The 115,343-nt window shown below is 42.9% G+C and carries 113 protein-coding genes, 2 tRNA genes, 1 pseudogene, 2 riboswitches and 1 other annotated feature (2 of these 119 only partly in view); of the genes and pseudogenes, 102 read left to right on the forward strand and 14 right to left on the reverse strand.

Features of this window, described 5'->3' with window-relative positions; translation table 11 throughout:
- The 5 genes from BK582_RS11190 to BK582_RS11215 form a co-directional block, all read left to right on the forward strand.
- Positions 1–743, forward strand: the 3' portion of a protein-coding gene (locus BK582_RS11190) for an electron transfer flavoprotein subunit beta/FixA family protein (RefSeq protein WP_078595114.1). Its footprint begins 28 nt before the window's first position; 743 of the gene's 771 nt are visible here — the last part of the coding sequence; its start codon lies beyond the left edge, outside the window; the stop codon is at positions 741–743.
- Between the two features lie 19 nt (positions 744–762).
- The gene (locus tag BK582_RS11195) at positions 763–1,734 is read left to right on the forward strand and encodes an electron transfer flavoprotein subunit alpha/FixB family protein (RefSeq protein ID WP_078595115.1); all 972 of its coding nucleotides are present in this window, start codon (positions 763–765) and stop codon (positions 1,732–1,734) included.
- A 277-nt stretch (positions 1,735–2,011) separates the two neighbouring features.
- Positions 2,012–2,326 (forward strand): thioredoxin, encoded by a 315-nt coding sequence (gene trxA / locus BK582_RS11200; protein WP_078595116.1) that lies wholly within the window; start codon positions 2,012–2,014, stop codon positions 2,324–2,326.
- Positions 2,327–2,743: 417 nt separating this feature from the next.
- On the forward strand, positions 2,744–4,528 hold the full coding sequence (gene uvrC, locus BK582_RS11205; protein WP_078595117.1) for an excinuclease ABC subunit UvrC: 1,785 nt from the start codon (positions 2,744–2,746) through the stop codon (positions 4,526–4,528).
- Positions 4,529–4,606: 78 nt separating this feature from the next.
- Positions 4,607–4,786, forward strand: a riboswitch (Lysine riboswitch).
- A 244-nt stretch (positions 4,787–5,030) separates the two neighbouring features.
- Complete coding sequence (locus BK582_RS11215) at positions 5,031–6,263, forward strand: aspartate kinase (RefSeq protein WP_088033094.1); 1,233 nt, start codon at positions 5,031–5,033, stop codon at positions 6,261–6,263.
- A 202-nt stretch (positions 6,264–6,465) separates the two neighbouring features.
- Here BK582_RS11215 and BK582_RS11220 read toward each other — a convergent pair whose 3' ends face one another.
- Positions 6,466–6,915 (reverse strand): DUF2507 domain-containing protein, encoded by a 450-nt coding sequence (locus BK582_RS11220; RefSeq protein ID WP_078595120.1) that lies wholly within the window; start codon positions 6,913–6,915, stop codon positions 6,466–6,468.
- Between the two features lie 166 nt (positions 6,916–7,081).
- Here BK582_RS11220 and BK582_RS11225 point away from each other — a divergent pair, with 166 nt between their 5' ends.
- From BK582_RS11225 to clpX, 21 genes are all read left to right on the forward strand, one after another.
- Complete coding sequence (locus tag BK582_RS11225; protein WP_078595121.1) at positions 7,082–8,431, forward strand: TrkH family potassium uptake protein; 1,350 nt, start codon at positions 7,082–7,084, stop codon at positions 8,429–8,431.
- A gap of 389 nt (positions 8,432–8,820) precedes the next feature.
- Positions 8,821–9,429 carry a succinate dehydrogenase cytochrome b558 subunit gene (locus BK582_RS11230; RefSeq protein WP_078595122.1) on the forward strand — a complete coding sequence of 203 codons (609 nt, stop codon included), beginning with the start codon at positions 8,821–8,823 and terminating at the stop codon, positions 9,427–9,429.
- Between the two features lie 28 nt (positions 9,430–9,457).
- On the forward strand, positions 9,458–11,227 hold the full coding sequence (gene sdhA / locus BK582_RS11235; RefSeq protein ID WP_078595123.1) for a succinate dehydrogenase flavoprotein subunit: 1,770 nt from the start codon (positions 9,458–9,460) through the stop codon (positions 11,225–11,227).
- On the forward strand, positions 11,224–11,985 hold the full coding sequence (sdhB, locus tag BK582_RS11240; protein ID WP_078595124.1) for a succinate dehydrogenase iron-sulfur subunit: 762 nt from the start codon (positions 11,224–11,226) through the stop codon (positions 11,983–11,985). Before sdhA ends, sdhB begins: the two co-directional genes overlap by 4 nt.
- 99 nt (positions 11,986–12,084) lie before the next feature.
- Positions 12,085–12,537 (forward strand): acyl-CoA thioesterase, encoded by a 453-nt coding sequence (locus tag BK582_RS11245; RefSeq protein ID WP_078595125.1) that lies wholly within the window; start codon positions 12,085–12,087, stop codon positions 12,535–12,537.
- 169 nt (positions 12,538–12,706) lie between these two features.
- On the forward strand, positions 12,707–12,931 hold the full coding sequence (locus tag BK582_RS11250; RefSeq protein WP_013489726.1) for a helix-turn-helix domain-containing protein: 225 nt from the start codon (positions 12,707–12,709) through the stop codon (positions 12,929–12,931).
- A 275-nt stretch (positions 12,932–13,206) separates the two neighbouring features.
- Entirely contained in the window at positions 13,207–14,073 is an 867-nt protein-coding gene (locus tag BK582_RS11255; RefSeq protein WP_169910963.1) for a PRD domain-containing protein, read from the forward strand.
- 295 nt (positions 14,074–14,368) lie between these two features.
- Positions 14,369–14,632 carry a phosphocarrier protein HPr gene (locus BK582_RS11260; RefSeq protein WP_078595127.1) on the forward strand — a complete coding sequence of 88 codons (264 nt, stop codon included), beginning with the start codon at positions 14,369–14,371 and terminating at the stop codon, positions 14,630–14,632.
- Positions 14,632–16,347: a phosphoenolpyruvate--protein phosphotransferase gene (gene ptsP, locus BK582_RS11265; RefSeq protein ID WP_078595128.1), complete on the forward strand. Its 1,716-nt coding sequence runs from the start codon at positions 14,632–14,634 to the stop codon at positions 16,345–16,347. Before BK582_RS11260 ends, ptsP begins: the two co-directional genes overlap by 1 nt.
- A 293-nt stretch (positions 16,348–16,640) precedes the next feature.
- On the forward strand, positions 16,641–17,114 hold the full coding sequence (locus BK582_RS11270) for a MarR family winged helix-turn-helix transcriptional regulator (protein WP_078595129.1): 474 nt from the start codon (positions 16,641–16,643) through the stop codon (positions 17,112–17,114).
- Between the two features lie 70 nt (positions 17,115–17,184).
- Positions 17,185–18,012: a glutamate racemase gene (gene racE / locus BK582_RS11275; protein ID WP_078595130.1), complete on the forward strand. Its 828-nt coding sequence runs from the start codon at positions 17,185–17,187 to the stop codon at positions 18,010–18,012.
- A gap of 134 nt (positions 18,013–18,146) precedes the next feature.
- Positions 18,147–19,337, forward strand: coding sequence for a GerMN domain-containing protein (locus tag BK582_RS11280; protein WP_078595131.1), 1,191 nt, complete (start codon positions 18,147–18,149; stop codon positions 19,335–19,337).
- A 210-nt stretch (positions 19,338–19,547) separates the two neighbouring features.
- A complete protein-coding gene (gene rph / locus BK582_RS11285) occupies positions 19,548–20,351 on the forward strand; it encodes a ribonuclease PH (RefSeq protein ID WP_078595132.1) in 804 nt (267 codons plus the stop codon).
- Complete coding sequence (locus BK582_RS11290) at positions 20,348–20,941, forward strand: XTP/dITP diphosphatase (RefSeq protein ID WP_078595133.1); 594 nt, start codon at positions 20,348–20,350, stop codon at positions 20,939–20,941. Before rph ends, BK582_RS11290 begins: the two co-directional genes overlap by 4 nt.
- A 58-nt stretch (positions 20,942–20,999) precedes the next feature.
- The gene (locus tag BK582_RS11295) at positions 21,000–21,506 is read left to right on the forward strand and encodes a metallophosphoesterase family protein (protein ID WP_078595134.1); all 507 of its coding nucleotides are present in this window, start codon (positions 21,000–21,002) and stop codon (positions 21,504–21,506) included.
- Between the two features lie 333 nt (positions 21,507–21,839).
- Positions 21,840–21,913: transfer RNA gene (locus tag BK582_RS11300), tRNA-Gly, on the forward strand.
- A 155-nt stretch (positions 21,914–22,068) separates the two neighbouring features.
- Positions 22,069–22,145 (forward strand) — tRNA-Arg (locus tag BK582_RS11305).
- A gap of 131 nt (positions 22,146–22,276) precedes the next feature.
- Complete coding sequence (locus BK582_RS26960) at positions 22,277–22,414, forward strand: hypothetical protein (RefSeq protein WP_167553080.1); 138 nt, start codon at positions 22,277–22,279, stop codon at positions 22,412–22,414.
- A gap of 287 nt (positions 22,415–22,701) precedes the next feature.
- Positions 22,702–23,748, forward strand: a complete 1,047-nt coding sequence (locus tag BK582_RS11310) for a tetratricopeptide repeat protein (RefSeq protein ID WP_078595135.1) — start codon at positions 22,702–22,704, stop codon at positions 23,746–23,748.
- Positions 23,749–23,874: 126 nt separating this feature from the next.
- The gene (gene tig, locus BK582_RS11315; RefSeq protein WP_078595136.1) at positions 23,875–25,170 is read left to right on the forward strand and encodes a trigger factor; all 1,296 of its coding nucleotides are present in this window, start codon (positions 23,875–23,877) and stop codon (positions 25,168–25,170) included.
- A 968-nt stretch (positions 25,171–26,138) separates the two neighbouring features.
- Positions 26,139–27,398: an ATP-dependent protease ATP-binding subunit ClpX gene (clpX, locus tag BK582_RS11320; RefSeq protein ID WP_078595137.1), complete on the forward strand. Its 1,260-nt coding sequence runs from the start codon at positions 26,139–26,141 to the stop codon at positions 27,396–27,398.
- Between the two features lie 236 nt (positions 27,399–27,634).
- Here the strand turns inward: clpX and BK582_RS11325 are convergent, their stop codons facing one another.
- From BK582_RS11325 to BK582_RS11340, 4 genes are all read right to left on the reverse strand, one after another.
- Complete coding sequence (locus tag BK582_RS11325; RefSeq protein WP_078595138.1) at positions 27,635–29,407, reverse strand: SLC13 family permease; 1,773 nt, start codon at positions 29,405–29,407, stop codon at positions 27,635–27,637.
- A 104-nt stretch (positions 29,408–29,511) separates the two neighbouring features.
- Positions 29,512–30,105, reverse strand: a complete 594-nt coding sequence (cysC, locus tag BK582_RS11330) for an adenylyl-sulfate kinase (RefSeq protein ID WP_078595139.1) — start codon at positions 30,103–30,105, stop codon at positions 29,512–29,514.
- Positions 30,098–31,264 (reverse strand): sulfate adenylyltransferase, encoded by a 1,167-nt coding sequence (gene sat, locus BK582_RS11335; RefSeq protein ID WP_078595140.1) that lies wholly within the window; start codon positions 31,262–31,264, stop codon positions 30,098–30,100. The genes cysC and sat overlap by 8 nt, the downstream gene beginning before the upstream one ends.
- Positions 31,264–31,986 carry a phosphoadenylyl-sulfate reductase gene (locus BK582_RS11340; RefSeq protein WP_078595141.1) on the reverse strand — a complete coding sequence of 241 codons (723 nt, stop codon included), beginning with the start codon at positions 31,984–31,986 and terminating at the stop codon, positions 31,264–31,266. The genes sat and BK582_RS11340 overlap by 1 nt, the downstream gene beginning before the upstream one ends.
- Before the next feature lie 194 nt (positions 31,987–32,180).
- Between BK582_RS11340 and BK582_RS11345 the strand changes: the two genes are divergently transcribed.
- The 9 genes from BK582_RS11345 (at position 32,181) to BK582_RS11385 (ending at position 42,893) form a co-directional block, all read left to right on the forward strand.
- Positions 32,181–32,867, forward strand: a complete 687-nt coding sequence (locus BK582_RS11345; RefSeq protein ID WP_078595142.1) for a 2-phosphosulfolactate phosphatase — start codon at positions 32,181–32,183, stop codon at positions 32,865–32,867.
- The gene (locus BK582_RS11350; protein ID WP_078595143.1) at positions 32,864–33,625 is read left to right on the forward strand and encodes a phosphosulfolactate synthase; all 762 of its coding nucleotides are present in this window, start codon (positions 32,864–32,866) and stop codon (positions 33,623–33,625) included. Before BK582_RS11345 ends, BK582_RS11350 begins: the two co-directional genes overlap by 4 nt.
- A 21-nt stretch (positions 33,626–33,646) precedes the next feature.
- Complete coding sequence (locus tag BK582_RS11355) at positions 33,647–34,045, forward strand: VOC family protein (protein ID WP_078595144.1); 399 nt, start codon at positions 33,647–33,649, stop codon at positions 34,043–34,045.
- A 536-nt stretch (positions 34,046–34,581) separates the two neighbouring features.
- The gene (gene lonB / locus BK582_RS11360; protein WP_078595145.1) at positions 34,582–36,270 is read left to right on the forward strand and encodes an ATP-dependent protease LonB; all 1,689 of its coding nucleotides are present in this window, start codon (positions 34,582–34,584) and stop codon (positions 36,268–36,270) included.
- A 419-nt stretch (positions 36,271–36,689) separates the two neighbouring features.
- Complete coding sequence (gene lon, locus BK582_RS11365) at positions 36,690–39,020, forward strand: endopeptidase La (RefSeq protein WP_078595146.1); 2,331 nt, start codon at positions 36,690–36,692, stop codon at positions 39,018–39,020.
- Positions 39,010–39,600 (forward strand): ribosome biogenesis GTP-binding protein YihA/YsxC, encoded by a 591-nt coding sequence (gene yihA, locus BK582_RS11370; RefSeq protein WP_078595147.1) that lies wholly within the window; start codon positions 39,010–39,012, stop codon positions 39,598–39,600. Before lon ends, yihA begins: the two co-directional genes overlap by 11 nt.
- A gap of 684 nt (positions 39,601–40,284) precedes the next feature.
- Positions 40,285–41,097 carry a transporter substrate-binding domain-containing protein gene (locus tag BK582_RS11375; RefSeq protein ID WP_078595148.1) on the forward strand — a complete coding sequence of 271 codons (813 nt, stop codon included), beginning with the start codon at positions 40,285–40,287 and terminating at the stop codon, positions 41,095–41,097.
- A gap of 374 nt (positions 41,098–41,471) precedes the next feature.
- Positions 41,472–42,149, forward strand: a complete 678-nt coding sequence (locus BK582_RS11380; RefSeq protein ID WP_078595149.1) for an amino acid ABC transporter permease — start codon at positions 41,472–41,474, stop codon at positions 42,147–42,149.
- A 12-nt stretch (positions 42,150–42,161) separates the two neighbouring features.
- Entirely contained in the window at positions 42,162–42,893 is a 732-nt protein-coding gene (locus BK582_RS11385; RefSeq protein WP_276328208.1) for an amino acid ABC transporter ATP-binding protein, read from the forward strand.
- Between the two features lie 158 nt (positions 42,894–43,051).
- Here the strand turns inward: BK582_RS11385 and BK582_RS11390 are convergent, their stop codons facing one another.
- Positions 43,052–43,537 (reverse strand): LiaI-LiaF-like domain-containing protein, encoded by a 486-nt coding sequence (locus BK582_RS11390; RefSeq protein WP_078595150.1) that lies wholly within the window; start codon positions 43,535–43,537, stop codon positions 43,052–43,054.
- Positions 43,538–43,791: 254 nt separating this feature from the next.
- Here BK582_RS11390 and hemA point away from each other — a divergent pair, with 254 nt between their 5' ends.
- The 9 genes from hemA (at position 43,792) to ysxE (ending at position 53,964) form a co-directional block, all read left to right on the forward strand.
- A complete protein-coding gene (gene hemA / locus BK582_RS11395; RefSeq protein ID WP_078595151.1) occupies positions 43,792–45,180 on the forward strand; it encodes a glutamyl-tRNA reductase in 1,389 nt (462 codons plus the stop codon).
- A 19-nt stretch (positions 45,181–45,199) separates the two neighbouring features.
- On the forward strand, positions 45,200–46,021 hold the full coding sequence (locus tag BK582_RS11400) for a cytochrome C assembly family protein (protein ID WP_078595152.1): 822 nt from the start codon (positions 45,200–45,202) through the stop codon (positions 46,019–46,021).
- Between the two features lie 128 nt (positions 46,022–46,149).
- Entirely contained in the window at positions 46,150–47,079 is a 930-nt protein-coding gene (gene hemC, locus BK582_RS11405) for a hydroxymethylbilane synthase (RefSeq protein ID WP_078595153.1), read from the forward strand.
- 12 nt (positions 47,080–47,091) lie between these two features.
- Positions 47,092–47,874: a uroporphyrinogen-III synthase gene (locus BK582_RS11410; RefSeq protein WP_078595154.1), complete on the forward strand. Its 783-nt coding sequence runs from the start codon at positions 47,092–47,094 to the stop codon at positions 47,872–47,874.
- Positions 47,875–47,968: 94 nt separating this feature from the next.
- Positions 47,969–48,949, forward strand: coding sequence for a porphobilinogen synthase (gene hemB, locus BK582_RS11415; protein WP_078595155.1), 981 nt, complete (start codon positions 47,969–47,971; stop codon positions 48,947–48,949).
- Between the two features lie 108 nt (positions 48,950–49,057).
- Positions 49,058–50,356 (forward strand): glutamate-1-semialdehyde 2,1-aminomutase, encoded by a 1,299-nt coding sequence (hemL, locus tag BK582_RS11420; RefSeq protein WP_078595156.1) that lies wholly within the window; start codon positions 49,058–49,060, stop codon positions 50,354–50,356.
- Between the two features lie 514 nt (positions 50,357–50,870).
- Entirely contained in the window at positions 50,871–52,025 is a 1,155-nt protein-coding gene (spoVID, locus tag BK582_RS11425; RefSeq protein ID WP_169910966.1) for a stage VI sporulation protein D, read from the forward strand.
- A 14-nt stretch (positions 52,026–52,039) separates the two neighbouring features.
- Positions 52,040–52,948: a hypothetical protein gene (locus tag BK582_RS11430; protein ID WP_078595158.1), complete on the forward strand. Its 909-nt coding sequence runs from the start codon at positions 52,040–52,042 to the stop codon at positions 52,946–52,948.
- Positions 52,945–53,964, forward strand: coding sequence for a spore coat protein YsxE (gene ysxE / locus BK582_RS11435; RefSeq protein WP_078595159.1), 1,020 nt, complete (start codon positions 52,945–52,947; stop codon positions 53,962–53,964). Before BK582_RS11430 ends, ysxE begins: the two co-directional genes overlap by 4 nt.
- Positions 53,965–54,090: 126 nt before the next feature.
- Here ysxE and BK582_RS26965 read toward each other — a convergent pair whose 3' ends face one another.
- Positions 54,091–54,249: a hypothetical protein gene (locus tag BK582_RS26965; protein WP_167553082.1), complete on the reverse strand. Its 159-nt coding sequence runs from the start codon at positions 54,247–54,249 to the stop codon at positions 54,091–54,093.
- A 433-nt stretch (positions 54,250–54,682) separates the two neighbouring features.
- Here BK582_RS26965 and BK582_RS28385 point away from each other — a divergent pair, with 433 nt between their 5' ends.
- The 10 genes from BK582_RS28385 (at position 54,683) to BK582_RS11480 (ending at position 65,670) form a co-directional block, all read left to right on the forward strand.
- The gene (locus BK582_RS28385) at positions 54,683–54,841 is read left to right on the forward strand and encodes a hypothetical protein (protein ID WP_476729631.1); all 159 of its coding nucleotides are present in this window, start codon (positions 54,683–54,685) and stop codon (positions 54,839–54,841) included.
- A gap of 314 nt (positions 54,842–55,155) precedes the next feature.
- Positions 55,156–57,798, forward strand: coding sequence for a valine--tRNA ligase (locus BK582_RS11440; protein ID WP_078595160.1), 2,643 nt, complete (start codon positions 55,156–55,158; stop codon positions 57,796–57,798).
- A gap of 75 nt (positions 57,799–57,873) precedes the next feature.
- Complete coding sequence (locus BK582_RS11445) at positions 57,874–58,935, forward strand: DmpA family aminopeptidase (RefSeq protein ID WP_078595161.1); 1,062 nt, start codon at positions 57,874–57,876, stop codon at positions 58,933–58,935.
- Positions 58,936–58,952: 17 nt separating this feature from the next.
- Positions 58,953–59,792 (forward strand): D-amino-acid transaminase, encoded by an 840-nt coding sequence (dat, locus tag BK582_RS11450; RefSeq protein WP_078595162.1) that lies wholly within the window; start codon positions 58,953–58,955, stop codon positions 59,790–59,792.
- A gap of 251 nt (positions 59,793–60,043) precedes the next feature.
- Positions 60,044–60,721, forward strand: a complete 678-nt coding sequence (locus BK582_RS11455) for a PspA/IM30 family protein (RefSeq protein WP_078595163.1) — start codon at positions 60,044–60,046, stop codon at positions 60,719–60,721.
- A gap of 1,317 nt (positions 60,722–62,038) precedes the next feature.
- Complete coding sequence (locus BK582_RS11460; RefSeq protein ID WP_078595164.1) at positions 62,039–62,389, forward strand: lmo0954 family membrane protein; 351 nt, start codon at positions 62,039–62,041, stop codon at positions 62,387–62,389.
- A gap of 83 nt (positions 62,390–62,472) precedes the next feature.
- Complete coding sequence (locus tag BK582_RS11465; protein ID WP_078595165.1) at positions 62,473–63,102, forward strand: PspA/IM30 family protein; 630 nt, start codon at positions 62,473–62,475, stop codon at positions 63,100–63,102.
- A 141-nt stretch (positions 63,103–63,243) separates the two neighbouring features.
- Entirely contained in the window at positions 63,244–63,993 is a 750-nt protein-coding gene (liaF, locus tag BK582_RS11470; protein ID WP_078595166.1) for a cell wall-active antibiotics response protein LiaF, read from the forward strand.
- Positions 63,990–65,045 (forward strand): sensor histidine kinase, encoded by a 1,056-nt coding sequence (locus tag BK582_RS11475; RefSeq protein ID WP_078595167.1) that lies wholly within the window; start codon positions 63,990–63,992, stop codon positions 65,043–65,045. The genes liaF and BK582_RS11475 overlap by 4 nt, the downstream gene beginning before the upstream one ends.
- Entirely contained in the window at positions 65,038–65,670 is a 633-nt protein-coding gene (locus BK582_RS11480) for a response regulator (protein WP_078595168.1), read from the forward strand. The genes BK582_RS11475 and BK582_RS11480 overlap by 8 nt, the downstream gene beginning before the upstream one ends.
- A gap of 130 nt (positions 65,671–65,800) precedes the next feature.
- Here BK582_RS11480 and BK582_RS11485 read toward each other — a convergent pair whose 3' ends face one another.
- Positions 65,801–66,667 (reverse strand): ATP-grasp domain-containing protein, encoded by an 867-nt coding sequence (locus BK582_RS11485; RefSeq protein ID WP_078595169.1) that lies wholly within the window; start codon positions 66,665–66,667, stop codon positions 65,801–65,803.
- Positions 66,664–67,581, reverse strand: coding sequence for an ATP-grasp domain-containing protein (locus BK582_RS11490; RefSeq protein ID WP_078595170.1), 918 nt, complete (start codon positions 67,579–67,581; stop codon positions 66,664–66,666). The genes BK582_RS11485 and BK582_RS11490 overlap by 4 nt, the downstream gene beginning before the upstream one ends.
- 163 nt (positions 67,582–67,744) lie before the next feature.
- Here BK582_RS11490 and BK582_RS11495 point away from each other — a divergent pair, with 163 nt between their 5' ends.
- The 4 genes from BK582_RS11495 to BK582_RS11510 all read left to right on the forward strand — a co-directional run bounded on the left by BK582_RS11495 (position 67,745) and on the right by BK582_RS11510 (position 73,086).
- Positions 67,745–69,025, forward strand: a complete 1,281-nt coding sequence (locus BK582_RS11495; RefSeq protein WP_078595171.1) for a bifunctional folylpolyglutamate synthase/dihydrofolate synthase — start codon at positions 67,745–67,747, stop codon at positions 69,023–69,025.
- A 345-nt stretch (positions 69,026–69,370) separates the two neighbouring features.
- Positions 69,371–71,062, forward strand: a complete 1,692-nt coding sequence (locus tag BK582_RS11500) for a sensor domain-containing diguanylate cyclase (RefSeq protein ID WP_169910968.1) — start codon at positions 69,371–69,373, stop codon at positions 71,060–71,062.
- A gap of 123 nt (positions 71,063–71,185) precedes the next feature.
- Positions 71,186–71,437, forward strand: a complete 252-nt coding sequence (locus tag BK582_RS11505; RefSeq protein ID WP_078595173.1) for a hypothetical protein — start codon at positions 71,186–71,188, stop codon at positions 71,435–71,437.
- A 26-nt stretch (positions 71,438–71,463) separates the two neighbouring features.
- Positions 71,464–73,086 carry a VanW family protein gene (locus BK582_RS11510; RefSeq protein ID WP_078595174.1) on the forward strand — a complete coding sequence of 541 codons (1,623 nt, stop codon included), beginning with the start codon at positions 71,464–71,466 and terminating at the stop codon, positions 73,084–73,086.
- A 45-nt stretch (positions 73,087–73,131) separates the two neighbouring features.
- Here the strand turns inward: BK582_RS11510 and BK582_RS11515 are convergent, their stop codons facing one another.
- From BK582_RS11515 to BK582_RS11525, 3 genes are read right to left on the reverse strand one after another with little or no spacing between them, the layout of a single operon-like run.
- The gene (locus BK582_RS11515) at positions 73,132–74,493 is read right to left on the reverse strand and encodes a pilus assembly PilX N-terminal domain-containing protein (protein ID WP_078595175.1); all 1,362 of its coding nucleotides are present in this window, start codon (positions 74,491–74,493) and stop codon (positions 73,132–73,134) included.
- Positions 74,494–74,504: 11 nt separating this feature from the next.
- Positions 74,505–74,945, reverse strand: coding sequence for a PilW family protein (locus tag BK582_RS11520; RefSeq protein ID WP_078595176.1), 441 nt, complete (start codon positions 74,943–74,945; stop codon positions 74,505–74,507).
- A gap of 3 nt (positions 74,946–74,948) precedes the next feature.
- Positions 74,949–75,344 carry a type IV pilus modification PilV family protein gene (locus BK582_RS11525; protein ID WP_078595177.1) on the reverse strand — a complete coding sequence of 132 codons (396 nt, stop codon included), beginning with the start codon at positions 75,342–75,344 and terminating at the stop codon, positions 74,949–74,951.
- A 278-nt stretch (positions 75,345–75,622) separates the two neighbouring features.
- On the opposite strand from BK582_RS11525, the gene BK582_RS11530 reads away from it, so the two are divergent.
- The 27 genes and pseudogenes from BK582_RS11530 to BK582_RS11655 all read left to right on the forward strand — a co-directional run bounded on the left by BK582_RS11530 (position 75,623) and on the right by BK582_RS11655 (position 102,012).
- A complete protein-coding gene (locus BK582_RS11530; RefSeq protein ID WP_078595178.1) occupies positions 75,623–77,284 on the forward strand; it encodes a GspE/PulE family protein in 1,662 nt (553 codons plus the stop codon).
- Positions 77,285–77,293: 9 nt separating this feature from the next.
- Positions 77,294–78,334: a type IV pilus twitching motility protein PilT gene (locus BK582_RS11535; protein ID WP_078595179.1), complete on the forward strand. Its 1,041-nt coding sequence runs from the start codon at positions 77,294–77,296 to the stop codon at positions 78,332–78,334.
- A complete protein-coding gene (locus BK582_RS11540; protein ID WP_078595180.1) occupies positions 78,334–79,539 on the forward strand; it encodes a type II secretion system F family protein in 1,206 nt (401 codons plus the stop codon). Before BK582_RS11535 ends, BK582_RS11540 begins: the two co-directional genes overlap by 1 nt.
- Before the next feature lie 97 nt (positions 79,540–79,636).
- Positions 79,637–79,720, forward strand: a riboswitch (cyclic di-GMP riboswitch).
- Between the two features lie 27 nt (positions 79,721–79,747).
- Positions 79,748–80,173, forward strand: coding sequence for a type II secretion system protein (locus BK582_RS11545; RefSeq protein WP_078595181.1), 426 nt, complete (start codon positions 79,748–79,750; stop codon positions 80,171–80,173).
- 40 nt (positions 80,174–80,213) lie between these two features.
- A pseudogene (locus BK582_RS28215) lies at positions 80,214–80,468 on the forward strand (prepilin peptidase); the annotation flags it as partial.
- Between the two features lie 24 nt (positions 80,469–80,492).
- A complete protein-coding gene (locus BK582_RS28220; protein WP_338066847.1) occupies positions 80,493–80,966 on the forward strand; it encodes a prepilin peptidase in 474 nt (157 codons plus the stop codon).
- Between the two features lie 23 nt (positions 80,967–80,989).
- Positions 80,990–81,982, forward strand: a complete 993-nt coding sequence (gene pilM / locus BK582_RS11555) for a type IV pilus biogenesis protein PilM (protein WP_078595183.1) — start codon at positions 80,990–80,992, stop codon at positions 81,980–81,982.
- Positions 81,982–82,887 (forward strand): PilN domain-containing protein, encoded by a 906-nt coding sequence (locus BK582_RS11560; protein ID WP_078595184.1) that lies wholly within the window; start codon positions 81,982–81,984, stop codon positions 82,885–82,887. The genes pilM and BK582_RS11560 overlap by 1 nt, the downstream gene beginning before the upstream one ends.
- Entirely contained in the window at positions 82,871–83,683 is an 813-nt protein-coding gene (locus BK582_RS11565) for a hypothetical protein (RefSeq protein WP_078595185.1), read from the forward strand. The genes BK582_RS11560 and BK582_RS11565 overlap by 17 nt, the downstream gene beginning before the upstream one ends.
- A 189-nt stretch (positions 83,684–83,872) precedes the next feature.
- Positions 83,873–85,006, forward strand: coding sequence for an SPOR domain-containing protein (locus BK582_RS11570; protein ID WP_078595186.1), 1,134 nt, complete (start codon positions 83,873–83,875; stop codon positions 85,004–85,006).
- Between the two features lie 129 nt (positions 85,007–85,135).
- A complete protein-coding gene (gene aspA / locus BK582_RS11575; RefSeq protein WP_244895379.1) occupies positions 85,136–86,578 on the forward strand; it encodes an aspartate ammonia-lyase in 1,443 nt (480 codons plus the stop codon).
- Positions 86,579–86,726: 148 nt separating this feature from the next.
- Positions 86,727–87,302, forward strand: coding sequence for a Maf family protein (locus BK582_RS11580; protein WP_078595187.1), 576 nt, complete (start codon positions 86,727–86,729; stop codon positions 87,300–87,302).
- Between the two features lie 49 nt (positions 87,303–87,351).
- The gene (gene radC / locus BK582_RS11585) at positions 87,352–88,065 is read left to right on the forward strand and encodes a RadC family protein (protein ID WP_276328209.1); all 714 of its coding nucleotides are present in this window, start codon (positions 87,352–87,354) and stop codon (positions 88,063–88,065) included.
- Positions 88,066–88,463: 398 nt separating this feature from the next.
- A complete protein-coding gene (gene katG, locus BK582_RS11590; RefSeq protein ID WP_078595189.1) occupies positions 88,464–90,683 on the forward strand; it encodes a catalase/peroxidase HPI in 2,220 nt (739 codons plus the stop codon).
- Between the two features lie 592 nt (positions 90,684–91,275).
- Positions 91,276–92,316 carry a rod shape-determining protein gene (locus BK582_RS11595; RefSeq protein WP_078595190.1) on the forward strand — a complete coding sequence of 347 codons (1,041 nt, stop codon included), beginning with the start codon at positions 91,276–91,278 and terminating at the stop codon, positions 92,314–92,316.
- 12 nt (positions 92,317–92,328) lie between these two features.
- The gene (mreC, locus tag BK582_RS11600; RefSeq protein ID WP_078595191.1) at positions 92,329–93,207 is read left to right on the forward strand and encodes a rod shape-determining protein MreC; all 879 of its coding nucleotides are present in this window, start codon (positions 92,329–92,331) and stop codon (positions 93,205–93,207) included.
- Positions 93,204–93,731: a rod shape-determining protein MreD gene (mreD, locus tag BK582_RS11605; RefSeq protein WP_236939147.1), complete on the forward strand. Its 528-nt coding sequence runs from the start codon at positions 93,204–93,206 to the stop codon at positions 93,729–93,731. The genes mreC and mreD overlap by 4 nt, the downstream gene beginning before the upstream one ends.
- Positions 93,732–93,831: 100 nt before the next feature.
- Positions 93,832–94,515, forward strand: a complete 684-nt coding sequence (gene minC, locus BK582_RS11610) for a septum site-determining protein MinC (RefSeq protein WP_078597969.1) — start codon at positions 93,832–93,834, stop codon at positions 94,513–94,515.
- 183 nt (positions 94,516–94,698) lie between these two features.
- Positions 94,699–95,499 carry a septum site-determining protein MinD gene (gene minD / locus BK582_RS11615; RefSeq protein ID WP_078595193.1) on the forward strand — a complete coding sequence of 267 codons (801 nt, stop codon included), beginning with the start codon at positions 94,699–94,701 and terminating at the stop codon, positions 95,497–95,499.
- A 442-nt stretch (positions 95,500–95,941) separates the two neighbouring features.
- A complete protein-coding gene (locus BK582_RS11620) occupies positions 95,942–96,454 on the forward strand; it encodes a DoxX family protein (RefSeq protein ID WP_078595194.1) in 513 nt (170 codons plus the stop codon).
- Positions 96,455–96,623: 169 nt separating this feature from the next.
- Positions 96,624–97,460 (forward strand): M23 family metallopeptidase, encoded by an 837-nt coding sequence (locus BK582_RS11625; RefSeq protein WP_078595195.1) that lies wholly within the window; start codon positions 96,624–96,626, stop codon positions 97,458–97,460.
- Complete coding sequence (locus BK582_RS11630) at positions 97,453–98,286, forward strand: M50 family metallopeptidase (RefSeq protein ID WP_078595196.1); 834 nt, start codon at positions 97,453–97,455, stop codon at positions 98,284–98,286. The genes BK582_RS11625 and BK582_RS11630 overlap by 8 nt, the downstream gene beginning before the upstream one ends.
- A gap of 217 nt (positions 98,287–98,503) precedes the next feature.
- Positions 98,504–99,994 carry an Rne/Rng family ribonuclease gene (locus BK582_RS11635; protein ID WP_244895493.1) on the forward strand — a complete coding sequence of 497 codons (1,491 nt, stop codon included), beginning with the start codon at positions 98,504–98,506 and terminating at the stop codon, positions 99,992–99,994.
- A 92-nt stretch (positions 99,995–100,086) separates the two neighbouring features.
- Positions 100,087–100,168: a sequence feature (ribosomal protein L21 leader region), on the forward strand.
- Positions 100,169–100,181: 13 nt separating this feature from the next.
- Positions 100,182–100,490 (forward strand): 50S ribosomal protein L21, encoded by a 309-nt coding sequence (gene rplU / locus BK582_RS11640; protein WP_078595198.1) that lies wholly within the window; start codon positions 100,182–100,184, stop codon positions 100,488–100,490.
- Between the two features lie 8 nt (positions 100,491–100,498).
- Positions 100,499–100,828: a ribosomal-processing cysteine protease Prp gene (locus tag BK582_RS11645; RefSeq protein WP_078595199.1), complete on the forward strand. Its 330-nt coding sequence runs from the start codon at positions 100,499–100,501 to the stop codon at positions 100,826–100,828.
- A gap of 17 nt (positions 100,829–100,845) precedes the next feature.
- A complete protein-coding gene (gene rpmA / locus BK582_RS11650) occupies positions 100,846–101,139 on the forward strand; it encodes a 50S ribosomal protein L27 (RefSeq protein WP_078595200.1) in 294 nt (97 codons plus the stop codon).
- Between the two features lie 129 nt (positions 101,140–101,268).
- Positions 101,269–102,012 carry an MBL fold metallo-hydrolase gene (locus tag BK582_RS11655; RefSeq protein ID WP_078595201.1) on the forward strand — a complete coding sequence of 248 codons (744 nt, stop codon included), beginning with the start codon at positions 101,269–101,271 and terminating at the stop codon, positions 102,010–102,012.
- A gap of 218 nt (positions 102,013–102,230) precedes the next feature.
- Here BK582_RS11655 and BK582_RS11660 read toward each other — a convergent pair whose 3' ends face one another.
- A complete protein-coding gene (locus BK582_RS11660; protein WP_169910972.1) occupies positions 102,231–103,109 on the reverse strand; it encodes a nuclease-related domain-containing protein in 879 nt (292 codons plus the stop codon).
- 578 nt (positions 103,110–103,687) lie between these two features.
- Between BK582_RS11660 and BK582_RS11665 the strand changes: the two genes are divergently transcribed.
- The 12 genes from BK582_RS11665 (at position 103,688) to BK582_RS11720 (ending at position 111,661) form a co-directional block, all read left to right on the forward strand.
- Entirely contained in the window at positions 103,688–104,707 is a 1,020-nt protein-coding gene (locus tag BK582_RS11665; RefSeq protein WP_078595203.1) for a PstS family phosphate ABC transporter substrate-binding protein, read from the forward strand.
- 70 nt (positions 104,708–104,777) lie between these two features.
- Positions 104,778–105,713 carry a phosphate ABC transporter permease subunit PstC gene (pstC, locus tag BK582_RS11670; RefSeq protein WP_078595204.1) on the forward strand — a complete coding sequence of 312 codons (936 nt, stop codon included), beginning with the start codon at positions 104,778–104,780 and terminating at the stop codon, positions 105,711–105,713.
- Between the two features lie 3 nt (positions 105,714–105,716).
- Positions 105,717–106,601: a phosphate ABC transporter permease PstA gene (pstA, locus tag BK582_RS11675; protein ID WP_078595205.1), complete on the forward strand. Its 885-nt coding sequence runs from the start codon at positions 105,717–105,719 to the stop codon at positions 106,599–106,601.
- Positions 106,602–106,619: 18 nt separating this feature from the next.
- On the forward strand, positions 106,620–107,459 hold the full coding sequence (gene pstB, locus BK582_RS11680) for a phosphate ABC transporter ATP-binding protein PstB (RefSeq protein WP_078595206.1): 840 nt from the start codon (positions 106,620–106,622) through the stop codon (positions 107,457–107,459).
- 12 nt (positions 107,460–107,471) lie between these two features.
- Positions 107,472–108,131, forward strand: coding sequence for a phosphate signaling complex protein PhoU (gene phoU, locus BK582_RS11685; RefSeq protein WP_078595207.1), 660 nt, complete (start codon positions 107,472–107,474; stop codon positions 108,129–108,131).
- A gap of 345 nt (positions 108,132–108,476) precedes the next feature.
- On the forward strand, positions 108,477–108,824 hold the full coding sequence (locus BK582_RS11690) for a DUF1516 family protein (protein WP_236939148.1): 348 nt from the start codon (positions 108,477–108,479) through the stop codon (positions 108,822–108,824).
- Positions 108,825–109,770: 946 nt separating this feature from the next.
- On the forward strand, positions 109,771–109,926 hold the full coding sequence (locus tag BK582_RS11695) for a YrzI family small protein (RefSeq protein WP_078595208.1): 156 nt from the start codon (positions 109,771–109,773) through the stop codon (positions 109,924–109,926).
- Positions 109,927–109,949: 23 nt separating this feature from the next.
- The gene (locus BK582_RS11700; RefSeq protein WP_167553087.1) at positions 109,950–110,105 is read left to right on the forward strand and encodes a YrzI family small protein; all 156 of its coding nucleotides are present in this window, start codon (positions 109,950–109,952) and stop codon (positions 110,103–110,105) included.
- Between the two features lie 22 nt (positions 110,106–110,127).
- Positions 110,128–110,280 (forward strand): YrzI family small protein, encoded by a 153-nt coding sequence (locus tag BK582_RS11705; RefSeq protein WP_078595210.1) that lies wholly within the window; start codon positions 110,128–110,130, stop codon positions 110,278–110,280.
- A 23-nt stretch (positions 110,281–110,303) separates the two neighbouring features.
- Positions 110,304–110,456 (forward strand): YrzI family small protein, encoded by a 153-nt coding sequence (locus BK582_RS11710; RefSeq protein ID WP_078595211.1) that lies wholly within the window; start codon positions 110,304–110,306, stop codon positions 110,454–110,456.
- 273 nt (positions 110,457–110,729) lie between these two features.
- A complete protein-coding gene (locus BK582_RS11715) occupies positions 110,730–111,122 on the forward strand; it encodes an Hsp20/alpha crystallin family protein (protein WP_078595212.1) in 393 nt (130 codons plus the stop codon).
- A 176-nt stretch (positions 111,123–111,298) separates the two neighbouring features.
- Positions 111,299–111,661: a YppG family protein gene (locus BK582_RS11720; RefSeq protein WP_078595213.1), complete on the forward strand. Its 363-nt coding sequence runs from the start codon at positions 111,299–111,301 to the stop codon at positions 111,659–111,661.
- A gap of 500 nt (positions 111,662–112,161) precedes the next feature.
- On the opposite strand, the gene BK582_RS11725 is transcribed toward BK582_RS11720, so the two are convergent.
- Positions 112,162–112,524: a hypothetical protein gene (locus tag BK582_RS11725; protein ID WP_236939149.1), complete on the reverse strand. Its 363-nt coding sequence runs from the start codon at positions 112,522–112,524 to the stop codon at positions 112,162–112,164.
- 209 nt (positions 112,525–112,733) lie between these two features.
- Here BK582_RS11725 and BK582_RS11730 point away from each other — a divergent pair, with 209 nt between their 5' ends.
- From BK582_RS11730 to BK582_RS11750, 5 genes are all read left to right on the forward strand, one after another.
- Positions 112,734–112,847 carry a YjcZ family sporulation protein gene (locus tag BK582_RS11730; RefSeq protein WP_078595215.1) on the forward strand — a complete coding sequence of 38 codons (114 nt, stop codon included), beginning with the start codon at positions 112,734–112,736 and terminating at the stop codon, positions 112,845–112,847.
- 82 nt (positions 112,848–112,929) lie between these two features.
- The gene (locus BK582_RS11735) at positions 112,930–113,094 is read left to right on the forward strand and encodes a YjcZ family sporulation protein (RefSeq protein WP_414457983.1); all 165 of its coding nucleotides are present in this window, start codon (positions 112,930–112,932) and stop codon (positions 113,092–113,094) included.
- 241 nt (positions 113,095–113,335) lie between these two features.
- Complete coding sequence (locus BK582_RS11740) at positions 113,336–113,449, forward strand: YjcZ family sporulation protein (RefSeq protein ID WP_078595217.1); 114 nt, start codon at positions 113,336–113,338, stop codon at positions 113,447–113,449.
- 74 nt (positions 113,450–113,523) lie between these two features.
- Positions 113,524–113,679, forward strand: a complete 156-nt coding sequence (locus BK582_RS11745; protein WP_078595218.1) for a YjcZ family sporulation protein — start codon at positions 113,524–113,526, stop codon at positions 113,677–113,679.
- A gap of 179 nt (positions 113,680–113,858) precedes the next feature.
- Positions 113,859–115,343: the 5' portion of a methyl-accepting chemotaxis protein gene (locus tag BK582_RS11750; protein ID WP_078595219.1), read on the forward strand. The gene runs 6 nt beyond the window's last position; the window shows 1,485 of its 1,491 coding nt (coding positions 1–1,485); its start codon is at positions 113,859–113,861; its stop codon lies off the right edge, out of view.

A 115,343-nucleotide genomic window follows, 5' to 3' on the forward strand; every position in this document is an offset into this window, starting at 1 on the left:
CCTTTGATACAGAGGAAAAGATTCAAATCGAAAATGGTGAGATCGTTGAAGATGGAGCAGAATTCATCATCAACCCTTACGACGAGTACGCAATTGAAGAGGCAATCCAGATCAGAGATGAGCATGGCGGAGAGGTTACTCTTGTAACTGTTGGTGACGAAGAAGCAGAAAAGCAGCTCCGTACAGGTCTTGCAATGGGGGCCGATAAAGCGGTACTTATTGAAGACGAAGATGTAGAAGACGGAGATCAATTCTCTACTCAGGCTATCCTTGCTGCTTACCTGCAGGATAAAGATGCTGATATTATCCTCGGAGGAAATGTAGCTGTTGATGGAGGATCCGGGCAGGTTGGTCCAAGGCTGGCAGAACAACTTGGATTCAACCATGTAACTTCTGTAGTGAAAATAGATATCGCTGACGGAAAAGCTACGATCGAAAAAGATGTGGAAGGTGACCAGCAAATCGTGGAAGTAAGTCTGCCAGTTGTGGTAACAGCTCAGCAGGGGCTTAACGAGCCACGCTACCCTTCACTTCCGGGAATTATGAAAGCAAAGAAAAAGCCACTTGAAACACTTGATCTTGATGACCTTGATCTGGATGAAGATGATGTGGAAGGTAAAACAAAAACAGTCGACCGTTATCTCCCGCCGGAAAAAGAGGCTGGTAAGATTCTTGAAGGCGAACTGGATGATCAGGTGAAAGAACTTGTTTCTTTATTGAAAAACGAAGCGAAAGTGATATAAACAGGAGGGAATGGTCAATATGTCTAAAAAAGTACTAGTCATCGGTGAAGTTCGTGACGGAGCATTCCGTAACGTATCGTTTGAAGCAATTGCAGCTGCAAAAGAAATCTCTGCAGACGGAGAAATTGTCGGTGTTGTTCTTGGCGATAATGTAAGCGGTTTAGCGAATGAAATGATCCACTATGGTGCCGACAAGGTACTTACTGTTGAAAGTGACAAGCTTGCTGATTATACACCTGAAGGATACAGCCAGGCTCTGCAGGCTGTAATTGATCAGGAGGATCCAGAAGGAATCGTACTCGGCCATACGGCAATCGGTAAAGATGTTTCTCCGAAAATCGCTGCCCGTATTGGATCCGGCCTCGTTTCTGATGCTGTAGGAATCGAAGCGGCTGGTGAAGAAGTTATTTTTACAAGACCAATTTATTCCGGTAAAGCATTCGAAAAAGTGGTTGTTAAAGACGGTATTGTTTTTGCAACTATCCGTCCAAACAATATCCCGGCGCTTGAGAAGGACGATTCAAGAAGCGGCGATGTGCAAAGTGTGGACGTAGATATTAAAGATCTTAATACTATAATTAAGGATGTTGTAAGAAATACAACGTCAGGAGTTGATCTTTCAGAGGCTTCTGTCATCGTTGCGGGCGGCCGCGGTATGAAGAGCGAAGAAAATTTCGACATTCTTCAGGAGCTGGCTGACGTTCTCGGTGCTGCAGTTGGTGCATCCCGTGGAGCTTGTGACGCAGAATACTGTGACTATGCGCTGCAGATCGGGCAGACTGGTAAAGTGGTTACGCCTGACCTTTACATCGCTGTTGGTATCAGTGGTGCTATCCAGCACGTGGCAGGTATGTCTAACTCGAAAATCATTGTTGCAATCAACAAAGACCCTGAAGCGGAGATCTTCCAGATTGCTGACTACGGCATTGTAGGAGACCTGTTTGATATAGTGCCTAAATTGACAGAAGAGTTCAAGAAGGTACTCGTGTAATACTAAACGTTCAGAGTAAAAGAGAGCCGGCTTCCGGCTCTCTTTTACTCATTACATAACACCCATGTATTTCATAAGGGAACACCTGTAGCTGAAATCAATGACAATGCATTCAGAGACTTCAGAAACACTTTGAGCAATATTTTTGCTATGAAAGGGTATGTTAGTTAATATAGGAATTGTAATGAAACTAAAGAATACCTGTCGGTGTTTTGCATAGGCAGGCCTGTCTTTGCACGGGGATAAAAATGGCATGTAATATGAGGGAGGATTTTAAATGGCTATCGTAAATGCAACTGATCAAAACTTTTCAACTGAAACTTCTGAAGGTGTAGTCCTTGCTGACTTTTGGGCACCATGGTGCGGACCTTGTAAAATGATTGCTCCAGTACTGGAAGAACTTGACGGTGAAATGGGAGACAAAGTAAAAATCGTTAAGCTTGATGTGGATGAAAACCAGGAAACAGCAAGCAAATACGGTGTGATGAGCATCCCGACACTTCTTGTTTTTAAAGATGGAGAAGTTGTAGACCAGGTTGTAGGCTTCCAGCCAAAAGAACAATTAGCAAGCTTACTAAACAAACACGTATAATAGTAATAATTAAAACTGAACGGCTGCCGTTCAGTTTTTTCTTTTGCAGGACAAATTCCGTTTTTTTTCATATACCTGTCCAGTTTTCTGACTGTCCGATTCCCCAGACTAGATTCCTTCCACCGCTGCTCAGCCTTCCACGCCTTAATTGCTAATACACCTGGGGGATGAACAGAGGACGATCTGGTGATATACTAAACATCAGAGAAGATTTCAATCAATAATAAATTTAAGAAGCTTCAGCTGTTATAATGTGAACCTTCCATCAGTGGGGGGGATTCATCCACCACTGATTGTTAGTTGAACCAATCGGGATGTTAGCGTCCGTTATCTCCCGCCTAAACATCTTCGCTTCCACTTATGTTTAGAGACGGGAGTTTACGGACGGTTACATCGGGATAAAGGAGCGACAAATAAATGTCACTTTTAAAAGAAAAAGTAGCAATTGTCCCTGATCAGCCGGGCTGTTACCTGATGAAGAATAAACATGGAACAGTTATATATGTAGGGAAAGCGAAAGTGTTGAGAAACAGGGTAAGGTCCTACTTTCGGGCGGCGCATGATATTAAAACGCAGCGCTTAGTCAGTGAGATTGAGGATTTTGAATGGATCGTTACATCCTCTGATATGGAGGCCCTGATCCTTGAAAGAACTTTAATCAGAAAATACAAACCACGCTACAATATCCTTCTGAAGGATGATAAGAGTTATCCTTATTTAAAGATAACTAATGAAAGGCATCCTCGGCTGATCACTACGCGAAAGATTAAGAAGGATGGGGCAAAGTACTTTGGCCCGTATCCTAACGCTTATGCTGCAAATGAAACGAAAAAACTGCTCGACAGGCTCTATCCCCTGAGAAAGTGCGAGACAATGCCAAACCGGGTTTGCTTGTATTATCATATCGGCCAGTGTCTTGCTCCCTGTGAGTTTGAGGTAAGTAAAAATGAAAATCAGAAGATTGCAAGTGAAATTTCAAGATTCTTAAATGGCGAGCAAAAAGATATAAAACAGGAAATTACGGAAAAGATGCACCAGGCTTCTGAAAACCTTGAGTTTGAAAGGGCCAAAGAACTGAGGGATCAGGTGCAGCATATTGAAACGGTGATGGAAAAACAGAAGATGGCTCTCTCAGATTTAACGGACAAGGATATATTCGGTTGTGCCTACGATAAAGGCTGGATGTGCGTCCAGGTGTTCTTTATCAGGCAGGGGAATCTGATAGAAAGAGACGTTTCGCTCTTTCCGATGTATCAGGATGCCGAAGATGACTTCTACACTTTTATCGGACAGTTTTATCTCAATGATCAGCACAAGAAGCCAAAAGAGATTTTAGTTCCTTCCTCGGTAGATGAAAATATAGTATCTGAGTTTTTAGGTGCAAAAGCACTTCAGCCTAAAAGAGGACAGAAAAAGTCCCTGGTAGATCTTGCCTGCAAAAATGCTAAACTTGCTCTGAAAGAAAAATTTGCGCTGATCGAGAGAGATGAACAGAAAACCGTTATCGCAGTAGAAAGGCTTGGAGAAGCGCTGCAAATTGACACTCCCCACCGTATAGAAGCCTTTGATAATTCCAATATTCAAGGTGTCGACCCAGTATCGGCTATGGTTTCTTTCCTTGATGGGAAACCAGATAAAAATAATTACAGGAAATATAAAATTAAAACGGTTAAAGGTCCTGATGATTACGAATCCATGCGGGAAGTGGTCAGAAGACGATACACAAGGCTTTTGAGAGAAGAACAGCCTCTTCCGGACCTTATCGTGATTGATGGCGGTAAAGGGCAGATATCGGCGGCCCAAAGTGTTATTGAAGACGAACTGGGTCTTTTGATTCCTGTCTGTGGTCTGGTAAAGGATGACAAACACCGTACTTCCCAGCTGATGAAAGGGGACCCACCTGAAGTTGTCAATCTTTCAAAAACAAGCCAGGAGTTTTACCTTCTGCAAAGGATTCAGGACGAGGTTCACCGTTTCGCTATCTCCTTTCACAGAAATACAAGGAAAAAGACGATGTTCTCTTCTATACTTGATGAAGTAAGCGGGATTGGAGAAAAGCGGAAGCGGGCTTTGTTAAAGCATTTTGGGTCTTTAAAACGTCTTAAGGAAGCCAGTGTTGAAGAAATCCAAAACGCGGGAATACCAGAGCCGGCTGCCTTAGCTTTATATGAAAGAATTCAACAGGAGAAAGAAACCTCCTAAATTGTTTGCAAATTAAAGAATACTTTGATACACTTCTATACAGGTTGAATATTGATTCGATTCCATAATTAAGCTCTATGGATTGATAGAGGTGCGGAGATCATCAGTAAACTGCATGAGAAGTTTGAGCTTCAGTGACTGCAGCCGAAAGGGAAATCCGCCGAAGAAAATTAAGCCTCAAATCTTAATTTTTTGGAACTGTGTTGAACAAATGCAGTGCTGTCATACAGGAAAACTGTATGGAGGACTATCTCACGGAGCGGCTTTTAAGTTGTTAACTATGTTGAAAGTCGTATCGGCAGTGGGTCCTTACCCGCTGCCTTTTTCTGTTGAAGAAGAATAATATGAGCTTTTTATTTTAACAGTGCTCGTTTTGCCATCGTTTTGGAATGCTAAAAAAAGGTATCTCCGTGAGTTAAGTCTTCATTAAAGAGCTTAAGCCTTATGGAAGCACACATCATGAGAATTTTTAATAATGGGAAAAATTGAGGAGGCGTTCATGTTGTCAACTGTTGTTCAGAAGTTTGGAGGAACTTCTGTAGGAGATGTAGAGAAAATTAAAAAGGCCGCTGCTAAAATTAAGCGTGCCAAAGAATCCGGTTCCCGCGTTGTCACTGTTGTGTCCGCAATGGGAAAGTCCACAGACGCCCTGGTGCAGCTTGCACAGGATATAACTGACTCCCCAAATAAACGGGAAATGGATATGCTTCTCAGTACAGGGGAACAGGTAACCAGTTCACTGATGGTAATGGCTTTGAAAGAAATGGGTATTGAAGCTATTTCCTTTACAGGCTGGCAGGCAGGTATCAGAACAGAAGCTGTGCACCAGAATGCAAGAATTACCCATATTGATTCGGAAAGAATTGAGGAGCAGCTCAACTCAGGTAAGGTGGTTATTGTAGCCGGCTTCCAGGGAATGTCTGAAGATGGTGAAATTACTACGCTTGGCCGCGGAGGATCAGATACAACTGCTGTAGCTCTTGCGGCAGCATTAAAAGCAGATTCATGCTCCATATATACAGACGTAGACGGCGTTTATACTTGTGATCCACGAGTGGCGAAAAGAGCCCGGAAACTGCAAAGTATCTCCTATGATGAGATGCTGGAATTAGCTAACCTTGGAGCGGGCGTGCTTCACCCCCGGGCCGTGGAATTTGCAAAAAATTATGATGTGCCGCTTATTGTACGATCAAGTATTACTGACGAGGAAGGAACTATTGTAGAGGAGGAAGCATCAGTGGAACAAAACTTAGTGGTAAGAGGACTTGCTTTTGAAGGAGCCGTTACAAAAATAACAGTAGAACGTCTGCCAAACAGATATGATACTATGTCTAATGTATTTGCTTCTCTGGCAGAAGCCGGAATTAACGTTGATATTATTATCCAGCAGATGACAGGGGAAAATGAAATGAATGTTTCATTCTCCATTCATACACAGGCTTTAACAGAAGCACTTCAGGTTTTAGAAAATAAAAAAGAAGTGCTTGGTTATGCAAATATAAGGCATGAAGACCGTCTTGCCAAGGTTTCCATTGTGGGCTCCGGCATGATTTCCAATCCAGGTGTAGCAGCCGAGATGTTTACTGTACTGTCAGATCAGGAGATTGCTGTGAAAATGGTAAGTACATCAGAAATTAAAGTATCAGCAGTTGTACCTGAAGAAGATATGGTAAAAGGGGTAGAAGCACTCCATACAGCATTTAAGCTGGATAGCCGTCAGGCGGCAAAAGTTTAATTATTGTGGAGTAATCAGAAGGGGAGAAGGAGCATCCAGCGGCGGATGTTCCTTTTTCTATTTTCAAAAACCAACATTACTTTTAACGGAGCCTTAAAAAAACATGGCCGCATCTTCATGCGGCCTACTCACTTATATTCCAGAACGGACAGTATGCTAAATTCATCAGAAAAGCTCATTGAGGAAGAAGTTCAGGCTTTATTTAGTCTAAATTAACTTGATCTTTCGGATCCCATTTTACTGTAATTCTGCAGGTGCAAGGGTCCTTTTTAACTACTTCATACGTTGCTTCTGTAATACAGCCCGTTTCATTTTCATTCCATTCAGAGAGAAATCCTGTTTCGAGAGTGAATGGGCGTCCTTTTTCCATTCGGGGGGCTACAAGCTCGTAGTGAAGCTCTGTGCGTTTCTCTTTAATAAGTTCAAGGTCTCCCCACCCTGCAGCTGAAAAGAAGCTTGCTTTATCTTCCAGAACTGCCTGTGCAGAAGCGAGTTTTCTGTACAAAGCTTTTCCTGCCCAGTACAGTATCATTTCTTCTTCCTTCCCAAGAAGTTCAGGAAGAAGGACGTGCCTTAAAATGTGATTGCTAAAAGCTGGGACAGTTTCATTTACATCCTCTATTTCACGAATCATCTGTGATTTCTTTTTCATCTAAATCATTCCTTTATAAGACTGATAATCAAGTATAATTCTGTTACAATCTTACCACAGCAGCTGCTCAGCCGGATAAATAATCTAAAAAAAAACAACAGCTTATGGTAAGGACATTGAGTAAGTGGTATACTTAAGCCCGTATTATATGCGGAGGTATTTTACCATGAAGTTAGGGTTAAGCAAGTTTCTCAGTCCATTCAGGATAGTATTAATTTCATACATAGTAGCCATGTTCGTATTCAGCGTGCTTCTTTTCCTGCCATTTTCCACCCAGGAGGGTGTCAGCCTCAGTTATTCTGAAGCACTGTTCACAGCTGTGAGTGCTGTCAGTGTTACAGGTTTAACCGTTGTGAACGTTTCTGAAACATACAGTGCAATAGGTGTATTTTTTCTTGCACTCGCCATACAGCTTGGTGGTATTGGAGTGATGACGATTGGTACGTTCGTCTGGATGGTCTTTGGGAGAAAAATTGTCCTGTCCCAGCGGATGCTGATCATGGTCGACCATAATCAGGTGTCTTATGCAGGGATTGTTAATTTGATGAGGGGAATCCTGATCGTTGCCCTTGGAATCGAGCTTGCAGGCGCACTGGTTCTCGGTACTTATTATCTTAATTATTTCGATACCCCCCTCGAGGCATATTACCAGGGTGCTTTCGGAGCACTATCAGCCTTTACCAATGCAGGTTTTGATATAACAGGGGAGTCTCTCATTCCCTTTGCCGACGATTATTTTGTTCAGCTGGTGACGATTCTGCTTATTTTTGCAGGAGCAATCGGTTTTCCAGTCTTAATTGAACTGAAAGAATATTTTTCAGGAAAGAATCCTAATTTCCGGTTCAGCCTGTTTACAAAAATAGCAGCGTCCACTTACTTTATCGTCTTTGCTATCGGTGTTGCCGGCTTGTGGATCTTTGAAAAGAATGCCTTTTATGAAGGACTTGCCTGGCATCAGCAATTGTTTTACTCATTATTTAATTCTGCAACAGCCCGAAGTGGTGGATTGTCCACTATGGATGTTTCAGAACTGACGCTCGCCAGCCTGCTCTTTCTGTCCGGACTGATGATTATTGGCGCCAGTCCTTCCAGTGTAGGAGGAGGTATCCGGACCACTACTCTCGCGGTCATGTTTCTGACAATACGAAGTTTTACGATGGGGCGGACAGATGTAAAAGCTTTTGGAAGAGAAATTCATGTGGAAGACAGACAGAAAGCATTTATTGTCCTCTCTGTTTTTGTAGTTGGCCTGTTTATGGCGATTCTCATGGTGAGCGCTTTTGAGCATGGTAATGAAATAGCACTAATGGCAATAATATTTGAGGTTAGCTCAGCTTTCGGAACTTGCGGCCTTTCTATGGGTATTACTTCCGATCTGTCCCTTCCAAGCCAGTTAACCCTCATGCTGTTAATGCTCGTCGGGAGGGTAGGTTTAGTTGCTTTCCTTTTCTCCATCAGGGGAGAAGAAAAGAAAACGAAGTACAAATATCCTACAGAGCGAATCATTATTGGCTAAAACTAAAACAGTATTGTAATAAAATACCTTTATATGCTCCTCTCTTTAAAATGAAAAATAATGGTATTTTCTATTTAGTCCTCTTTGTTAAGCAAAGAGGACTTTTCCTTTTATTTTCTATGATATAATTCGTTTTTGAAGGGTGTAAAAGCAGAGATTGTGCTGAAGTAAACGCTTTTGTGTAAAAATATAAACCTGTATCCGCTTTCTTGACGAGGGCCGGCGAGAGGGGTAAAATGGTATTGTCACAATTTATACAAACTTGTGTAAAATTTATACAAGCAATAGTAGAATAATGAAATGAGAGTTTAATAGTAAAAGGAGGGTAACTTTTTTCTGTTTTCTTTACCATGTTAATACGCAAAATTTGATTACAGGGGGAAAGTTTGATGTCCACGAATCGTGAGTTTTTCTACCGCAGGCTGCATTCTTTATTAGGAGTTGTTCCTTTAGGAGCCTATTTAATTGTTCATTTTATGATAAACTATACAGCCACGCGGGGGCCGGAAGCTTATAATCAGGCTGCTGGTTTTATGGGCAATATGCCGTTTCTGTTATTAATGGAGTTTGTTTTAATTTATATTCCGATCTTATTTCATGGAATTTACGGGTTATATATCGCATTTCAGGCGAGGCATAACACATCTACATACAGTTATTTCAGGAACTGGATGTTCCGTCTGCAAAGAATTACCGGTGTCATTACGATAATTTTCATTGCATGGCATGTGTGGGATACTCGTATTCAAAAAGCGTTTGGCGCTGAAGTTAATTTTGATATGATGGCTGATATAGTCGCAAATCCTATCGCTTTAACTTTGTATATCATTTCGATCATCGCCGCTACATTCCACTTTGCGAATGGTTTATGGTCATTTGCTGTGACATGGGGAATAACTGTCTCCCATCGTTCTCAGCGTATCGCTACTTATGTAACATTAGCAGTATTCTTAGGAATGTCTTATGTCGGCGTAGCCGCAATATTAGCATTCGTGTAGTCGTAGTATAAATGAAGGAGTGTTTCTGATGAGCAAAGGGAAAATTATCGTTGTCGGAGGCGGCTTAGCCGGGTTAATGGCAACGATTAAAGCAGCGGAAGCGGGAGTTTCTGTAGATTTATTTTCAGTCGTACCGGTAAAACGTTCACACTCTGTATGTGCGCAGGGAGGAATAAACGGTGCGTTAAATACAATGGGGGAAGGAGACTCCACGTGGGAGCATTTCGATGATTCTGTATACGGTGGAGACTTCCTGGCTAACCAGCCTCCTGTAAAAGCAATGTGTGATGCGGCACCTGGGATCATCCATTTAATGGACCGTATGGGAGTTATGTTTAACCGTACGGGAGAAGGTCTTCTTGCATTGCGCCGATTCGGTGGAACACAGCATCACCGTACAGCTTTCGCAGGTGCAACGACAGGGCAGCAGTTATTATACGCTTTAGACGAGCAGGTTCGCCGCCACGAGGTTGCGGGGCTTGTAAATAAATATGAATCATGGGAGTTCCTTCATGCAGTGCTTGATGATGATGGTGTCTGCCGTGGAATCACTGCCCAGGATCTTGCAACTTCTGAGATGAAATCCTTCCGTGCAGACGCAGTAATCCTTGCGACAGGCGGACCAGGAATTATCTTCGGTAAGTCAACAAACTCCATGATAAATACTGGTTATGCAGCTGCTGCTGTTTATGAGCAGGGTGCTTATTATGCCAACGGTGAATTCATTCAGATCCACCCGACAGCGATTCCTGGAGACGATAAGCTTCGTCTCATGAGTGAATCTGCCCGTGGAGAAGGTGGACGTGTCTGGACTTATAAAGACGGAAAGCCTTGGTATTTCCTTGAAGAGAAATATCCAGCGTACGGGAACCTCGTGCCAAGGGATATCGCAACACGCGAGATCTTCCACGTCTGTGTTGACCTGAAACTAGGTATTAACGGGGAAAACATGGTTTACCTTGACCTCTCACATAAAGATCCGAAAGAGCTTGATATTAAGCTTGGAGGAATCATGGAAATCTATGAGAAATTCATGGGTGACGATCCTCGTAAAGTGCCTATGAAAATCTTCCCTGCCGTTCACTATTCAATGGGTGGTCTCTGGGTAGATTATGATCAGATGACTAATATACCTGGTTTATTTGCAGCAGGGGAATGTGATTATTCACAGCACGGCGCAAACAGGCTTGGAGCTAACTCCCTTCTGTCTGCGATTTACGGCGGAATGGTAGCAGGGCCGAAAGCAATCGAGTATATTGAAGGCCTCGAAAAGTCCTCAGAAGACATGTCTTCTGATATTTATGACAGACAACTGAAAGAAGACCAGGACCAGTATGAGGAAATCCTGAATATGCAAGGTGAGGAAAACGCATTTAAACTCCACCAGGAGCTTGGCCAGTGGATGACTGATAACGTAACAGTAGTCCGTGAGAATAAGAGACTGCTTGAGACGGATGAGAAACTCCAGGAACTAATGGAGAGATATAAGAAAATTAATATTGATGACACTTCAAGATGGAGCAACCAGAGTGCAGCGTTTGTCCGCCAGCTTGGAGGAATGCTTAATCTGGCGAGAGTTATCACTTTAGGTGCATATAACAGAAACGAAAGCCGGGGCGCTCATTTCAAGCCGGAATTCCCGGACCGAAACGACGATGAATGGCTGAAAACAACAAAGGCCAAATTTAACCCTGCCAGCCAGGGACCTGATTTTGAATACGAGGAAGTAGACGTATCGCTTATCCCACCTCGTAAACGTGACTATACATCCAAGAAGAAAGCGGGTGAAAAAGCATGAGCGAAAAAACAATAGTTCTTGAAATAACCCGAAAGAAAGACTCAGAAGGCGATTCTTATGTAGAAAAATTTGAAATCCCTTATCGGGAAAACATGAACGTGATTTCCGCATTAATGGAAATCCGCAGAAACCCAGTAAATGCCGATGGGCAGGATACTACTGCTGTTGCATGGGAAGCAAGCTGTCTTGAGGAAGTTTGCGGAGCATGTTCCATGGTAATTAACGGAAGGCCGCGCCAGTCATGTACAGCTCTTATTGACCAGCTGGAACAGCCAATCCGTCTGGAACCAATGGCTACTTTCCCTGTCGTAAGAGACCTTGTAGTAGACAGAAGCCGCATGTTTGATTCCCTGAAGCGCGTGAAGGCATGGGTGCCAATCGACGGAACATACGATCTTGGGCCTGGGCCGCGTATGCCTGAAGTTAAAAGACAGTGGGCGTATGAACTATCAAAATGTATGACTTGTGGTGTGTGCCTGCAGGCCTGCCCGAATGTTAATGATAAATCAGATTTCATCGGACCGGCTGCATTATCCCAGGTACGACTGCATAATGCTCACCCAACAGGTGAATATCATCGCGCAGAACGTCTGGATGCATTAATGGAAGGATCAGGCGGCCTGTCTAACTGTGGTAACTCACAAAACTGTGTGGAAGCTTGTCCTAAAGGAATTCCATTAACAACTTCCATCGCTGCATTAAACCGTGAGACTTCTGTCCAGTCATTCAGGAACTTCTTCGGAAGTGACCGAGTATAATTAAATGAGAAGGGGGCTTTAAACAGCCCCTTTTCTTTTTACCGTATTAATGAATGAATATTCATTCGTTTCATAAAAAATAATACCGGGGTGATGAAAATGGCAAAACCGTATTACATAGAAGACTTAAACGAATGGAAAGAAAGCTTTAAATACCGCTACCCAGTAAGAGTGAGGTTTTCAGAAACGGATGCCTTCGGACATTTAAATAACACAGTCTCTTTCGTGTATTTTGAACTTGGAAGGATTAACTTTTTTAAGGATTCAGGAATGACTGGCGAGTGGTTTTCTTCAGATGGAAAAACAATACCGGTAACAGGTGACCTGCATTGCGATTATTTTAAGCAAGTTTTCTTTGACGAAGATCTGGATGTTTGTGTAAAAGTCGCTGAAATAGGCACTACTTCAGTAGATCTGCATTATATGATTGTGAACAAAAACGATGATATTTGTATGACTGGCAGAGGTAAGATTGTACAAGTATCCCGTGATTCAGGTAAACCTCAGCCGTGGAGTGAAAATGGCAGAAATTTTCTTGAAAAAGGAATGTAATTACCAGAGGGCTTTTGTGCAGAAGATACAATTCTGAAAATAATTCCTTGCCACAAATCCCTTTTCAAGTCACGGGCTTTACCTCATCTACATACTATAATGATGACTAAATGCTAGCTTAATATCTCATTGATGAGGAGGCAGCCCAGGCAGGAAAGGGTGAAAATATTTGAAAGAACATGAGTTCCGACCTAAGCCGCTATTAACCAAACGGGAACGTGAAGTTTTTGAACTGCTTGTGCAGGACAAAACCACGAAGGAAATAGCTGCAGAACTTTTTATCAGCGAAAAAACTGTACGAAATCATATTTCCAATACGATGCAGAAGCTGGGGGTAAAGGGGCGCTCCCAGGCAGTCATCGAACTGGTCCGGTTAGGGGAACTGAAAATTTAACGTAGGCCGGCTTCATGTCAGTGGAGCCGGTTTTACTTTTTGTTTAGGAAATTATAAAAGTTTAATTCTGTGGATAAGTCGTCCAGCTCCAGCGCTTACGAGCTCGAGGTCACTTCAGGCCTTTTCAGAAGCCAAAGAGCGGCTTCTGTCAAAGTCCTTCCAGTGCTTGTCGCTCGTGACCAAAGCGCTTGCGCTTTTGTTCTCCCTGAAACTTACAAAAACTGCTTATCCTGAATGATTGACTTAATTATTCTTTTCTATTTAAGATGGTAATAATGACAAGCAGAGAGGACACAAGAACCATGCAAGGGATGTTTACTGTAGAAAAAATTCTTAATAATAATGTACTTATAGCTAAATCGAACAAGGATGAAGAAGTGGTTTTTATAGGTAAAGGGATTGCCTTTGGCAAAAAAACAGGGGATCAGCTGGAAGAGCAGCCATACGAAAAAGTTTTTAAACTTGCTGATGCCGAAGAACAGGAAAAATATAAGAAACTTGTGTCTAAAGAAGAAGAGAAGATAATTCTAATTATTCACGAAGCAATCTCGAAAATAAGAGACTTGCTTGGCATCGAACTCCATGAACGTATCCATTACGCTCTGACTCAGCATCTTGTGCTGGCTATTGAACGAACAAAAGCTCATACGGATATTAAGAACCCTTTTCTGACTGAAACAAAATGGATGTATTACGATACATTCAAAATTTCAGAAATTGTTATCGATTATATATATGAAAAATCGGGGGTCAGGCTGCCCGAAGCAGAGGCTGGTTTTATAACTCTCCACATACAGAGCGCCCTGACGGATGAACGGCCGTTATTAATGGATCAGACAGAAGAGTTCATCTCCCGCTGTGTTTCATACATTGAAGAGAAAACAAAACGCCAACTGGATAAAGAGAGTACTTCCTTTCACAGGTTTGTCCAGCATTTGAAACAAATGTTTGAAAGGAGTATGACAAATAATTTTCCAGTGGAAAAAAAAGTTCTACAAATGTTGAAGAAAGAAAGTCCAGTATGTTATAATCTTTCTCGAAACATCGTGCGAATGGTGGAGAAAGTCGTTGGCCACACTTTAGCTGACGCCGAAACGATTTATCTCATAATCCACCTTCAGCGGCTCACAGAAAATAAATAATTATCTTTTACGTGTAACTGATACGATCAGGCATGAGTGAAAATTAGTGCTCTTCCGAAAGGGACCCCTTTCCGGGATGCAGGTTTTTCCTGCTGCACTTTTTTTGCTCATGCTTTTTTGTTGTTTACAGTCACTGTTCAGCATTATTGCTGTCATAATAAAAGATTTTTCAGCGTGAAGCCCTGGAAAATTGGGTAATAATATAAATGGAACAGGGCCAGATTGAAGACGATACCATGAGGGCTGGATTAATTGCATTCGCAGCTTACTAATTATTATTAAGGAGTGTTTTAACATGGCAGAAAGAAACTTTACTATTACAGCAGAAACAGGAATTCACGCGAGGCCGGCTACACAGCTTGTGAACAAAGCATCTCAGTTTGAATCAGAAATCACACTGGAACACAAAGGCAAAGCAGTCAATCTTAAGTCGATTATGGGTGTAATGTCTCTTGGTGTTGGCCAGGGTGCTGAAGTTACAATAAAAGCAGAAGGTTCAGATGAAGAAGAAGCTATCAAAGGAATTGAAGAAGTGATTAAGGAAGGTCTTGGTGAGTAATGTCTAATTTGCTTACAGGGATTGGAGCGTCAGCAGGTATTGCGATTGCTAAAGCATTCCGTCTGGAAAATCCTGATCTGACAGTTGAGAAAAAACAAGCAGAAGATATAAAAGCAGAACTGGAAAACTTCAATCAGGCACTGAAAACATCCAAACAGGAGCTTGAGGTTATTAAAGAAAAAACAAGGGAACAGATGGGGGATGAACATGCAGAAATCTTTTCTGCTCATCTCCTTGTCCTGAGTGATCCTGAACTGGTAGACACTATTCGCAACAAAGTGAGAGAAGAAAATGTCACCGCCTCGTTTGCACTTAAGGAAGTGTCTGACCAGTTTATCGCAATGTTTGAAGCGATGGATAATGAATACATGAAAGAAAGAGCAGCTGATATACGGGATGTCTCCAAAAGAGTGTTAGCACATATCCTTGGTACTCCGATCGTGTCTCTAGCTGAAATTGACGAAGAAGTAGTTATCGTCGCTGAGGATCTTACACCGTCTGACACAGCTCAGTTGAACAAACAGTTTGTAAAAGGTTTTGTTACAGATATCGGAGGAAGAACCTCTCATTCGGCGATTATGGCACGTTCCCTGGAGATCCCATCAGTAGTTGGGACGAAAACAATTACAGATGAAGGAAAAAACGGGATTACTGTCATTGTAGACGGCCTTGAAGGTAAGGTAATTCTGAATCCTTCAGAGGAAGAAATTCAGGAATATAAACAGAAACAGGCAGATTATGAAGAGCAAAAACGTGAATGGGCTAAACTTGTTAACGAGAAGACCCTCACAAAGGATGGCCAGCATGTGGAGCTCGCTGCAAATATCGGAACTCCGGACGATCTTGAAGGAGTTAAAAACAACGGTGCTGAAGGAATCGGTCTGTACAGAACTGAATTTCTTTATATGGGCCGTAATGAATTACCAACAGAAGATGAACAATATGATGCTTACAAGAAAGTACTTGAGCAAATGGATGGCAAGCCGGTAGTAATCCGTACGTTAGATATAGGCGGTGATAAAGAACTGCCATATCTGGATCTTCCGAAAGAACTCAATCCTTTCCTGGGATTCCGTGCTATCCGCCTTTGCCTTGAGCGGGACGATATTTTCCGTACACAGCTAAGAGCATTATTGCGCGCAAGCTCTTACGGGAATCTGAAAATCATGTTTCCAATGATCGCTACACTGGATGAATTCCGACAGGCGAAACAAATGCTTGAGGAAGAGAAGCAAGTATTAATTGATAAAGGCATCACTGTAAGTGATAGTATAGAGATTGGCATTATGGTGGAGATTCCGTCTACTGCTGTAATGGCAGCGCAGTTTGCGAAAGAAGTAGACTTTTTCAGTATCGGAACGAATGACCTTATTCAGTACACAATGGCTGCGGACCGTATGAATGAACAGGTTTCTTATTTGTATCAGCCTTATAACCCGGCGATACTCCGCCTTGTGAAGATGGTTATTGAAGCTTCCCACAAGGAAGGAAAATGGACTGGCATGTGCGGTGAAATGGCGGGGGATTCTGTTGCGATTCCGTTACTATTAGGGCTTGGTCTTGATGAATTCAGCATGAGCGCGACCTCTGTATTGCCTGCAAGAAGCCAGCTGGCTGCAATCACAAAAGAGGACGCGGAAGCTGCCGCCCTTGAAGCTATTGAAATGAATACTGCTGAAGAAGTAAAGAATTTTGTCGAAAAGAAATTTTTATAATAATGCTGTTGCAGGGGGGTCTGACATTCAGTCGCCCCTGCTTTTTTTTGGACATTTTTTGCTGTTCGGCACTGCCATTGCCAGGGGAGTTTTTCCCTGAAGGACCATTCACAGATAAGTGCTTCTGGGTATTATTGTTTAGTAAAGCTGTTATCAGGATAATGAATTGTATGCTGCAAATGTTAAATATTTTTGAACAAAGAGAAGAATATTGGAGTAATACTTGAATTTCTATCAAAAAACTAGGAAAATAAAAGTATTGGTATTTCGCTTATCGAAAGGGGGGACTCAACATGTCCGATCAAAAACAAACAGTTAAGATGGACCAAGTAGCAAAGATAGAAAAGTCTTTACGAATGATCTCTGATATTGTAAAACAAAAAGGAAGAGAAATTTTAAATGAATTCCCGATTACCCCTCCTCAATTTGTGGCACTGCAGTGGCTCCATGAATATGGTGATATGACGATTGGTGAATTATCATCAAAAATGTACCTTGCCTGCAGTACGACAACGGATTTAATTGACCGGATGGAAAAGAATGATTTAGTTGAAAGAGTAAAGGATACTAATGACCGCCGGGTAGTAAGGATTCACTTACTCGATAAAGGGGCTGTAATTATCAGAGAAGTAATTCATCAGCGCCAGGCGTATTTACAGGGAGTTCTGGAAAATTTCTCTCAGGAGGATGTAGATTTTATGGAAAAGAACTTGCGTTTCCTGAACGAGGAAATGAAACGGGATGCGAAAACATGGAAATCTTTTTAAATCCTGAATTACCTTGTGAAATCTCTCCTTTTTGATAAAACTGTATATTCAGAGAGAGGAAAGTAAATCAGTGGATAAACCAATAGGAGTTATTGATTCAGGGGTCGGGGGACTGACCGTAGTTTCTGAATTGATTCGACAGCTGCCAAAAGAAGAAATCATCTATATTGGTGATACCGCCAGATGTCCATATGGACCGAGGCCGGTTGAAGAGGTGAGAGAATATACGTGGGAAATGATTGAGTGCCTTCTTTTCCACAAAATTAAAATGCTTGTAATTGCCTGTAATACAGCGACTGCTGTAGTACTGGACGAGGCTAGAAAAAGGCTTTCCATTCCTGTAGTAGGAGTAATTCACCCAGGAGCTGTAGCTGCATTAAAGGCTACTAAAAACGACCATGTCGGTGTCATAGGGACGGAAGGAACGATAAACAGTTCTGCCTACCCAACGGAAATTGCTAAGATAAACTCGGAAATTAAAGTCGAGAGCCTTGCCTGCCCTGCATTCGTGCCTATGGTTGAGCAGGGAATACTTGAAGGGCCGATTGCTGTTGAAACTGTCAGGGAAACGTTAAAACCGATACTGGCTACGGATATCGACAGTTTAATACTTGGATGCACTCATTATCCGCTGCTGGCGCCTGTGATTGAGGAAGTGGCAGGGGAGAAAATTGAAGTGATCAGTTCCGGAGATGAAACAGCAAGAGAAGTGAGCTCACGGCTGTATTACCGCAATACGTTAAACAGCGGGAAACGCCCTCCTTCTTACTTGTTTTATTCCACCGGGCCAAGTGACAGGTTCAAAAAGGTGGCATCGAAATGGCTGTCTATGCCTGATATGAAAGTAAAGGAACTTAATTTGTCAGGTTACCATAGTAATTTAAGAAATTACAGGTAATGTAAGAGGACCTCTCCAAAAGGGGCTGATTCTTTTGGAGAGGCCTTCTTTTTTATTCAAAAAAATAATCAGCTGGTCTAAAACTGATGACGGCTCGTATATATGGTAGTACAAACTGCCAAGGAGGGAATACGATGCGTCGCTTTAAGCTGAAATCTGTGTGGTGGCTCGTCTTTGTTGCGGCCTTTACACTAAGCGCCTGTGGATCCGACCCAGTTGAGGAAGTCCTCGATGAAGTTGATCCGCCGCAAATAAACTATATTGATAATGATGAAGAACTGGAACTGGAGCTGGAAATGGAAGCAGCAGGTGAAGAAAATGATGTGACAGGTGAAGCTGAAAATGATGAAGGGATGATCGGAGACAGTGTGACGGATCTTGATGGAGACGGTGAGGGAGATGGAGAGACAGAAGCAGGAGAAGCGGAAGAAAAAGGCGGCCCTGTGATGGAAACTGCGATGCTTGAACTGTATCTCGTAGATAAAAATGGGCTGGTAGCACCGCAAAGCCTTAATGTTCCTAAGGAAGATAATGAGCTTCAGCAGGCGGTGAGCCATCTCGTTCAGGAAGGTCCTGTGACGGAAAAGCTTCCAAATGGATTTAAAGCAGTCCTGCCGCCAGGAACGGAAATACTCGATACGGAAGTATCTGCCGATGGAACAGCGACCATTGATTTTTCCAGGCAGTTTAACGACTACCATCCGGACAGCGAACTTCAGATTCTTCAGTCCCTGACCTGGACTGTGACTCAGCTGGAGGATGTAAACAGGCTTAAGCTGAAAGTGGATGGAGAAGACCTTGATGTAATGCCGCAAAATGGTACTCCGGTAGGAAATGGCTATACCCGGGGACATGGGATTAACCTGGAAATCAGCGGCCAGGCTGATATATCTGCGACCAAACCTGTTGTACTTTATTTCCTTTCCCAGACAGAAGGCCAGGATACTTATTATGTGCCTGTAACACGGCGTGTACCTGAAAGTATGAATGAATATGAAGCAGTCGTTGACGAACTTTTAAAAGGCCCGGATATGATGACTCAGTTACTTACGGATATAAGGAAAGAGGCGGCGTTAGTCGAAGAGCCTGAGCTGAAGAATGGGACATTAACTGTGAATTTCAATGAAGCCCTGTTAGGCCAGCTTGACGGGAGTGCTATGTCGCCGGATGTCCTGAATATGCTTGTTCTGACACTGACTGAGCAGGAAGGTGTGGAAAAAGTATCTGTACTTGTAAACGATGAGAGCGATCTGCTCGTCAGCAGCGGGGAAATGCTTACAGAACCTGTTTCCCGGCCTGAAGCAGTTAACGCTGGAGAGTATTAACTAAAAATCATTAACAACAATTTGAAATTACCTATTTAAAGTACTATTATTAGGGAGGTAGCTTATAGAGCTGCCTCTTTTTGCCTTCAGAGGGACATTTTTTTCTGAAATAGGGAAATACATATTACTGCTTGAAAAATAACAGTAACACCTTTTTCCATAAAGGCGGAATTACACATCACATAATGAAAAATCATAGGGAGTGGTATTATGCGCAATGATGGCAGGGCTGCAAATGAAATGAGAAAAGTCGAGTTTATTCCTGACTATATAAAACATCCTGAAGGCTCGGTTCTTGTATCCTTCGGAGACACTAAAGTGATTTGTTCCGCAAGTATTGAAGACCGGGTTCCCCCGTTTATGAGAGGTCAGGGAAAAGGCTGGGTAACGGCGGAATATTCTATGCTGCCCAGGGCAACAGAGCAGAGAAATATTCGTGAATCATCAAAAGGAAAACTTACCGGGAGAACAATGGAAATTCAGCGGTTAATTGGACGGGCGTTACGTTCAGTTGTTGATCTTGAATCGATTGGCGAGCGTACAGTCTGGATCGACTGTGACGTTATTCAGGCTGACGGTGGAACAAGAACAGCTTCCGTCACAGGTGCATTCGTAGCTATGGTGTTGGCTTTTAATAAACTTATTAAAGGGGAAACGCTGGCGAAAATGCCGGTAAAAAGCTATCTTGCGGCTATTTCTGTGGGAATTGATGAAAAAGAGGGCGCTGTTCTCGATCTGAACTATATAGAAGATTCAAGTGCTAATGTGGATATGAATATTATTATGACAGGTGAAGGAGAATTTGTTGAAGTTCAGGGTACAGGGGAAGAAGCTACTTTCTCACGATCTCAGCTGAATGAAATGATGGAACTTGCTGAAAAAGGGATCAATGAATTATTTGCCATGCAGAAGGAAGCTATCGGGTCTGCTGCAGTGTATTTTGAACAGAAGTCCGGCGACGGGACTACGAATTCTTTAAAGGATGCTGGAAACAGGGAGGGAGGCTCTGAATGAAGGTAGACCATATTTTTATCGCAACGAAAAATAAAGGAAAAGTAAGGGAATTTGAACTGTTTTTTCAAAACAAAGGGATAGAAGTGAAATCCCTTCTGGATTTAGAAGAAGATATTGACGTCGTTGAAGATGGCCAGACTTTTGAAGAAAATGCGGTAAAAAAAGCAGAAGAGATTGGCAAGTGGATAGGATCTCCGGTGCTTGCTGATGATTCAGGTCTTGAAGTAGACGCTCTGGAAGGAAAACCAGGAATTTATTCTGCCAGGTTTGCAGGACCGGAAAAAAGCGATAAGAAAAATAATGAAAAGCTTTTACAGGAGCTTCAGGGCCTGCCAGCTGAAAAGCGTACAGCTCGGTTTGTCTGTGTACTCGCAGTTTATGTGCCTGGGGGAAATACTGCAACTTACCGCGGGACGTGTGAAGGCATAATTGCTGAAGAACCTCGTGGCTCAAATGGATTTGGCTATGATCCCCTTTTCTATTTGCCATCTTTAGATAAAACAATGGCCGAGCTTGATAAGTCAGAGAAGAATAAGCTGAGCCACAGGGCAAATGCATTAAAGGTATTAGAAGAAAACGGGGATTTTTAATCAGGAAAGGCTTAGGATAACCGGGGCAGCAGGCTAAATATTCTGGGGAGGGATCAGGATGAAAGCCCTTATTATGAGTGATACACACGGCTGGACAAGCCAGGTGAAAGAAATAGTGGAACGTCATCAGGATGAGGTAGATGTAATTCTGCACTGTGGAGATTCTGAACTAAGAGCAGACGACGAAAATCTTGCTGGTCTCTACACTGTCAGAGGTAACTGTGACTTTGGGAATGATTTTCCTGAAGAGATGGTAAAAGAAGCGAAGGGATATCGCTTCTATGTATCACATGGACACCTTTTAAATGTGAAAATGTCAGAAATGAACCTGGTATATAAAGGCGAGGAAAACGAAGCACATTTCGTTTGTTTCGGCCATACACATGTGCCGGTTGCTGTTGAAAGAGAAGGCAGGATATTAATCAATCCAGGAAGCGTACGTCTGCCGAGACAGGTAAGTGTTGGCACTTATGTGATTCTGGAAGCTGAAGAGAATAGGAAGCAGGTAACTTTTTATTCTCTTGATGGGGAAAAACAGGAAAACCTATCAAAAACTTTTTCCTGAAAGTGTTGACTTTTGAGCGGGGATTGTTTATATTAATAAATGTCGCTGTTGAGAAACAGTCCCCCGCTTCTTTCAAAAAAATGTTGCGGTGCTAAAACAATTGTGATATAATAAAAACCTGTTCGCTCGGTTGGTTGGTTACTCGAGAGAAACAGTAGAAGTCTTAAATTAATACACATGCGGGTGTAGTTTAGTGGTAAAACCTCAGCCACGAGCAAAGCATCCATGAAACAGCAGCGAGTTGTCTCGACGTATCGACTCCAAAGCAATACTAGCAGAGGAAGAGACATGTCCGGTCGGGAGAAGCAGTTGAAGTCTAAACATAATAAACATGCGGGTGTAGTTTAGTGGTAAAACCTCAGCCTTCCAAGCTGATGTCGTGAGTTCGATTCTCATCACCCGCTCCATTATAATGTCCCAGTAGCTCAGCTACGAGCCTTCGCTTCTTCGAAACCCATCGAGTTGTCTCGACGGATAGACTTCGAAGCGACTCGAGCAGAGGAAGAGACAGGATAGGATCTGGCTTCAGATCAAAAAAAACTAAATATTATTATTATACATTGTCCCAGTAGCTCAGCTGGATAGAGCAACGGCCTTCTAAGCCGTCGGTCGGGAGTTCGAATCTCTCCTGGGACGCCATACATAAAAGCAACCTATTACAAAATATTGTAATAGGTTTTTTATTTCCTTTTTTCATTCTTACACATAAAATGCCCTTTTTAAATAAATATTAAGGACAGAAAGGGTTAACGAAATAAGGAGGCTTAATAATGAGCGATATGCATAACAAAAACACACAAAATAAAGCTATACAGCGGGGCGGCAGTCAGAAAAAAAGGCACGAAGAGGAACGGGCTCCGGGATACGGCGATAAGAAACTGGAAGGACCTAACAGGCCGTCAGAATAAAATGATCATCGGAGGCAAAAAGGAAGGTTCCTTTTTGCCTTCTATAAAGTTTTTTACAGGCAGCAGCAAATCTCAGCATCTTAAGTACCCTCCAGCCTTCACTATACATCCACTTAACATTCCGTAATTTACAAAATTCCATAAAATACATTTAATAAATTTATTAATAGGGTATATAGTAACTTATAAAAAATAATTTAACGTGAGTTTTATACTATTTGTTTTTCAAAGATGGTATTGGTACACTGAAAGGAAGAGTATATTGTTTAGTAAAGGTGGTCGCTCAAATGGGGAAGCAAGGAGATGGACAAGAGGATAATGTCATACTCTTTCCCGGGCTTGTAGCAAAGCTGGTGGAAAAGGGCATGTCTTCTTTAAAAGAGAAAAAGTATTATGACGCCTTGCGGTACTTTCAGCAATCTGCGGAACTTGAGCCGTCTCACCCTCAGGCACGCTATGGCCTTGTGATTACTAACATAGAGCTGAACAGACTGAATGAAGCGAAGAGTCATTGCGAATCAATGCTGCGGGAAGGCATTGGGAACTACTACGAGGTTCTTCAAGTGTACGTTTCCCTGCTCGTACAGCTTGGAGACTATCAGGAAGTTGAAACAATCCTGGAATCTGTTATGTCAGAGGAAAGGCTTCCGGCGGACATGGCGGAATCGTTTTATCAGCTGCTGGAATTTGCCCGGCAGATGACTTCCCCGGAAATTGCCGACTTTGAGGATGAGATTGATGAAGAAAGTATTGAAGGACTGAGTACGACAAAGGAATGGATCGACCTTCTTGAAAAAGGAGAAACAGATCAGCAGTGGGGAGCTATACAAAAGCTCAGTCAGCTTAACACAAAAGAGGTTCAGAATGCTTATCGGACTTTCCTGAAAGAAAAAGATAAAAATCCTGTTATTAAGAGTTATCTGCTGCAGACGTTAAAGGAACTGGACGTAAAGGGAACCTTTGAAGTACATAAGTTTGGCAATACATATGAAGTTAAAATTGAAGACCTGGAAGATGTATTCCATGAAAAGTTCGGTACGCAAGTAATAAACGAACTGGAAAAGGAACTTGGCCAGGAAAGTCCATCTCTCTTTGAAATGGTACAGCAGGTGTGGTGGCATTTTTTATTTGCTTTGTATCCCAAGTCTCCGGCACCTCTGGATGCCCGTGTCTGGGCAGCGGCGCTTCATGTGCTGGGCCTGTCGCTGATGGATAACGAAAAAAACAGAGTGAAACAAATCTCCCAGAGGTACAGGACGCAAGCAGAGGAAGTTAATAAAGCGGTAATACATATGAGAACAATCGAAGCGCACCTTTTCAAAACAATGCAGTAAACTACATATCTTTCAAACATTCGATACTTTGTACATTGAAATGAAAGTATCGTGTGTTATAATGGAAGGGCTGTAAAAAACAGAAGCGAAAAAGAATTATTTTTTTGATGTTGGAGGGAAAGATACATGACAGCTAAATGGGAAAAATTAGAAGGTAATTCCGGTGTACTTACTGTCGAAGTAGACAGTGCACGAGTGGATACAGCATTAGATGAAGCTTTCAAAAAGGTAGTTAAAAAGGTAAATGTACCTGGTTTCCGTAAAGGGAAAGTACCTCGTAAAATGTTCGAACAGCGTTTTGGAGTAGAATCTCTTTACCAGGATGCACTTGATATCATCCTGCCTGAAGCATATGCAGAAGCTATCGACGAAGCTGGAATTGAGCCTGTTGATCGTCCGGATATTGACATTGAGCAAATGGAAAAAGGCGAAAACCTTATTTTCAAAGCTACTGTAACAGTGAAGCCTGAAGTTGAGCTAGGCGATTATAAGGGCCTTGAAGTAGAAGCGCAGGACGTATCTGTTTCAGATGAAGACGTAGAAGAAGAACTTAAGCAGCTTCAGGAGCGCCATGCAGAACTCGTTGCTGTAGAAGAAGGCGAAGTTCAAAACGGCGACACAGTAGTTATGGATTTCGAAGGTTTCGTTGACGGTGAAGCTTTTGAAGGCGGCCAGGCAGAGAATTATTCTCTTGAAATCGGATCAGGCCAGTTCATTCCAGGTTTTGAAGAGCAGCTTGTAGGAGCAAAAACAGGAGAAGAAACAGAAGTTAATGTTGAATTCCCTGAAGAGTACCATTCCGAAGAGCTTGCAGGAAAGCCTGCAACGTTTAAAGTAAAAGTTCACGACATTAAGCGCAAAGAGCTTCCTGAACTGGATGACGAATTCGCAAAAGATGTTAACGAAGAGGTAGAGACTCTTGACGAGCTTAAGAAAGATCTCCGTGAAAAACTTCAAACATCTAAAGAGCAGCAGGCTGATGCTGAGAAGCGCGATGCATTAGTGGAAAAAGCATCTGAAAATGCTTCTGTAGACATCCCTGAAGCAATGGTAAACACAGAAGCTGACCGCATGCTTCAGGAGTTTGAACAGCGCCTTCAGGCACAGGGGATGACTCTTGATATGTATTACCAGTTTGCTCAGACAGATGCAGAAGGTATGAAAGCTCAGTTCCATGATGATGCAGAAAAGCGTGTTCGCATGAACCTGACTCTGGAAGCTATCTCTGAAGCTGAGAACCTTGAAGTATCTGATGAAGAAGTTGATCAGGAAATTGAAAAAATGGCAGAAATGTATCAGCGTTCTGCTGATGAAATCAAGCAAATCCTTGCTATGCAGGGCGGAGCAGACACACTTAAAGGTGATCTGAAAGTCCGTAAAGCTATCGATTTCCTTGTAGAAAACAGTAAAACTGCTGAATAATACAGAGTAATATGAGCAAGGCATGAATATTCATGCCTTGCTTTTATATATTTGAATGAATTTCATATATAGACTTTGTATAAAAAAGATGAATGTTTCTTTTTCATTGCAGTGTAAGACGGCGACTGTCTCTTCCTCTGCTCCTGCGGTTACTCGTCGCAAAAGAGACCTGCTCCTGCGGTTACTCGTCGCAAAAAGAGTTTTGCAAGCTTAGCTCCGTAGAATATCCTTCGAGACAACTCGATGCATTTGCGGTGAAGAAGATGCTCGTTCCTGCGGGAAAAGCATGAAAAGCTGAAAATCCATTTTTGACGGCGTTCAGCCGTCAAAAATTAGTTGAAGCCGGTCCCGCAGAACGCGTCCGTCGGAAGCGCAAATCGAACAACAAAGTAACCTATTAAGATAATGTTCGTATTAAAGTTGGAAATCTTGAATTATGAAATTGATTCATTTAGAAAAGAATAACGAATTTTGAAGAAATTTCTTTATTAATAAAAAAGGTATTTCCTAACTCAATGTGGTAAAGTTAGTAAATAAGAAACTTGTCCATTAAGCTGAGCGAATCTGTAAGTAAATACATAAAAAGTCTTGTACTGTTTGACATGTCTCCTTTTGTGGTATACTCTGATGAAACCATTTTAACGGGACGTGTTTGAGTGTTAACTTATCATAAGTGTTTCTGTTATAGAATAAAGAACAAATATGATACAATTTTTATAAGCAGGTAAAGGAGGTCCTTCCAGGTTTTATTTCAGTAAAAATAACGAGGGTTTAATTATAAAACTGATTTTGCCAGCCGGACTTTTTTCAAAAATAATTATCAGCTCCCTGAAAAACATGGTATACAGCTGATTAAAAAACAGGACAGCAACGTACAATGTAAACATATAACATTACCGATATAATCAGGAGTATTTAATAAATATATTTGATGTTGCGTTCTCAATTTCGTATAAGGGGTGAACAGAATGTTTAAATTCAACGAGGAAAAAGGACAGCTTAAATGTTCTTTTTGCGGTAAAACACAAGATCAGGTCAGGAAACTAGTTGCCGGACCAGGCGTATATATATGTGACGAATGTATCGAGCTATGCACTGAGATTGTGGAAGAAGAGCTGGGTACTGAAGAAGAAGTAGAAATGGAAGATATTCCAAAACCACAGGAAATCCGCGAGATTCTGAACGATTATGTTATCGGCCAGGACCAGGCGAAGAAAACGTTATCTGTGGCCGTTTATAACCATTATAAACGTGTAAATTCCACACAGAAAAATGATGAGGTTGAACTTGCGAAAAGTAATATCTGCCTTATCGGGCCGACAGGAAGCGGTAAAACACTACTCGCACAGACGCTTGCCCGCATTCTGAATGTACCGTTTGCAATTGCTGACGCAACTTCACTGACTGAAGCGGGATACGTAGGGGAAGATGTGGAGAATATTCTTCTCAAGCTTATCCAGGCAGCTGACTATGATGTAGAAAAAGCAGAACGGGGAATCATTTATATTGATGAAATCGATAAAGTAGCCCGTAAATCAGAAAACCCGTCTATTACCCGTGACGTTTCCGGGGAAGGTGTACAGCAGGCCCTTCTGAAAATTCTTGAAGGAACTACCGCAAGTGTGCCACCACAGGGCGGACGAAAGCATCCGCACCAGGAATTTATCCAGATCGACACTACTAATGTTCTGTTTATCGTTGGCGGAGCTTTTGACGGAATCGAGCAGATCATTAAACGCCGTCTTGGTAAAAAAGTTATTGGTTTTGGATCAGAAACAACACAGGAAGATCTGAAAGAAGGCCAGTACCTTGCAAAAATTCTGCCGGAAGACCTGCTCCGTTACGGACTAATTCCGGAATTTATCGGCCGTCTGCCAGTGATTTCAAGTCTGCAGCCACTTGATGAAGAGGCTCTTATTGAAATCCTTACAAAGCCAAAAAATGCGCTTGTTAAACAATATCAGAAGCTTCTTGAACTTGATGACGTTGAACTTGAATTCACCGACGAAGCGCTCCGTGAAGTAGCAAAACAGGCAATTGAGCGAAAAACTGGTGCCCGTGGACTGCGTTCCATCATTGAATCCATTATGCTGGACGTTATGTATGACCTCCCATCCAGAGAAGACATTGCAAAATGTATTATAACTGATGAAGCTGTCAGCAAAGGCAAGAAGCCAATTCTTGAGTCAAAAGATGGAGAAGTTATTACAGACAGAGAAAGTGCATAAACAAGCAAGAGAAACCTCCGGCGGCTGCCGGAGGTTTTTTCTCTTTGGTGAGTGCGATTCATCCCTTGAGCGAATCGAAGGCATAGAGTGAGTTCCAGAAAGGGTTCGATTCATACATTGAGATCGGTAACTGTCCTCTCTGAGTTCCGGAAAGTGCCCGATTCCTACGTTGAATGGAGACTGTCCCCTCTGGATTCATACAGGATACCTTGTATCTTTTAGTTGTAAACAAACACTTACAACCATAAAAAATAACACACAGAAATTGTTACAAGGAGATAGATAATATTCAGAGCGATCCCGGTTTTCAGATAATCGGTAAACCTGTAGCCTCCAGGGCCATAGACGATAAGGTTAGTCTGGTACCCGATCGGCGTGGAAAAGCTGGCGGAAGCTGCAATTGTAATAGTTACAAGAAAGGGAAGAGGATCTGCCCCTGTTAATGATGCAGAGGCAAGGGCTATTGGAAACATAATAACTACAGCAGCGTTGTTTGTAATTACTTCAGTAAAGAGATTGGTTACTAAATACAGAAGAATTAAAATACCAACTGCACCGAATATTTCTGTGGCAGATACAATATAACCAGCTATAAAAGATGCTGTTCCGGAGGATTCTATGGCAGCCCCTATTCCGATAGAGCTGGCAATGAGCAGAAGCACATTAAACTGCATATACTTCCCTGCGGAATCCAGGCCAATTGTCCTTGTAAGAAACAAAATAAGAACTGCGAGTGTTGCGGCCTTTAACATAGACATTACTTCCAGTGCGGCCAGCAATACCATTCCGGCAAGGACAATTACTGCAATGGACGTTCTGAATGAATCCGTTACTTCAGGGCCGTCCACAGGATTAATAATGTAAAAATCCTTTGAGCTGGACCAGCGCTTTATAAAATCCCTACCTGCAAGGACGAGGAGAGTATCTCCAGGTTCAAGAATAATATCGCCAACTTTATTGTTAATTCGCTTTTCGTTTCTGTGCACAGCGATGACTCCGCCTCCGTAGCGGGAGCGAAATCTGTTTTGCCTGATTGTTTTGTTTATTAATCCTGACTGGTGTGACACAACTGCTTCAAGAAGAACCTGGTTTCCGTTTTTCAGGTCCTCGAGCTGAATAGTAGAACCAGGATCCACCCTGACGCCCCGCATATTCTGAAGCTCCACAATAGTTGAGATCAGTCCTGTAAATATAAGCCTGTCGCCATCTTTAATCTTATGATGGGAAGTAACAGGGGCTATTCGTTCTCCATCATTCCGGATAATTTCAATGAGATATAGGCCGTTCAAATGCCGCAGTCCTGCTTTTTCAATCGTTTTGCCGGAAATAGATGAATTTTTTTCCACAATTAATTCCGATAAATATTCTTTTGTATTTTCAAATAATACGTCTGAAGAAGTTCTAACCGGGAGTAGTTTATAGCCTATCGTACACATATAAAGGACACCTATCAGAGCTGCTGGAACGCCGATTACCGCCAGCTGGAACATAGAGTATCCTTTAAGACCGTTGTCAAGCATAAGCCCGTGGACGATCAGATTTGTTGAGGTACCGATCAGTGTAATCGTGCCTCCGAAGATGGTTGCGTAAGAGAGGGGAATTAAAAACTTTGAAGGGGAAATATTCCTCTCTTTACACCAGTTTCGAATAACCGGAGTGAACATAACTACGATTGGTGTATTATTTAAAAATGCCGACATGCCAGAGACAGGAACCATCATCTTCAATATTGAAAATCTGGGGGACTTTCCTGTTCCAATTACTTTCGTTATCATTTTAGTCAGTATTCCGCTTTGCTGAACTGCACCTGCAACAATAAACAGAATAGCAACTGTAAGCATTCCTTCATTTGAAAATCCTCTGACGGCTTCTGCGGGAGACAATATACCCGAGACGAACAGGACGGCCAAAGCACAGAACACGATGAGGTCAGGTCTGGCTAGTTCTTTGATTAAACATATAAGCATAGTGCCTGTTACTAGCAGGACCAGTAAAATCTCTACAGTCATTTAATTTTTTCCGCTCCTCTGCCGGACGTGGACTTACAGATGGAAGCTATACACCTCCTGAAAAAAGCCTGTGAAAAAAACAAAGCTGCCATCTAAGATAGGGTCTATATCAATTCTCTCTTTTTTAAATAATTGATGATGGTGACGGCAGCCTTTTCGGGACTTATATGTGCAGAATTAATTTCTAGTTCAGGGTGTTCGGGCCGTTCATACGGGGAGTCAATTCCGGTAAAATTTTTAATATCTCCGTTTCTGGCTTTCTTATATAACCCCTTAGGATCTCTTTTTTCGCATACTTCCAATGGGCAGTCCAGGTAAATTTCATAAAACTCTCCTGCAGGAAACAGGCTTCTAATATGATTCCTGTCTTCAGCAAAAGGTGAAATAAATGAAGTGAGGACAATCTGGCCGCTGTCCGTGAAAAGTTTCGCAACTTCTCCTATTCTCCGGATGTTTTCTCTCCGGTCCTTATCCCCGAAGCCCAGGTCTTTATTCAGTCCGTGGCGTATATTATCACCATCCAGCAAGTAGCTTCTTTTCCCCAATTCGAAAAGTTTTCTGTCCACGGCATTGGCTATCGTGGATTTACCTGATCCGGACAGCCCGGTAAACCAAAGCACGAAACTTTTGTGTTTGTTCAATTGCTCCCGTTCTTCTTTGGAGACTGCCGAAGGATGCCAGACTATATTTTTACCCATTTCTTTTTCCTCCGCTGTGCTCCAGAACATGTTCAGCCATGCCTTCAATTAAGACGGATGCAACTTCAGACCGGGTGAATTCTTTCGGTGGCATCTCGCCACGTCCTAGCATTTGCCGTACTTTTGTTCCTGATAATACTATATGCTCAGAGGAACTGTGAGGGCATGTTTTCAGGGAAGCCATAGATCCGCACTTCCTGCAAAAGAAACTATGCTCAAAAAATAACGGAGTAATTCCAATTTCATCACTGGAAAAATTACTGAATATTTTCTGGGCATCATAAGTGCCATAATAATCGCCTACACCTGCATGGTCTCTGCCAACGATAAAATGAGTACAACCGTAATTCTTCCGGACAATTGCATGAAAGATTGCTTCTCTTGGCCCGGCATAACGCATGGCGGCAGGGAAAACGGAAAGGTGAACACGGTCTTCAGGATAATAATTCTCCAGAAGGACGGCATAGCTTTTCATCCTTACATCACTTGGAATGTCGTCTGCTTTTGTTTCCCCGGTAAGGGGGTGAAGGAGCAGACCGTCTATCGTTTCGAGAGCCGTTTTTTGAATATATTCATGGGCCCGGTGTACGGGGTTTCTTGTCTGAAAGCCGACAACTGACTTCCAGCGGGATCTTTCGATTTTTTCCCGCGTTTCAGCAGGATCCAGGTGATATTCATTCAGGTGCTCTCTTTCAGGTCTTTTACACATAGTGACAGGGCCTCCGATGTATACTTCCGGACGGCTGAACAGCTTGTTGACCCCTGGGTGTGAATCATCAGTTGTGCAGTAAACTTTTAATGCTTCTTTATTTTTGTCAGGAGTAAAGATACTTTTCACGGTGATATATCCGTAAATCTCCCCTTGGTACTCCAGGGCTGCCACCGTTCCTTTAGCGAGTCTGGCCGCTGATTTCCTATGCGTTGTCAGAGTAATTGGGATGCTCCAGGGAAGATTGTTATTCAGGCGCATTTTTTCCACAACTGTATAATAATCCTTTTCTTCCATGAAGCCTTCAAGTGGGCTGTAGGCTCCAGTTGCTATGAGCTCCAGATCGGTTAACTCTGTTTTATTCATCTCGATCACATAATCAAAGTTGTAATTTGCTTCTTCGTTCAGCCGGTTAATTAATGCACCGCCATGGGGCTGTATTAAACTCATTACTTTCCCTCCATGTTTACATGTAGTCCACATTCTGTTTTGCCGGTTTGGACCCAGCGGCCGCTGCGTGTATCTGTCTGATTTTCTGCAGGGGCAGTGCATTTTTCACAGCCGATGCTGGGATAGTTTTTATCGTGGAGAAGATTGTAAGGCAAATTAAATAACGTGATATATGTCCAGATATCATCCCATGTCCAGTCAATAATCGGGCAGATTTTTATCCGTTTAAATTTGTCGTCTCTATTTACTTTTTCAAGCTTGCTCCTTGCAGGGGACTGATCTCTCCTCAGCCCGGATATCCAAGCTTTAACTTGCTGTAGTTCCCTCTCAAGAGGCTGAATTTTTCGCAGGCTGCAGCAGAGATTCGGATTTCCTTTCCAGAGCTCCTCCCCAAATCTTGCTGCCTGTTCTTCCAGAGTGAGGACAGGCTTCACCATTTTTATGTTCATAAGAGGATATCTCTCTTTCATTTTGTTAATAAGCTCGTAAGTTTCTTTAAAGTGCAGCTCCGTATCAAGGAAAATAATCTCTGCCCTTTCATTTACTCTGCTAATGAGATCACATAATACTACACCCTCTGCTCCGAAACTGCAGGCGTATACGATGTCGTTTTCGTAATTACCGTAAGCCCATTTGAGAACTTCCCCCGGGGTGTTGAGCGATTTGTTTATTTTTTCAGCCAATTCCCTCTCCCACGTCTCAAATGTCAGCTGGTTTGCCATTCACTCGTTCCTCCTTTACTTCCCTGCACAAAAATATATAGGCAGATTATTCAAAGAAAGAAAAAATGTGAAGTCTGACAGGAGATTTAGAGCATTTGGGCTTAACAGGCGATTTATCCGCACACTCCTCAATAGAGGAGAATATGGATAATTGACTGATTTTTACTTGCAATACGATTACAGGGGAGTGAAAAATGCAGGTATCAATTGTGCGGGGATTTGATAAAAAATTAAATAAAGCTGAAACAAACATAGTTATAGATGTCATCAGGGCTTTTACTGTTGCTCATTATGCTCTTTCAGGGGGAGCGGAAAAAATTATTCTTGTGAAAACAGTCCAGGATGCGCTGGACCTGAAGAAAGCTAATCCTCGTTATATAGCCGCAGGGGAAGTGAAGGGTCTTCCAGTTGAAGGGTTTGATATAGGTAATTCTCCTGCTGAGGCAGCTGAAAAAAACCTGGAAGGGGAAACGCTCATCCTGAAGACAACAAACGGTGTTACTGCTGCATTAAATTATATGAACGCTGATTCTGTCTATGTAACAGGCTATTCAAATGCAGGGAAAACTGCGGCTCATGTGAAAAAAAGTTCAGGGAAGGAGGACAGGATTAATATAATAGCCTCCCATCCGGAGGGCGATGATGATTTTGCGTGCGCCCAATATATGCATGGGATTATTACAGGAGCCGAGGAGTTTAGGCCGCAGGAAATTGAGCGGAGGATTATGGAATCTGAAGCAGCAATGAAATTTTATGATAAAAGCAAGCCGGAATTTAATGAGGATGATATTTCATACTGCTCCCAGGTGAACGAGACAAATTTTATAATGGAAGTCAAAGAAGTAAACGGATTACCTACGATCGTGAGGTTAAGTATATGAATTATTCTAAACTTGTCATGCCTGACAGAGAAAACAAGCCGAGAAGCAAGGGATTAACTATCCTTATTGATAACGGTTTGCCGCTTCAGTCATTTAAAGACAGTGTAAGCAGCTGCGGGGAGTTTATCGACTTCGTCAAATTTGGCTGGGGAACTTCCATTGTTACGAAAACACTGGGGGAAAAGATAAGCTGCTTAAAGGAACATAATATTGATTATTTTTTTGGAGGAACTTTATTTGAAAAGTTTCTGAGCCAGGGGCGGCTGGATGATTACCACCAGTATTGCAGGGAGTTTGGCTGCAGATATGTGGAAATATCAAACGGGACGATAAAACTGAGCAATAAGGACAAAGGGAAATATATCGGTGAATTTTCAAAAGACTTCATTGTGTTCAGTGAAGTCGGCAGTAAAGACAGTACACATTCACAAACGGAAAAGCCGGAAGTGTGGCTGGAGTATATAAAAGAGGACTTCGAGGCAGGGGCTGAAATGGTGATTACAGAAGCAAGGGAATCAGGAACAAGCGGCCTGTGCAGTGGAGACGGGGAAATAAGAATGGATCTGATAGACGAAATTTTAGCAGCAGAGGTCGATGCTGCTAAGATAATTTTCGAAGCGCCCTCGAAGAAATTACAAACTTTGTTCATCAAAAAAATAGGCACTGACGCCAACCTTGCCAATATTCCCTTTTCCGATGTTATAGCCTTGGAAACTTTAAGGCTTGGTCTTCGTTCTGACACGTTCTATAGCGTTTAAAAGAGAGAGGGGAGAGTTTTTGTGAGAGACGTTAATAAAATTTTTCATTTAGCTGTACCTTGCGCTGACTTGGACGCAACTGCGGATTTTTATGAAAAGCTGGGGTGCAGGATTGCAAGAAGATATGAAGACCGGGTTACCCTGGACTTCTTTGGCGACCAGGTCGTATGTCATCTGAGCCCGGATGAAATTGATGAAAAGCCGAAAATGTACCCCCGGCATTATGGGATTACCTTCTTAAATAAAGAAGAATTCGATCGCTGTCTGGAAGCTGCACAAGAACAGGAACTGCCGTTTTTCCAGACTCCTATGGTCCGCTTTAAGGGGAAACAGGAAGAACATATAACATTTTTCCTGATCGATCCGTCCAACAATCTCCTCGAATTTAAATATTACCATGATGCTGAAATGGCGTATTGATAAAGGTGAAGGTGAAAAACCAGGCGGCAGCCTGGTTTTTTAGGTGCTTTGTATAAGGGTGGGGGGTTAGCGTGGAGACCGGGGAGGTTTGGTGTTTTGGACAGGGCTTGCCGTTGGTGGAGTTAACTGCAACTGAAAACTCGCATATATTCGTGAATGCTCGCTTGTTCAACCTGGCACCGATGTACCGGGTACGCTGGGACCGGGTTCCGAAGTGCCAGGTTGAATTGCTGCTGAAACCTCGCATATCCTCCCGAAAGCTCCCTCGCTCAAGGTGGCACCGATGTACCGGGTACGCCGGGACCGGGTTCCGAAGTGCCAGGTTGACCACCTGCTGTTCCTCCCCTCGTCCCCCTCGAACCCCATGAGCCCGCCTCTCGCATTCCCCATGAACCATTAAACGTATGCTGCCGCCTCCCTCTCCCAACACCATGCCTTCTTATGTAAATTATTCCCTCATTCGGATTTAAAGATTATCCATGGCTCTTAAGGAGATAATAAACAGCACACCAAACTTTAGTCAGGAGGGTTTTACCATGAATCTGACAGGCTTTGCCTTCTTTATTCAACTCTTCTTTGGGGTAGTGATAGGCCTGTATTTCTGGAATTTATTAAGAAGTCAGCGAACCCAAAAGGTCTCCGTAGATAAAGAGTCAAGGAAAGAAATGGAACAGCTAAGGAGGATGAGAGCGGTACGTCTGAGTGAACCATTGTCGGAGAAAATCCGCCCGAAAAAATTCAGCGATATTGTGGGACAGAAAGATGGGGTTAAAAGTCTTCAGGCAGCATTATGCGGGCCGAACCCTCAGCATGTAATCATTTACGGCCCGCCGGGGGTAGGGAAAACAGCTGCAGCACGGCTCGTTCTTGAAGAAGCGAAACAGAACCCGGTGTCTCCTTTCAGAAAGAACTCTGTTTTTGTTGAAATCGATGGGGCGACTGCAAGATTCGATGAACGTGGAATAGCAGATCCGCTTATAGGATCAGTCCATGATCCAATTTATCAGGGAGCCGGCTCTATGGGGCAGGCAGGTATCCCTCAGCCGAAACAAGGGGCAGTGACAAAGGCGCACGGGGGGATGCTGTTTATCGATGAGATTGGTGAGCTTCATTCGATTCAGATGAATAAGCTTCTGAAGGTTCTGGAGGACCGGAGAGTATATCTTGAAAGTGCCTATTACAGTGAAGAAAACCACCAGATCCCCGAGCATATACATGATATTTTTAAAAACGGCCTTCCCGCAGATTTCCGGCTTATTGGAGCTACTACCAGGTCACCTGAAGAGATTCCTCCAGCGATCAGATCCAGATGCATGGAAGTGTATTTCCGTTCTCTGACTCCATCCGAAATAATGATCGTTGCAAAAAAAGCTGTAGAAAAATTGAACCTGAAAGTAGAAGAAGGAGTATTCGATTTTACCTCCCGATACGCAGCAAACGGCAGGGAAGCAGTAAATATCATTCAGCTCGCGGCAGGAATGGCATCCAGCGAGGGGCGGGACACCATTACATCAAGAGATGTGGAATGGGTCATTCACTCTTCCCAGAGACCTCCCCGTCCGGAAAAACAAATCCACAAAGAGGACAAAGTTGGTTTTGTGAACGGACTTGGCGTATTCGGTCCAAATATGGGAGCGATTCTCGATATTGAGGTTACTGTAATTGAAAACAAAGGAAAAGGGACTGTCAATATAACTGGTATTGCCGAAGAAGAAAGTACGGGAGACAGAACACGGACAGTAAAAAGAAAGAGTATGGCAAAAGGATCGGTGGAAAATGTACTTACCGTCCTGCGTAATATGGGAGAAAACACATTTGACTATGACATTCATGTGAATTTTCCAGGCGGAATTCCTGTAGACGGGCCTTCAGCCGGGATTTCCATTGCAACGGCTATATATTCCGCAATTCATAAGATACCAGTTGCCCACCATGTAGCAATGACTGGCGAACTTGGTATCCATGGAGATGTGAAGCCCGTGGGCGGAGTCGTTGCGAAGGTAGAAGCGGCAAAACATGCAGGAGCAACAGAAGTTATTATTCCAAAGGCGAACTTCCAGTCAATACTTAAAGAATTTGAGGGTGTGTCTATCCACCCGGTAAGCACGCTGGACGAAGTGTTTAAGCTCAGTATGGTTCAGGAGGCGGAACAAATAGAAGTGGAGAAGGAGCAAATTCCATTGCCTGCCGCTGCTTCATTTGCCTTAGGTCAATCCGGGAGCTGATTACAGCTCCCTTTAATGTTGGGAGACTGCACTGGCTGATAAAAAAGTTGTTTTATAAAAACCTTGATCAGGGAATCGTTGTATCAGCAGAATTTAAATTTGCATTGTTAGACAAAGCCTGTTTGATAAGATAAAATTATTACAGTTACTTTAAATATTTTATTCGTCAACGTGATTCCACGGAATGACGTTGTTTTTTTCATACTTTGAAAAGGAATAATAAGGATAAAGCAGCTGTATACTTTTGCTGTCAGATCAGAATCGTTTTGTTGGCAGCAACGATAAATGTGATGAACTATTATGTGATTTTTCAAAGGTACTGTTTCACTAAAAGCCTGGCGAAAGTCAATAAAAGTAATATAAAACATACCCTGATAAAAACAGAAAAAGGGTAAGGGAAAGGTGGAGGTGTGGTCTGTATGAGTGAAGAAACTCTTAGAAAACTCCCTTTACTACCGTTAAGAGGACTGCTCGTTTATCCTACAATGGTGCTTCATCTGGACGTAGGAAGAGATAAATCAGTGGAAGCGCTTGAACGGGCTATGGTAGATAATCATGAAATTTTTCTTACAACTCAAAAGGAAATTTCTGTAGACGATCCAGGTGAAAACGATATTTATAATGTCGGAACACTTGCAAAGGTAAAACAAATGCTGAAGCTCCCGAACGGCACGATACGTGTGCTTGTAGAAGGGCTTAGCAGAGGAAGAATAAACGAGTTAACCGACAAAACCGATTATTATGAAGCTGAAGTGGAACTGATTGAAGAACCGCAGGATTACACGACAGAAGACCAGGCGCTTATGCGTAATGTCCTCGAACAGTTTGAACAGTATATCCGGTTGTCAAAGAAGGTTTCCCAGGAAACATTTGCAACTGTGTCCGACATTCTGGAGCCTGGACGGCTGGCAGATATAATTTCCTCCCATTTGCCGCTGAAGATCGTCCAGAAGCAGGAAATACTTGAAACAATCCCGGTGAATGGGCGTCTCACAAAGGTACTCAGAATACTGAGCAATGAGAAAGAAGTGCTGGGGCTGGAAAAGAAAATCGGACAGCGTGTTAAAAAGTCGATGGAGAAAACCCAGAAAGAGTATTATTTGCGTGAGCAGATGAAAGCAATTCAGAAGGAACTGGGAGACAAAGAAGGAAAAGAAGGGGAAATAGACGAGCTCCGTAAGAAAATCGCTGAAGCCGATATGCCTGAGGGTATAGAAGAAAAAGCGCTTAAGGAGCTAGCCCGGTACGAAAAAATCCCAGCTACTTCCGCTGAAAGTTCAGTGATACGAAATTATCTGGAATGGCTTACTGTTATACCGTGGGGAAACGAGACGGAAGATCTTCTTGATATTCATCGCTCTGAAAAAATTCTCGATGAAGACCATTACGGGCTGGAAAAGGTCAAGGAGCGGGTACTTGAATATCTTGCAGTACAGCAGCTGACAAGAGAGCTTAAAGGACCGATACTCTGTCTCGCCGGACCTCCAGGGGTAGGTAAAACTTCTCTGGCGCGTTCAATAGCACGTTCCCTTGGACGTAATTTTGTGCGTATGTCTCTTGGCGGTGTCAGGGATGAAGCAGAGATAAGAGGCCACCGGCGCACGTATGTAGGTGCGATGCCAGGAAGAATTATTCAGGGGATGAGAAAAGCGGGCTCTAAAAACCCTGTTTTTCTCCTTGATGAAATCGACAAAATGGCCAGTGATTTCCGGGGCGACCCTTCATCTGCTATGCTGGAGGTGCTTGACCCTGAACAGAATAACTCGTTCAGTGATCATTTTATTGAGGAACCATATGACCTTTCCAAAGTTATGTTCGTCATAACAGCGAATAATATTGGAGCAATACCGGCTCCTCTCATGGATCGCATGGAGATCATTCATATACCTGGTTACACAGAAGTGGAGAAGCTTGAAATAGCGAAAGAATACCTTCTTCCTAAACAGGTAAAAGACCACGGACTTACAAAAGGGAAACTGCAGGTTAAAGAAGACGCGATCCTGAAAGTTGTCCGTTATTACACGAGGGAAGCCGGTGTCCGGAACCTGGAGAGGCAAATGGCGACAATTTGCAGAAAGGCCGCTAAAATTATCGTTTCCGGTGAGAAAAAACGGGTAATCGTGACCGAAAATACGATTGAAGATTTTCTCGGGAAACCTCGTTTCCGTTATGGGAAAGCAGAGCTGGAAGACCAGGTTGGCGCAGCTACTGGATTGGCGTATACTACTGCCGGAGGAGACACTTTAACGATAGAGGTATCCTTGTCACCAGGAAAAGGGCGGCTGACTCTGACTGGTAAACTCGGGGATGTAATGAAAGAGTCCGCGCAGGCAGCTTTCAGTTATATCCGTTCAAAATCAGAAGAGCTGTCTATCGATCCTGGCTTTAATGAGGAGAATGACATTCATATCCATGTGCCTGAAGGAGCAATTCCTAAGGACGGTCCTTCTGCTGGAATAACGATGGCCACTGCGCTTATATCCGCTCTGACAGGGCGCGCGGTGAGAAAAGAAGTTGGCATGACAGGTGAAATAACCTTAAGAGGCAGAGTGCTGCCAATTGGGGGCTTAAAAGAAAAAGCAATGAGCGCCCATCGTGCAGGCCTTACTCATATTATCATGCCAAAGGACAATGAACGGGATCTTGATGATATTCCGGCAAGTGTCCGGAAAGATTTAACTTTTATACCCGTATCTCATCTTGATGAGGTATTAAAAGAAGCGTTAGTGGGGAAACAAAATGAAAATTAACAGTGCAGAAATAATAATCAGTGCAGCTAAACCAAACCAGTTTCCGGGAGGGCCCTTTCCTGAAGTGGCTCTTTCCGGACGTTCTAATGTAGGGAAATCGTCCTTTATCAATACTGTTCTCGGGAGAAAGAATCTTGCCCGTACATCTCAGCGGCCAGGGAAAACGCAGACATTGAATTTTTACTTGATCAATGAGCGTTTTCATTTTGTAGACGTTCCAGGATATGGCTATGCAAAAGTATCTAAATCTGAGCGGGAAGCCTGGGGAAAAGTGATGGAGATTTATTTTCAGGAAAGAGAACAGCTTAAAGGGGTAGTACAGCTGATTGATCTTCGTCATAAGCCTACAAAAGACGATATTATGATGTATGAGTGGCTGAAGCATAATGAACTGCCTGTCCTTATTATTGGGACAAAGGCGGATAAGATTCCCAGAGGGAAATGGGATAAGCATACGAAGCAGATTAAAGAGGGGCTCGACATGGCGGAGGAAGATAAAATTGTTGTATTTTCTTCGGAAACAGGCCAGGGCAAGGACAAAGCCTGGCGTGAGCTAAGCAGCCTGCTGTTTGATAATTAATAATTTCATAAAGATTCTCCTTGATTTTCGGAGATTTAAAGTATTTATAAACCATGTTCTTCATTTTTATGAAGGCATGGTTTTTTTGTGAGCAGTTCCGGTTCTATGGAATTTGATGCAGAATAACAGATGAAAATGAGAATAGGGGAACGAGAATCCGCAATACTTCCCTGAAGTACCATTTTTTACTTATTTCACAGGGGGGGGATTTATTAACTAAAAAGTAAAAATTTGTTATATGAATATACTTTTTTATATTTATGGGGTGAAAAAGGAGTTTAAAGGTTCTGATATCAGGGTAAAAAACAATATCTTATTTATACATTTTTCTGGCTGAGGTTCTGATTGTTCCATTCCTTAAAGAGTATAAGCCAGTAAATAACAGGGATTTCGTGTATATTACATAATTTTAAGCATGGGTACGCTGTGAAGTAATAATAAGCCGGACAAGCGGTATTCCCTCCTTTTGTGTTTCCTCGAAATATTTTGCTATGATAATATCAGTAATATCTTTATCTTCGGAATTTTCCGGTTTTCTAAAATTACACAAAAATTCAGGTCACTGAGCATAGTTATACAATGAGACTGGTGTTTCTGCATAGGAATATGGCAATACATAACAGAACTGTTGAGAACTCCGGAAAAATTTTCAAGGAGTTTATATAAAATAAGGGGGAGATTTACATGAAGGCATTTGTGAAAAGTATTCTGCCTGTCTCGTTAGGAGCTGCTTTGCTGCTTTCTGCATGCGGAAATAATGAGGACTCTTCAGGCGGGGCAGATGGAGAAGGAAGTGAGTACGACGAGCATACTGTGGAGGATGGCAAATTTATTTTTGCCCTGTCCGGAGAGTACCGGCCATTCAGTTATATTAACGAAAATGGCGAACTTGCAGGGTTTGACGTGGATATTGGAATGGCAATCGCTGAGGAGCTTGGATTAGAGGGCGAGCCTTTTCAGATAGCATTTAATTCAATTATCCTCGGATTGCAGGATGAAAGGTATGACGCGATTATCGGAAGTATGGGCATTACCGAAGAGCGGCAGGAAACTGTTGACTTCTCCGACCCTTACTACTATTCAGGTGCCCAGCTTTACGTTCGACCTGACAGTGATATAAACGGAATAGATGATGTTGATGAAAATACTGAAGTGGCGGTAGCAGAAGGTACTACTTACCACTCTATGATCCAGGACTATACAACGAATACTCCGACATATGACTCTGACGTAGTTGCACTGCAGGCCCTTTCACAGGGAAGGCATGATGCTGTTATCACTGACCGTCTTGTTGGCCTGATTAACATCGAAGATCAGGGACTGGATATTCAGATGGTAGGGGAGCTTATTGACACTGAAAGAATCGCTGTAGCCGTTCGTCAGAATGAAGATGATCTCCTGGAGGGAATAAATCAGGCACTTGAAAATATAAGAGAGAGCGGCAAATACGAAGAAATTAACTCCCAGTACTTTGACGAGAATATCGGAGAAGAATAAAGGAGCAGAAGAGGTTGGGACAAATAGTATACTTCACTAAAAAAACGAAGGAGCATCAGAGCAGGAGCATAGACACAGCTTCGAAATATACTTCGCGTCAGCGGGCATGGCCTCAAGGAGGGGGACTTCTCTGCGAGTGCGTCGTTTTGTCTCGACGTATATCCTGCGGAGCAGTACTCGGAGAGGAAGACAGTCGTATATTTCCTGCGCTAAATGGATTGATCATTCGTTCTTTAAAGTTAAATGCTTAACCTGTCCCATCAATATTTTCTTTTAATCTACCTAAAGTCCATAAAACTATATCTATTAGATGAAGCGAATGAGGCTGTCTGATTTGCAGGCAGCCCTGTTTTGCTAATGAATGAGGTGACAAAATGATAGTCGGTGGCGTATTCAGTATTGAAATTTTCTTCTCAGAATTGATTCGTACATATCCTTTTTTTCTTGAAGCAGCCTGGCTGACACTCCGTATCACTCTTGCCGCAGTACTTCTCGGAACGGTCATCGGTGTGGTTGTAGCGCTGATTAAACTGTCGGGGCCAGTGCTGAAAGTTTTTGCAGATATTTATATTACTATTATCCGGGGAACACCGCTGATTGTGCAGATTTTTGTTCTCTACTTTGGTTTTTCACAGGTTATACAGCTTTCTCCTTTCTGGTCGGCATCCCTTGCCCTCGCTGTACATAACTCAGCTTATATAGCTGAAATATTCCGTGGTGCTATACAGTCGATTGACAAGGGACAGATGGAAGCGGGTCGTTCCCTGGGGATGACTTCTTCGTTAACGATGCGGAGAATTATTATGCCGCAGGCAATGAGACGGGCGGTTCCTCCACTTGGTAATCAGTTTATTATCGCATTAAAAGACTCTTCACTTGCAGCTTTTGTGGCTATTGGAGAATTGTTCCGGACGGCACAGGGAATCGCGGCAGGGACATTCAACACGATGGAGACATACCTGATTGTTGCCCTCTATTATTTAGTGCTGGTTATGGTCTTTACATGGATTGTCAACAGAATCGAGCACAGGCTGTCTGTTAGTGAAAGATAGGGGGAGTTAAAGATGAAAGAAATGATTCGTGTAGAAAAGCTAAATAAATCTTTTGGAGATCTTCATGTTCTGAAGGATATAGATCTGACTGTTAACGAGAGTGACGTTATGTGCCTTGTGGGAGCGAGTGGTTCTGGGAAAAGTACACTTCTCCGCTGTCTCAATTTTCTTGAAATAAAAGATAATGGGAAAGTGATTTTTGAAGGAAAACAAATAGAACCCAAAAAAGATAATTTAAATGAAGTACGTCAGCAGGTAGGAATGGTTTTTCAGCATTTTAATCTGTTTCCACATAAGACAGTCCTGGAAAACGTGATTGAAGCACCTATGATGGTGAAGAAAATAGAAAAGAAACAGGCAATTGAAGAAGGGAAGGAGCTGCTGGACAAGGTAGGACTAGGTGATAAATATGATGTTTATCCCGCAAAGCTTTCCGGCGGACAGAAGCAGCGTGTAGCAATTGCCAGAGCCCTTGCGATGAAACCAAAAATCATGCTCTTTGATGAACCTACTTCTGCACTCGACCCGGAGCTTGTGGGAGAAGTGCTGGAGACAATGAAGAAACTGGCCAAAGAGGGTATGACAATGATAGTAGTTACCCACGAAATGGGCTTTGCAAAAGAAGTAGCCGATTATACCGTTTATATGCATGACGGCAGAATAGTTGAAAGAGGCCCTTCAAATGAACTTTTTGATAACCCTAAAGAACAGAGGACGAAAGACTTTTTAAGCAAAGTTTTATAGGGGAAAAGAGAAGCACAGCAGCCACTAATAGGATGCTGTGCTTTTTCATGAAGATATCTTGAAAAATAGAGCGGCAGCTTTGAAAAAAGCCGTTTTTTTTGTTATATTATTGTAGGTGCATTTGTCGAAACCACATTTGCTATATTTATCACAGACTATTACTTTTTTCTGAAAAATAATAAATACACGCCGAGAATAATTAAGATAAACGGCCAGAAAGACTCAAATCCTGCAATCGTGCTGCGCAGGTAGTTCATAACCTGCCCGCTGTAGAGTGCATACAAAGAGACAGCGATCAGTATTACCGCAGGCACGAGACCTTCACGTTTATTAACGAAATACTTCATAAAAAAAGCTGCACCAGCAATAAACGTAAAAAAGCCCCAGTGGTATGACCAGGATCCAAAAGTCATCACTCCGTGAAAGTATACCCCGAGGCCGAGAAGGGTTATGCCTAAGAACATCTTATTATCGTCCCGGTTTGAAAAACCATTCCAGGACATAATGAGGCCGATAAAGAGCAGGACAGACTGCCATGTAAATAACACATCGGAGTAAGGGACAGAAATATTAAACTGATTAAGTAGAAAGTATAGGCCAGCAGCTATAAGCAATAATCCTGGCAGGGAATTTTTTCGGTTCATCGGAAGATATTCTCCTTTCTGCTTCAAAAAAATTACTAAATTTTACTTTTCAGGGAATAATGAAAAATAACCTTCAGAGACTCCTGAAAAAGATGAAATATGAACTGAACACTATCTAAAGTTCACATTTTCTTCAAACGTTTGTTTCATAGCATATTCGCTGAAATGTTATAATGATATATAAGTTCGTTCTAATAATAAAGACTTTATATATATATGTATTTATCTATTATTAATGTCATGGAGGTGACAGTATGCACATCCTGGTCGTCAGTTTGAATTATAAAACAACTCCAGTTGAAATACGAGAACAATTTACTTTTCAGGATGATACTGGGCTTGCATTGACAAAGCTCCGTAACGCCAAAAGCATTCTTGAAAATGTTATCGTATCTACCTGCAACAGAACTGAAATTTATATTGTAGCCGACCAGCTTCATACTGGTCGTTATTATACAAAAGCATTTTTATCTGAATGGTTTGGCATACCGAAAGAAGACTTCTCCCCTTATTTGCAGATAAGAGAGGATGAACATGCTATTGAACACTTATTCCGTGTGACTTGCGGGCTTGATTCCATGGTTCTTGGAGAAACACAGATTCTTGGGCAGATCCGTGACAGCTTTGCCATGGCCCAGCAACATGGAACTACAGGGACAATTTTCAATCATTTGTTCAAACAAGCCGTTACACTTGCTAAGCGCGCTCATTCCGAGACTAGCATCGGAGAGAATGCTGTCTCTGTCAGCTATGCTGCTGTCGAACTCGGCAAAAAGATTTTCGGCGGTTTCGAAGATAAAAAAGTGCTTGTATTAGGCGCTGGAAAAATGAGTGAATTGACGGCCAAAAACCTTACATCCAACGGTGTTTCTGATATTACAGTAATGAACCGCACCAAGGAAAAGGCTGTAGAGCTTGCAGGGAAATTTAATGGACAGGCTAAGGGCATGGATGAACTGGAACAATCCCTTCTTTCTTCAGACATCCTGATCAGCTCTACGGGTGCGAAAGATTATGTGGTCACTAAAGCCGGTGTGGAAAAGCTGGCAAAGAAACGGAACGGGCGTCCTCTGTTTCTTGTAGATATCGCTGTACCAAGAGACCTGGATCCTGGATTAGCTGAGATTGAGGATGTGTATCTTTACGATATTGACGATCTGCAGGGCATTGTTGCCGCTAATCTTGAAGAACGGAAGCATGAAGCGGAGAAGATTGAACTGATGATTGAAGAGGAACTGATTTCTTTCAGCCACTGGCTTGATACTCTTGGAGTGGTTCCTGTCATTACCGCGCTTCGCAGCAAGGCTCTTGCTGTTCAGGCAGAAACTATGGACAGCCTTGAGAGAAAACTAACAGGGCTTTCCGAAAGAGAAAAGAAAGTGATCCGGAAACATATGAAGAGTATCGTTAACCAGATCCTCCGTGACCCGATTTCTGCTGTAAAAGAAATTCCGGGCGATAAAAACTCTGCTGAACTTCTGGAATTTGTTACGAAGGTTTTTGCTCTGGAAGAAGAATTGAAGGAGCAGGAACAGCTTCCTTCTTATGAAATTAATATAAACAAGGCGGAGCGTGAATGGAACGCAGAGAAGAAAAAAGCAAAGCTAGCAAGTCGGCATGAGGCTGTGGCCCGCTCTATATAGAGAGGGGTTGCTTAAAGATATGGCATTAAACTTCCTGTATATTTCCATCATTGTTATTTATTCATTAAGCGTTCTTGGATATTTTATCGACTTTATACAAAACAACCAGAAGGTTAATCGAATTTCCTTCTGGTTGCTTTCTATTGTCTGGTTTCTCCAGCTTTTGTTTTTTATTGTGAGAGCGTTTGAATATAATCGGCTTCCGATCATGACAATTTTTGAAGGCATGTTTTTTTATGCGTGGATACTGGTAACTTTTTCCTTAATAGTGGCAAGGTTTTATAAAGGCGATTTTTTAATTTTATTCGTTAATGTCATTGGTTTTGCTATTACTGCTGCCGGGGGGCTGGCACCGGCTGGCGATGTATCCCCGAGGCTGGCGGATCTTCTCATCCTTGAAATGCTTATTATCCATGTAACACTTCTCCTCCTGTCTTATGGGACATTTACACTTTCCTTCGCATTTTCTCTTTTATATTATATTCAGCACCACATGCTCAAAAGAAAGATGTGGGGAAAAAGGATGGGGAGAATCGGCAACCTTTCAAAACTGGAGAGGTTCTCGTTTCTGACAGCTATGGTGGGGCTTCCGCTCATGTTCCTTGGCATCGTCCTTGGAGTAGTCTGGGCATGGCTCGGATTTAATGCAGTTCCATGGCTCGATATTAAAGTAGTCAGTACCTTTGGCGTACTTTTCGTATACGGGATATACCTGTTCCAATGGTCAGTAAAAAAGAAGCGGGGCTATGGGATGGCACTTTTTAATATAGCTGCTTTTCTCGTTCTGCTTATAAATTATTTTCTTTCCAGTTCATTTTCAGATTTTCATATCTGGCAGTAAAAGGAACTTACAGGGACTGTCTGCTCCTTTCGCTGTTCCTGCTTACTTGATTTTTGATACAATATCACCGAGGATTAAAGACAGACAACGGAGCGAAGAAGAAAACACTGTGTACATTGGAGGTTACTATGAGAAAAATTATTGTTGGATCCAGAAAAAGCAACTTAGCCATGACTCAGACAAAATGGGTCATCGAAAGGCTGAAATCCCTTGGTCTGGATTATGAATTTGAAATTAAAGAAATCGTTACTAAGGGAGACAAAATCCTTGATGTAACTTTATCAAAAGTAGGAGGGAAGGGCCTCTTCGTTAAGGAAATTGAGCAGGCAATGTATGATAAGGAAATTGATATCGCAGTGCACAGCATGAAAGATATGCCTGCTGTTATTGCCGAAGGACTTACGATCGGAGCTGTTCCTGAACGTGTTGACCCGAGAGACGCATTTATTTCAAACAGCGGGAAAAAGTTAATGGATCTGCCTGCTGGGTCAGTTGTTGGGACGAGCAGTCTGCGTCGCTCTGCACAAGTTCTTGCTCAACGTCCAGACCTTGAAATCAAGTGGATCCGGGGCAATATAGAAACGAGACTGCGTAAATGCCGTGAAGAAGGATATGATGCGATAATTCTTGCTGCTGCAGGTCTGGAAAGAGTAGGCTGGGATAAAAGCATTGTTTCCGAATATCTGGAGCCTGAGCTTTGCCTTCCTGCTGTAGGGCAGGGAGCTCTTGGAATCGAATGCAGAGAAGACGATAAAGAAGTACTTGAACTTCTTGGTAAAATTAACGACGCTACTACTGAATTAACAGTAGCTGCTGAGCGTTCTTTTCTTCACACCGTTGAAGGTGGATGCCAGGTTCCTATTGGCGGGTATGCCACGATGGAAGATGGCCGGATCTCATTGACTGCTCTTGTTGCTTCTCCGGATGGAAAACAGGTTTTCAAGGAAACAGTTAAAGGGGAAGACCCGGTTGCACTTGGAAAGCAAGCTGCTAATAAAATGCTCGACGAAGGTGCCAGAGAAGTGCTTCAGCGTGTAAAGGAAGAACTTGATCTGTAGGGAGCTGATAAGATGGAGCTTGAAGGATGCCGACTTTTAAATACCCGTCCGGCCCATCAAGCTTCTTCGTTAACGGAGAAGCTTGAGGAGCATGGAGCATCAGTTACAGAGCTTCCGCTTATTAAAGTAAAACGAGTTTCCTCAGCGGACACACTTGAACGAATCAGAAACAGCCTGGAAAGTTTTCACTGGATCGTCCTTACAAGCGCAAACAGCGTGGATTTTTTCTTCGAGTTTGTTAATGAGAGTGACGGCGGTGCAAGCAGTCTTTATGGCAAACGATTCGCAGTTGTCGGAGAGAAAACTCACAACCGGCTCAGGCAAAAAGGATTTGAGGCGGAGATTGTGCCGGATGTCTTTGAGGCGGAACATTTGGCTGAAGCGCTGAAGAAAGTTATCCGGACAGATGAAAAAGTGCTTTTTCCAAGAAGCAGTCTGTCACGTGACATCCTTATCAGGCTGCTGAAGCGGGAAAACATACACATAGAAGCGCCAGTGCTCTATGAGACTGTGGCAGAAACTGCCCACAGAATGGAGATTAACAGACTTCTGCAGGAAAAAAGCATAGATATCATCATTTTTACAAGTCCTTCTGCTGTTTATTCGTTTTTCAGGCAGATCAGCTCTGAAAACCGGAGTAAAGGCCTGCAACACATAATGTTTGCAGTAATAGGGACCGTAACAGCGAAAGCTATACAGGATTATGGTTTTACCAATTTGATCGTCCCGGAAGTTTTTACAGTGGAAGGTCTTGTGAAAGCGATAAATGAATCAGCGGGGCAAAATATAATATAGGATTTCCTTCCAGTTGCTGACTGGCAGGGAACTCTTCATCCTGGTCCCCGGTAAAGTTGTGTATCGGCAGGAAAAGATAAAAGGAGGTTTTTATATGTCATCCATCGATTTCAGACGCCACAGAAGATTGAGAAGGACTCCGGGCATCCGGAAAATGGTGCGTGAAACACATTTACATAAAGAAGATTTAATATATCCCATATTCGTTAAAGAGGGGACTAATATCAGAAATGAGGTAGCTTCTATGCCGGGGGTTTACCAGCTTTCTCTTGATCTTTTAAAGAGTGAGATGGAAGAGGTTGTCAATCTTGGCATTGAATCTGTTATTTTATTCGGGGTTCCGGATGAAAAAGACGAGGTTGGTTCCTGCGCCTACGATCAGAATGGTGTAGTGCAGCAGGCAACAAGACAGGTTAAGCAGGCCCACCCTCACTTAACTGTTATAGCCGACACCTGCCTTTGCCAGTTTACTGACCACGGGCATTGCGGAATTATAGAAAACGGGGAAGTATTAAACGACGAAACACTGGAGCTGCTTGTCAAAACAGCGGTTTCCCAGGCAGAAGCAGGAGCGGATATTATTGCCCCATCAAATATGATGGACGGTTTTGTTGCAGCGATCCGCCACGGACTGGATGAAGCAGGCTTTGAGAATATTCCGGTGATGAGTTATGCTGTTAAATATGCTTCTGCATTTTACGGGCCATTCCGGGATGCAGCTCATAGTTCTCCTGCTTTCGGTGACAGAAAAACATATCAGATGGATCCGGCAAACCGGCTGGAAGCTCTCCGTGAAGCAGAATCAGATGTGGAAGAGGGAGCGGACTTCCTCATTGTAAAGCCGGCACTGTCTTATCTGGATATTATCAGAGATGTGAGAGAAAATCATAATCTTCCTGTTGTCGCCTACAATGTCAGCGGTGAATATTCAATGATTAAAGCAGCTGCCTTAAACGGATGGATTGACGAAAAAGCTGTCGTCATGGAAATGCTGACAAGCATGAAACGGGCCGGTGCCGATCTCATCCTTACGTATTTTTCAAAAGATGTGGCAAAATGGCTTGATGAAAAATAAGTCAGGTTAGGATTTTTAACTTAACATTATAAGAGGCGGAATTCAGGAAAAGGAATTTCGCCTTCCATTTTAATAACAAGTAATTTCAATAAAAGAAAGGTGGACGTTATGATGGACAGAAATAAATCAGAAGCAGCGTTTGAGCAGGCGAAAAAAGTAATGCCAGGCGGTGTAAACAGTCCAGTTCGTGCTTTTAAATCAGTAAAAATGGATCCTGTTTTTATGGAACGTGGAGAAGGGGCGCGTATCTGGGATGTAGATGGCAACGAGTACATCGACTACGTGCTGTCATGGGGCCCGCTTGTCCTTGGCCATGCGGACGGACAAGTAGTAGAAGCTCTTAAAAAGATAACTGAAAAAGGGACAAGCTTTGGTGCTCCCCATGAGCTTGAAACAAAACTTGCTGAGCTTGTAATTGAAAGAGTGCCTTCTATCGAAGTAGTACGGATGGTAAACTCCGGTACAGAGGCAACGATGAGTGCCCTTCGCCTTGCACGTGGCTATACTGGCAGAAATAAAATCGTGAAATTTGAAGGCTGCTATCATGGCCACGGAGATTCCTTACTCATAAAAGCTGGTTCAGGTGTAGCTACGTTAGGATTGCCAGACAGCCCTGGCGTCCCTGAATCAGTGGCTAAAAATACACTGACTGTCCCTTATAACGATCTGGACAGCCTGAATGCTGCATTTGAGCAGTTCGGCGATGATATTGCAGCTGTGATCCTTGAGCCGGTTGCAGGTAATATGGGAGTTGTTTTACCTGAGGAAGGATTCCTCCAGGGAGTACGGAAGATTACAGAAGATCACGGTTCCCTTCTCATATTTGATGAAGTAATGACAGGATTCCGTACAGATTACAACTGTGCACAGGGAGCATATGATGTCATTCCGGATTTAACTACTCTTGGAAAGGTGATCGGCGGCGGTCTACCGGTAGGGGCGTATGGAGGTAAACGGGAAATCATGGAGCAGATCGCGCCTGCGGGACCGATCTACCAGGCTGGAACTTTATCAGGTAATCCTCTGGCAATGACTGCTGGGTATGAAACACTGAACCAGCTTACTCCAGAGAGTTACGAGCATTTTGAACGATTAGGAAAAAGGCTGGAGACAGGTCTTGCCGTAGCAGCTGAAAAACATGGGATACCTCACTCCACTAGCAGAGCAGGTTCCATGGTAGGTTTCTTCTTCAATAATGAAAAGGTAACAAATTACGAGAAGGCGTCTGCTTCAGACCTTGGAATGTTCGCTTCCTACTTTAAACTTATGCTGGATGAAAGAGTGTCTCTTCCTCCATCTCAGTTTGAAGGGATGTTCCTTTCCACGAAGCATACAGAGGAAGACATTGACAGAACAATTCAGGCGGCAGAAAAAGCTTTTGCAATATTAAGCAGTGAAAAAGAATAAGAATGAATGACAGCAGATTCCCGGCAATATTGTTTATTGCCGGGGGTTTTTATTTGTAAGTCTGGGAAATATGTCACTTTAAGGTGCATAAACAAGACGTTTTCGCTTTTTCGTTACTTGTTCAAGAGCGACCAGTACAATCAGGTAACGAATGTCTCTCATTCGTGCCTTCATCCTTAGTAATCACTACACTCAGGTAACGAATAGCACTCATTCGTACCCTCGTTCAGATTAATCACCATGCTCAGGGCAGAAAAGAACTCTTCACTCCCCCAAAAATTCAGTTGAAAAAAGTTTATTCAACCCTCTTAACACGATAAGTATGTGACGGCCCCTGTAAGTCCACGTACAATTGACCATGCACAATTATAAACAGGCATATTTCGAGGGGAATGCACATAGAAGTGTAACGTATGAACCAATATTGGGAGACGAGTTTGGACAAAGATTTTATTAAATGCTTACATCATCAACACAATGTAAGGCAGAGTTTACTATAAAGGGGGAGTTCCGCTTGACTAATGAACAGCCGTCATCACTGGCATTTTCTATTAAGGAAGCAGTATGGCTAAACCGGGGAAATGAAATTGATGAGCTATTATCTTTATCTTTAGAACCCGATGTGACAATAAAAGAGGATGACGATCAAGTACTTGTCAGAGGGTCGCTTCAGCTTGTTGGGGAATACAGGCCAAAAGAGGAAACTAACGCCCCGGTGGATGCAGATTCACTGGAAGATCAGGTATCTTTCAGGTCGGTGGAAGAAGTATCACTTAATGATGAAGGAATGGGAGTAATCCGCCATCACTTCCCGCTCGACGTTACTATTCCGAAAGAAAGAATTAACAGAATTGAAGATCTGCTTGTGACAGTTGACGCATTTGATTATGAACTGCCGGGAAGCGGGTGTATCGAACTTGACGCAAATGTTTCTATTTCCGGCATAACTAGTGAAAGAAATGCCTACAGTGAACAAGACGAAGGGGAAGATGCAGCTGAAACCGAGTACGAGGCGGGATATACGGAAGGCTACCAACATGAAGAAGAGGATGACAGAGAGGAGCAACATTATTCCGAAGCTCATTATTTACAAGAAGAGAATCGGGAAAACTCAGAAGAAGATGTAAAAGAACGCCATTTTCATTTTGAGGCGTACCGTCAGCAGCCCGAACCGGAAGAGCTGGATCATAATCATCACGAAGAACATCGATGGGACGGCGGCCAGCATAATTTTAATGATTATGAGGATACCGCTATATCTGCGGAAGAAAGCAGAGATATCGAGGAAAAATCAGAGGCTGCAGGGAACGAACCAAACGTAAAATTTTCTCCTGCAAAGAGCTTTAATTCTCTTAATCGTACTCCGGAAGAAACTGAGCACTATGAATCCGCAGATTCTGATGAGGAAGTACAGCAAGAGAAAACCTCTGGACAAAAGCAAGAGGAGAATGCTTTGTATTTAACGAAAATGCTGACAAGAGGAGAAGAAAGATTTACAAGGCTGCGTATGTGTATTGTTCAGGAAGGGGAATCGCTGGAGACAATAGCTGAGAGATACAATCTTACCGTCAGCAGTCTGCTCAGAATGAACCGGTTAAATGAGGAAAGAGTGTCAGAAGGACAAATCCTCTACCTTCCTGCAAAGCAGGCGCCAGCATCCAAAGAGTGAGCGGGGGCGGTGGTATGCTTAGATTAGATGCGGTACTTGAAAGCTATGGTCTTAAAGAAGGTAAATGGAAAATTGCCGGAAGCCTGCTGGAAACAGAGAAAGGGCTAAAGCGTATCCATGTCTGGACTGATAAAGCCCTTCTTAACTGGCACATCAGCTGGAGAGACCAGCTGGCAGAAAATACGGGCTGTCTGACTGACAGGATGATCCAGACAGTTCGCGGGGAGAGAATGTCGCTGTGTGACGAGGGCTGGATTACTGTGCATGATGAAGTGTCCAGCCCTTTTTCTTACAAAAATAAGGAAAAAGAAACAGGCCGTTTTTTTGGTAAATATTATTCTCTCAAAGTGGAAGACAAACAAACAGATGAAGACCATGCGTATTTCCCGGATTTTAATGCGGAGATCCTTGACAGGAAAGCTCATACAGGGAAGCGTGATAAAAACGGAGAGTTCGTCGAGGCTGTCAGAAAAGAAGCTTTGATGCGATATCAAAAGGCCAAGCGCCTTAACGAAAAAGCAGATCCTGCCCCTGTACCGTTTGTTTGCCCTGTACTATCACTGAATCAGGCGAGACTGGTGTACGAGAAGATGTACTGGGTAAATTCAACGGAGAAACCAGAGAGCGGGTACCGTTCTCTCAGCCGTATGTTAGGAGAATGGCTGAAGCATCAAGGAGAGAAGTCTTTATTTGCAATGCTGGACGAAATGGACTCTTATTTCCCTTTAAAAAATAAACATGGGGTGCCCCTTCTCACGGAATGTCTCCTTCCTTGGGAGTTTGCCGACTTTATAGAAGCAGGGGAAAATCAAAGTTTTGGTGCCCGGAGAAAGGTTTTGGCAGAGAGGTGGGAAACATCGAGAGCTTTAGTGAAGGCGCTGAGTAAATGGCTTGATGTTACCCGGGAGCAGGTGAAGGTATGAATATAGATGTGCAGCAGAAACCTCTAGGCGCAGTACTGTTTCAGTATGATATTTATCCGGAAAAGATTGAAAATGTCGGTAAGGTGAAACGTATTTTTACAGCAAACGGTCAGTATGCTTTAAAAGAAACGACAATGAATGAGGAAGAAGCCCACTGGTTTGTTCATGTGATGAGGCGCCTAGAGAGAATTGGATTCCATTATGTAGTGCCAGTGCTCCCTACTAAGTACGGTGACTATATTGTCCGTTATGGGAGCCAGACGTTTTATCTAATGCCGTGGTACGAGGATCATCAGCAGTTCAGAAGCCCGGTTTACCCTGAAGAGGTGATGGCAGAGGAACTTGCTAAGCTCCACGGGCTTACTGAGAGGACACAGGATTATTCGGAAACGGTTCTTGAGAAATCTTTTGAAACATTAAAAAAGCGCTGGGCGTACCGAAAGCTGGAGATGGAAAGGTATGCGGATAAAATAGAAGGCAATGTATATTTATCCCCGTTTGAACTGACTTTTTTGACTCATTTCCAGCGAAGCATTTTTATGGCGGATAAAGCAGAGGAACATCTGACTCTGTGGTATGAGGGGGTAAAAGAAAAAAAGAGTTTTCGCAGTGTTCTCTGCCACGGTAAACCAGCGAGAAAGCATACGTGTTTTGACAAGTATGGAACTGCATATTTCCTCAACTTTGAAAAAGCGGTTCTGGATACTCCGGCAAGAGACGTGGCTCATATGTTCCGGCACTTTTTTATGTCAAGGCCATGGGATGAACAGGAAGGGCGGCACTGGCTGCAAATATATGAAAAACATTTTGCTTTGTACGATGAAGAAAGGCATCTGTTTGTAAGCTATCTTGCTTTTCCGGAGAGCATGTATCAAATGGCGGACAGGTATATGAAGCGGGACGGGAAGTCGACAGAACTGCATTATGTGACACGCCTGGAAAAAAGAGTTCTTACTTTAAACAGGGTACAACGGTTTATGAACAGCCTCTTTTCCCCGGAAAACGAAAACAGGTAAAGGTACGGGAATGGCATTGTAATTTTATAAAATTGAGATTGGCACGCAAAGACCGGGATGTATACCCGGTCTTATTACTTTGCAATCCAATAACCAGCTGGGTCCTCTTTATGGAAAAAAATGTACTCAGCTGGAGAACCAGCCGAGTACATGGGACAGATAGAGAAAAACAAGTATTGCAAGGAGTATCATATCAAAGGTTGTCGGCAGGAAGAGTGTACGGAGAAATTGTAAAATAATCAGTGGCAGAAGAATCTGGTAAAAAACGTCCACACTTCGCATCATCCAGCGGGGCCACCTGAAGTGGGAGAATACTCTTTTTCTCAGCTTTCATCCCTCCCTGTGCTCATACTGTTATATTATTCTATGCTCAGGCAGGGAGAAGGTGTACTCCAGCCTGGTTTTTCAGATAATTTCTTTAAACGTATAACTTACTTCTGTCAGTGGTATAAATAATTCCACAGTGGCAAAGATAGATTAATGGTACTGGTTTTTAAACGCAGCAGGGCATGCAGAGTCCGGGAAAACAAAATTTTTGCGGATTTGGTCTCATAACTATTGATAAACTTTTTAAATAACGTTAAAATACGTTACATACCAGACGTTGAAAAACAATGAAGGGGAAGAGTACATTTTGAGCCCGACAGAGAGGGAAGCTATCACAGGGTAGTCTTTTACAGGCTGGCAGTGGTGCTGGAAGGTTTCCCGGGAGGTAGAAATGGAAGGTCGCCCTGGAGTTGCTTTTGTGAACAAGCAGACAGAAAAGGCAAGGTTACTGTCCCTGATTGGGGAAGGAAGCCTGCATCTTCATTTGACTGCTTGCAGCAAGAGCCGGTGCAGCACCGTTAAAGCTTTGAGTGTACAGTCTTATGTATAGATTCCTATGGATCCACTGCGTTTCAATGCAGGCATCCTCCATTAGGGAAATGATCTTCTTTGATTAGTAAAGAAGATGCTGAGACTGTAAACAAAGGTGGTACCGCGAGGAATTTAACTCCCTTCGTCCTTTGACGAAGGGGGTTTTTTGTATTTTCAGCCTGTTTCAGGCGCAGGAGAATGACTATGTAAAGATGCTCCCCCTTTATCAGGCCGCACCGTTCAGCCGTTCAACTATAAAAAATCAGCTATAACTAAAAAAGTTCACAAAATCGTACGGGGTCTGGCCCCCGAACTTTTGGAGGAGGAAGAATAATGGAAAACAAAGAGGTTTCAATGCCGCCTAAGTATGACCCGCAGGCGACAGAGAGTAAATGGTATCAGTACTGGGTGGATGGAAAGTTTTTCGAGGCAGCTGGTGATGAAAGCAAAAAGCCGTACACTATCGTTATCCCGCCGCCGAACGTAACAGGAAAACTTCACCTTGGGCATGCATGGGATACGACACTCCAGGATATTCTTATGCGGGTAAAGAGGATGCAAGGGTATGATGCTTTATGGCTTCCTGGAATGGACCATGCAGGTATTGCCACTCAGGCGAAAGTAGAAGGAAAACTTCGTGAAGAAGGAATCAGCAGACACGACCTTGGCAGAGAAAAATTCCTTGAAAAGTCCTGGGAGTGGAAGGAAGAGTATGCGGAGTTTATCCGTAAGCAATGGGCAAAACTAGGTCTTTCCCTCGACTATTCAAGAGAGAGGTTCACTCTTGATGAAGGACTTTCAGACGCAGTTAATGAAGTTTTCGTAAGATTGTACGAAGAAGGTCTTATCTACCGCGGCGAATATATCATAAACTGGGACCCTCAGACAAAGACGGCTCTTTCTGACATTGAAGTAATCCATAAAGACGTACAAGGTGCGTTTTACCATATGAAATACCCTCTCGTGGACGGAAGCGGGCATATCGAGGTGGCGACAACCCGTCCGGAAACGATGCTTGGGGATACTGCTGTTGCCGTACATCCGAAAGATGAGCGTTACCAGCACCTCATTGGCAAGAAGGTAAAGCTCCCGATCGTTGGCAGAGAAATTGAGATTGTAGCAGACGACTACGTGGACCGGGAATTTGGTTCAGGTGCTGTTAAAATTACTCCTGCCCATGATCCGAACGACTTTGAAATAGGCAACCGCCATGATCTGGAGCGTGTGCTCGTTATGGATGAAGGCGGACAAATGAACGAAAATGCCGGGAAGTATAAAGGTATGGACCGGTTTGAATGCCGAAAGCAGATTGTTAAAGACCTTCAGGAAGAAGGCGTCCTGTTCAAAATTGAAGAACATATGCACAGTGTAGGACATTCAGAACGAAGCGGCGCAGTTGTAGAGCCTTATTTATCCACACAGTGGTTTGTAAAAATGGGGCCTCTCGCAGATCAGGCAATTGAGCTGCAAAAGTCAGAAGGAAAAGTTGATTTTGTTCCTGAGCGTTTTGAGAAAACTTATCTACACTGGATTGAAAACATCCGTGACTGGTGTATCTCCCGTCAACTATGGTGGGGGCACAGAATCCCGGCCTGGTACCACAAAGAAACCGGAGAAATTTACGTAGGCCGTACCGCCCCTGAAGATATTGAAAACTGGGAACAGGATGAGGATGTACTTGATACATGGTTCAGTTCTGCATTATGGCCATTTTCAACAATGGGCTGGCCGAATGAAGAAGCACCTGATTTTAAACGATTCTATTCCACAGATGTTCTCGTAACGGGATATGACATCATTTATTTCTGGGTAGCGCGAATGATTTTCCAGGGACTGCATTTCACTGGCGAACGCCCGTTTAAAGATGTGCTGATCCACGGTCTTGTCCGTGATTCAGAAGGGCGAAAAATGAGTAAATCCCTTGGTAACGGAGTCGACCCGATGGATGTTATCGATAAATATGGTGCAGACGCTTTACGCTTCTTCCTTTCTACAGGAAGCTCACCAGGGCATGACCTCCGTTTTTACTGGGAAAAAGTAGAAGCAAACTGGAACTTTGGCAATAAAATCTGGAATGCTTCAAGATTTGCCTTAATGAACATGGAAGGTCTCAAATATGAAGACATTGATCTTTCAGGCAAAAAATCGATTGCTGATAAGTGGATTCTGACCCGCCTTCAGGAAACGGTTGACCATGTTACTAAATTTATTGATACGTATGAATTTGGCGAAGTTGGCCGTGCCCTTTACAACTTTATCTGGGATGATCTTTGTGACTGGTATATTGAAATGGCGAAGCTGCCATTAAATGGGGAAGACGAAGAAGCGAAGCATACAACTCGTTCAGTCCTTGCGTATGTTCTCGACAATACGATGAGGCTGCTCCATCCGTTCATGCCATTTATTACAGAAGAAGTATGGCAGCACCTTCCGCACGAAGGAGAATCAATTACTGTGGCTGAATGGCCGGAGAAAACAGACTCCTTAATGGACATCCAGGCTGTTAAAGATATGCAGCTCCTTCAGGAAATCATCCGTTCTGTACGGAACACAAGAGCAGAACTGAATGTTCCAATGAGCAGGGAAATTACTCTTCATATTAAAGCTGACTCCGTAGAAGTACTTGAACAGCTTCAACGAGGCCAGGCTTATATAGAGCGTTTCTGCCGCCCGGGAGAACTGCGAATGGATACAGGGCTTGCTGCTCCGGAAAAATCAATGAGCTCGGTTCTGTCAGGTGTGGAACTGTATCTCCCATTAGAAGGCCTGCTCGATCTGGACGCTGAAATTGAGCGTCTCGAAGGAGAGCTGAAGCGCCTTGATGGGGAAGTTATCCGAGTTCAGAAAAAACTTTCAAATAAAGGCTTTACAGATAAGGCTCCGGAACAGGTTGTTGCTGCTGAGAGAGAAAAAGAGAAAGATTACACGGAGCAAAGAAATAAAGTTGCTGCCCGCTTAGAAGAACTGAAAAATTAAGGGCTCAAGAAAATCCAGGGATTTAACATCCCTGGGTTTCCTCTACATAATTATATTAACCAGAGGAGACTTGGAATGGGTAAAATAAAGTATAAAAGGGCAAGAGAACTGAATATACAAATAGGGGACCTTCAGCCAGGGGCAAAAAATAAAATTACTGATGTTCCAGGTGTAACAGTTGGCCATCATACACTTAGTAATGGAAACATACAGACCGGAGTAACTGCTATTCTGCCGCATCAGGGAAATATTTTTAAAGAAAAGGTTATTGCTTCGAGCCATGTATTCAACGGATTCGGCAAAACAGCAGGAACGATTCAAATTAATGAACTGGGAACCGTCGAAACGCCGATTATTTTAACGAATACTTTTGCAGCGGGGACTTGCAGCGCAGGACTCATCAAATATATGCTGAAAGACAACCTGGAGCCTGGACGTACTACTGGTACAATTAACCCAGTTGTATGTGAATGTAATGATATGATTTTAAATGATATTAGAGAAGCCGCAGTGGAAGAACGTCATGTGACCAGGGCTATCGAAGCTGCAGGGCCTGACTTTGAGGAGGGTGCACATGGTGCCGGCAGAGGGATGAAATGCTTCGGGCTGAAAGGCGGAATTGGTTCAGCCTCCAGATTTATTCATGCGGGAGACAGAGCATATACCCTGGGAGTATTGGTATTGTCTAATTTCGGTAATCTGCAGGATTTAGTATTAGACGGCAAAAAAGCCGGGAAACGCATTTCTGAAATAAGGGACACAAATGGTACAGAAGAAAAGGATCAAGGATCCATCATTATGATTCTTGCTACTGACTTACCTGTGACAGACAGACAGCTTAACCGGATCATCAGAAGATGCGGCAATGGTTTAAGCCGTACTGGATCGAATATGGGCCATGGGAGCGGAGATTTAGTAATCGGTTTTTCGACAGCAACAAGAATCCCCCATAAGCCGGAAGCTGAGCTTCTTTCTATGGAGTTTGTTCATGAAGAAGAACTGGATCAGCCATTTAAAGCTGCAGCAGAAGCTACGGAAGAGGCGATTATTAATTCAATGCTTATGGCAAAAACAACAACCGGAAGAGACGGGAATCAATTAATCTCATTAAGTGAGTATGCTGAAAAGCTTATATAAAAAGGAGAGGTGTATTAATGGGAGAAGTCGCCTTTTATAAAGACAGATTCGTAGGTATTGAAGAGAACGTTGTGCCAATCCAGGAACGGGGCCACCAGTTCGGTGATGGAGTTTATGAAGTGATCCGCGTTTATGGCGGAGAGCCATTCCTTATGGAGGAACACTTCGACAGGCTCGAGAGAAGTGCTGCAGCAATTGACCTGAGGCTTCCATACAGAAGAGAAAAGCTGAAGGCAATTGTTAAGGAAGCACTTGAACGATCAGAAATTAAAGAAGCGGAAATTTATTTCCAGATCACGAGAGGTATTTCCCCCCGCCAGCATCATTATCCAGAATGTGATGCTGTGTTCGCTCTCACAGTACGCCAGGCAAAAACGTTGGATTCTATTAAACGGGAAGAAGGCGTTCCTGTAACAATTGCAGAAGATGACCGGTGGCTCAATTGTTATATTAAATCGTTAAACCTTCTCCCAAATGTGATGGCTAAGCAGAAGGCAATGGCAAAAGGCTGCGCAGAAGCAATATATCAGAGAGACGGCATAATTACAGAAGGCTCAAGCAGTAATGCCTTTGCTGTAAAAGACGGTGTAATATATACACACCCTGCAACAAGAGGCATTCTTCACGGTATCACAAGGGCGACTGTTATTGAACTGGCGAAAGAAATGGATATAGCTGTAAAGGAAGAAAAGTTTGACACAGAATTCTTCCTGAATGCAGATGAAGTGTTCTTTACGAGTACCAGTGTAGAAGTGATGCCTGTCAGTGAAGCAGACGGTACAAGATTCCCTGAGACAAGGCCTGTGACTCTTAAGCTTTCAGATGCCTTTAAAAAACTATATATTAAAGGGCAGTAATCTCAAGGGCCTCCCAGATGAAAGCCATGCTGGAGAGGCCTTTTAAACAATTTTCCTTGGGAAATGCAAAAAGAATGTATTTTCAGAAATAGTGATATAAAATGAAAATACTGGAATTTCCAGCTAAAGAGGAAATATTATTTAACTTTCTTAAGAATCCTATGAAACTTTTCTTTCCTTAAAGCGTAAAAAAATTATTACAGTAAATTGGCTGATAGACCTGGTTAGTTAAACAGCGTTCTGTTCGGGGGGTGTTTTCAATTTTTTTAATCAGAAGACTCAGAAAGAATCTAACTAAAATTTCCGGAGTATTCAGGAAAGACGAAGAGCCTGAAGAATTACTGGAGCAGTACATAGCAATGCTTGGAGAAAAAGTTAAAGAACTGGAAAACGAAGCAATACAAAAAACAGCAGAAGAAAAATTACTGGCCCGAAGAATTGAAGCAGCAGCTGAAAAAATAAAGAAGCGTGAAAAGCAGGCTCTGAAAGCACTCAGCACAGGAAGGAACGATTTTGCGCGGCGTGTAATTGAAGATAAAACAAGAATCTCCGGGGAGAAAAGACATCTTGAAACACTCCATGCGTCTGCCAGAGACGATGCAGCCGAACTTAACGAGAGACTCTTCAGCCTGAAAAAGTCCTACCAGGAAATACTCTTTAAGCGGGAACAGCTGCAAAATAAAGTCGGGACCACAAAGACTAACATTTTGATGAATGAAGCTCTTTCCACCCTGGACTTTTCCAATAGGAAAGATAGAGAGAACGAGATGAAAGGTACGGAGGAAGAAGGAATCCCTTCCAATACCCCCGACGACAGAAAGCAAACTGACAAAAACGTAAAAAACACGGACAGCCAGTGGCTGCAGGACCAGGTTGACCAGGAGATGCTCCTCCTGAAAAAGAAATTACACAGTAGCAAAAGTGAATGAACATATTAATATAAGGGGTTAAACCATAACTAAAACACCTGTGCAATTAATTGCGCAGGTGTTTTTTTGAAAGATAAGAAAGTATAAAATAAAAATTTTTGTCCACCACGCATTTTTGGTGTGCGGTATTTTTGCCAGAGAAGTACTGTAAATTTCCACGATAATGTCCAGTTTCAGATGTGAGCGTGGGATGACCTCTCCTGAAGCACCTCGAAGTACTGCATAAAAGGAAAAAGCAGCTATTAAATTATGCTGTCCGCCGAATTACTAACCCAAGGGAGGGAATGAGGCTGATTCAGGAATTGAACCGGTTGTACAACGCTCCTCAACGTACGAAAGAGGCTGATTCAGGAATTGAATCGGTTAAACAACACTTCTCAACGTATGAATGAAGCCGATGCAGGAATTGAGTTGGTTGAATGCCTGGACTCAACGTACGAAAGAGGCTGATTCAGGAATTGAACCGGTTGAACAATGCTTCTCAACGTACGAATAAGGCTGATTCAGGAATTGAACCGGTTGAACAATGCTTCTCAACGTACGAATAAGGCTGATTCAGGAATTGAATCGGTTGAACAATGCTTCTCAACGTACGAATAAGGCTGATTCAGGAATTGAATTGGTTGAACAATGCTTCTCAACGTATGAATGAGGTTGATTCAGGAATTGAATCGGTTGAACAACGCTTTTCAACGTATGAATGAAGCTGATTCAGGAATTGAACCGGTTGAACAATGCTTCTCAACGTACGAATAAGGCTGATTCAGGAATTGAACCGGTTGAACAATGCTTCTCAACGTATGAATGAGGCTGATTCAGGAATTGAATCGGTTGAACAACGCTCCTCAACGTATGAATGAAGCTGAATCAGGAATTGAATTGGTTGAACAATGCTTCTCAACGTATGAATGAGGCTGATTCAGGAATTGAATCGGTTGAACAACGCTTTTCAACGTATGAATGAAGCTGATTCAGGAATTGAATCGGTTGAACAACGCTCCTCAACGTATGAATGAAGCTGATTCAGGAATTGAGTCGATTCAATAACACTACAGTCCAACGAGCATATGCAGCAAACAATACAACTACAGCAACCTATTTACAATCGAGGAGGAAGGGGCAGTGTCTGGATCAGCGGTCACTCATTGCAGATATAGAGCGCAGCTCGTGTCCAAGGCTCTTGCGTTTTTCTTTAGCTGATGGGGGGCTTAATACAAAATACGCCTGAAGGCTTAGATAAGATATTTCCCCGGTACATTATCCGGAAATGGCAGAGACGATATGATTAAGGCAGAAAAAAGAGAGGAGGAAAAAACGATGAAAAAGTTTTTGATTTTCTTGCTTGCTATCGCTGCCCTGTTTATTCTGTTAGCTAACATCGGGCCTTTAATACTTCTTGGAGTTAGTGTTTACCTTCTGTATGTTATCTTCAAAAAATTTGTGAGAAGTGATTCAATGGCAGGAAAAGTTATCTGGGTGCTCCTTGGATTGCTTGTACTCAGCGTAGCGTTATCAAATATTTACGCAGTTTTAGGGCTCGCTGCACTGTATTTTTTATATGTGCTTTTCAAAAATAACGGGAAAGAGGAAGAAATTATCTTTAATAAGCCTTCAGAGAACGACCCATTTACAAATTTTGAAAGACAATGGGCAGACATGAACAAGTAAAAAGCAGAAAAAGCTGATAAATACTGATAAATGCTGATTAATGCTGAAAAGCAAATTTTACTTAAACAAAGGAGAGATATGAAATGACAAATGTATTTACAAGGCTGAAAGACTCTATAGCAGCAGATCTCCATGACCTGCTTGATAAGAAAGAGGAAGCTAACCCTATTGCTGCTCTGAACCAGTATTTACGTCAGAGTGAAAAAGAAACGGAAAAGGTACGCAAGCTGGCTGACCGCCAGTATAAGCTAATCGACGAATTTACGAAGGAACATCAGAAAGCAGCAGAAATGGCGGCCAAACGAAAATATCAGGCCGAAATCGCGTCTGAAGCGGGAGAAGAGGAGATGCATGAATTTGCTTTAAGCGAAGCAGAAAGATATGAAACAAGAGTATCAGAACTTCATAAATCAAAAATCTCGGCACAGGAACAGCTTGAGGAGCTTGAAAGAAAATATGAAGAAATGAGCCATAAACTAAAAGATATGCACTTAAGAAGGATGCAGCTTATGGGGAGAGAAAATATTGCCCGGGCAACTTACCAGATAGACAAAGTAACGAAGGACCCAGGGGATGCCTCCTATTATCGCTTTACAGAAATGGAAAGTTTCATTGAAGGGCTGGAGCATAAAGTGAACCGGAGAAGCTATGAAAATTCCTTTGACGGTAAAATAGCTATGCTGGAACGGGAATTAAAAGACAAAGCACAATAAGCATCAGGACTCCGGGATACATACGTAGCCCGGAGATGCCTGAGATTATATTGTATATTTGCGGCTCTATTAGTAAAATAAGATTGCCCGGCAGATTTTGTCAGTCCGGGCATACATAAAAAACGGGGAGGAGGCCGCTGTATGTTCAGCAGAATATCTGTAAACACCGTGAACTGGATACTTATAACAGGAGCATTGCTCCTTGTGGCAGAAATTTTGTTTTTTAATACAGGTCTGGTGTTCTCCCTCCTTTTCCTCGGTTTCCTTACGTATATGGGCTGGAAAAATTTCAGGCATGCTGTAGGAAAGATTTTCTTTTTTATCGGGCTGATCAGTGTATTTTTTACTGTGGTAAATATGATGGCTGTTCGTTTTGTTGTTGTTGCAGCCATCATTCTTTTTGCGGTTAATTACCGCCGGTCATCAAGAGAGCCGGAATATATCAAACCGAAAACTTCTGAGACGGCTGTCTCAACTACAGAGGAAGTACGTGAAGAGCCTCTGATCCGGAAGGAACCATTATTCCGTAATCGTTTTTTTGGCAGGCAGGAAACGGATGAAGTGCCGTACCGGTGGCAGGATGTCAATATCCACAGTGGGTTTGGCGATAAGATAATCGATCTCAGCAACACAGTGCTTCCTGATCACCCCGTAATATCTGTCAGACATTTTATTGGAAACATAAAAATATACGTACCTTACGAAGTGGAGGTGAGTCTCCACCACAGCTCTGTATTCGGCAGAGCTGCTGTCTTTCAGAAAAAGCATGATTCATTAGTAAATCAGACGCTGTTATATGAGACAGAGAATTATGGCAGGGAAACAGGTAACCCTGAGTTGAAAATCGTTACCTCTGTGTTCTCCGGAGACATTGAGGTGAAGAGAATATGAATTTGTTTTTTATTAAACAGCTCCTTGCCGCATTGCTCGGTGCATTATTTTTCGGGGCGGCAATTGTAGCCTCAACGTTTCTCATATTTCCTGTGGAGAACTGGCGTGAACTTTCTGAAGGAGAGATGTTTGGGGTGCCGTATCCCCTCTGGATTGTCAGTATTATTGCGGCAGGCGGTATTACAGCAGGTGTGTCTTACTGGACAATATACAGGAACAAGCTTCAGCAGATTAATGACCGTCTGGAAGAGCTGGTGCGGGGAGAGAAACTGTCAATAGAAGAGGATACAGAACATCCGGACCTTTCCGGGATCAATAAATTACTTCAGGAACTGGAAACACAGGCAGTGAAACAGACGGAACTGTCGCAGCGCCTTGCAACGGAAAGGGCGGAAGAACGGGAGAAAGGGCTGCAGGAAGTCGTACTCCAGGAGCGGAACCGCCTTGCAAGGGAACTTCATGATTCCGTGTCCCAGCAGTTATTCGCCGCATCAATGATGATGTCTGCGATTAATGAGGGCAATCCTCCAGAGGACCCGGCCATGCGGAAGCAGCTGGGGCTTATCGAAAAAATGATTGACCAGTCTCAGCTTGAAATGAGAGCTCTGCTCCTGCATTTGCGCCCGGCGGCATTAAGGGAAAAGCCCCTTGGAGAAGGGATTGCCGAGCTGCTGAGCGAATTAAGAGACAAAGTGCCTATGGAGATTGACTGGAAGATTGAACCTCTCAAGCTTGAAAAAGGGGTTGAAGATCATCTGTTCCGGATTCTGCAGGAGGCCGTATCAAACGCACTCCGGCATTCTAAGGCGGAAAAGCTGACAGTAATACTGATGGAACGGGATAATATTATCATTTTAAGAGTAGCCGATAACGGAAAAGGCTTTAATGTAACGAAAGAAAGCTCCAAAAGCTCTTACGGATTAAAAAATATGTATGAAAGAGCCATCGAGATAGGGGGCTCTATGAAAATAGTAAGCGTTGAAAATGAGGGGAGCCGGCTGGAAGTTAAAATTCCTCAAAGGAAAACGACAGGGGGCGGGAAAATTGATTAAAGTGTTATTTGCTGATGACCATGAGATGGTTCGCATTGGAGTTTCTTCCTATCTGTCTGCGCAGGCAGATATCCAGGTAATCGCAGAAGCAGAAGACGGAGGAGAAGCTGTGGATCTGGCACTGGCCCATAAACCGGATATTATCCTGATGGACCTGGTAATGAAACAAATGGATGGAATTGAAGCTACAAAAAGAATTATTGAAAAGTGGCCGGAAGCTAAAATTATTATAGTAACGAGTTTTCTGGATGATGAAAAAGTGTATCCCGCCCTTGAAGCCGGTGCCTCCAGCTATATGCTTAAGACCTCAAAGGCAAAGGATATTGCAGAAGCTATCCGTTCCACATATAAAGGGCAGTCTGTACTGGAGCCGGAGGTTACTGGAAAGCTTATGACAAGAATGAGGAAAAGTCCTGCGGCATCTCTTCATGAGGCCCTTACAGCCAGGGAACTGGAGGTGCTCCGCCTCATGACACAGGGAAAGACCAATCTGGAAATTTCTGAAGAGCTTTTTATCTCATTAAAAACAGTGAAAGTCCATGTCAGCAATATTCTCGGAAAGCTTGAGGTTCATGACCGGACACAGGCGGTTATATACGCTTTTAACGAGGGGGTATTTAAATAACATAATGTGGTGCTGCTGTCACAAAAAAATGATACAAAAAGCCCCCACGCTAACAAGGGGTCAGGGATACCTTGTTAGCGTGGGGGCTTTTTTAGTTTTCATACGTGCGGGGAGGGGAGGCAGGTTAACCTTATGAAACTACTTTCTGCACATACTCCAGAAACACGTCTGCAATATCCACACTGCTGTTCATATATAAACTTCTGCAGCCAACGGCATCTTCCATTTCGTTAAATAAAAGCGTGCCATCTTTATCAAATAAAAAATCAATGCCTGCAAAATCTAATTTTATACTGCTTGCTATGGCATGTATCTGCTTCTTTTCGGCCTCATTTAATACATAACTCCTGGAAGTACCCCCGGTGGAAAGATTTGCACGGAGCTCTGAGGAGGAGGTTGTTTCCCGCAGAACCGCTCCCTGTATTTCGTTGCCAACGATATAAACCCGGAGGTCTTTACCGGGATTTCCGGAAAGAGGCTGAACGAGCAGTTCGCTATAGTTTATCTGGCTTAGACAATGGAGAAGATCACATTCATTGTGAATAAAATAAACGCCCGCACCGCCCCGGCCATACGGGTCCTTGATTACGAAAGGGAAATCAGGGTGGTTGTCAGGAGACAGTGCCTCTGGTGAAACTGCAGCTGTATCGGCCATACGGATGCCTTTTTTTTGTAAAAAAGCATGGGTTAGCCGCTTATCATTGGCGAGCCGGGCTGCAAAAGAAGTGTTAAAGGAACGTATTCCACTAAATTCAGCTAGCTCATTCAGCCATGGAGAAACAGAGCGGTTAATCAGAAAATCAGGACTCTGCTCCCCTCCGCGGGTAAAAGGAGATTCATTTCCGCTTATTTTCCAGGTGAGTTCTTCTAAGTGAACAAGTGAAAGCTTTATCTCTCTTTTTTCAGCAGCGTGCAGGAGAAGTTTAATAAAACGTTGATTTCGATTAATATCTTCTTTACGGTAGACAAGCCAGCCGTATTTTTTTATGGCCCTCACTTTTTCGAACTCCTTCTTTTCTCTGTATTTTCTTTTATAAACTGAACCATATCAACGGCAACGTCGATACCCGTGCATTCATAAATGCTGCGAATGTGCGGATTAGTGTTAACCTCACAAAGGAAAGGTCCGTTCTTTCCAGGAAGAAGGTCTACCCCTGCAAAATCTGCACCGACGGCTCTTGCGGCAGAAAGGGCCAGTTCTGTTTCTTCTTTGGAAGGGGTGTACGGAACCGTGGTTCCTCCTGCTGTTACGTTAGCCCGGAAATCTTCCTTGGAAGTTCGTTTCATTGCTGCGGCTATTTTGCCCCCGACTACATTTAATCGCAAGTCTGTTCCAAGGCTTTCTGTTATTGGCTTTTGAATTATGTATTCCTTCCATTTAAGCTGTCTTGCCAGCTTAAAGAGCTGCTCCGGCGAGTCTGCCCAGTATACCTGCTGGCCAAAAGAACCGTATGCTTCCTTAACGATGAGAGGAAAACTAAGTTCTTCAGCAGCCAGCTGAATATGCTTTTCGTCTTCCATTTCAAGCCCGCTGTATACGAGGGGAGCGATAACGGTGTCCGGCACAGGAAATCCGCCGGTGGCTAACTTCTGGTGCATCAGTGCTTTATTATCACAAATTCCGATCGCTTCCGCAGAATTAAACAGAGGAATGCCCATCATTTCGAGATGCCTTGCTAAATGAAGGTCTTTGTCTGCGAAATGGACGAAATCAGGCAGAGGATCTGTTCCCTTTATGCCAGCCAGTGCAGGTATTCCGTTTATGACGGAAGCGAGCAGATGGTTGTTCGCTTTAGCCTCTATATGTATATTCTGAGTCCTGGCAGCTCTTTGAATCCACTGGATATAGTCGGTGAATTTCCCTGTTGTTAAATTCCCGTTGTATATAATCCACCCATGTAAATCCGGCATAGCATACTCCTTCCTGTCCGAGTCAAACATATGATAAAGTTAAAGAGTCAAGCCCTGTATGAAAATGTCAGGGGCCAGACCCCCGACGATTTTGTGAACACTTTTGATAATGGCATGGTTTCATTGAAAAATCAACTTAGTTATGCCTGGAGGGAATTGAAAGATGATACGTACATACGAAGAAGCGCAAACATATCTGCAGTGGAAGCAGGAAGCGGGCATACGCTTTGACCTGAAACGAATGAGAGTACTAATGGAAAAGCTCCGGCATCCTGAACGGCGGGTGAAAACGATACACGTTGCAGGAACAAACGGAAAGGGATCAACGGTCACCTATCTGCGCTCCATGCTTGAAAGAGCAGAGTTTTTCATCGGAACGTTTATGACTCCCGTTTTTGGGGATACGAGAGAACAGATAGCGATAAATGGCATACCAATCGGAGAAGAAGAATTTGCTGCATTGCTCAGTGAAATTGAACCTGGAATACAGGAAGCAGAAGCTGAGCTCGGAGAGACGATCAGCGAATTCGAAGTAATGACTGCAGCAGCTTTATATTTCTTCTCCTTTAAAAAAGCGGTCGATCTTGCCATAATAGAAACGGGAATGGGCGGCAAAAATGATGCAACCAACGTAATTGTCCCTCTTGTCTCCATTATTACTAACGTGGCAGAGGACCATAAAGAATTCCTGGGAGACTCAATAAGTGAAATAGCCCGTGAAAAAGCGGGAATTATCAAGGCAGGCATCCCGGTTATAACCGGCAGTGAGGGGGAAGCCCTCGAGGTTATAAAAAAAGAGGCAGGCGACAGAAAATCAAAAGTCTATTCTCCTGGCGAACAGTTTTCCTTTCATACTGATGTAAAAGATGGGAAACAGGTCCTCACTTACGAAGCTTCCTACCGGAAACTGGACGGGATACCATTGAAAATGGCCGGGGAACATCAAGCTAAAAACGCTGCACTCGCTGTTGTTGCAGCTGATTATTTAAAGCAGTTTTATGCTCTGATGGTAGATGACGAGCAGGTGATTGAGGGGCTTAAGAAGGCTGAGCTGCCAGGGAGATTTGAAAGAATCTCCGAATCTCCAGTGATTCTGCTTGATACAGCCCATAATCCGGCAGCAATAGAAACTGCGGTGAAAACGGTTAACGATATGTTTCAGGATAAACCTGATGTTCTGTTTGCAGCGATGAAGGATAAAGATATACAGGGAATGGTTGAGAAACTGGCCCCCTCAGCAAATACAATTTTTTATACTGATTTTTTATCACCGAGAGCCCTGCCTGCTGATAAATACGATGGAATCGCAGGAGGCAGTGAAGTGAAAATTGTGGAACACCCTGAACAATGGGTTTCCGAATGGCAGAAAAAAAACACAGATGCTGTACTGTTGATTACCGGGTCACACCAGTTTATTGGTGAAATGAGGAAAAATCTTATATAATACAGTTAACCAGGATAAAGGGACTATGTCTTTTATCCTGGTTAATTTATTTTCTGAAATTTCAGCAGACGGAGCATTCTACTGCATCCCGGAAATAATTAGATCTTTTTTCCTTATTTGAAGGCTTAAACTATTAACACAACTACTTTACTGTGGTAATATAGTATACATATTTATCAATAAACAAAAAATTCAAATTTTTCCACCTGATTTATGTAATTTTGATTAAATAAGAATATCAGTATAAAATACCTATGTTTTTAATCGTAGCTTGTCAGCTTAAATACATATCCCGGGACAGGTCATGAAGGACAGGCCAGGGAATATACAATGGAGGTGATGAAAGTGAGCAGTAAGAAACAAATAGTGATCTGGGGAGTGTGGTGCGTAGTCTTTACCGCCGCCTTAGCTGTTTTCTTCGCCAGGGCTCTTCCTCTTGTTTACAATCAATGGCTGGAGATATTATCATTCCTTACTCTCATATTAATTGCATCAGTCTTCCCTATAAGATTTCGAGATACTAATATTGTACCGCTGCACGGTATAGCTCTTGCCATCTTTCTTCAATTTGGTCTTCTTATAGAAATGTTTGTTATGCAGCTTGCAGTCTTAACTTCTTTGCTGAGCCTCAGGCTGACCAGAAGCGAATTATACAGAATCCCTCTTAACTCACTAGTTTTTTTCACAGTCTCCATCGTATCAGCCGGAGTATATTATTCTCTGGGAGGGATTACCGAGAACCTTTCAGAAGTTCAGCTCTCACTGATGCTTTTTCCCATAGCTGCCTATGCGTTTACATACTTCTTCCTTAACAACTGGATTATATTCCTGATTAGAAAATACTTAGTTAAACTCAGAAAAACGAAATTTTTTGATGAAGCTCTAAAGATGGAGGCTGTTTCTGCAGTACTTATTATACCTATAGGTGTAACACTCGTTCTGCTGTACGAGCAGATTGGCATGATTGCTGTATTCCTAATCGGTATCCCGCTGTTAAGCCTGTCACTTATCCTAAAAATCTATAATCAGAGTGAGATGACAAACCGTCTCCTGAAGAAAGTTAGCTCGTTCGGCTACCGTGTGAACGGAAATCTCTCGGTGAACAGCATAAATGAGTTATTCACAAAGACAGTCACCTCTATTTTTCCGGTGGACAAGGCATTTATATACGAGGTTCATAACGGAAAACTAAAAGTAACCCAGGCGTATCATGCCAGCACTAAAACAAAATTATATCTGAAAAACGGTGATAATATCAGCCTGAAGGCGCTTGAACAGGGAAGCCCGGTTTATATACCTGCGGCAGGTGAAAATGAAGAAACAGATAAAGAAAATATTTGGGAGGATACTCAGTCGGTGATCTCTATACCTGCAATGAGCAATAAGGAAGTAACGGGAATTATTACAGTGGGGTCTCCAAGAAAACACGCCTTTGAAAAAAATCACCTTATGCTCCTTGAAATAATGGCTAACTACCTGGCAGTAGCCATTCAAAATGCTAAAAACTATGAACTTAAAAAGAATGAAAGTGAACGCTGCTCATTAACAGGGCTCTATAATTTCAGATATTTTGAAAATCTTTTGTTTGAAAAATTTGATATGTCAGGAAACAAGGAGGATTTTGCGATTATTCTTCTTGATCTGGACCATTTTAAGAGGATTAATGATTCATATGGACACCAAAGCGGAAACGAGGTGCTGCGGCAGGTTGCTGATGTACTTGTGAATACGGTAGGCAGTTTCGGAACACTTGCCAGGTACGGCGGAGAAGAATTCGTCATTTTAATGGAGGGAACGAATGTAAAGTTTGCTGAAAAAATGGCTGAATCACTCCGGGAAAATATAGAAAACCACCTTTTCGTTGTAACAGATGACCTTGATACTGGAGAAAGAAAATCAGTCCGGCTGACAGCCAGTATCGGAGTTGCGGGAAAAACCGAGCCTGGAGAATCCGCTATGTCGGTGCTCAGAAATGCGGACCGTGCAATGTACACAGGAGCAAAACAAAAGGGAAGAAACCGTGTCTCTCACTTTTAAATTGTAAATTTCCAATTACTATTTGAAAGAATTGACAACAGATGATTTAATAGAATAGTAGGAAGAAATCAGCAATCAGGGAAATCTCCGCCAAATCGGGGATAAACCCAAAAGGAGACAAAAGTGGTTGAAATTATATTGCTGTTAGCAGGGATAAGTATTCTATTAACTATTCTGTTATTATTGCCTTCTGTTTTTTCAAAGAAACTAACAGTAGTTCTCGTACTTATAGCCTCCCTGTATTTTTATACAGGTATCATTCTCCTTGATTATTTCCACTGGGGATACGTGGCAGGAGGTATTGTTGTTCTAATTGTCACTACTTCCTGGATTGTTGCTTATTTACTTGATAAACAGGGGAATAAATCAGCGTAGAAGATTTTTAAAACGGGGTGTGCAGGATGGGGAAATTGCAATGGTTTATATCATCACTGGTTGTCATGACAGGTATCATTATTTTTCTTTCATTATTTAATTTTTCAGGAAATATGCTTTACGCTATCTGGTTTGAAGAAGAGCGCTATGATGTGGAAACGTATATGGCGAGCGTTGATATTAGCGGTATGAGTGAGGAAGAAGCTGTTACTGCGTTGCGGGAGCAGACTGAAAACTGGAAGTCAGGCCAGACGATCGAAGTGCGCTGGTTTGAAAAAACAGCAGTCTTTCCTGCTGAAAAACTGAACTTTTTTATAGAGGAATCTGTTCAGAGTATGTCTAATGGCGAAATTTCTGAAGGTGACCTTATAGTCTCGGCAGACAGAAGAGAGCTGGAAGAAGTTATTGCCTATTTTTCTGAGCATGCAGGTTTTGAACTTGAGGCAGATGAGGAAGCGCTAAGAGAAGAACTGGAACTAAGAGCCTCAGAGCTTCCGGATGAGAATATAACTATATCACTTCATGAATTTACTGTTGATCCGGACGGAATGACGGAGGAAGACGTATCTTCGGTTATTTATCAGGCTGAAAGGTCTTATTTTGGCGACCAGCTTGCATTATGGCTAAACAGCACAGAACCAGTTATCATCGAACCGGAAGAGAATTATACATTTAGTACGATGTTCGCAGGGGCCGAGATGGAGATTCCTTCGGAAGAATCTATGTCGATTCTGGCTTCTGCTGTTTATGAAGCGCTGCTTCACACCAATTTCCAGCTTATTGAACGAGTTCAGAGTGACATACTTTATGACACTGTACCTGAAGGATTTGACGTAAGAGTCGTTGAGTATCAGTCAGATTTGATTTTTCATAATCCTAATCCTGTACCTTATGAGCTGTATTTGTCCGCGGAAAATGGCAGGATTAGTGCAGAAGTATATGGGGAGGAATTTCCATATTCAATTAATGTGGATATACTCGACCACCAGCAAATTGAGCCAAAGACGATTGTCCGCTATTCAGATACAGTGCCACAAGGTACGGAGAACGTTATAGAAACGGGAGAGCCTGGGCTTTCCTATCAGTTAGCCAGAACTTTCACCAATATGGAATCTGAGGTAATTTTTGAAGAAGTAATTGCTAATGATTATTATCCCGCAGAAGAAAGAGTGGAAGTCTGGAGTAAAGAAGATTATCTCGCCCGGACAACAGATGATGGAACGGACGAAGACGAGTTTGATCTGGATGGAGACCCTGCCCGGGACTGGCCTGACTCAGGGTATGACGATGAGTCTGGTTACCAGGGCGGTTCAGACAGGGACGGAAGCTATGATGGAGGAGACTCTGATTTTGGCTCCGGCTATGATGGAAGAGGTACGGACGATGACTTTGACCATGGTTCTGGTGGAAGTTCCGGAGAAGGCTGGAACAGAGACAGAGCTGGCGAAGAGGGAGACTTGGGTACTGGTGATGACAGTGACCGCCAAGGCTGGCAGCAGAATGGTCAGCAGGACCGGGATGGACAGCAGGGCTGGGAGGATCGTTCCCAGGACGGCAGCGGCACACCAGACATGCGTGAAGATGGAAAACAAAAATTCACTCCGCCATCAGGAATTGATGAAGAAGGAAGGCCTGTAAAAGGGGAATAAGCATTTTAAAACCCACCTGCCGAACTGGCAGGTGGGTATGTTTATTTATTGTTCGTATACAGGATCAAATTGAAATTGATGTTTCTCAGAGAAAAAATGGTCATATTCACTTTTCTCCACGGGGGCAAATTTAGCTGTTGTGGCACCAGAACCTTCAAACTCATTAGCGATTATTGTGCCGGTTCTTACCCCGCCTTCTAAAGTGACTTTTGAATTAGGGGCATAAATTAATTGTGAATCTGCCTGCGCTCCTCCTGTGACTTTAACGTTCTTTCCTCCGCTAATTAAATGGCCTTTTAAAGATGTACCTCCACCTAGTTCTACATCAGATCTCTTAGCGTGTAAAGAGCCATGTATACTTGTTCCTCCTGCAGCAGTGAATTTTTCCTCCCCTGCATAAAAGATACTGATATTATCAACATTTTCGTTTGGGAGAATACTGCTGCCACCAACGAAAGTAAATTTATCCTCAATAAAGATTGACAAACTTCCTGAACCTACAACCTTAATATGTCCTGCCTGATTAAGCTCCTTTACTCTGATCAAACGGTCACTGTTGCCTGTATCAATAGTCAATGTGCTGTGAGAGACTATTCTAATTTGATCCAATGAAGCATCTTCTGTAATTGTATATGTTTGATAAGGCCAGGACCCAACAGTAAGAATATTGTTGTTTACCGGCCCTCCGTCTGGCAACCTAGGAAGGTTGGAAGGTAAGATGGGAAACTCTTCAGGTTCACAATATAGCTTTGGTTTAGACTTTGGTTCACGTATATTAATATAATGTGGCTTATTAATAATATTATCCCTCAATGAGGAACCAATAAAAATATCACCTGTTATCCGCCCTGATCCTGTTAAGGTAATAGTATTTTCATCGGACATATTAGTCCAAGCCGCTCCCTCAATAGTTGCGCTCCCCGTCAGCGTTATTTTACCATTTGAAAATACTGCAACATCTTCTTCTTGCAGTTTATCAATACAGCTACCTCCTGCAGTGTTTATGGAGAAAGAGGAGACAGCGGTTCTGGAACGGTTTCCGATTGTACCTGTTGAGACTATTTTATAATTTGTTAAATCATTAGTTAGTACTGGACCTTCAATAGTAACAATTGCTTTTGGCTGGTTGCCAAAAGACTCCTCAAATTTCTCTTCGCGATAAATAGATGGCTCAACTGACTCAAGCCGATCCAAATCGACTGTACCTGATAGAATTTCCTGCATTTTTAGATTAACTCCTGCCTCAGCAATATAATACGCAGACTGGTAGTCTCTTTCCCCAGAACTGAGTTTTACATTGGTAGCGGTTACCCCCATGAGAGCTATTGCGAGAATAGAGATGACGGTGATCATAAGAAGAACAGCGATAAGAGCAATTCCTTTTTCGTTATTTATGATTTTTTTCATATTTTCACCGCCTATTTTCTAAAATATATTTCGGAAGTGTAGGAGGCTTGACTGCCCTGACCAGGCTGAGTGCTTGAAATGGTTATAGTTACCCCTGTAACTTCTGATCCGCTGCTAATTTCCTCACAAGAGAAACTCTTAATCTCCTTAACAAAAAGGGTATTATGTTTCACTAGATGATCATGTTCCAACTTATAGGATACATCCCCTAATAAAAGCTTCCCTGGACCGCACTCAGTTACAAATGGTGCTTTTCTTATTTCTTTTGTCATATCACTCATCGCAAGCCGAACATTTGATATCCGTTCAGCCTGAGAGTCCTGGTTATTAAACTGGTTCTGCCCAAAAATATGAAAAGAAGTGATGATGAGAAGGACTATTGATAAGAGAGCAGTTGAAACAAGTACTTCTACAAGTGTAAGACCCCGGGCATCGAGAAGCTTTTTCATCATGTTTCAGTCCTCCCTCCATAAGTAAATGGATTCCATTTGGGCTTCGAGCTTGTTTTTACTGCTATCTTCGTAGACCTTTACAATCACCTGAACTAAATTATCTTCAAGGTCTTTATAATCGGTTTCAATATAAAAATCATTTTCTTCTTTTGTATAACGTAAATCCCCTTTTTCCTCTCCTGATTCTGAGGAACTTACATGGTATAGCCACTCCATCTCCGTCTGAGCCACATATGTAGCATCTATAATTTCATCTGACACATTAATAGATTTACTTGACTGAACAAACATACCAGCGAAAGGGATAGCAATAATCGACAACAACACTATGGAAGCAATGATTTCAATCAATGTTCGTCCTGACTCTTCCTGGGTAAAAAGAACTAAAGTTTTTTTCATGCCTATTGCCCCCTTGTTAGTAAAATGGATTTCGAATACAGTAAAAAAATAGGAATTATTTACACTAAAACACAAAAGTTAGCAAAAAATTCATACTTAACTCACAATTAATCTTTATTTTATTACATTATACATTATAATGAACATATAAAGATTATTTAAAATGAAATAATTTTTGAATGAAATAATAGTTTAGCTTCTTATTAAACCGGTCCTTTAGACCTATTTTTTCTCGACGGTTGTTAACTATATAGAACACTATAAAAGGCGGTGATACTATGATTGCTTCCCGAAAACGGCTTGGGACCCTTTTAGTAGAATCAGGATTAATAACAGAGGAGCAGCTGCAGACAGCGTTAACTGAAAAAGCGCATGACCAGAAGCTTGGAGACATGCTTTTACAGCAGGGATACATAACAGAACAGCAGCTTATTGAAGTTCTGGAATTTCAGCTCGGAATTCCCCATATCAGTCTTTACCGGTACCCGGTGGATTCGAAAGTAACGAGTATCGTGCCTAAGGAACTTGCAGTAAGAAGCTCACTGATGCCGTTAAGGCTAGAAGGAGACAAATTATTTATCGCTATGTCAGACCCGATGGATTATTTCGCCATTGATGACATTAGATTATCCACCGGCTTTGAAGTGGAAGTTTCCATTGCTTCCAAGGATGAAATTATTAAAGCAATCCATAAATACTACGAGCTGGATGAAGCCGTGGAAGAACTTTTTGAAGAGCTTCCTGAACAAAAAGAAAAAAATACTGAGCTAGTCACCCGGGAAGATTCTCCGATGGTTAAACTGGTTAACCAGCTTTTACTCAGAGCTGTGCAGGAACGGGCGAGTGATATCCACATCGACGCACAGGAAAGCCAGGTAGTTGTACGGTACCGGATTGACGGAATCCTTCGTACGGAGCGCACCCTGCCAAAACATATGCAGAGCATGCTCACAGCCAGGATAAAAATCATGGCTAATCTAGATATTACGGAAACGAGAATTCCACAGGATGGAAGAATCAAAGTGGAGGTGAATTACAATCCGGTAGATCTTCGTATTTCTACCCTGCCTACTGTTTTTGGCGAGAAGGTGGTTATGCGGATTCTTGATGCGGGGCGTTCCCTTAATGACCTTGATAAGCTTGGGTTCAGTGAGAAAAATTACGCTCAGCTGACGGAACTCCTGCAGCAGCCCAACGGAATAATTCTGATTACCGGTCCTACCGGGTCAGGGAAATCCTCCACTTTGTATGCAGGGCTGAACAAGCTTAACTCAGAGGAAGTTAATATTATCACCGTAGAAGATCCGGTGGAATATCAGCTGGAAGGCATTAATCAGATCCAGGTGAACCCTAAGGTGGGAATGACCTTTGCCAGCGGGCTCCGTTCCATTCTCCGCCAGGACCCTGACATCATCATGGTAGGGGAAATCCGGGATTCCGAGACTGCGGAAATTGCAGTTCGGGCCTCTCTTACAGGGCATCTGGTACTCAGCACCATCCATACGAATGATTCTATCAGTACAGTTAACAGACTGATAGATATGAAGATTGAACCGTTTCTGGTTGCTTCGTCACTGTCAGGAATTATTTCTCAGAGGCTCGTAAGAAGAATATGCCGGGATTGTAAAAGAGAGCATCCTGTCACCGTGAGAGAAGAAGATATTTTTACACGAAGAGGGATTGAAATTGACAAGGTTTACCGTGGTGATGGCTGTCCAACTTGTAATATGACAGGATACCGGGACCGGATTGCAATTCATGAAATGCTCATAATCGATGATGAAATTAAGCAGATGATCATGAACGAAAAATCCAGTACGGATATCCGGAACTATGCCATAAAGAAAGAAATGACCTTTTTAATTGATGATGGGCTGCAGAAAGTGAAGGAAGGATTAACGACCACAGAAGAAATCCTCCGGGCAGCTGCCGATAAGTAGGTGATAAATTTGAATACAGGCATCGAAAAAATACTGACAGAAGCAATTCACCTGCAGGCTTCGGACATCCATTTGACAATTGGGAAGCCGCCTGTTCTTCGTATTCATGGAGATTTGGTTACTGTGAGTGACGAGACGCTGACACCAGATGCTATGCAGGGGCTTGTTGCCGAAGTTCTCCCGCCAATGATGAGGGAGCACCTGGAAACTGCCCGGGAAGCCGATTTTTCCTACGGTATCCCTGGGGTGGCAAGGTTCCGGTTAAATGCTTATTATCAGCGTTCACATCTTAGTATGGCTATCAGGGTGATTCCTACGGATATCCCTGACCTTGAGGAACTGCAAATGCCAGCTGTTTTAAGGAAAATAGCGGAGAAAAAACAAGGGCTTGTACTCGTAACCGGACCAACAGGAAGCGGAAAATCCACGACACAGGCGGCGATGATTAAACATATTAACGAGCATATGAAAAAGCATATCGTTACTTTGGAAGACCCTATTGAATATCTCCATAAACATAACAACTCGATTATTGATCAGCGGGAAGTGGGCTTTGACACGAAATCATTTGCCGCAGGATTAAGGGCAGCCCTCAGACAGGACCCTGACGTTATCTTAGTCGGGGAAATGAGAGATCTGGAGACGATATCCACAGCTATCACTGCTGCTGAAACCGGGCATCTTGTTTTAGGAACACTTCATACGTCAAGTGCAGCGGCAACTATTAACCGGATTGTGGACGTGTTCGATTCCACCCAGCAGCCGCAAATAAGGGTGCAGCTCGCTTCTGTATTAGCAGCGATAATCTCCCAGCGGCTGATGCCAGCAGCAGATCGTCATGGACGAGTCGCTGCAACGGAAGTTTTAATTAATAATTCAGCTGTTGCGAACATGATTCGCAGTGATAAAGTGCATCAAATCGAAAGTATTCTGCAGACAAGCAGAGCGGACGGCATGCACACACTGGAGATGAGTATCGGCCATCTGCTTAAGCTGGGAAAAATATCGCAAGATGAAGCACAGCCTTACATCAGGGAGAGAAATTTATAATGCCTCATTACCGTTATCAGGGCCGGACGAAAACCGGTATAAAAAAAGAAGGTACTATAAACGGAAAATCACGAAAGCATGCCATTGAAAAACTCCGTGGACAGGGAGTTGCATTAGCCTCAATCACTGAGGTCCAGCCCTCTTTTTTTCAAAAGGAGCTGACGATTGGCAACCCGGTGAAGCTCCAGGATTTTGTCCTGTTTCTTCGCCAGTTCGCCACATTACTGCAGTCTGGCGTATCAATCGTTAATGCAACTTCCATACTTGCGAGACAGACAAGCAGCAAACCGCTGATGCGGGCACTTGAATCTATCGAAGAGGAACTGGTCACTGGCAAACCGCTGTCAGAAGCAGCAGCGAAGCAGAAAAAAATCTTCCCGCCAATTTTTATTAATATGGTTCAGGCTGGGGAGGCTTCGGGAACGCTTGATGAGTCTCTGGATCAGCTTGCCTCCCAGTTTGAGAAACAGCACGAGACGAAGCAGAAAGTAAAGTCCGCGATGGCTTATCCTGTCATTGTCGGTATTGTCGCTATCGCAGTAGTTATTTTTCTTTTAACGTCAGTAGTGCCAACTTTCGCATCTATGCTTACTGATTTAGGAGGTGAGCTGCCCGCAATCACCGTATTTGTATTAGGTGCCAGCGAGGTTGTTGCGACGTTATGGTGGCTTCTCCTCCTCTTAGGTTTACTGGCTGCGTTCGGAATATGGGCGCTCAGGCAGACTCCTGAAACAAAATATCATCTTGATTACTTCTTGCTGAAAATGCCTGTTTTTGGTCCTTTGCTTCAGAAAGCCGCATTAGCAAGAATGACAAGAACATTAAGTTCTTTATTCACCAGTTCTGTGCCGATTCTCCAGTCAGTGCAAATAACAGAACGGGTTGTTGGAAACGAAGTCATTAGCAGGACACTGAAGGAGTCGAGAGATGCGCTGGAAAAAGGGGAGCGGCTGACAGCACCCATGGAAAAGCACTGGGTATTTCCTCCCCTGGTGGTGCAAATGATCAGTATTGGCGAAGAAACTGGTTCCCTTGATCAAATGCTCAGCAAAGTAGCGAACTTCTATGAGAAAGAAGTAGAGTACGCCACAGACCGGCTCAAAGCACTTATTGAACCATTGATGATAATTTTGCTGGCAGGTGTAGTAGGAGTGATCGTTATTTCTATCATTGTGCCAATGTTCCAGATTTACTCGGAAATTTAAAGTGAACTTGCAAATTGGCGAGCTTAATTACTAAAGGTCTTTGGCAAAGTTTCTCACGTCCTGTGGAAATCAGGGGCGCAGTTGAACAATGAAAAGGAAGCAATAAGGAGGCAATGAAAAACGGTCTTTATTTGGGCACTTGGACCGTTCGGAGCCAGTAGTGCAACCGGCCTGAAAATAAAATTAATAAAAAAGGGAGAGAAAGAAAATGTTGAAAAAATTTCTCAAGAACCAAAAAGGTCTGACACTCATTGAACTCCTTGTTGTCGTTGTTATTTTAGGAATTATCGCTGCGATTGCAGTGCCGAGTGTTGGTGGAATGATTGATAACTCCAAGAAAGATGCCCATGTAGCAAACGCTCAACAGATGATTAATTCGGCAAGGCTCTATCAAACCAGTAACCCAGAAGCTACGGAAGTTACATTCAAAGATCTTTTAGACGGTGGATATATTGATAGGATGGAAGATCCTGATACGGGTGGGGCAGATTATAGTAATAACAGCAAAGTCAGCTTTGATAAAGAGAATGGAACCTACTCTGTATACTTAAGAGGGGGAAAAAGGAGAATTGGAGCAAGTGAAGGTCTTATTCTTCAGTCTAACTTATCGAGAGATGAAGTAAAAAATAACTAATTATTAATTATTAATTAACATTCGAAAGGACCAACCTAAAATGGAATTACTACTCCACATATATTTATTTATCTTCGGTGCCATTTTAGGCTCCTTCTATAATGTTGTAGGTTTAAGAGTACCGGCCGGGCAATCAATTGTCCGGCCAGGTTCTTATTGCCCGAATTGCCGGAAAAAGTTAAAATGGAGAGAGCTTGTCCCAATTTTCTCTTTTTTCTTTCAAAAAGGACGATGTGGCGGATGCAGAACGACAATTTCTCCTATATATCCCTTTTTTGAAGCTGTAACGGGACTTCTTTTTACGATTTCACCCTTTCTGGTGGGATGGTCAAAGGAACTGCCAGTAGCTTTAGCACTGATCTCCCTGCTGGTAATTATTACTGTTTCTGATATCACTACGATGCTAATACCGAATAAAATACTGATCGTATTTCTCGGTATCTTCATCGTTCTTAGAATAATTTCACCCCTGGATCCATGGTGGAGCAGCATCCTTGGAGCTGCCACCGGATTTGGTGTGCTCCTTCTTATCGCCATCATCAGTAAAGGGGGCATGGGGGGCGGAGACATTAAGCTTTTTGGAGTGCTCGGTATTGTACTTGGCCTTCAGGGAGTGCTCCTGACATTATTTTTTGCAAGTTTAATAGGTTCTGTCGCCGGGATAACTGCAATGCTTACGAAAAAAGTAAAGAAGGGCCAGCCTGTTCCCTTTGGCCCGGCAATAGCCGCCGGATCTCTATTAGCATACTTTTTCTATCATCCATTAATAGAATGGTATATGAGTTTCTTTTAAGTGAAAAAGGAGGGAGACAATAAGTGCTCTCATTAAACATAGGAAAGAAATACGACATCGCCATACAAATAAAAGACCACGTCATTCGCTATGTGGCGACGAAACAGCATTCTCTCTCCCATATACATAGCTACGGTGAAAAATACCTCCCTGACGGAATTATAGAGAAAGGGAAAATAATTAACGAGGCATCATTTAATCTTATCCTTGAGGAGCTAACAGATGAATGGAAGCTGAAAAATCAGCGGGTCATGTTTTTCGTCCCTGACGCTTCTGTCTTTTTTCGGAAAATTTCCGTCCCTGGAGATTTGCCGGAGGAGGAAATCAGAGGCTACTTAAACTTTGAGATTGGTTCTACGATTCATCTTCCATTTGAGGAAGCTTATTTTGACTATTACATAATAGATTCAGAAATAGAATCAGAAGAAAATAAAGCGAGAGAGCTACTGTTTTTTGCAGCTCCTGAAACTATTGTCTCAACATATGCTCATAAACTGGAAGAATTTAAAATGGATCCGGTTGCTGCGGATATCTCGGCACTATCTTTTTACAGACTGTTTAACAGAACGGAAGAAGTCTCACCAGATGAACATTATTTATTTATCGAGTGGGATCTTACTTCTGTTAACTTAAGTATTTTCCACGAAGACAAGCCTGTTTTTATGAGACATCTCCCTCCAGGTACCGAAGAGGAAAGGTGGGAAATTGACTTGCAGGAAAACCATCCTGCAGACAGAGGCACCGGGGATATTTCTGTGAGAGACCAGCTTACAGAAATTGAACGGGTTTATAACTTCTATAAGTTCACGCTGAATAAAGGTGAACAGGAAGTTACGAAGATCCTGCTTGCAGGGGACCATCCCCGGCTGAAAGAGATTAAAAGTAAACTGGAAGAAGCCTTTCCCGCCAGGACAACTGAACTGGTTTCTTCTTTGAGTATCCTGGAAGATACGAACGAAACACTTTCCTATCAGTACATACTGCCGCTTAGTTTGTGTTTAAAAGAGGTGCGCTAATGAACATAGAAATTAACTTACTTCCTGAAAAACCAAAGAGAAATTTAGCATTTATTATAGCGGCGGTTTCCCTTTTTGTTGCATCTGTTCTGGTATTGATTTTAGGAATCCTTCATTATCAAAATGTGCAGCGGGAACTTGTCCGGACGGAAAATGAAATCAGCACTGTACAGCAGCTGCAGGAAATTGAACTCAATGAAGAGAGGCATACGCCAGAAACTGCTGATTTAGAGGCTTCGGTTATTTATCTGGAAGAAAATCAGATACTTGCTTCAAGGGTGCTGACTCATCTTGTCAGCCTTCTTCCGGAACAGGGATTTTTCACTTCCTATGAATATTCAGAGGGCGGCATCGTTACTATTTCTGCTCAGTTTGAGACGCAACGGGGAGCAGCAAGCTATCTGCATCATCTGACTCTGTCGGAATTGACAGAGAGTGCAATCCTGAATGAAATAACTACTAACGATATTACAGCTGAGATGGAAGGAGAACTTGTCGCGGCGGAATATTTGCCGAGATACAATGCTGATTACACCATCGTCATGAATATGGAGCTTGTAAGGAATATCGAAGAGTGGGAAGCGGAACAAATCGCAGAACAGGAAGCCCTGGAAGGAAACGATGAAGCTGGCCAGAGTGATGATGTGGAAGGGATAGACCCGCCGCCTTGGGATGACGGAGAAGAGACAGAAGAACAGGAACTTCCGGGAGAAAACCAGGAGAGTACTGATGATGGAGCAGAAGATACAGGGCAAAATAGGGACGCTGAAGATAATGATATCATTTTCGACGGTGAGTATAACGATGCAGAAGGTAATAGTTTTAACCTGGAAGACGATGTATTAAATGACTTTGTGGAAGATAACTGGGAAACGGAGGAGCAGGAGAATGATTACAGACCTTAACAGGAAATATATTTATCTGTCAGCATCTGCTGTTCTTCTGCTCATTTTCTTTGTATCTGCGTATTTTATGTTTATTGCACCGGCGGAAGGAGAGCTTGAGAGCGTTCAATCCCAGCTGGAATTTGAAGAAAATCTTCTGGAAGAAATAAGTGGGCCTGCTGCAGATACCAGACAGTACGAAAGCCATGAGATACAGGCTTTTTTGCAAAAGGTTCCATATGCTCCCAATACGGAACACTGGCTTCTTGACCTGGAACGGGCGGAAGCTGTCTCCGAGACATTAATTACCTCATACTCATTTAGTGAAGGAGAATATGAAGGTGTAGTGTATGAGACGGCAACAGAAACAGAAGAGGTGGATGTTTCTGTTGAAGCAGAAGCTGAAGTGGAAGACGGAGATACCACAGCAGAAGCAGAGGTAGAAGCAGAAGTGGAAGTGGAAACTGAGACTGAAGAGAATCTGGTCACAGAATCTGCAGTGCCGCCTCCTGTAAACGGGTTGAAGGCAGTGTCTGTATCTCTTGACGTAGATGCGGAAGATTATCCGGAACTTTTCCGTTTTATCGAAGAAATTGAGAGATTCGAGAGAGTGACACATATAAACGCTGTTTCCTTTGAAGGGTATGGAGAACCTGAAACACTAAATGAAGATGAGGAACTTACATTGTCTTTTAATATTGAATTAAGCACATTCTACCTGCCTGAAATGGAGGATGAATTCCAGGATTTCTTCTTCCACCGCAACTTCGAACACCCAGTACAAAAAGTAAACCCTCTGTGGGAACCAGGGTTTTAACCTGAAAAATAAATAGGCGTTATTTGTCAAAAAACGATGAGAGTTTGTGATAAGTCACAGGCTCTTTTTTTCTGTTTTTTCTGTTAAAATAAAATTAAATACTATGTAAATTGCACTTTCCGTTCTATCATTCTAAATCCTTTAATAGACTAGTAACACGAGTCAGAGAAAGGAAGGAGTCAGGTCGATATGGAAAAAAAGAAAAACGTCTCGATCCGTCTCAATGGGAAAGAGCAAATATATACGGAGCGTGCCAGGACGCCTGGCCTTTCTGGTCAGTCCCGGGATAAAGCAGGGGAAGAAACTGCTGCGTCCAGTGAACAGAAAAATACTGAAACAGAGATCGCCGATCTGGAAACAGACCAAACAAATGTGGAAGATAAGATAATCGATTTTAATAAAAAACAAAAGGAAAAACAGGAAAGGAGCCTTCCTTTCTGGGACGATGGCAAACGTGATGCCGGGCCCCGGCTGCCTCCTTTTCAGAGAAAGAAAAAGAATTCCTCCGGAGTATCGTTTAACTTAAATTTTATATTTCATTCTGTCTTTCTGGCAATCGCGGCTGCAGTGATCACTGGAGGAATTTTTGGATTTATTATGCTTAATATTTTTACAGGAGGGGACAATCCTTCCGATCCGGCAGCGGATGGTGGCTTATCAGTTACGACAGGCACTGCTGCTGGTGCAGTAGTGCCTGCCGGCGAGGATGGGTCCCGTTCAGTCCCTCCCCTCAATTTATATGTGATTCAGGGAGGCGCCTTTTCCCTGAAGGAAAAAGCAGAAGAGACTGCGTCAGCACTGCGGGGTGGAGATTTTCCTGCAGTCATTACGGAAAATACCGATCCGCTCTATCTGTTTATCGGAATAGGTAGCAGCAAAGAAGATGCAGAAAAATTGTCTGTCATTTATAATGAAAGGGGAACAGAAACGTATATAAAATCCTATGATATAACTGGCAGTACTGGTATCCCGGAAGAATGGGCCGGTTTTTTTGAAAAAGGAACCTCGTGGATGGAGAAAGCAGCTACTATCACAGCAAAAGATATTTCAGGTGAGGCACTGTCAAATGAGGAAGTAGCAGATATGCTTCAAGCCGGGCAGGCCTGGGAGGAGGAATTTCAGGGACTATCCGGTGAGACTGACAAACCTTATTTCCAGGAGGCCGGGGAATGGCTGAAAACAGGTGAACCTGCCCTCCGAATGTATTCATCATCGGTTTATTCTTCATCGTCAGCCTGGGAGGTGCAGGAGGCGCTGATTAAGACAATGATTGCTTATGAAAAGCTTATTCTTGCCGTAAAAAATACCGGGGAGAACCAGTGATTATTCACTGGTTTTTTAATGAGAGTCTGAAAGAAATATGTCGTATTGGAAAATATATTCGGGAAAAATCATGTATTCCCGGCTGGCGGCAAATACTAGTAACTGCAAAGCAGAAAGGAAGGACTAATAATGGCTGAAGAGAGCAACATGGAGTTCAGATCAGAAAGAGATCTTTTAGGAGAGGTGATGGTGCCTGCAAATGCGTATTACGGGATACAGACAGTCCGCGCAAAGCAGAATTTCCCTATCACCGGATATCCGCCTCATAAGGAGCTTATCAGGGCGTTTGGATATGTAAAAAAAGCAGCAGCGAAGGCAAACTCCGAGGTAGGTGTATTGAACAAAGGTATCGCTGAAGCAATTATGAAAGCTGCTGATGACGTTATTGAAGGGAAACTTGATAAACATTTTATCGTGGACAGTATTCAGGGAGGCGCAGGAACCTCTTTTAATATGAATGCGAACGAGGTTATCGCTAACAGGGCGATTGAGTACCTCGGCGGACAAAAAGGAGACTATTTAAAAGTCAGCCCAAACACTCATGTCAATATGGCCCAGTCAACAAACGATACTTTTCCAACTTCAATACATATTGCATGCCTGAACTTATCAGCCGGCCTGCTTAAATCACTGAAAGAACTTGTAGAAACAATGGGGCGGAAGGAAAAAGAATTTGATGACGTTATAAAAATGGGCAGAACCCACTTGCAGGATGCGGTACCGATCCGCCTCGGCCAGGAATTCGGTGCGTACCGCCGTATGCTCACAAGAGATCTTCGGCGTGTAAAAAACTCTGTAGATATGCTCTATGAAGTAAATATGGGGGCAACTGCAGTAGGTACAGGCCTAAACGCAATGCCGGATTATATTGAAAAAGTGACAGAGTATCTTGCTGCATACACAAATCACCCATTCCACAGAGCTGAAGATTTAGTAGACGCCACACAAAACACAGATGCATACACTCAGCTTTCAAGCGCATTGAAAATTCTGGCAATCAACTTATCAAAGATCGCCAATGACTTGAGAATGATGAGCTCCGGCCCGCGGACCGGCCTTAATGAAATTAATTTGCCTCCAAGGCAGGCAGGTTCTTCAATCATGCCTGGTAAAGTAAATCCGGTAATGGCAGAGGTTGTTAACCAGATATCATTCCAGGTAATCGGCAATGACCATACGATCAGTCTTGCATCTGAAGCAGGGCAGCTGGAATTAAATGTTATGGAGCCTGTTCTTGTTTTTAACCTGCTGCAGTCCTTTACAATACTGCAAAATGGCATCCGGGTATTCAGAGAATATGCTGTAGAAGAACTTACTGCCAATGTAGACAGATGTAAGGAAATGGTAGAGGGCAGTGTCGGTATTATTACAGCGATTAATCCTCATGTAGGCTATGAAACCGCGGCAAGGATTGCAAAGGAAGCAATTACTTCCGGAAGACCGGTCAGGGAAATCTGCCTGGAAAGAGGACTGCTCTCTGAAGAAGAGCTGGACAGAATTCTCGATCCGAAAGAGATGACAAGACCAGGTATTGCAGCACCGGAACTGATTTTTGGGGACGACGGGAGATAATATTTTTTCCCTGAAAAACTGGATGCTGTATACGCTGAACTTAAATAGTAACAGAGATCATAAATAAAAAGATTGTTCCTTTTGCCAGAGTTTTGTATACTTAAAGCAACCTCTGGCAAAACAGGAACATTTTGCAAGGAGGACCCGCATGAAACCTTTCGTACTAGCCTCACAATCACCTCGAAGGAAACAACTTCTTGAGCAGGTGCAGATCCCTTTTTCCGTACAGAAAAGCAATGTCGACGAAAAAATGAATATGGAAGACACCCCGGAAGAAATCGTAAAAACACTTGCCTCCCAAAAAGCCGAGGATGTTTTTTCCTATGCCCCCGATACCGTAGTGCTTGGCGCAGACACTATTGTCGTTTATGATGGGCAAATTCTTGGAAAGCCTGCAGATGAGGTGGAAGCCCGGAACACCCTCAGGATGTTGTCAGGCAAAACACATGTGGTGTATACCGGGGTGGCAATAGTCAGTGAAGAGAAGTCTATTTCCTTTTGTGTCAAAACAGAAGTAGAATTTTATGAGCTTACGGATGAAGAGATTACAGAGTATATTGAGTCAGGTGATCCGTTTGACAAAGCAGGAAGCTACGGAATACAAGGAATTGGCGCCACTCTTGTTAAGAGGATCAGCGGCGATTACTTTGCCGTCGTTGGGCTGCCGGTAGCGAAAGTAGTACGGGCTTTGAAGGATTTTCCAATTATTAAAAAAGCGGACTGACCCACTGGAGACAGTTTCCCCCTCATGGCGGCTCCAGCATCAGTGCTTCATGGACAGCCGCCGGAAAGGGGAAGAAATAATAATGGTAATGATGATCCGTGATGTACCAAAAAGTGAAAGGCCGAGGGAGAGGCTGCTGAAGGAAGGGCCGCAAACCTTATCCAATCAGGAACTGATCGCCCTGCTCCTCGGGTCGGGAACAAAGGAAGAATCAGTTATTCATCTGTCTGCCAGAGTGATCCAGCATTTCGACGGCCTGAAGCTCTTAAAGGAAGCCTCAGTGAAAGAGCTGCAGGATATTCGCGGGATCGGGGAAGCAAAAGCGGTCCAGTTAAAAGCAGCTATTGAACTAGGCAAACGTATATCAAAATTTACTATAGAAGACAGATACACGATCCGGTCACCGGAAGATGTCGCAAACTACGTAATGGAAGAAATGCGCCACCTCACTCAGGAACACTTCGTAGCCCTCTATTTAAACACCAAAAATCATGTTCTCCATAAACAAACTGTTTTTATTGGAAGCCTCAATGCTTCAATCGTGCACCCAAGAGAGGTGTTTAAGGAAGCTTTCCGCTATTCTGCCGCCTCTATTGTCTGCCTCCATAACCATCCATCCGGCGATGTTTCCCCAAGCCATGAAGACATAGAAGTGACCAAGCGCCTGGTGGAATGCGGCCGGATGCTTGGCATTGATGTGCTGGACCATGTCATTATCGGCGATAAACGATTTTGTTCACTGAAGGAAAAGGGTTATTTGTAGCACATAAAACGTCTGGGTTTTATTATCCAGGCGTTTTAGTTTGTGGGTTAGACTTAATGTGCTTATTACTTGCGGTTCGGAACCTCATTCCGCTACCCTATATATAATTTCTTAATACATGGTTTCAGATCAACTTTTCGTGAGCCAATGCCCCCTTGCTCCTTAAGTTATATAAAATTCATGAGACCTCCGACAAAACCATGGCTATTTGAAAGCTTCCCCGCAATTACTCCCGCCCCCTAATATAAGTGAAAAATGTTAATCTTCAGCATATTCCTTTTTATTTCAGCAATTATTTATTATAATTATAAATTAAGAATGGATATTAAATTCATTCGATGTCGTTCAACATGATCGTTTCTGCTTAAATTTTCTTAAAACAGAAAGGAGAATAATGTATGAGCAATGAGAGCAATGAAAGCAATGAGAGGTGCCCATTTACACAGGCTAGTACAAGCACAGAAGGTAAGCCTAAAAAAGGCACGACAAACAAAGACTGGTGGCCAAACCAGCTGAACCTGAACATCCTTCATCAGCATGACACAAAAACGAATCCCCTTGGGGAGGAGTTTAATTACGCAGAAGAATTTAAAAAACTTGATTATCAGGCTGTGAAGGAGGACCTTCATAACCTAATGACAGACAGTCAGGATTGGTGGCCTGCAGACTATGGCCATTACGGCCCTTTCTTCATCCGTATGTCCTGGCATTCGGCAGGTACATACCGTATGGCAGACGGCCGTGGAGGCGGAGGGAGCGGTTCCCAGCGTTTTGCTCCCCTTAACAGCTGGCCGGACAACGGGAACCTGGATAAAGCCCGGCGGCTGCTCTGGCCAATTAAGCAAAAGTATGGCAACAAACTCTCCTGGGCGGATCTGCTCGTTCTTGCAGGGAATGTGGCGATTGAATCAATGGGTGGAAAGACTATTGGGTTTGGCGGAGGCCGTGAAGATATCTGGCATCCGGAAGAAGACGTTAACTGGGGACCGGAAACAGAATGGCTTGGAAACGAACGGTATAAAGGTGAGCGTGAGCTGGAGAATCCGCTTGCTGCCGTTCAGATGGGCTTAATTTATGTTAACCCGGAAGGCCCGGACGGTGAACCTGATCCTCTCGGAAGTGCCCGGGATATTCGGGATACGTTTAAACGTATGGGAATGAACGATGAAGAAACAGTTGCCCTTACGGCTGGCGGACACACTTTTGGTAAAGCGCATGGTGCTGGAGATCCTTCCCATGTGACAGAAGAGCCGGAAGGAGCCCTGGTTGAACATATGGGGTTAGGCTGGCACAGCACTTTTGAAACCGGTAATGGCCCATACACTATTACAAGCGGGATAGAGGGGGCGTGGACTCCAACTCCGACAAAGTGGGATTCCACATACTTTGATCTCCTGTTTGGTTATGAATGGAAGCTCACAAAGAGCCCTGCCGGAGCCTATCAGTGGGAGCCTGTAGACCCTGATGAGGAACATCTTGCGCCTGATGCACATGATCCGTCTAAGAAGGTTAAGACGATGATGACTACAGCAGATATGGCTATGCGCGAAGATCCTGAGTACGCAAAAATTTCACGGAGATTCCATGAGAACCCGGATGAGTTTGCAGATGCTTTTGCCCGTGCGTGGTTCAAACTGCTTCACCGTGATATGGGACCTCGTGACAGATACCTGGGTCCTGAAGTTCCGGAAGAAGAATTCATCTGGCAGGACCCTGTACCAAAGGGGAATTACGATTTAACTGATGATGATGTTAAAGAGCTCAAGTCCAGGATTCTCGATTCCGGACTTTCGGTGAGTGAACTTGTCTCGACGGCCTGGGCTTCTGCAAGCACTTTCCGTGGTTCAGATATGCGTGGCGGAGCGAATGGCGCGCGAATTCGTCTTGCTCCTCAGAAGGATTGGGAAGCAAATGAGCCGGAACAGCTTTCAAAAGTACTCTCTGCTCTTGAAGATATAAAGAATGATTTTAATAAAGAAGTCAGCCTGGCTGATTTAATTGTCCTAGGAGGAAGTGCTGCTGTTGAGAAAGCGGCAAAAGAAGCCGGCTTTGATGTAAAAGTTCCGTTTGAACCTGGACGGGGAGATGCTGCTGAGGAGCAGACGGATGTAGAAAACTTTGAAGTGCTTGAGCCAGTGGCGGACGGCTTCCGTAATTTCCAGAAGAAGGAATATGCGGTTAGCCCGGAAGAACTCCTCCTCGATAAAGCGCAGCTCCTCGGTCTTTCTGCCCGGGAAATGACAGTGCTTGTCGGAGGTATGCGTGTTCTTGGAGCGAACCACCGTGGTACAGAATACGGTGTCTTTACGGATCGGGTCGGACAGCTCACACCAGATTTCTTCAAGAATCTTCTGGACATGGGAATTGAGTGGAAACCAAAAGACGATCTGACTTATGAAGGGTACGACAAGAAGACAGGAGAACTAAAACGAACTGCCACAAGAGTGGATCTTGTCTTCGGTTCTCATTCAGTTCTTCGGGCTCTTGCCGAAGTTTACGCACAGGATGATAACCAGGAGAAGTTTGTTAAAGACTTTATTGCAGCATGGATTAAAGTTATGAACGCAGACCGCTTTGATTTAACAAATAAACCAGAAAAATTAGCTGTGCTGAAATAAGAATCGAATGTAATTAAGCAGCTATTTTAAAAGCTTCACGAGACTCCTTGTCTTGTGAAGCTTTTTTCTTTCAAAAAAAACTCCAGAATCTCAAAAACTGCACAATCCCGGAAGCATTCATAGTAATCAAAGCCGGTGCAGAGTATTAATATACAAGATTACTGCAATGTGATAGGATAATATGAGGCAATTTTTGAGACAGATAAGCTTTGTACCGATGTAAACGTCCCTATAACTATCCCCTAATACGATAAGGTGAAGCGTAGATGTTAAGGGAGGGAACGGACGCTATCTTGATTGGTTCAGCTAACAATCAGCAGGGAGTAAACAAAAAATACTGATTGATGTCTCACTTTATGCTAAAAAAGAATATACAAATTCTTAATAATATTATAGTATAAAAAAATCCGCTGTTTTTCTGCTTCGAAAATCCGGCAGGTTGGATATACAGGAGACTTTATTATAAGTTTCCATGCAGAAAACAGGCAGTAAAAAGATTTATCACTGTTGAATGAAAATGCTACTCATTCCGAAAGATATTGAGTATAATTAACGATATGAGTTTTGTTAACTATGAAGGGAGATTACATAGATGTTCGGTGGTTTTTCAAAAGATTTGGGAATTGACTTAGGTACTGCTAATACACTTGTTTATGTTAAAGGAAAAGGTGTTATTTTACGGGAGCCGTCCGTTGTTGCGATTCGTTCGGATTCCGGTTCAATAGAAGCTGTAGGTAATGATGCTAAAAATATGATTGGACGTACTCCGGGAAATATCGTAGCCATTCGTCCAATGAAAGACGGAGTTATCGCCGACTTTGATACTACGGCCACTATGATGAAGTATTTTATCCGCCAGGCATTGAGGAATCGTTCTATTTTTACAAGGAAGCCTAACGTTATGGTTTGTGTGCCGTCCGGCATTACAGCTGTTGAAAAAAGAGCTGTTGAGGATGCTACGAAACAGGCTGGAGCGAAGGAAGCATATACGATTGAAGAACCGTTTGCCGCAGCGATTGGAGCAGATCTGCCAGTCTGGGAGCCAACAGGAAGCATGGTTGTTGATATCGGAGGCGGAACGACGGAAGTGGCAATTATTTCACTGGGTGGAATTGTAACGAGCCAGTCTGTCCGTGTAGCAGGGGATGAAATGGACGATGCCATCGTACAGTATGTGAAGAAAAATTATAATTTGATGATCGGTGAAAGAACTGCTGAATCCATTAAATTCGAAATAGGTTCTGCAGGCAAGCCGGATACAAATGATGACATGGAAATTCGCGGACGTGACCTTGTGAGCGGACTTCCAAAAACAATCACTATTAACGCATATGAAATTGCGGGAGCTCTGGAAGACACAGTGGCTATGATCGTTCAGTCTGTTAAAGATACTTTAGAACAATCACCTCCGGAACTTGCGGCAGATATTATGGACCGGGGAATTGTCCTTACCGGTGGCGGTGCATTATTGCGCAACCTGGACAGAGTTTTAGCTGAAGAAACGAATATGCCTGTACTTGTATCCGAGAACCCTCTTGACTGCGTGGCTATAGGTACAGGAAGAGCGTTAGAAAATCTCCATCTCTTTCGTTCAAAAGCTGGCATTACGGTAAGATCAAACAGAAAAGGATAGCAGGTGTCGCAAATGCCTTCATTTTTTTCCAATAAGCGACTGATCGTTTTACTTGTATGCATTATCATCCTGGTAGCCCTCATCGGCTATTCCATGAGTGAAAGGCGTTCATTATCCTGGCCTGAACAGTTTCTGACAGACAGTATCGGATGGGTTCAGTCCGGATTCTCTAGACCCGCTCATTTTGCAGCGGGTTTCTTTGAGAGTGTAAATGATATGCGCAATATCTATGAGGAAAACCAGGTTTTAAAGTCTCATCTCGATGAATATGCCGCTCTTCAGGTGGAACTTACTGAGTTACGGAGGGTTAACGAAGAACTGAAAGATTCCCTTGATATGAGTGAGAATCTCTATGACTATACGGTGCGCTCTGCACTGGTCATTCATCGCTCTCCTGACCGGTGGAATGAATACATCGGCATTAATAAAGGCGGCCAGGACGGAATTGAAGAAAACATGGCTGTAATGACTTCAAGTGGATTAATCGGAAAGGTGCATCAGGTTTCCCAGTTCAGCTCTACGATACAGCTGCTGAGTGACCAGGATCATACGAACCGTATTTCCGCTTTTGCGGATAATGGAGAACCAACATATGGCTTTATCGAAGGAATCCATGAGGAATCCGGTTATCTGCAGTTTACAAAGATTGATATAGATGCCGAGCTGGAAGAAGGGCAGATGGTCGTTACCTCCGGACTGGGCGGCATTTTCCCCCGTGGTCTCCCTATTGGAGAAATCGTTTATTTTGAGCCGGACGAATTTGGTCTGAGTCAGACTGCTTTTATCGAGCCTGCTGCCGATTTCAGGCAGCTTGATTCTGTCCTTGTAATAGAGCGTGGAGCAAGCTCTCTGGAGCCTGACATTGACCCTGAAGCTGAGGGCGGAGAATGATGAGGAAATATTCTTTATTTCTTGTACTCTTTGTTTTGTTTATAATAGAAGGAACAGTGTTTCAGATTTTTGCTCCTGATCAGTTCGGTTCTGACCTCCTGTTTATCCCAAGATGGTCATTCATGCTGATTATATTTGCCGGAATTTTCCGGGGCAGAGGTACAGGAACCTTATATGGTGTGATTTTTGGTATCATGTTTGATGTTATTTACTCTGCGCTCCTGGGAATATATACGTTTGCCATGGGACTGCTGGCATACCTTTTATCCATTTCAATTCCGTTTTTTCAAAGGAATCTTCCCGCAGCTGTTTTTTTAACGATAACAGCGGTAATCCTGCTGGAATATTTTCTATACGGTATGATGCTCCTTCTGGGGATGACTGCTATTCCCCATCAGGAATTTCTGTACAGCCGTTTTCTGCCAAGCCTTGCTATGAATTTCTTCGTACTGGCTGCTGCTGCATATCCGCTGAGAAAGTGGTTTGAATATATAAAGCGGAATGAAGATGACGGCCTGCTTTAACTTTTTATAGTAGTGCAGGACGAGCGTGTTAAAGGGGAAAACAACTAAAAATTTACAAGGTCTGATCAAAGAAACAGCTAAAGTGAGGTGTAAGGAACAGATGGTTCAGAAACAGCTTAGAAAACAAAATGTGTTAATTAAAGGAACAAAGGACGGTCTGACCTTTATTCTGAATGACCAGTGTTCCTTCGACTCACTGTTAACTGAATTAAATGATAAGCTCTCCGATCGTCCTCCTTCGAGTGACAGTGAAGAAGGGCAGGTCCGTATAAAGCTCGTTTCAGGAAAAAGATATCTCGATCCACAGCAGCTGGATGCTTTGAAAGAAGCATTATTAAACCATATTAATGGCGTGGAAATGACAGTAGAATCAGAGGTCATGTCCAAAGAAGAAGCGGAGAAGGCAATCCAGAGCCAGGAAGTTAACCGCCTGCTGCGAATTGTCCGTTCAGGCCAGGTAATTGAGGTGACCGGAGACCTGCTTTTAATTGGGGATGTTAATCCTGGAGGGACTATTAAAGCTTCCGGTAATATTTTTGTTATTGGCAAAATGCGCGGAATCGCCCATGCAGGCTGTGAAGGTAACAGACAGGCTGTTATTTGCGGATCTTCCATGCTTCCTTCCCAGCTCAGGATAGCCGATGTAATAAGCAGGCCTCCTGAGGAGGAAAGTGATAAAGAGCTTATAATGGAATGTGCTTTTGTCGATGAAACAGGAGAGATGGTTATTGACAAAGTGCAGCATCTTCAGAAAATACGTCCGGAGATCGCCAGCATGATGTAAAAAGAGACAGGTTTTATCTTCCCTTTAAATTTCTTTTCACATAGAGAAATCATGGTGTGTTAAAATTAAGTTACCTGTTCTGAATAAAAAGGGCACTGGATTTTTTCAGATTATAAAGTATCTCTTTGTTCCTTAAGTATAATTTACATAGTTTTACAGGTTTAGGAGAAAGGGGAGAATGACGTGGGAGAAGCGATCGTTGTAACATCAGGTAAGGGCGGTGTTGGTAAAACTACCACTACTGCGAACGTAGGAACTGCATTGGCATTAGCAGGAAAGAGAGTCTGTTTAGTAGACACCGATATAGGACTCCGTAACCTTGACGTGGTTATGGGACTCGAAAACAGGATCATTTATGATCTGGTAGATGTAGTGGAGGGACGCTGCCGTCTTCATCAGGCTCTTGTAACTGATAAACGCTTTGAATGTCTGAACCTTCTTCCTGCAGCACAGACGAAGGATAAGTCAGCAATCAAACCTGAACAAATGAAAGTGCTGATAGATGAACTGAAAAAAGATTACGATTATATTCTGATTGACTGTCCGGCAGGTATTGAACAGGGCTTTAAAAATGCTGTTGCGGGGGCAGATAAAGCGATCGTAGTTACTACACCGGAAATCTCTTCTGTCCGTGATGCCGACAGGATTATCGGGCTCCTGGAAAAGGAAGAACATATTGATGCTGCTAAACTTGTGATCAACCGAATCAGGCCTCACATGAGTAAAAGCGGGGATTCCCTTGATGTGGAAGAAGTTGTTTCCATCCTTTCTATTGAGCTTCTCGGAATTGTCGTCGATGAAGACGAAGTGATAAAAGCTTCTAATTCCGGTGAGCCAGTAGCAATGAACCCTAAAGTGAAAGCAGCAATTGCCTACAGAAATATTGCCCGGAGAATATGCGGCGAATCGGTTCCCCTCATGTCTCTGGAAAACGATAAAGGTGTTTTTACAAGAATGAAAAAATTCCTCGGAATTCGAGGGTAATAAAAAGCCGCTTGTCCGTGAAACTGGACAAGCGGTTTCTTGGTGGCTGGATCAATTTATACCGCAGTGAATGTTCAGCAAGGATGGATCTGTTAATACTTTAACACTTTTAGTGCTGGCGGAATAAAATACACTACCCCCTGATTATTATTTTCTTAACCTTCGTTCTCCATCTGGAAAACGGAGGTCTTTTCTTTGTGAAAAGAAAGTTTAGAGATTGTGATTTTCGTCACTGGTTAACTGTGCTTAATGTCACACTTTAGTCACCAGTCTGCAACAGAACGGTCACACATGTGAATATTTTCACATGCAAAACCGATATATAATAAAAGTGTAGAAAACGTTAGTGATCACCTAACAATCTAACAAACAAGAATACTTCATATATGGTTTACAAACGAAAGTGCAATTATAAAATTCTATTTCGACAGGGGGAATTAATATGTTTATGGATTTTATCAGGAATAATAAGATTGCGGCGGGAATTCTGACAATTTTACGTGTGTATCTCGGATGGAGCTGGCTGTCAGCAGGATGGGGTAAAGTTACGGATGGCTTTGACGCATCAGGGTATCTCACAGGTGTAGTAAATAATGAAATGGTTATGGAACAGTATCCAACTTATCACGCATTTATTGAGTCTTTCGCTCTGCCAAACGCTGAAATGTTCAGCTTCCTTGTAGCATGGGGCGAGGTAGCTGTAGGTCTCGGATTGATGCTTGGAATACTAACAACAGCGGCAGCCTTCTTCGGAATTGTAATGAATTTCGCATTCATGTTTGCAGGTACGATCTCTTCCAATCCATGGATGGTTCTCCTGACAATTTTCATCCTTGCAGCAGGCTATAACGCAGGAAGAATCGGCGGCGACCGCTGGGTGATCCCTTACCTGAAGTCTCTATTCACTCGCAAGAAATTGATTGGTACAGAAGGGCCACAAGGGCAGGCAGCATAAAATAAAAAAATAAAATGAAACGGTATCCGAAATTGGATGCCGTTTTTTTTCTTTTTCCTGGAGGCAGCAGATTATACACAGGCTCAGAGGGCTTTTACAGGGACAAACTGGCATATCTGCTGAGGACAAGTCATACATTGTACAAAGAAACGAAGTGGGTGAGGAAGCTATGAATAATCGGGTGGATAAATTAAAACGGAGGATGGAGGCAAAGCGGAGAAAAAGAAGGCCGGTGCCTCACAGACAGATTGCAAGGGAAAGATCCTCCGGAGGACCAATACTGCCGTACAGCTGGAAACATGAGGAGGAAAGGGAAGACACCCTTTATACTTTTGAAGGGAAGTATAAAGATGTCAGCAGCCAGAAAAAAAACGAACCCTTTTTCCGGAAAGACCGATTCATTATGCAGATTCTGGCAAGTATCTGCCTGTTTTTTGTCATTGGCATATTATTTCAGTCACAAAGTTCTTCTCTGGAAGGTATGCGTAATTATGTCCAGACTTCGTTTAGCGAGGATTTCCAGTTCAGTACAGTAGCAGGCTGGTATGAAGAAGCCTTTGGACGGCCGGTTGCCCTGCTGCCGCCGCAGATGGAAGTAGTTGCTCCCGGGGATTATGAACAGGAAAGAGACCCTGCTGATATTTATGCGCTGCCTGCTTCAGGAACTATAAGAGAGTCTTTTGAACAAAATGGGCGGGGAATCTATGTAGAGACAAATAGAGGGGAAAAAGTAGAAGCGGTCCGAAGCGGCATAGTAAGATTTATTGGAGAAGATGAAGCGAATGAATGGGGAAATGTCATAGTAATCCGCCATTATGACGGGGGAGAATCCTGGTATGGAAGGCTGGAGAACATACCGGTTCAGCTTTATGATCATGTAGACAGCGGGGATTTTATCGGGGAAGTTTCTCCCCATCAGGAAGAGGAAAATCTCGGGGTTTACTATTTTGCACTAAAGGAAGGAGATACATTTATAGATCCTAACGAAGTGATCAATTTTGATTAGTCTCCTGAAGAAAGTCCATATACACCCTGTTTTCTGGGGTATTCTTGGTATAGGCGGACTGACGGGCTATTTTAAGGAAATCATTATGCTTTTTCTCATCGTGTTCGTACACGAACTTGGCCATAGTTACGCTGCTTACCGATTTGGCTGGCGCATCAGGAAAATTATGCTTCTTCCATTTGGAGGAATGGCTGAGACGGAAGAGTACGGAAACCGGCCTGTGAAGGAAGAGATCATCGTGACGATCAGCGGCCCTCTTCAGCATTTGTGGCTTATCGGGGCAAGCTATCTTCTTCTTGCTACACCTCTGTGGAATGAAGGGGATCACCAGGTTTTTCTATTCCATAATTTAACGATTCTTCTGTTTAATTTATTGCCGGTCCTCCCGCTGGACGGGGGGAAGCTGCTTTTTTCCATCCAGTCATGGCTTCTGCCTTTTCATCAGGCTGTCCGGATTAGTTTCTATTTCTCTGCCCTTCTCTTGTCGGCAATAACAATAATTTCTCTTTTCATCCTGCCTTTTCACTTAAACTTAATAATCGTGGTTTTATTCTTATGGGTTCACCATTATCTGGAGTGGAAACAACGGCATTTTCTTTTTCTCAGGTTTCTCCTGGAAAGGAAAAGAAAAGCTGGATTCAAGGGGGAAAAGCAAGTGAAAGTCTCTCCAGCCACTACAGTTACTGAGGCAATCAAAAAGGTAAATCGGGAGAGGTACCATTATTTCACTTTAGGGAAAAACTATGGAGTGATAGAGGAACAAGAGATACTGAATGCTTTCTTCGATGAAAAGAAGCGGCTGCTTCCTCTAATGAAAATATTATAAAAGAACTTTTACTGTGACAGTCTGCCGGTAGATACAGGCAGGCTTTTTTTGTTGTTCAGCAGGCAAAAGATAAACACGGTCGTTTTGTGGATAATAAACAGGGGCTTGAAATGAAATTCATAGATACAGTGTACGGCCAGGGCTTGTCAGTTTTACGTCTTTACATATATAATAGTCGCAACTAATGTACGGATTGGAGCAAAATGTATTGAGAAAAGTGATATTAAGCATGAAAACAGGTGAAAAGCGGGGAGCGGTAACAGAGGACGGCAATATAGCCCAGTGGCTGTTTGAACAGGAAAATGAGCTGACCCGGTCAGGAAATATCATTCTTGGGAAAGTGGAAGACATTGTTCCTGGTATGGAAGCTGCTTTTGTAAATATCGGAGCAGAGAGAAACGGTTTTTTGTACCGGAATGAACTGATCGGCTATCTCCCGTACAGGGAAAATGAAGATCAGGGGAAAGCTCCTTCTGTCAGTTCTCTTCTTACAAAAGGGCAGACTATCGTTGTCCAGGTTACAAAGGAAGAGACAGGAAACAAAGGAGTAAGGCTCACAGAAGATATTTCACTTCCTGGAAAATATATTGTGTATATGCCTCATGCAAATTACGTAGCGGTGTCGAAAAAGATGAAGTCTGGTGAGGTAAGAGAAAAGTGGCGGTCTTTCGGAAAAACAGCTCTTAAAGATCAGGAAGGGATGATTATCCGTACAGTTGCTGAATCAGCAGAAGAAGGGGCTGTGCTCGAGGAATTGGGCAGGCTTAGAGACCAGCACGAAGAGATGATGCAAAAAACAAAAGAAGCCGCACCGCCTTACCTTCTTTTCGATCAGTCTTCCCTTATTTATCGTGTACACCGGGATCTGTTCACCGATGGAAAAACGGAAGTAATTACCGATGATTATCAGGCGTACCAAAGCCTGCTGAAGTGGAGCGGCGACGATGCCAGAGAGCGTCTGCAGCTGTATCAGGGAAAAGAGGATTTATTTGACGCTTTTGGACTGGGCCAGCAGCTGGACAAATCCTTGAAAAAGCATGTCTGGCTGAAAAACGGGGGATTTTTAATTGTCGAAAGTACGGAAGCTATGACGGTGATTGATGTGAACACCGGCAAGTATACCGGGAAAGGCAGCCTTCGGGAAACGGTTTTAAAAACCAATACAGATGCAGCATATGCGGTGGCAGAACAGCTGAGGCTAAGAGACATTGGCGGGATTGTAATTATCGATTTCATCGATATGAAGCAGGAGGAAGACAAGGCGGTTGTGCTTAAAGCTTTAAAAAAAGGAACATCTGCCGACCCCGGCCTGACAAATATAGCAGGGTTTACTCATTTTGGCCTGGTTGAAATGACCAGGAAAAAAGTGAGGAAACCTCTGGAAGAATTGCTGACAGAACCGTGCGAAGTATGCAGCGGCACCGGCAGATTACGAACAGTGAAAAGCGGAGCAGCAGAGCTGGAAAGAGGGATTCTGGAACTGAAAAATACGGAGGATGAAGCGGTTTTGGTGGAAGTTTCTCCTCGACTGCTGAAAGAGATGCTTGGTAATGGCAATGTATCAAGGCTTCATAAACTGGAAGGTTCATCAGGGAAAAAATTATTTCTGCTGTCCAGTACGGAACTGCAGGGGAAATTCCCTTATTATATAATCAGAATGCTGGGAAGCAGGGAAAAAATTAAGAATGTCTGGCTTGAAAGAAAGTAATTTATCATGTTTTTAAGTGGATGAAAAGGAGTTATTGACACAGATCTTCAAAATATGGTATGATTTCTTTTGTTAGTTGTTTGGAAGCACCCAAAGAACTACAACCGCGCAGATCAGGTTCTTAAGCGGATTTCAATGGAAACCGCACCTGTAATGGCGAGTCTGAGTACTAGAAGGAGGTGCCGTCGTGTACGCAATTATTGAAACAGGTGGAAAACAAGTAAAAGTAACAGAAGGCCAAGAGGTTTTCATCGAGAAGCTTGATGCAGCTGAAGGAGACACTGTTACATTCGAAAACGTAATCCTTGTAGGTGGAGACGAAACAAAAGTTGGAGCTCCATTCGTAGAAGGTGCGACAGTTTCAGCTAAAGTTGAAAAACAGGGTCGTGGAAAGAAACTGACTGTGTTTAAATACAAAGCTAAGAAAAACTACCGTCGTAAGCAAGGACATCGTCAGCCTTACACTAAAGTAACAATCGAAAAAATCAACGCGTAAGGTGTCTTATGATTAACGTTGTTTTTGACAGGAATCAGGACGGAACCATCCATACATTTACAATGAGCGGACATGCTGACTTTGCTGAAAATGGCAAAGACCTCGTTTGCGCTGGCGCTTCTACCGTATCGTTTGGTACGGTGAACGCAATCGCGGCGATTTGCGGTGTGGAGCTTGATGTAGAAATGGAAGGTGAAGGAGGCTTTCTCCGCTGTCGTGTTCCGAAAAAACTCGATACGGACACTTACGAGAAAGTTCAACTATTACTGGAAGGTATGTTCTACTCGCTGAAAACGCTGGAAGAACAATACGGACAGTTTATTCAAATTAAAACATAATCCAGGAGGTGAAGACCATGTTTTTAAAATTAGACATTCAGTTTTTCGCTCAAAAGAAGGGTGTAGGTAGTACAAAGAACGGTCGTGACTCCATTGCGAAGCGTCTTGGTACTAAGCGCGGAGACGGACAAATGGTAACAGGCGGATCTATCCTTGTACGTCAGCGTGGAACTCGTATCTACCCTGGAGTGAACGTAGGTAAAGGCGGAGACGACACATTGTTCGCGAAAGTGGACGGTGTTGTTAAATTCGAACGTGTTGGACGTGACCGCAAGCGTGTGAGCGTCTACCCTGAAGCTCAGGAAGCTTAAGGTGATAAGAAACCCGTAATGACTCAGGTCATTGCGGGTTTTTGGTTATCTCTGGCTTTCACTTATATGTCAGGCGTGTTATCTTCATACTAAGGGACGTCTCATATTCACGAGAAAGGACGATGTTCGATGAAGATTACTGTCATAGGCTATTGGGGCGGATACCCCGGACCGGATGGGGCAACTTCTGCTTATTTGCTGGAAGAGGAAGATGTTAAAGTACTGCTGGACTGCGGCAGCGGAGCAGTCTCAAAACTGCAGAAATATATTGAAACTGCCGACCTTGATGCCTTAATACTTACCCATTACCATCATGACCATGTGGCAGACGTTGGTGTTCTGCAGTACAGTCGTGTTGTTGATATCAATCTGGAGAGGTCAACCCGGCCGTTAAAAATATACGGGCATACAGGAGATCCGGAAGGTTTTCAGCGACTAGGAAAAGAACCGTATGCAATCGCGGAAGCATATGATCCTGCCGGAGTGCTGACAATCGGCCCGTTTACTTTTACTTTTCAGGAAACCTCGCATCCTGCAGTGTGTTATGCGATTAAGGTGGAATCTTCCGTGAGCGGAAAGTCGTTCGTGTATACGGGAGATACGACATATAATAAAAAGTTGGTTCCTCTTATGAAAGGGAGCGAGCTCCTGATCGCGGAAGCAAGTTTCTATGATGGACAGGAAGCAGAGAAGTACGGCCATATGACAAGCAGTGAAGCTGCCCGGCTGGCGGCTGCTGGCGAGGTTGAAAAGCTTCTGTTAAGCCACCTGCCTCATTTTGGGGAGCATAAGGATTTGGTGACAGAAGCGGAAAAGCATTTTTCCGGCGAGGTTGCGCTGGCGTATGAAGGTCTGGAGATTGAAATTAAATAATTTTTTGTTGCGGGCAAGCCTTTCCGAATGAATTTCGGGAAGGCTTGTTTGGTTAATCAACGAAATTGAGTGTTTAATCAACGAAATTGAGTGTTTAATCAACGAAATGTAGAGTTTAATCAACGAAAAAGCGGGGTCAATCAACGAACCGGAATTTAACCAACAAAATATAGAGAACAATTAGTGAAATTGGCATCCTTAAAATAGCACTTTTTTAATTAATCTAAAGGAAGATAGTATACTCTGTATCGTTGTTCTCCTTTATAAAGCAGTTTCATATTGGAAAGTATACGGTAAGCTGTAGCGAAAGAGGATAAGTGGAGAAAGTTTCTCAACTGTGAGTTGCAAATCATGGGGCCAAAAATAAGTGCAAAGTCATCAAGAGCTGACAGATGACAATTTCGATCTTCATATTTACAAGACTGATTAATACACCTCCAGTTTCCATGCCTCCTTTCCATCGGCCTCCACCCGCACTTCGGGCAAAAAATACCAGTTAATATCTCATCAGGAGAGATTCTGTATTTTTGGAGAAGGTCTTCCCAAGAAGGAGTATGTTGTTTAATGAGCTGACGGCAAATTTTCTGAAGTTCCTTGCTTGAAAAAACGGGGCGCCGGTATTTTTGCTGCAAACTAGTAATGGTTTCAATTAATAAAGCATTTTTTATGATGCAATGCCTGTAGGGGTGACCATTTAAAATGGTGACGTAGGCGTTGGAATGAGTAAAAACAACGAGGGATTCAAAGGGAAGAAGAGGGTGTTTGTTCACTTGCATCCATTCTCTAAGCTGTATTTCGTGGCGTTTTATCTGGAGGGTGGGATCATTATAAACATCTACCTCATTATTCAGTCGCAACCGTTCCATCTGTCCTAAAGTATGGTCAATCTCAATTTTTCCTGATAAGTGCTTAGCATCAATATGAAGAAAAAAGTATGGGGAGATGAGCAGGGAATCAAGTTGAAAATGTTTACCTTGGTGGGGCAGCCGGAGGTCGTTGAGTATGAGGAATTCATGATCTCTGAGAAAAGTGAGATCATAGTCAAGCTGCTGTTCGCCCTTGTAGCCGGCCCTTTCTTTAAATAAATCATCCTCCACATCTTTCCTCCTGGGATGGGTCGTGTTTAATCGCCGGAAGAGAGCATCAAGCTGCCTTAATTTAATTGATGGTTTGCTGTGTTTTTGATCACATCATAGCCTCCTTATTAAAATTTTTAACTTACTTCGTATGGAAAACCCCTGCTTAATTCTTAATTTAACAACAAAATCCTCCCCCATTCTCCCCAAAATTAGAGAAAGTGCTTTTTTGCTTAACTGCTTTGCTGGATTACTTGAGCAGCTTCGGAGCCGCAGCTAACAATTAAGCAAATCTTTTAATTATTAGTTTTATGTAACCCGTCTGAATGTGAAGCAAATTCTCATTCTCGAAATCAGCACGCCAATCCTCGAAATAAGGTATCCAATTCTCAAAATAATGGATGGCTGTCCCAGATCCAACCTCCTGCTTCACCACAAAGCCAATTGTAAAAGCGACCTTTACATAACCTTCACAATGGATTTACACCACATTTATTTGTCCTTAACATTCGCTTCTTATAATCAGAATTAGAGATAGAGAGACAACAAACAACAAACTCTATCAAACTTTGAAGCTGATTTTAAGGAGGAACTTATTAATGATGATTAAAAAGACGGCCTTATTTTCTATGTTAACAGCTATGGTGATTGCTACTGCAGCTTGTAGTTCTGGAGGAGCTGAAGGAACTGAACAAAGCGGGGGCAATAATAACAGCAGCGAAAATAATAGTAACAGCGGAAACGATGGGAACGGAGGGGAGCTTTCAGGCTCGGTAGTTATTGATGGGTCTGGTACCGTTTATCCGTTAATGTCCCGAATTGCTGAAGAATTTATGGTGAACGAGCATGAAAATGTAAGTGTTGAAGTGGCCCGTGCAGGGACAAGTGCCGGCATGCAAAAATATGTAGCAGGGGAAACTGATTTTGCGAATGCGTCTCGTGAAATAAAGGAAGAAGAAGTCGCCGAACTGGAAGCTAACGGAATCGAATCAAAGGAATTTAAAGTTGCTCTTGACGGTTTAACAATGGTTATTAATCCGGAGAACGACTGGGCTGAAGAGATGACAGAAGAAGAAATAAGCACAATGTTTGTGACTGGAAATTACAAAGACGATGATGTGGTACTCTGGTCTGATATCCGTTCTGAATGGCCTGAAGAAGAAATCAATTTTTACGGGCCGAACGAAAACCATGGAACTAATGAATTTTTCGTTAAAGAAATTATCGAAGAGCAGGACTTGGTCGAGACGATCAACCTGCAGCAGGAGTATTCCACTCTCGTAAACTTAGTTGCGGAAGACGAAAATGCGATTGCATTCTTCGGTTATGGCTATTATGCAAACAATGACGACAAGATTAAAGCCGTGGAAGTGGATTTTGGAAACGGACCGGTCGCCCCTTCTCTGGACACAATTGCTGAAGATGGAGAATATGGACCGTTCACCCGTCCAGTGTTTACAAACCTTAGCATCGACGCAGCAAAAGAAAAGCCTCAGGTGAAAGCATTTGCTGAATATATTTTCCAGGTTGCAAATGACTTCGCCGGAGATACAGGCTTTGCTCCCCTGCCTGAAGAGGAGCTGCAGGAAAGCCTGGAGTTTATCCAATCTATAAATTAATAACAATTAACCGGGAGAAGCGGAATGCTTGCTTCTCCCCTTATTTTTTCGTCTGGGAGGATAACCGTCCATGGAAAAAGCAATTAGTGTAAAAGCAATGATAGAGGAGAAGAAGAGCAAAGCAGGCATCAGGAGAATAACGGAAAAAGTAATTCCGTTCATTTTATTTCTGCTTGCATTTGTTTCTGTTCTCACTACTGCAGGGATAATTTCCACATTAGTCTATGAAACTGTGTTGTTTTTCAGAGAAGTATCATTCACTGAATTTTTCGGCACCACGGAATTGAAACCTTTAAGCCCTGTTGAACCAAAATTCAGCATCCTGCCCCTGCTGACAGGAACAATTATGATCTCACTTGTGGCGATGGCAGTAGCTGTTCCTGTCGGATTAGCAACCGCAGTATTTTTAAGTGAATACGCGTCTGACAGCACCAGAAAAATGTTAAAACCAGTATTGGAAGTTCTGGCTGGAATACCTACAATTGTCTATGGATTCTTTGCTTTTACTTTTGTGACTCCTGTATTAAGAGAGCTGATACCCGGTCTGCAGGCAACAAATGCATTAAGCCCGGGAATCGTGATGGGCATTATGATTATCCCGATGGTTGCCTCTCTCTCAGAAGATGCGATGAATTCTGTTCCAAACGTAATGAGAGAAGGCGCACTCGCCCTTGGTTCAACAAAACTGGAAGTTACTTTGCGTGTAGTTATTCCAGCTGCAATTTCCGGAATTATCGCCTCATTCGTTCTGGGGGTCTCACGTGCGATCGGGGAAACGATGATTGTTACGATAGCCAGCGGAAGTTCTAAAAATTTAACTTTTGACCTTACACAGTCCATGCAGACGATGACAGCATATATCGTTGAAGTAACGAGCGGGGACGCAGCAAGCGGAACAACTGCTTACTACAGTCTGTATGCGGTAGCATTCACATTATTTATCTTTACACTGCTCATGAATCTGTTGGCAAGATACATTTCCCGAAGATACAGGGAGGTTTACTAAAAAATGAAGTATATTGACCTGGATACAGTAAACAAAAGAATGACCACCCGAATTCTGATTAACAAGCTCGTTAAGTATTTGTTTCTGGCAGCAACACTCTTTGGGCTGATAGTATTAGCAGTTCTGCTGTACAGAGTATTTGCGGATACGATTGGCTGGCTGAACCTTGATTTTTTAACAAACAGATTATCCACTATCCCTGAAAATGCCGGCATAAAAGGTGCTATTACCGGGACCCTCTGGCTTATGCTGATTGTCGGTCCGGTAACAATGATATTAGGTGTCGGTACGGCAGTTTATTTGGAGGAATACGCGAAGAGAGGGCGTCTTCACTCTTTTATTCAGACTAATATAAATAATCTTGCCGGTGTTCCTTCTATTGTTTTCGGTCTCCTCGGCCTGACGGTGTTTGTCAGAGTACTCGGCTTCGGAACGAGTGTAATTGCCGGAGGTTTAACAATGTCCCTCCTCGTGCTGCCGATTGTTGTCGTGGCTGCGCAGGAAGCTATCAGATCTGTACCTGGATTTTTGCGGGAAGCGTCCTTTGGAATGGGGGCGACAAAATGGCAGACCATAAAAAATATTGTACTGCCGGCTGCTCTTCCTGGCATTTTAACAGGTACTATTCTCGCTCTTTCCCGTGCTATTGGGGAAACTGCTCCATTAGTAGCTTTAGGAATACCTGCTCTGTTAATCCCTATCCCGAGCGGTATTTTTGATAACTTCACAGCACTGCCTATGCAGATCTATTACTGGACATTAGATTCAGTTCTTGTAGATGAGTATGCAAACCTGGCAGCTGCTACCATTCTCGTTTTACTGATAATCTTGTTTTTAATGAATTCGGTGGCGATTATTTTGAGGAACAAGTTTCAAAAACGATATTAAATACGGAGGCGAAGCAAAATGTCAGCAGTAACAGTCACGGATAACAGGAATAAAACAGTATACTCCGATGAACTGCGCAGGAATATAGTTGAAATAGAATCTGGCAAACGTGTTTACGAAACAAAGAGCTTAAATCTCTGGTATGGAAAAGACCATGCATTAAAAAATATTAATCTGCCAATACAGGAAAATGAAGTGACAGCGATCATAGGCCCTTCAGGATGCGGAAAATCCACGTACCTGAAGACATTAAACAGAATGGTTGAACTTGTTTCCGGTGTTAGAGTTTCAGGTGAAATATTATACAAAGGGCGGAATATTCTTGATAAAAACTATAAAGTAGAAGAACTCCGGACAAGGGTGGGGATGGTCTTTCAGAAACCGAATCCATTCCCAAAATCAATCTTTGAAAATGTGGCATACGGCCCCAAAATTCATGGTATTCGTAATAAAAAGCTTTTGCATGAAATTGTAGAAAACAGCCTGAGAGGAGCAGCCATCTGGGATGAAGTGAAAGACCGTCTTCATGAAAATGCGTACGGCCTTTCAGGAGGGCAGCAGCAGCGTCTCTGTATTGCCCGGTGTCTTGCTATTGAGCCGGATGTAATTCTGATGGATGAACCAACTTCTGCGCTGGATCCAGTCTCCACATTGAAGGTCGAAGAACTGGTTCAGAATTTAAAAAAGGATTACAGTATTGTCATCGTTACCCATAATATGCAGCAGGCGGCGAGGATTTCCAGCAGCACAGCATTCTTTTTACACGGGGAAGTCATTGAATATGGAAATACAGACCATATATTTTCTACTCCGGACGATAAGCGGACAGAAGATTATATTTCGGGCAGATTTGGGTGAAGGGGGAGAATTATGGTAATCAGAGAGCAATTTTCAACAAGTCTTTCGTCATTGAAAGAAGAGGTTCTTAGTTTAGGCAGTATGGCGGAGGAAGCTTTAGCGGAAACAATGAAAGCCGTCTCCCGCCACGATAGTGAGAAGCTTAATATTATCATTACAAATGACAGACTGATTAATAATAAAGAGTTAATAATAAATGAGAATGCTACGCTGTTAATTACAAAGCAGCAGCCTGTTGCTTCTGATCTCAGGAAAGTGGTCGTCAGCCTGAAAATTTCCAGCGACCTGGAACGGATTGGGGATTTGTCTGTTGATATAGCTAAGGCGGCGTTAAGAATTAACGAATTACCTGGCGGCCAAGGTTTTGAGCAGGAAATTCAGAAGATGGGTGCAAGAACTAATGAAATGTTAAAGGCTGTTATATCAGCTTACCGGGATGGGAATGTGCTCGAAGCCCAGAAGATCGCTGCGATTGACGATGAGATTGATAAAGCGTACGGGGAATTTGTTCAGTCCATATTTAAAACAGCTGTACTCAAGCCTGGAATGATCGAGAACATAACCCAGCTTGCATATATTTCCCGCTATATAGAACGAATTGCGGACTACAGCACGAATATTGCAGAATGGATTATTTACGAAGTGAACGGAAGAAGGTTTGATCTTAATTAATATTATTCAGTGCCCTGGTTATCATCATTTGCCGGGCCTGTTTTTGTTTCAGCCGGATAAAATGTTTTAAATTGCTGATTAATCCCGATGTAACCGTCCGTAAAACTCCCGCCTCAAAACATGAGTGGAAGCGAAGATGTTCATGCGGGAGATAACGGACGCTAACATCCCGATTAGTTCAACTAACAATCAGTGGGGGATATATAACCCCCACTGATTGAAGGTTCACTTTATGGAGAAGGTGAAAATAAGCTGTAAAAGGCGTTTTAGTTTACTTAGAGAGGGAATTTTTTGTATACTACATAGAGTTGAAGCATTGCTTGTATATTAAAGGAGGAAAATGTTGTGGTACATGCTCATAATCTTGTCTGGCTTCTTATGCTGATCGTATTTTTCCTTACACTTTTCTTTGTGAAATCCGGAAAAGCAAAACCAGCTAAAATTTCTCAGATGACTCTTCGTTTATTTTATATCTTAGTCATTGTTACAGGAGGAACCCTGCTCGTTACTTATCAATTCTACTGGGTTGCTGTAATTAAAGGACTTCTTGCTATCTGGCTGATATATTCTATGGAAATGATTTCTACGAGAAGCGCAAAAGGGACCCTTGCAGGGACTCCAAAAGTCGCTTACTGGGCCCAGTTCGGAATCGCCCTGGTAATCGTCTTATTCCTCGGCTGGACAGCAATTTAACAAACAAAAATTTAAAAAGCTGCTCTTTCTTTTACTAAAGAAAGAGCAGCATTTTTTTTGGGCTTGGCGCATAAGATTTATCGTAGGCTGCAGCGGATTTTTGGCTTTCCTGGGAAATACGGAATCATCGAAAAATGACCAGCATATAATTGTATGGTGAAAGGGAACGATAAAAAAAGTTTAAAAAATTCTAAATTGTGTCTTTACAAATGCAAACAATAGGAGTAGAATACGTGGTGGAAGAAGTTAATGAAAATTATGGAAAGGAGGCTTATCTAAAATGATGATGATCAATTTAACTCAATTAAAGTCAGACTCTAAATTAAATAATTCAACCCCTTTAGCCTCCGTTAAGGTATTCCTGCATTAATTGCAGAGAAGCTTTTATATCCATTTTGGTATGCGCAGGTTAAAGACAGACCTGTGTTTTTTTATGCTTTTTTCCGGGAAGGATCGAACTAACGTTTTCGGCATCCGGAATAGGGATACTATCAGCACAGGTGCGTCCACCTGTGCTTTTTTGTGTCTGAAAATTGTACTTAGGATGGACTAAAGTTCGTTAGAGTGTAAATTCGCCAACTGAGAGGATTAAAAATTTATTCCGATGTAACCGTTCGTAAAACTCCCGCCTCAAAACAAGAGTGGAAGCGAAGATGCTTAGGCGGGAGTTAACGGACGCTAACATCCCGATTGGTTCAACTAACAATCAGCGGGGGGAATACCCCCCCACTGATTGAAGGTTCACTTTATATTTTTTTCCAACAGTTTGCGTTTTTGAAACGTTATCTTTATGAAGAGCAACACGATCGGCCGTTTATGGTATTAATAAAACCGGCACATAATGAGATGTGTTGCCCTACAACTATTGTTGTAGATAAATTTGCAACTATAAAACGAAGTAAAAAATTTAAAACTTTTATATTGTTAATGTAAGGGGGTGATCTAAATGATGTTGTTTAATCTGTTTTTTCTGACGATAACAGTGGCACGAAGAAAGCATGATGGTAAAGATATTGAAAGGGCTTATGAGTACCAGGAATCTGTTAAGCATAGTGCAGCTGTCCGCGCAAAGCAATCCGAATATCTGAATCGTCTAATGTAATGGGTGTTAAGGAGGTGGAAATTATGGCGTTTAATTTGTTTTTTCTCACAATAACAGTGTACCGCAGAAAACCCGATCGAAAAGAAGTTGAGCGGGCCCATGTATATCAGGAATCTGTAAAACACAGGGAGGCAGTTCGTGCAAGGCAGGCTAATTATTTGAATCGAATAATAATGTAGTGACTTAAAGGAGGTGAAAATTATGGTTTTTAATTTGTTTATTCTCACGATTACAGTGACCAGAAGAAAATCCGATGGTAAAGATGTTGAGGAAGCTCGCCTGTACCAGGAATCTGTAAAACACAGAGAGGCAGTTCGTACAAGGCAGGCTGAATATTTAAATCGTATGATGTAATCGTTTTACAGGAGGTGATAAGTATGATGTTTAATCTGTTTTTTCTAACTGTGACAATCACCCGCAGAAAATACAACGGAGCAGAAATTGAACGGGCCCACAGGCATGAAGCGTCAAATAAGCACCGTGAGGCGATCCGTGCAAAGCAAGCTGAATATATGAATCGAATGATGTAATGGAACCAAAATAAATTAGAAAGGATTGATGATGATGATAATGCAAGCAGTTGTTTTTTATCTGGTGAGACTTCCTGAGGGGAAAGGCTTTGTTTAGCTAATGAACATTGAATAACTATCCTGAATGCGGCCGCAGACATTTAATGCGGCCGTATTTATTATTCCAGGGAAACTCCACGTTCGTCTAATCAAAAGATGAGCGGGATACATACACTGTTTATGTCAACCGTGACGTGAACCTATGAAATCTTATTATGTTAGGAGAGATAAGCTATGGTTAACAGAAGATCAGACCATCCTTTTGGGTTATTCGGATTTCCGTTCTTCTCAGGGACTCAGCCTCAGCCTTACCATTTCGATGTTCAGGATACTGAAAATGAACTGATAATGGAAGGCAAGCTCGAGGGCTTTGAAAAAGAGCATATTACTATTGAAGCAGTACGAAACGGAGTGGTTATTACAGCAGAAAAACCGGCGGAAACGAAGGATGGCGAAGGGGATGAGGTGCCTGTACAGTCTCATCACACAGGTAAAGTCGAACGTTTTATCCCGGTCTATTTTCCGTTCACAGAATCTGATATTTCCGCTTCTTTCAGTGAAGATAAAGTTCTGAATGTAAAAGTTGCCAAAAATAAGGCGAACAGAAAATTCATATCAATCGAGTAAAGGAATTCAGCTTCTTACGTCTGCAGGTAGTACCCTAAGCTTTTTATACCTCCTCAACTTATGCCGCCGGATCACTGGCGGCTTTTTTATTGCAGTATCGCCCGCGCACAAACGGATGGCCAGCCATACACATATAATAATTAAGGAAAAACGTAATGTAATAAAGGAGGGTTCTTATGCATCAGGGAGGCAGAGACAGGGACGGCTCCCGCACAGATCCATTCACTAATATGATGTTCGGCTCCGCCAGACCACCGGGCCAGGGGTCACCCCACTTTTTTCAACAGCATCAGCAGGCAGGACAACATCCGGCAAACTATCAAAGCTATGCTCACGGACAGTATTCGCACCAAACTCCGTACCAGCAGCCGCAAGCCCATCAGTCAAAAAAAGGAGTGCTATCTCATTTTATGAAGGAAGACGGGACATGGGATTATGTAAAAATAGGAAATGGTGTACAGCAAGCATACGGTATAGCTGGAAAAGTCAGCCCAATGGTAAAGCAGATATCTCCTTTACTCGCTTTGCTGAAAAAATAAACAGGCTGCCCCGTACTGCTTATTAAACCATGTTTAAACGAATTGGAAAAAATGTATAGCTGAAGCTCTGAGGCTGGGACATAACTAAAGTGCTTGAATGAAAATACGAACAACATATCACTATGGCGGAGGAAATATAAAAGACTCCTTCGGGAGCAAAGGCAACGGTGAGACCCCGAAGCGCGAATCACGAGGAGGCTCACCATCCGCCCGAGGAAAACGAAGTGTATTTCCGTAGGGGTATTTTTGTCATTGTTCGGATTTTCAATCCATCAAACACTTTTGTCCCAGCCTCACACTATTTAAGTAATGGACACAGGAAAAACTTTGAAAGGTCAACGGCGGAACGTACCGCTGTCTGTTCGTTTGCAAAGCTGACCACAGGTTTCTTTTTGCGGGACAGCCATCTTGTACAGGAAAACAGAAAATTGCCCTTGCCACATAAAGTCAGGCACAGGGCAAGGGCAATTCAGATATTCATTTCATTAATAAAATATTTGTTACCAGAAGAAGGCGGACCCGAGGGCAAAACCTCCTACTCCCGCTAAAGCTACCGGGACCCAGTGAGGATTTCCCGCGAATCCAGGACCATATCCTCCTCCAAAACCTGGTCTGTGGCCGTACGCTCCTCCATATCCGTGGTGGCCGTACCCATGCTGGCCGTAGCTGTAATGACCGTAACTATGGTGGCCATATCCATGAGGCGGGTACCCGTATCCAAAACCGCGCCTCCGGGCAGCTGGCTCAATATACACATACTGCTGATCTACCTCAGCAATTTTTCCCACATGCACTTTTCCTGATTTTTCAGTGATTTGAGCCAGTTTCCCTTTATGCTGGCAGCAAAGTTGATAATAATCCACTATCTTCCCTCCTTTCAGGGGAATCTTTTACCATATTATTAGCAAACGTCTAAGTTGATTGTACAAATGTGCTAGTTTTATAAAAAAATTGGTTTTGGCAAACATTGAATTTATATCGGCATTCGTCTATACAAAGTAAACTCTCCACACATATCTTATTATTGCGAAGCGGTATTCGCGAGAGAAACAGTTATAGGGAGGGAAGCTGAATGGGTGCACCGGCAGGAGGATATGCAGGAGGATTTGCGTTTATTATCGTGATTTTCATTTTGCTTGTAATTATCGGTGCTGCTGTGGTCAGACCGGGAGGATACTGGTACTAAGTTAATTCCCGGCGTCCACTAAAAGCGGATGAAAGAAATCCGATTAAATGTTAATTAATTAATATATTAAAGGGAGGAATAAATGATGGGATACTATGGTGAACCAGGATATTATGGATGCTGCCCGCCTGCTGCAGCTCCTGTAGCGGGATATGGACACGGAGGGTATGGTTTTGGCGCAGGTTTCGCGTTAATTCTCGTACTGTTTATCCTGCTTGTAATCATTGGAGCAGCTCTGGCTTACTAATAAGCTCATAACAGGCTGCCGATTGTTCCGGCGGCCTGAGCTTCCAAAGGACCTTAGCCGATTAAACCCCATATATTAGACTCGGAGCCGGGAAATGTTGTTTTAAGTAACTACTGCCTCCCCGCCCGAGCCTATTTTTAGACACTTTAGTGATTTCGTTTAGACAGTGTAACGTATCAGACCATAAAGTATTAATGCGAAGGAAATCGCAAACCATTACAAAATACAGGAGGGGAAGTCAATGGGTGCACACGCACACAGAGGAGCAGGAGCAGGATTTGCGTTTATCCTTGTAGTATTTATCCTGCTTGTAATCATCGGAGCAGCAGTTGTAAGGCCAGGCGGCTACTACTAAACCTAGCCGGTAATAGCTGGAAGTATGAAGAGTTTTAAGCTAAAACTATAACTTCTGAAGGAGGAGAAATTGTAATGAGTCACTATGGATACGGTTATGTTGATCCTTGCTGCCCTGCACCGGTAGCAGCTCCTGTAGCTCATGGCGGGTATGGATTCGGAGCAGGTTTCGCGTTAATTTTGGTTCTGTTCATCCTGCTTGTAATTATCGGAGCAGCTTGGGCTTACTAGGGTGAAGTATGATAAAACAGCTGCCGGGAATTTGCCTGGCAGCTGTTTTAATTATATGTGTTATGAATATTTTTATTGAGATGTTATTGAAATATTTTCAAACGGGAGGTATCTTTAATGTAAGGTGAAAAATGACTGAAAAAATCAAAAATTATCAATTTTAGAAAGAAGGTGGGATATTGGCAGGAAATATAGAAACTGCAGAACAAAGAAATATACTTATGACAAAATTACTTTGGTTCGCTTATTTGCTTGGGCTGGGAAGTAACTTTGCTGCAGGAGTTTCTCCCCAGGGGATTGCGGCCTTTGGAGTTATAGGCTTTGCAGCAGTAGGCTCAATAACAGCCGCAGTTTATTTTCTTAAGAACTTTTCTCCCTATGTGCAGTATTTGATAGCAGTGAATTTCTCTATCCTTATATTTTTTATGGTAAGCACTTCTCCAAAGTTATCTAATTATATGATGATCTATGTCTCTATTGCTTTTATCACTCTTTATCATAATTATAAATCCATCGCATTGTCTGCTGTACTTGGATTGGTTTTATCAAACTATTTTTTTCTTACATATAACTCGGAAATGTTTTATGGTGCAGGTTTAGATATTTTAATATCACTTAATGTGATGTTTATCGTAATAACCTCCGCTCTGACAGCTCAGGCTCTAATAGGGGAAAGAATACAGAAAAAAATTGATGCCCAGCACATTGAACTTAAAAAGAGAAAACAGCAGATGGAAGAAATGCTCGAGGAAGTGAAACAGTCGATTAATGTTATTACTGATTTCAGCAACAAGCTCAATAATAATATTATATCGGCGGAGGGTATATCGGGAGACCTCACACAGGCATTTACTGAAATGGCAAAAGGAGTGGAATCTTCTGCAGCAAGTGTTGGGGATATGAGCAAATCCATTAGCTCTTCTGTTAGTTTTATTAACGACGTTAACGATTCGGTCAAGGATCTGAATGAAAGAGCAATATCCACGACGATGGTGACAAAAGAAGGCGGCGAAGATGTACAAAAATTGATGAAGGGGATGGAAGCCGTCCATCATATTACTGGGGAACAAAGCAAAATAGCAGAAGCGCTGTTTCAGGAAAGTAAAGAAATTGGAGAAATCCTCACTTCTATAAAGGAAATATCTGAGCAGACAAATCTGCTGGCATTGAATGCTTCCATTGAGGCTGCCAGGGCTGGCGAGCATGGGAGAGGGTTTGCTGTAGTAGCCAACGAAGTGCGCAGGCTTGCAGAAACATCAAATCTGTCAACGAATAAGATAAGCATTATACTGCAGAAACTGTACCAAAAGATTGAACTGATGAAGGAACAAACAGATGAAACCAAAAAAGCAATTGATGAAAATGTAACTACTACGAGAGAAACTACAAATCGTTTCCTTAATATTGACACCTATGCAAAGAAATCAGCTGAACAATCGGAGAATGTAAATATTAAGGTTGCAGGGATTAGTACCGCTTCGGAAGAAATGATGAAAGAAATCGCAGCTGTAACAGAGTATGCGGAAAGCTCCAGTGCTTCCGTTCAAGAAATTCTTGCTTCTGTGGAAGAACAGCATCAACGGATTCAAATGATAAGGAACAGCTTTGGAGAGCTGGAGCAATTGACGAAAAAGCTGAGCAGGCTCGCTGTAACAGCAGCGGAT

The sequence above is a fragment of the Evansella clarkii genome, assembly GCF_002019695.1.
GTDB classification, from domain to species: domain Bacteria; phylum Bacillota; class Bacilli; order Bacillales; family Salisediminibacteriaceae; genus Evansella; species Evansella clarkii.

Excerpts from the sequence above, each read along its gene's own strand:
- BK582_RS11195 (WP_078595115.1), top strand. The coding sequence starts at position 763 with ATGTCTAAAAAAGTACTAGTCATCGGTGAAGTTCGTGACGGAGCATTC.
- trxA (WP_078595116.1), top strand. The coding sequence starts at position 2,012 with ATGGCTATCGTAAATGCAACTGATCAAAACTTTTCAACTGAAACTTCT.
- uvrC (WP_078595117.1), top strand. The coding sequence starts at position 2,744 with ATGTCACTTTTAAAAGAAAAAGTAGCAATTGTCCCTGATCAGCCGGGC.
- BK582_RS11220 (WP_078595120.1), bottom strand. The coding sequence starts at position 6,915 with ATGAAAAAGAAATCACAGATGATTCGTGAAATAGAGGATGTAAATGAA.
- BK582_RS11225 (WP_078595121.1), top strand. The coding sequence starts at position 7,082 with ATGAAGTTAGGGTTAAGCAAGTTTCTCAGTCCATTCAGGATAGTATTA.
- BK582_RS11230 (WP_078595122.1), top strand. The coding sequence starts at position 8,821 with ATGTCCACGAATCGTGAGTTTTTCTACCGCAGGCTGCATTCTTTATTA.
- sdhA (WP_078595123.1), top strand. The coding sequence starts at position 9,458 with ATGAGCAAAGGGAAAATTATCGTTGTCGGAGGCGGCTTAGCCGGGTTA.
- sdhB (WP_078595124.1), top strand. The coding sequence starts at position 11,224 with ATGAGCGAAAAAACAATAGTTCTTGAAATAACCCGAAAGAAAGACTCA.
- BK582_RS11245 (WP_078595125.1), top strand. The coding sequence starts at position 12,085 with ATGGCAAAACCGTATTACATAGAAGACTTAAACGAATGGAAAGAAAGC.
- BK582_RS11255 (WP_169910963.1), top strand. The coding sequence starts at position 13,207 with ATGACAAGCAGAGAGGACACAAGAACCATGCAAGGGATGTTTACTGTA.
- BK582_RS11260 (WP_078595127.1), top strand. The coding sequence starts at position 14,369 with ATGGCAGAAAGAAACTTTACTATTACAGCAGAAACAGGAATTCACGCG.
- ptsP (WP_078595128.1), top strand. The coding sequence starts at position 14,632 with ATGTCTAATTTGCTTACAGGGATTGGAGCGTCAGCAGGTATTGCGATT.
- BK582_RS11270 (WP_078595129.1), top strand. The coding sequence starts at position 16,641 with ATGTCCGATCAAAAACAAACAGTTAAGATGGACCAAGTAGCAAAGATA.
- BK582_RS11280 (WP_078595131.1), top strand. The coding sequence starts at position 18,147 with ATGCGTCGCTTTAAGCTGAAATCTGTGTGGTGGCTCGTCTTTGTTGCG.
- rph (WP_078595132.1), top strand. The coding sequence starts at position 19,548 with ATGCGCAATGATGGCAGGGCTGCAAATGAAATGAGAAAAGTCGAGTTT.
- BK582_RS11290 (WP_078595133.1), top strand. The coding sequence starts at position 20,348 with ATGAAGGTAGACCATATTTTTATCGCAACGAAAAATAAAGGAAAAGTA.
- BK582_RS11295 (WP_078595134.1), top strand. The coding sequence starts at position 21,000 with ATGAAAGCCCTTATTATGAGTGATACACACGGCTGGACAAGCCAGGTG.
- BK582_RS26960 (WP_167553080.1), top strand. The coding sequence starts at position 22,277 with ATGAGCGATATGCATAACAAAAACACACAAAATAAAGCTATACAGCGG.
- BK582_RS11310 (WP_078595135.1), top strand. The coding sequence starts at position 22,702 with ATGGGGAAGCAAGGAGATGGACAAGAGGATAATGTCATACTCTTTCCC.
- tig (WP_078595136.1), top strand. The coding sequence starts at position 23,875 with ATGACAGCTAAATGGGAAAAATTAGAAGGTAATTCCGGTGTACTTACT.
- clpX (WP_078595137.1), top strand. The coding sequence starts at position 26,139 with ATGTTTAAATTCAACGAGGAAAAAGGACAGCTTAAATGTTCTTTTTGC.
- BK582_RS11325 (WP_078595138.1), bottom strand. The coding sequence starts at position 29,407 with ATGACTGTAGAGATTTTACTGGTCCTGCTAGTAACAGGCACTATGCTT.
- cysC (WP_078595139.1), bottom strand. The coding sequence starts at position 30,105 with ATGGGTAAAAATATAGTCTGGCATCCTTCGGCAGTCTCCAAAGAAGAA.
- sat (WP_078595140.1), bottom strand. The coding sequence starts at position 31,264 with ATGAGTTTAATACAGCCCCATGGCGGTGCATTAATTAACCGGCTGAAC.
- BK582_RS11340 (WP_078595141.1), bottom strand. The coding sequence starts at position 31,986 with ATGGCAAACCAGCTGACATTTGAGACGTGGGAGAGGGAATTGGCTGAA.
- BK582_RS11345 (WP_078595142.1), top strand. The coding sequence starts at position 32,181 with ATGCAGGTATCAATTGTGCGGGGATTTGATAAAAAATTAAATAAAGCT.
- BK582_RS11350 (WP_078595143.1), top strand. The coding sequence starts at position 32,864 with ATGAATTATTCTAAACTTGTCATGCCTGACAGAGAAAACAAGCCGAGA.
- lonB (WP_078595145.1), top strand. The coding sequence starts at position 34,582 with ATGAATCTGACAGGCTTTGCCTTCTTTATTCAACTCTTCTTTGGGGTA.
- lon (WP_078595146.1), top strand. The coding sequence starts at position 36,690 with ATGAGTGAAGAAACTCTTAGAAAACTCCCTTTACTACCGTTAAGAGGA.
- yihA (WP_078595147.1), top strand. The coding sequence starts at position 39,010 with ATGAAAATTAACAGTGCAGAAATAATAATCAGTGCAGCTAAACCAAAC.
- BK582_RS11375 (WP_078595148.1), top strand. The coding sequence starts at position 40,285 with ATGAAGGCATTTGTGAAAAGTATTCTGCCTGTCTCGTTAGGAGCTGCT.
- BK582_RS11380 (WP_078595149.1), top strand. The coding sequence starts at position 41,472 with ATGATAGTCGGTGGCGTATTCAGTATTGAAATTTTCTTCTCAGAATTG.
- BK582_RS11385 (WP_276328208.1), top strand. The coding sequence starts at position 42,162 with ATGAAAGAAATGATTCGTGTAGAAAAGCTAAATAAATCTTTTGGAGAT.
- BK582_RS11390 (WP_078595150.1), bottom strand. The coding sequence starts at position 43,537 with ATGAACCGAAAAAATTCCCTGCCAGGATTATTGCTTATAGCTGCTGGC.
- hemA (WP_078595151.1), top strand. The coding sequence starts at position 43,792 with ATGCACATCCTGGTCGTCAGTTTGAATTATAAAACAACTCCAGTTGAA.
- BK582_RS11400 (WP_078595152.1), top strand. The coding sequence starts at position 45,200 with ATGGCATTAAACTTCCTGTATATTTCCATCATTGTTATTTATTCATTA.
- hemC (WP_078595153.1), top strand. The coding sequence starts at position 46,150 with ATGAGAAAAATTATTGTTGGATCCAGAAAAAGCAACTTAGCCATGACT.
- BK582_RS11410 (WP_078595154.1), top strand. The coding sequence starts at position 47,092 with ATGGAGCTTGAAGGATGCCGACTTTTAAATACCCGTCCGGCCCATCAA.
- hemB (WP_078595155.1), top strand. The coding sequence starts at position 47,969 with ATGTCATCCATCGATTTCAGACGCCACAGAAGATTGAGAAGGACTCCG.
- hemL (WP_078595156.1), top strand. The coding sequence starts at position 49,058 with ATGATGGACAGAAATAAATCAGAAGCAGCGTTTGAGCAGGCGAAAAAA.
- BK582_RS11430 (WP_078595158.1), top strand. The coding sequence starts at position 52,040 with ATGCTTAGATTAGATGCGGTACTTGAAAGCTATGGTCTTAAAGAAGGT.
- ysxE (WP_078595159.1), top strand. The coding sequence starts at position 52,945 with ATGAATATAGATGTGCAGCAGAAACCTCTAGGCGCAGTACTGTTTCAG.
- BK582_RS26965 (WP_167553082.1), bottom strand. The coding sequence starts at position 54,249 with ATGATGCGAAGTGTGGACGTTTTTTACCAGATTCTTCTGCCACTGATT.
- BK582_RS28385 (WP_476729631.1), top strand. The coding sequence starts at position 54,683 with ATGGAAGGTCGCCCTGGAGTTGCTTTTGTGAACAAGCAGACAGAAAAG.
- BK582_RS11440 (WP_078595160.1), top strand. The coding sequence starts at position 55,156 with ATGGAAAACAAAGAGGTTTCAATGCCGCCTAAGTATGACCCGCAGGCG.
- BK582_RS11445 (WP_078595161.1), top strand. The coding sequence starts at position 57,874 with ATGGGTAAAATAAAGTATAAAAGGGCAAGAGAACTGAATATACAAATA.
- dat (WP_078595162.1), top strand. The coding sequence starts at position 58,953 with ATGGGAGAAGTCGCCTTTTATAAAGACAGATTCGTAGGTATTGAAGAG.
- BK582_RS11460 (WP_078595164.1), top strand. The coding sequence starts at position 62,039 with ATGAAAAAGTTTTTGATTTTCTTGCTTGCTATCGCTGCCCTGTTTATT.
- BK582_RS11465 (WP_078595165.1), top strand. The coding sequence starts at position 62,473 with ATGACAAATGTATTTACAAGGCTGAAAGACTCTATAGCAGCAGATCTC.
- liaF (WP_078595166.1), top strand. The coding sequence starts at position 63,244 with ATGTTCAGCAGAATATCTGTAAACACCGTGAACTGGATACTTATAACA.
- BK582_RS11475 (WP_078595167.1), top strand. The coding sequence starts at position 63,990 with ATGAATTTGTTTTTTATTAAACAGCTCCTTGCCGCATTGCTCGGTGCA.
- BK582_RS11490 (WP_078595170.1), bottom strand. The coding sequence starts at position 67,581 with ATGCCGGATTTACATGGGTGGATTATATACAACGGGAATTTAACAACA.
- BK582_RS11495 (WP_078595171.1), top strand. The coding sequence starts at position 67,745 with ATGATACGTACATACGAAGAAGCGCAAACATATCTGCAGTGGAAGCAG.
- BK582_RS11510 (WP_078595174.1), top strand. The coding sequence starts at position 71,464 with ATGGGGAAATTGCAATGGTTTATATCATCACTGGTTGTCATGACAGGT.
- BK582_RS11515 (WP_078595175.1), bottom strand. The coding sequence starts at position 74,493 with ATGAAAAAAATCATAAATAACGAAAAAGGAATTGCTCTTATCGCTGTT.
- BK582_RS11520 (WP_078595176.1), bottom strand. The coding sequence starts at position 74,945 with ATGATGAAAAAGCTTCTCGATGCCCGGGGTCTTACACTTGTAGAAGTA.
- BK582_RS11525 (WP_078595177.1), bottom strand. The coding sequence starts at position 75,344 with ATGAAAAAAACTTTAGTTCTTTTTACCCAGGAAGAGTCAGGACGAACA.
- BK582_RS11530 (WP_078595178.1), top strand. The coding sequence starts at position 75,623 with ATGATTGCTTCCCGAAAACGGCTTGGGACCCTTTTAGTAGAATCAGGA.
- BK582_RS11540 (WP_078595180.1), top strand. The coding sequence starts at position 78,334 with ATGCCTCATTACCGTTATCAGGGCCGGACGAAAACCGGTATAAAAAAA.
- BK582_RS11545 (WP_078595181.1), top strand. The coding sequence starts at position 79,748 with ATGTTGAAAAAATTTCTCAAGAACCAAAAAGGTCTGACACTCATTGAA.
- BK582_RS11560 (WP_078595184.1), top strand. The coding sequence starts at position 81,982 with ATGAACATAGAAATTAACTTACTTCCTGAAAAACCAAAGAGAAATTTA.
- BK582_RS11565 (WP_078595185.1), top strand. The coding sequence starts at position 82,871 with ATGATTACAGACCTTAACAGGAAATATATTTATCTGTCAGCATCTGCT.
- BK582_RS11570 (WP_078595186.1), top strand. The coding sequence starts at position 83,873 with ATGGAAAAAAAGAAAAACGTCTCGATCCGTCTCAATGGGAAAGAGCAA.
- aspA (WP_244895379.1), top strand. The coding sequence starts at position 85,136 with ATGGCTGAAGAGAGCAACATGGAGTTCAGATCAGAAAGAGATCTTTTA.
- BK582_RS11580 (WP_078595187.1), top strand. The coding sequence starts at position 86,727 with ATGAAACCTTTCGTACTAGCCTCACAATCACCTCGAAGGAAACAACTT.
- radC (WP_276328209.1), top strand. The coding sequence starts at position 87,352 with ATGGACAGCCGCCGGAAAGGGGAAGAAATAATAATGGTAATGATGATC.
- katG (WP_078595189.1), top strand. The coding sequence starts at position 88,464 with ATGAGCAATGAGAGCAATGAAAGCAATGAGAGGTGCCCATTTACACAG.
- BK582_RS11595 (WP_078595190.1), top strand. The coding sequence starts at position 91,276 with ATGTTCGGTGGTTTTTCAAAAGATTTGGGAATTGACTTAGGTACTGCT.
- mreC (WP_078595191.1), top strand. The coding sequence starts at position 92,329 with ATGCCTTCATTTTTTTCCAATAAGCGACTGATCGTTTTACTTGTATGC.
- mreD (WP_236939147.1), top strand. The coding sequence starts at position 93,204 with ATGATGAGGAAATATTCTTTATTTCTTGTACTCTTTGTTTTGTTTATA.
- minC (WP_078597969.1), top strand. The coding sequence starts at position 93,832 with ATGGTTCAGAAACAGCTTAGAAAACAAAATGTGTTAATTAAAGGAACA.
- BK582_RS11620 (WP_078595194.1), top strand. The coding sequence starts at position 95,942 with ATGTTTATGGATTTTATCAGGAATAATAAGATTGCGGCGGGAATTCTG.
- BK582_RS11625 (WP_078595195.1), top strand. The coding sequence starts at position 96,624 with ATGAATAATCGGGTGGATAAATTAAAACGGAGGATGGAGGCAAAGCGG.
- BK582_RS11645 (WP_078595199.1), top strand. The coding sequence starts at position 100,499 with ATGATTAACGTTGTTTTTGACAGGAATCAGGACGGAACCATCCATACA.
- rpmA (WP_078595200.1), top strand. The coding sequence starts at position 100,846 with ATGTTTTTAAAATTAGACATTCAGTTTTTCGCTCAAAAGAAGGGTGTA.
- BK582_RS11655 (WP_078595201.1), top strand. The coding sequence starts at position 101,269 with ATGAAGATTACTGTCATAGGCTATTGGGGCGGATACCCCGGACCGGAT.
- BK582_RS11665 (WP_078595203.1), top strand. The coding sequence starts at position 103,688 with ATGATGATTAAAAAGACGGCCTTATTTTCTATGTTAACAGCTATGGTG.
- pstC (WP_078595204.1), top strand. The coding sequence starts at position 104,778 with ATGGAAAAAGCAATTAGTGTAAAAGCAATGATAGAGGAGAAGAAGAGC.
- pstA (WP_078595205.1), top strand. The coding sequence starts at position 105,717 with ATGAAGTATATTGACCTGGATACAGTAAACAAAAGAATGACCACCCGA.
- pstB (WP_078595206.1), top strand. The coding sequence starts at position 106,620 with ATGTCAGCAGTAACAGTCACGGATAACAGGAATAAAACAGTATACTCC.
- phoU (WP_078595207.1), top strand. The coding sequence starts at position 107,472 with ATGGTAATCAGAGAGCAATTTTCAACAAGTCTTTCGTCATTGAAAGAA.
- BK582_RS11695 (WP_078595208.1), top strand. The coding sequence starts at position 109,771 with ATGATGTTGTTTAATCTGTTTTTTCTGACGATAACAGTGGCACGAAGA.
- BK582_RS11700 (WP_167553087.1), top strand. The coding sequence starts at position 109,950 with ATGGCGTTTAATTTGTTTTTTCTCACAATAACAGTGTACCGCAGAAAA.
- BK582_RS11705 (WP_078595210.1), top strand. The coding sequence starts at position 110,128 with ATGGTTTTTAATTTGTTTATTCTCACGATTACAGTGACCAGAAGAAAA.
- BK582_RS11710 (WP_078595211.1), top strand. The coding sequence starts at position 110,304 with ATGATGTTTAATCTGTTTTTTCTAACTGTGACAATCACCCGCAGAAAA.
- BK582_RS11715 (WP_078595212.1), top strand. The coding sequence starts at position 110,730 with ATGGTTAACAGAAGATCAGACCATCCTTTTGGGTTATTCGGATTTCCG.
- BK582_RS11720 (WP_078595213.1), top strand. The coding sequence starts at position 111,299 with ATGCATCAGGGAGGCAGAGACAGGGACGGCTCCCGCACAGATCCATTC.
- BK582_RS11730 (WP_078595215.1), top strand. The coding sequence starts at position 112,734 with ATGGGTGCACCGGCAGGAGGATATGCAGGAGGATTTGCGTTTATTATC.
- BK582_RS11735 (WP_414457983.1), top strand. The coding sequence starts at position 112,930 with ATGATGGGATACTATGGTGAACCAGGATATTATGGATGCTGCCCGCCT.
- BK582_RS11740 (WP_078595217.1), top strand. The coding sequence starts at position 113,336 with ATGGGTGCACACGCACACAGAGGAGCAGGAGCAGGATTTGCGTTTATC.
- BK582_RS11745 (WP_078595218.1), top strand. The coding sequence starts at position 113,524 with ATGAGTCACTATGGATACGGTTATGTTGATCCTTGCTGCCCTGCACCG.